This window comes from Nocardia sp. FDAARGOS_372, assembly GCF_002554515.1.
Classification (GTDB): domain Bacteria; phylum Actinomycetota; class Actinomycetes; order Mycobacteriales; family Mycobacteriaceae; genus Nocardia; species Nocardia farcinica.
On sequence record NZ_PDDW01000001.1, the window covers coordinates 162,807 to 273,250 of the forward strand.

The 110,444-nt window shown below is 70.7% G+C and carries 113 protein-coding genes, 2 tRNA genes and 1 other RNA gene (1 of these 116 only partly in view); 69 read left to right on the forward strand and 47 right to left on the reverse strand.

The genetic code is table 11. The annotated features are described in order from the left end of the window. Positions 1-526: 526 nt before the first annotated feature. The 8 genes from kdpF (at position 527) to CRM89_RS00965 (ending at position 9,559) form a co-directional block, all read left to right on the forward strand. On the forward strand, positions 527-625 hold the full coding sequence (gene kdpF / locus CRM89_RS00930) for a K(+)-transporting ATPase subunit F (protein ID WP_060592741.1): 99 nt from the start codon (positions 527-529) through the stop codon (positions 623-625). Positions 626-632: 7 nt separating this feature from the next. Further along, the gene (gene kdpA / locus CRM89_RS00935) at positions 633-2,318 is read left to right on the forward strand and encodes a potassium-transporting ATPase subunit KdpA (protein ID WP_098083014.1); all 1,686 of its coding nucleotides are present in this window, start codon (positions 633-635) and stop codon (positions 2,316-2,318) included. After that, positions 2,315-4,369, forward strand: a complete 2,055-nt coding sequence (gene kdpB / locus CRM89_RS00940; RefSeq protein WP_098083015.1) for a potassium-transporting ATPase subunit KdpB — start codon at positions 2,315-2,317, stop codon at positions 4,367-4,369. Before kdpA ends, kdpB begins: the two co-directional genes overlap by 4 nt. Positions 4,370-4,374: 5 nt before the next feature. Then, the gene (locus CRM89_RS00945; RefSeq protein ID WP_011208099.1) at positions 4,375-5,019 is read left to right on the forward strand and encodes a potassium-transporting ATPase subunit C; all 645 of its coding nucleotides are present in this window, start codon (positions 4,375-4,377) and stop codon (positions 5,017-5,019) included. A gap of 7 nt (positions 5,020-5,026) precedes the next feature. Further along, the gene (locus CRM89_RS00950; RefSeq protein WP_098083016.1) at positions 5,027-7,513 is read left to right on the forward strand and encodes a sensor histidine kinase KdpD; all 2,487 of its coding nucleotides are present in this window, start codon (positions 5,027-5,029) and stop codon (positions 7,511-7,513) included. Next, positions 7,510-8,190 (forward strand): response regulator, encoded by a 681-nt coding sequence (locus tag CRM89_RS00955; RefSeq protein WP_011208101.1) that lies wholly within the window; start codon positions 7,510-7,512, stop codon positions 8,188-8,190. Before CRM89_RS00950 ends, CRM89_RS00955 begins: the two co-directional genes overlap by 4 nt. Positions 8,191-8,270: 80 nt before the next feature. Continuing rightward, complete coding sequence (locus CRM89_RS00960) at positions 8,271-8,582, forward strand: pyrimidine/purine nucleoside phosphorylase (protein ID WP_060592736.1); 312 nt, start codon at positions 8,271-8,273, stop codon at positions 8,580-8,582. Positions 8,583-8,653: 71 nt separating this feature from the next. After that, a complete protein-coding gene (locus CRM89_RS00965; protein WP_098083017.1) occupies positions 8,654-9,559 on the forward strand; it encodes an alpha/beta fold hydrolase in 906 nt (301 codons plus the stop codon). Here the strand turns inward: CRM89_RS00965 and CRM89_RS00970 are convergent. Continuing rightward, the gene (locus CRM89_RS00970) at positions 9,556-10,974 is read right to left on the reverse strand and encodes a wax ester/triacylglycerol synthase family O-acyltransferase (protein ID WP_086844326.1); all 1,419 of its coding nucleotides are present in this window, start codon (positions 10,972-10,974) and stop codon (positions 9,556-9,558) included. The two genes, CRM89_RS00965 and CRM89_RS00970, sit on opposite strands and share 4 nt — an antisense overlap. Positions 10,975-11,023: 49 nt before the next feature. Then, positions 11,024-11,548 (reverse strand): hypothetical protein, encoded by a 525-nt coding sequence (locus tag CRM89_RS00975; protein ID WP_086844324.1) that lies wholly within the window; start codon positions 11,546-11,548, stop codon positions 11,024-11,026. A 57-nt stretch (positions 11,549-11,605) separates the two neighbouring features. Here CRM89_RS00975 and CRM89_RS30685 point away from each other — a divergent pair, with 57 nt between their 5' ends. After that, positions 11,606-11,983, forward strand: a complete 378-nt coding sequence (locus tag CRM89_RS30685) for a hypothetical protein (protein WP_195039634.1) — start codon at positions 11,606-11,608, stop codon at positions 11,981-11,983. A 160-nt stretch (positions 11,984-12,143) separates the two neighbouring features. Next, the gene (locus CRM89_RS30690; RefSeq protein ID WP_157838360.1) at positions 12,144-12,299 is read left to right on the forward strand and encodes a hypothetical protein; all 156 of its coding nucleotides are present in this window, start codon (positions 12,144-12,146) and stop codon (positions 12,297-12,299) included. 7 nt (positions 12,300-12,306) lie between these two features. Here the strand turns inward: CRM89_RS30690 and CRM89_RS00985 are convergent, their stop codons facing one another. Continuing rightward, positions 12,307-12,738: a nitroreductase/quinone reductase family protein gene (locus tag CRM89_RS00985; protein WP_041560783.1), complete on the reverse strand. Its 432-nt coding sequence runs from the start codon at positions 12,736-12,738 to the stop codon at positions 12,307-12,309. A gap of 135 nt (positions 12,739-12,873) precedes the next feature. Between CRM89_RS00985 and CRM89_RS00990 the strand changes: the two genes are divergently transcribed. Further along, a tRNA-Ile gene (locus CRM89_RS00990) sits at positions 12,874-12,950 on the forward strand. A gap of 231 nt (positions 12,951-13,181) precedes the next feature. Here the strand turns inward: CRM89_RS00990 and CRM89_RS00995 are convergent. Together CRM89_RS00995 and CRM89_RS01000 are read right to left on the reverse strand one after the other, a co-directional pair. Continuing rightward, positions 13,182-13,967, reverse strand: a complete 786-nt coding sequence (locus CRM89_RS00995; protein ID WP_228822014.1) for an inositol monophosphatase family protein — start codon at positions 13,965-13,967, stop codon at positions 13,182-13,184. A 17-nt stretch (positions 13,968-13,984) separates the two neighbouring features. Further along, positions 13,985-14,836: a DUF5919 domain-containing protein gene (locus CRM89_RS01000; RefSeq protein ID WP_098083018.1), complete on the reverse strand. Its 852-nt coding sequence runs from the start codon at positions 14,834-14,836 to the stop codon at positions 13,985-13,987. A 239-nt stretch (positions 14,837-15,075) separates the two neighbouring features. Here CRM89_RS01000 and CRM89_RS01005 point away from each other — a divergent pair, with 239 nt between their 5' ends. The 4 genes from CRM89_RS01005 to CRM89_RS01015 all read left to right on the forward strand — a co-directional run bounded on the left by CRM89_RS01005 (position 15,076) and on the right by CRM89_RS01015 (position 17,201). Beyond that, positions 15,076-15,375 (forward strand): hypothetical protein, encoded by a 300-nt coding sequence (locus CRM89_RS01005; RefSeq protein WP_228792355.1) that lies wholly within the window; start codon positions 15,076-15,078, stop codon positions 15,373-15,375. 85 nt (positions 15,376-15,460) lie between these two features. Beyond that, positions 15,461-15,595 (forward strand): hypothetical protein, encoded by a 135-nt coding sequence (locus tag CRM89_RS31955; RefSeq protein WP_256385920.1) that lies wholly within the window; start codon positions 15,461-15,463, stop codon positions 15,593-15,595. Positions 15,596-15,834: 239 nt separating this feature from the next. Further along, complete coding sequence (locus CRM89_RS01010; protein ID WP_324188825.1) at positions 15,835-16,827, forward strand: NAD(P)-binding domain-containing protein; 993 nt, start codon at positions 15,835-15,837, stop codon at positions 16,825-16,827. Further along, complete coding sequence (locus CRM89_RS01015; RefSeq protein WP_060592716.1) at positions 16,827-17,201, forward strand: VOC family protein; 375 nt, start codon at positions 16,827-16,829, stop codon at positions 17,199-17,201. The genes CRM89_RS01010 and CRM89_RS01015 overlap by 1 nt, the downstream gene beginning before the upstream one ends. A 1-nt stretch (position 17,202) precedes the next feature. On the opposite strand, the gene CRM89_RS01020 is transcribed toward CRM89_RS01015, so the two are convergent. Further along, positions 17,203-18,075 carry an alpha/beta fold hydrolase gene (locus CRM89_RS01020; protein ID WP_098086847.1) on the reverse strand — a complete coding sequence of 291 codons (873 nt, stop codon included), beginning with the start codon at positions 18,073-18,075 and terminating at the stop codon, positions 17,203-17,205. Next, on the reverse strand, positions 18,075-18,587 hold the full coding sequence (locus CRM89_RS31490; protein ID WP_228822000.1) for a hypothetical protein: 513 nt from the start codon (positions 18,585-18,587) through the stop codon (positions 18,075-18,077). Before CRM89_RS31490 ends, CRM89_RS01020 begins: the two co-directional genes overlap by 1 nt. 55 nt (positions 18,588-18,642) lie before the next feature. On the opposite strand from CRM89_RS31490, the gene CRM89_RS31495 reads away from it, so the two are divergent. The 7 genes from CRM89_RS31495 (at position 18,643) to CRM89_RS01055 (ending at position 24,632) form a co-directional block, all read left to right on the forward strand. After that, on the forward strand, positions 18,643-18,906 hold the full coding sequence (locus tag CRM89_RS31495; RefSeq protein ID WP_228821999.1) for a helix-turn-helix domain-containing protein: 264 nt from the start codon (positions 18,643-18,645) through the stop codon (positions 18,904-18,906). A gap of 172 nt (positions 18,907-19,078) precedes the next feature. After that, on the forward strand, positions 19,079-19,420 hold the full coding sequence (locus CRM89_RS01030; RefSeq protein ID WP_098083020.1) for a hypothetical protein: 342 nt from the start codon (positions 19,079-19,081) through the stop codon (positions 19,418-19,420). Between the two features lie 148 nt (positions 19,421-19,568). Continuing rightward, on the forward strand, positions 19,569-20,975 hold the full coding sequence (locus CRM89_RS01035) for a cytochrome ubiquinol oxidase subunit I (protein WP_098083021.1): 1,407 nt from the start codon (positions 19,569-19,571) through the stop codon (positions 20,973-20,975). Then, positions 20,975-22,012, forward strand: a complete 1,038-nt coding sequence (locus CRM89_RS01040; RefSeq protein ID WP_041559976.1) for a cytochrome d ubiquinol oxidase subunit II — start codon at positions 20,975-20,977, stop codon at positions 22,010-22,012. The genes CRM89_RS01035 and CRM89_RS01040 overlap by 1 nt, the downstream gene beginning before the upstream one ends. Next, positions 22,012-22,707, forward strand: coding sequence for a type 1 glutamine amidotransferase domain-containing protein (locus CRM89_RS01045; RefSeq protein WP_060592713.1), 696 nt, complete (start codon positions 22,012-22,014; stop codon positions 22,705-22,707). Before CRM89_RS01040 ends, CRM89_RS01045 begins: the two co-directional genes overlap by 1 nt. A 504-nt stretch (positions 22,708-23,211) precedes the next feature. Next, positions 23,212-23,886 (forward strand): MspA family porin, encoded by a 675-nt coding sequence (locus CRM89_RS01050; RefSeq protein ID WP_041559977.1) that lies wholly within the window; start codon positions 23,212-23,214, stop codon positions 23,884-23,886. A gap of 68 nt (positions 23,887-23,954) precedes the next feature. Continuing rightward, complete coding sequence (locus CRM89_RS01055) at positions 23,955-24,632, forward strand: MspA family porin (RefSeq protein ID WP_041559978.1); 678 nt, start codon at positions 23,955-23,957, stop codon at positions 24,630-24,632. Between the two features lie 75 nt (positions 24,633-24,707). On the opposite strand, the gene CRM89_RS01060 is transcribed toward CRM89_RS01055, so the two are convergent. After that, entirely contained in the window at positions 24,708-26,009 is a 1,302-nt protein-coding gene (locus tag CRM89_RS01060) for a Dyp-type peroxidase (RefSeq protein ID WP_098083022.1), read from the reverse strand. A gap of 94 nt (positions 26,010-26,103) precedes the next feature. On the opposite strand from CRM89_RS01060, the gene CRM89_RS01065 reads away from it, so the two are divergent. From CRM89_RS01065 to CRM89_RS01075, 3 genes are all read left to right on the forward strand, one after another. Then, positions 26,104-26,550, forward strand: a complete 447-nt coding sequence (locus CRM89_RS01065; protein ID WP_098083023.1) for a MarR family winged helix-turn-helix transcriptional regulator — start codon at positions 26,104-26,106, stop codon at positions 26,548-26,550. 61 nt (positions 26,551-26,611) lie between these two features. Further along, entirely contained in the window at positions 26,612-27,058 is a 447-nt protein-coding gene (locus tag CRM89_RS01070; protein WP_011208124.1) for a hypothetical protein, read from the forward strand. 64 nt (positions 27,059-27,122) lie between these two features. Then, positions 27,123-28,388, forward strand: coding sequence for a VWA domain-containing protein (locus CRM89_RS01075; RefSeq protein ID WP_011208125.1), 1,266 nt, complete (start codon positions 27,123-27,125; stop codon positions 28,386-28,388). 16 nt (positions 28,389-28,404) lie between these two features. Here CRM89_RS01075 and CRM89_RS01080 read toward each other — a convergent pair whose 3' ends face one another. Further along, complete coding sequence (locus CRM89_RS01080; protein WP_041559979.1) at positions 28,405-28,680, reverse strand: hypothetical protein; 276 nt, start codon at positions 28,678-28,680, stop codon at positions 28,405-28,407. A 216-nt stretch (positions 28,681-28,896) separates the two neighbouring features. Here CRM89_RS01080 and CRM89_RS01085 point away from each other — a divergent pair, with 216 nt between their 5' ends. Further along, positions 28,897-29,190, forward strand: a complete 294-nt coding sequence (locus CRM89_RS01085; protein ID WP_011208127.1) for a hypothetical protein — start codon at positions 28,897-28,899, stop codon at positions 29,188-29,190. 88 nt (positions 29,191-29,278) lie between these two features. Next, positions 29,279-30,001 carry a TetR/AcrR family transcriptional regulator gene (locus CRM89_RS01090; RefSeq protein WP_011208128.1) on the forward strand — a complete coding sequence of 241 codons (723 nt, stop codon included), beginning with the start codon at positions 29,279-29,281 and terminating at the stop codon, positions 29,999-30,001. A gap of 18 nt (positions 30,002-30,019) precedes the next feature. On the opposite strand, the gene CRM89_RS31500 is transcribed toward CRM89_RS01090, so the two are convergent. Continuing rightward, positions 30,020-32,302, reverse strand: coding sequence for a TerD family protein (locus CRM89_RS31500; protein ID WP_253805079.1), 2,283 nt, complete (start codon positions 32,300-32,302; stop codon positions 30,020-30,022). 81 nt (positions 32,303-32,383) lie between these two features. Beyond that, positions 32,384-33,202, reverse strand: coding sequence for a hypothetical protein (locus tag CRM89_RS01105; protein WP_098083024.1), 819 nt, complete (start codon positions 33,200-33,202; stop codon positions 32,384-32,386). A 155-nt stretch (positions 33,203-33,357) separates the two neighbouring features. Here CRM89_RS01105 and CRM89_RS01110 point away from each other — a divergent pair, with 155 nt between their 5' ends. Further along, complete coding sequence (locus CRM89_RS01110; RefSeq protein WP_011208131.1) at positions 33,358-33,855, forward strand: hypothetical protein; 498 nt, start codon at positions 33,358-33,360, stop codon at positions 33,853-33,855. Here the strand turns inward: CRM89_RS01110 and pabB are convergent. Further along, positions 33,847-35,919 (reverse strand): aminodeoxychorismate synthase component I, encoded by a 2,073-nt coding sequence (gene pabB, locus CRM89_RS01115; RefSeq protein WP_098086849.1) that lies wholly within the window; start codon positions 35,917-35,919, stop codon positions 33,847-33,849. The genes CRM89_RS01110 and pabB overlap by 9 nt on opposite strands. 80 nt (positions 35,920-35,999) lie before the next feature. Here pabB and CRM89_RS01120 point away from each other — a divergent pair, with 80 nt between their 5' ends. From CRM89_RS01120 to CRM89_RS01140, 5 genes are all read left to right on the forward strand, one after another. Next, the gene (locus tag CRM89_RS01120) at positions 36,000-37,064 is read left to right on the forward strand and encodes a phosphotransferase family protein (protein WP_098083025.1); all 1,065 of its coding nucleotides are present in this window, start codon (positions 36,000-36,002) and stop codon (positions 37,062-37,064) included. A gap of 68 nt (positions 37,065-37,132) precedes the next feature. Then, entirely contained in the window at positions 37,133-37,708 is a 576-nt protein-coding gene (locus CRM89_RS01125; RefSeq protein WP_098083026.1) for a DinB family protein, read from the forward strand. Between the two features lie 146 nt (positions 37,709-37,854). Further along, entirely contained in the window at positions 37,855-38,985 is a 1,131-nt protein-coding gene (locus CRM89_RS01130; RefSeq protein WP_011208135.1) for an NDMA-dependent alcohol dehydrogenase, read from the forward strand. 89 nt (positions 38,986-39,074) lie between these two features. After that, positions 39,075-39,893, forward strand: a complete 819-nt coding sequence (locus CRM89_RS01135; RefSeq protein WP_060592703.1) for a serine hydrolase — start codon at positions 39,075-39,077, stop codon at positions 39,891-39,893. A 95-nt stretch (positions 39,894-39,988) separates the two neighbouring features. Beyond that, positions 39,989-40,525 carry a DUF3145 domain-containing protein gene (locus tag CRM89_RS01140; protein ID WP_041560788.1) on the forward strand — a complete coding sequence of 179 codons (537 nt, stop codon included), beginning with the start codon at positions 39,989-39,991 and terminating at the stop codon, positions 40,523-40,525. 243 nt (positions 40,526-40,768) lie between these two features. On the opposite strand, the gene CRM89_RS01145 is transcribed toward CRM89_RS01140, so the two are convergent. After that, the gene (locus CRM89_RS01145; RefSeq protein WP_060592702.1) at positions 40,769-41,206 is read right to left on the reverse strand and encodes a GbsR/MarR family transcriptional regulator; all 438 of its coding nucleotides are present in this window, start codon (positions 41,204-41,206) and stop codon (positions 40,769-40,771) included. Continuing rightward, on the reverse strand, positions 41,203-42,189 hold the full coding sequence (locus CRM89_RS01150; RefSeq protein WP_228821997.1) for an alpha/beta fold hydrolase: 987 nt from the start codon (positions 42,187-42,189) through the stop codon (positions 41,203-41,205). The genes CRM89_RS01145 and CRM89_RS01150 overlap by 4 nt, the downstream gene beginning before the upstream one ends. 104 nt (positions 42,190-42,293) lie before the next feature. Between CRM89_RS01150 and CRM89_RS01155 the strand changes: the two genes are divergently transcribed. Next, entirely contained in the window at positions 42,294-42,602 is a 309-nt protein-coding gene (locus CRM89_RS01155; RefSeq protein ID WP_011208140.1) for a putative quinol monooxygenase, read from the forward strand. Between the two features lie 443 nt (positions 42,603-43,045). Here CRM89_RS01155 and CRM89_RS01160 read toward each other — a convergent pair. From CRM89_RS01160 to CRM89_RS01175, 4 genes are all read right to left on the reverse strand, one after another. Continuing rightward, positions 43,046-43,117 (reverse strand) — tRNA-Val (locus tag CRM89_RS01160). 32 nt (positions 43,118-43,149) lie between these two features. Next, complete coding sequence (locus tag CRM89_RS01165) at positions 43,150-43,629, reverse strand: peroxiredoxin (RefSeq protein ID WP_011208141.1); 480 nt, start codon at positions 43,627-43,629, stop codon at positions 43,150-43,152. Positions 43,630-43,708: 79 nt separating this feature from the next. After that, positions 43,709-44,131: a DUF3052 domain-containing protein gene (locus tag CRM89_RS01170; RefSeq protein ID WP_041560789.1), complete on the reverse strand. Its 423-nt coding sequence runs from the start codon at positions 44,129-44,131 to the stop codon at positions 43,709-43,711. 105 nt (positions 44,132-44,236) lie between these two features. Then, positions 44,237-44,797 carry a hypothetical protein gene (locus CRM89_RS01175; protein WP_228791250.1) on the reverse strand — a complete coding sequence of 187 codons (561 nt, stop codon included), beginning with the start codon at positions 44,795-44,797 and terminating at the stop codon, positions 44,237-44,239. Between the two features lie 383 nt (positions 44,798-45,180). Here CRM89_RS01175 and aceE point away from each other — a divergent pair, with 383 nt between their 5' ends. The 7 genes from aceE (at position 45,181) to CRM89_RS01210 (ending at position 54,186) form a co-directional block, all read left to right on the forward strand. Continuing rightward, positions 45,181-47,979: a pyruvate dehydrogenase (acetyl-transferring), homodimeric type gene (gene aceE / locus CRM89_RS01180; protein WP_167547511.1), complete on the forward strand. Its 2,799-nt coding sequence runs from the start codon at positions 45,181-45,183 to the stop codon at positions 47,977-47,979. Between the two features lie 11 nt (positions 47,980-47,990). Next, positions 47,991-49,322 (forward strand): CdaR family transcriptional regulator, encoded by a 1,332-nt coding sequence (locus CRM89_RS01185; RefSeq protein ID WP_050767980.1) that lies wholly within the window; start codon positions 47,991-47,993, stop codon positions 49,320-49,322. 128 nt (positions 49,323-49,450) lie between these two features. After that, positions 49,451-50,365, forward strand: a complete 915-nt coding sequence (locus CRM89_RS01190) for an ACP S-malonyltransferase (RefSeq protein WP_011208146.1) — start codon at positions 49,451-49,453, stop codon at positions 50,363-50,365. Between the two features lie 125 nt (positions 50,366-50,490). After that, positions 50,491-50,790: a meromycolate extension acyl carrier protein AcpM gene (gene acpM, locus CRM89_RS01195; RefSeq protein WP_011208147.1), complete on the forward strand. Its 300-nt coding sequence runs from the start codon at positions 50,491-50,493 to the stop codon at positions 50,788-50,790. A 10-nt stretch (positions 50,791-50,800) separates the two neighbouring features. Beyond that, positions 50,801-52,051, forward strand: a complete 1,251-nt coding sequence (locus CRM89_RS01200) for a KasA/KasB family beta-ketoacyl-ACP synthase (protein ID WP_011208148.1) — start codon at positions 50,801-50,803, stop codon at positions 52,049-52,051. Between the two features lie 124 nt (positions 52,052-52,175). Continuing rightward, positions 52,176-53,609, forward strand: a complete 1,434-nt coding sequence (locus tag CRM89_RS01205; RefSeq protein WP_011208149.1) for an acyl-CoA carboxylase subunit beta — start codon at positions 52,176-52,178, stop codon at positions 53,607-53,609. Between the two features lie 112 nt (positions 53,610-53,721). Further along, on the forward strand, positions 53,722-54,186 hold the full coding sequence (locus CRM89_RS01210) for a helix-turn-helix domain-containing protein (RefSeq protein WP_228792359.1): 465 nt from the start codon (positions 53,722-53,724) through the stop codon (positions 54,184-54,186). A gap of 18 nt (positions 54,187-54,204) precedes the next feature. Here the strand turns inward: CRM89_RS01210 and CRM89_RS01215 are convergent, their stop codons facing one another. Then, positions 54,205-54,897: a nitroreductase gene (locus CRM89_RS01215; RefSeq protein ID WP_011208151.1), complete on the reverse strand. Its 693-nt coding sequence runs from the start codon at positions 54,895-54,897 to the stop codon at positions 54,205-54,207. 141 nt (positions 54,898-55,038) lie between these two features. On the opposite strand from CRM89_RS01215, the gene CRM89_RS01220 reads away from it, so the two are divergent. After that, on the forward strand, positions 55,039-56,715 hold the full coding sequence (locus tag CRM89_RS01220; RefSeq protein ID WP_098083029.1) for an Eco57I restriction-modification methylase domain-containing protein: 1,677 nt from the start codon (positions 55,039-55,041) through the stop codon (positions 56,713-56,715). On the opposite strand, the gene CRM89_RS01225 is transcribed toward CRM89_RS01220, so the two are convergent. From CRM89_RS01225 to CRM89_RS01235, 3 genes are all read right to left on the reverse strand, one after another. Next, positions 56,673-57,320, reverse strand: coding sequence for a TetR/AcrR family transcriptional regulator (locus CRM89_RS01225; RefSeq protein WP_098083030.1), 648 nt, complete (start codon positions 57,318-57,320; stop codon positions 56,673-56,675). The genes CRM89_RS01220 and CRM89_RS01225 overlap by 43 nt on opposite strands. 110 nt (positions 57,321-57,430) lie before the next feature. After that, positions 57,431-57,616: a hypothetical protein gene (locus CRM89_RS01230; RefSeq protein ID WP_060592696.1), complete on the reverse strand. Its 186-nt coding sequence runs from the start codon at positions 57,614-57,616 to the stop codon at positions 57,431-57,433. Positions 57,617-57,734: 118 nt separating this feature from the next. Then, entirely contained in the window at positions 57,735-58,262 is a 528-nt protein-coding gene (locus tag CRM89_RS01235) for a gamma carbonic anhydrase family protein (protein WP_098083031.1), read from the reverse strand. A gap of 239 nt (positions 58,263-58,501) precedes the next feature. Between CRM89_RS01235 and ald the strand changes: the two genes are divergently transcribed. Continuing rightward, positions 58,502-59,617 carry an alanine dehydrogenase gene (ald, locus tag CRM89_RS01240; RefSeq protein WP_060592695.1) on the forward strand — a complete coding sequence of 372 codons (1,116 nt, stop codon included), beginning with the start codon at positions 58,502-58,504 and terminating at the stop codon, positions 59,615-59,617. 21 nt (positions 59,618-59,638) lie between these two features. Here ald and sigJ read toward each other — a convergent pair whose 3' ends face one another. Next, positions 59,639-60,577 (reverse strand): RNA polymerase sigma factor SigJ, encoded by a 939-nt coding sequence (gene sigJ, locus CRM89_RS01245; RefSeq protein WP_060592694.1) that lies wholly within the window; start codon positions 60,575-60,577, stop codon positions 59,639-59,641. 109 nt (positions 60,578-60,686) lie between these two features. Here sigJ and CRM89_RS01250 point away from each other — a divergent pair, with 109 nt between their 5' ends. From CRM89_RS01250 to CRM89_RS01260, 3 genes are all read left to right on the forward strand, one after another. Continuing rightward, positions 60,687-61,604, forward strand: a complete 918-nt coding sequence (locus CRM89_RS01250; protein ID WP_098083032.1) for a cobalamin biosynthesis protein — start codon at positions 60,687-60,689, stop codon at positions 61,602-61,604. Between the two features lie 163 nt (positions 61,605-61,767). Next, positions 61,768-62,493, forward strand: a complete 726-nt coding sequence (locus CRM89_RS01255; protein WP_098083033.1) for a FadR/GntR family transcriptional regulator — start codon at positions 61,768-61,770, stop codon at positions 62,491-62,493. Positions 62,494-62,495: 2 nt separating this feature from the next. Continuing rightward, positions 62,496-63,320: a sterol desaturase family protein gene (locus CRM89_RS01260; RefSeq protein ID WP_098083034.1), complete on the forward strand. Its 825-nt coding sequence runs from the start codon at positions 62,496-62,498 to the stop codon at positions 63,318-63,320. Position 63,321: 1 nt separating this feature from the next. Here CRM89_RS01260 and CRM89_RS01265 read toward each other — a convergent pair whose 3' ends face one another. Continuing rightward, complete coding sequence (locus tag CRM89_RS01265; RefSeq protein WP_098083035.1) at positions 63,322-64,206, reverse strand: SURF1 family protein; 885 nt, start codon at positions 64,204-64,206, stop codon at positions 63,322-63,324. After that, positions 64,206-64,706, reverse strand: coding sequence for a low molecular weight protein-tyrosine-phosphatase (locus CRM89_RS01270; protein WP_011208162.1), 501 nt, complete (start codon positions 64,704-64,706; stop codon positions 64,206-64,208). Before CRM89_RS01270 ends, CRM89_RS01265 begins: the two co-directional genes overlap by 1 nt. 44 nt (positions 64,707-64,750) lie before the next feature. Between CRM89_RS01270 and cobC the strand changes: the two genes are divergently transcribed. The 3 genes from cobC to CRM89_RS01285 all read left to right on the forward strand — a co-directional run bounded on the left by cobC (position 64,751) and on the right by CRM89_RS01285 (position 67,860). Continuing rightward, positions 64,751-65,788: an Rv2231c family pyridoxal phosphate-dependent protein CobC gene (gene cobC, locus CRM89_RS01275; protein WP_098083036.1), complete on the forward strand. Its 1,038-nt coding sequence runs from the start codon at positions 64,751-64,753 to the stop codon at positions 65,786-65,788. Positions 65,789-65,991: 203 nt separating this feature from the next. Then, positions 65,992-67,116, forward strand: coding sequence for a Nif3-like dinuclear metal center hexameric protein (locus CRM89_RS01280; protein ID WP_098083037.1), 1,125 nt, complete (start codon positions 65,992-65,994; stop codon positions 67,114-67,116). 99 nt (positions 67,117-67,215) lie between these two features. Next, positions 67,216-67,860, forward strand: coding sequence for a hypothetical protein (locus tag CRM89_RS01285; RefSeq protein ID WP_060592690.1), 645 nt, complete (start codon positions 67,216-67,218; stop codon positions 67,858-67,860). A gap of 1 nt (position 67,861) precedes the next feature. Here the strand turns inward: CRM89_RS01285 and CRM89_RS01290 are convergent, their stop codons facing one another. The 4 genes from CRM89_RS01290 to CRM89_RS01305 form a co-directional block, all read right to left on the reverse strand. Beyond that, the gene (locus CRM89_RS01290) at positions 67,862-68,626 is read right to left on the reverse strand and encodes an ESX secretion-associated protein EspG (protein WP_011208167.1); all 765 of its coding nucleotides are present in this window, start codon (positions 68,624-68,626) and stop codon (positions 67,862-67,864) included. Continuing rightward, on the reverse strand, positions 68,623-70,008 hold the full coding sequence (locus tag CRM89_RS01295; protein ID WP_098083038.1) for a hypothetical protein: 1,386 nt from the start codon (positions 70,006-70,008) through the stop codon (positions 68,623-68,625). Before CRM89_RS01295 ends, CRM89_RS01290 begins: the two co-directional genes overlap by 4 nt. Then, on the reverse strand, positions 70,008-70,271 hold the full coding sequence (locus CRM89_RS01300) for a hypothetical protein (protein ID WP_228821996.1): 264 nt from the start codon (positions 70,269-70,271) through the stop codon (positions 70,008-70,010). Before CRM89_RS01300 ends, CRM89_RS01295 begins: the two co-directional genes overlap by 1 nt. A 194-nt stretch (positions 70,272-70,465) precedes the next feature. Beyond that, on the reverse strand, positions 70,466-71,002 hold the full coding sequence (locus tag CRM89_RS01305; protein ID WP_098083040.1) for a DUF3558 domain-containing protein: 537 nt from the start codon (positions 71,000-71,002) through the stop codon (positions 70,466-70,468). Positions 71,003-71,224: 222 nt separating this feature from the next. Here CRM89_RS01305 and CRM89_RS01310 point away from each other — a divergent pair, with 222 nt between their 5' ends. The 4 genes from CRM89_RS01310 to CRM89_RS01325 all read left to right on the forward strand — a co-directional run bounded on the left by CRM89_RS01310 (position 71,225) and on the right by CRM89_RS01325 (position 75,156). After that, positions 71,225-71,962, forward strand: a complete 738-nt coding sequence (locus CRM89_RS01310; RefSeq protein ID WP_041559984.1) for a zinc ribbon domain-containing protein — start codon at positions 71,225-71,227, stop codon at positions 71,960-71,962. A 4-nt stretch (positions 71,963-71,966) separates the two neighbouring features. Next, on the forward strand, positions 71,967-73,184 hold the full coding sequence (locus CRM89_RS01315; protein ID WP_098083041.1) for a bifunctional RNase H/acid phosphatase: 1,218 nt from the start codon (positions 71,967-71,969) through the stop codon (positions 73,182-73,184). Positions 73,185-73,362: 178 nt separating this feature from the next. Further along, the gene (locus CRM89_RS01320) at positions 73,363-74,052 is read left to right on the forward strand and encodes a hypothetical protein (protein WP_011208172.1); all 690 of its coding nucleotides are present in this window, start codon (positions 73,363-73,365) and stop codon (positions 74,050-74,052) included. 123 nt (positions 74,053-74,175) lie between these two features. Beyond that, a complete protein-coding gene (locus CRM89_RS01325; RefSeq protein WP_098083042.1) occupies positions 74,176-75,156 on the forward strand; it encodes a YihY/virulence factor BrkB family protein in 981 nt (326 codons plus the stop codon). 19 nt (positions 75,157-75,175) lie between these two features. Here the strand turns inward: CRM89_RS01325 and CRM89_RS01330 are convergent, their stop codons facing one another. Continuing rightward, on the reverse strand, positions 75,176-76,063 hold the full coding sequence (locus CRM89_RS01330; RefSeq protein WP_011208174.1) for an alpha/beta hydrolase: 888 nt from the start codon (positions 76,061-76,063) through the stop codon (positions 75,176-75,178). Positions 76,064-76,137: 74 nt separating this feature from the next. Between CRM89_RS01330 and rnpB the strand changes: the two genes are divergently transcribed. Continuing rightward, an RNA gene (gene rnpB, locus CRM89_RS01335) (RNase P RNA component class A) lies at positions 76,138-76,555 on the forward strand. Between the two features lie 70 nt (positions 76,556-76,625). Here rnpB and CRM89_RS01340 read toward each other — a convergent pair. Further along, complete coding sequence (locus tag CRM89_RS01340; RefSeq protein ID WP_011208175.1) at positions 76,626-77,009, reverse strand: hypothetical protein; 384 nt, start codon at positions 77,007-77,009, stop codon at positions 76,626-76,628. Positions 77,010-77,328: 319 nt separating this feature from the next. Between CRM89_RS01340 and CRM89_RS01345 the strand changes: the two genes are divergently transcribed. After that, complete coding sequence (locus CRM89_RS01345; protein WP_228787242.1) at positions 77,329-77,778, forward strand: hypothetical protein; 450 nt, start codon at positions 77,329-77,331, stop codon at positions 77,776-77,778. An 11-nt stretch (positions 77,779-77,789) separates the two neighbouring features. After that, positions 77,790-79,223, forward strand: a complete 1,434-nt coding sequence (locus CRM89_RS01350; RefSeq protein WP_011208177.1) for an RNB domain-containing ribonuclease — start codon at positions 77,790-77,792, stop codon at positions 79,221-79,223. Positions 79,224-79,254: 31 nt separating this feature from the next. Here CRM89_RS01350 and CRM89_RS01355 read toward each other — a convergent pair whose 3' ends face one another. The 4 genes from CRM89_RS01355 to panB form a co-directional block, all read right to left on the reverse strand. Beyond that, entirely contained in the window at positions 79,255-80,127 is an 873-nt protein-coding gene (locus tag CRM89_RS01355; protein ID WP_098083043.1) for a CHAD domain-containing protein, read from the reverse strand. Continuing rightward, positions 80,128-81,093, reverse strand: coding sequence for a prolyl aminopeptidase (pip, locus tag CRM89_RS01360; RefSeq protein ID WP_098083044.1), 966 nt, complete (start codon positions 81,091-81,093; stop codon positions 80,128-80,130). Then, positions 81,093-81,527, reverse strand: coding sequence for a hypothetical protein (locus tag CRM89_RS01365; RefSeq protein ID WP_098083045.1), 435 nt, complete (start codon positions 81,525-81,527; stop codon positions 81,093-81,095). The genes pip and CRM89_RS01365 overlap by 1 nt, the downstream gene beginning before the upstream one ends. A 121-nt stretch (positions 81,528-81,648) precedes the next feature. Further along, positions 81,649-82,500: a 3-methyl-2-oxobutanoate hydroxymethyltransferase gene (gene panB / locus CRM89_RS01370; RefSeq protein WP_011208181.1), complete on the reverse strand. Its 852-nt coding sequence runs from the start codon at positions 82,498-82,500 to the stop codon at positions 81,649-81,651. Between the two features lie 790 nt (positions 82,501-83,290). On the opposite strand from panB, the gene CRM89_RS01375 reads away from it, so the two are divergent. The 3 genes from CRM89_RS01375 (at position 83,291) to CRM89_RS01385 (ending at position 85,247) form a co-directional block, all read left to right on the forward strand. Next, positions 83,291-83,536, forward strand: coding sequence for a VOC family protein (locus CRM89_RS01375; protein WP_229434935.1), 246 nt, complete (start codon positions 83,291-83,293; stop codon positions 83,534-83,536). 253 nt (positions 83,537-83,789) lie between these two features. Further along, positions 83,790-84,602, forward strand: a complete 813-nt coding sequence (locus CRM89_RS01380) for an acyl-CoA thioesterase domain-containing protein (RefSeq protein ID WP_098083046.1) — start codon at positions 83,790-83,792, stop codon at positions 84,600-84,602. A 51-nt stretch (positions 84,603-84,653) separates the two neighbouring features. Next, the gene (locus CRM89_RS01385; protein ID WP_060592672.1) at positions 84,654-85,247 is read left to right on the forward strand and encodes an NAD-dependent epimerase/dehydratase family protein; all 594 of its coding nucleotides are present in this window, start codon (positions 84,654-84,656) and stop codon (positions 85,245-85,247) included. Here the strand turns inward: CRM89_RS01385 and CRM89_RS01390 are convergent. Further along, positions 85,227-85,901, reverse strand: coding sequence for a hypothetical protein (locus CRM89_RS01390; protein WP_098083047.1), 675 nt, complete (start codon positions 85,899-85,901; stop codon positions 85,227-85,229). The genes CRM89_RS01385 and CRM89_RS01390 overlap by 21 nt on opposite strands. A gap of 6 nt (positions 85,902-85,907) precedes the next feature. After that, complete coding sequence (locus tag CRM89_RS01395; RefSeq protein WP_098083048.1) at positions 85,908-87,131, reverse strand: CaiB/BaiF CoA-transferase family protein; 1,224 nt, start codon at positions 87,129-87,131, stop codon at positions 85,908-85,910. A 394-nt stretch (positions 87,132-87,525) separates the two neighbouring features. Here CRM89_RS01395 and CRM89_RS01410 point away from each other — a divergent pair, with 394 nt between their 5' ends. The 4 genes from CRM89_RS01410 to CRM89_RS01425 all read left to right on the forward strand — a co-directional run bounded on the left by CRM89_RS01410 (position 87,526) and on the right by CRM89_RS01425 (position 94,175). After that, a complete protein-coding gene (locus CRM89_RS01410) occupies positions 87,526-88,089 on the forward strand; it encodes a TetR/AcrR family transcriptional regulator (RefSeq protein WP_229434937.1) in 564 nt (187 codons plus the stop codon). Positions 88,090-88,195: 106 nt separating this feature from the next. Next, the gene (locus tag CRM89_RS01415; RefSeq protein ID WP_098086850.1) at positions 88,196-89,725 is read left to right on the forward strand and encodes an alpha/beta hydrolase; all 1,530 of its coding nucleotides are present in this window, start codon (positions 88,196-88,198) and stop codon (positions 89,723-89,725) included. A gap of 77 nt (positions 89,726-89,802) precedes the next feature. Continuing rightward, complete coding sequence (gene glnA, locus CRM89_RS01420) at positions 89,803-91,143, forward strand: type I glutamate--ammonia ligase (RefSeq protein ID WP_011208191.1); 1,341 nt, start codon at positions 89,803-89,805, stop codon at positions 91,141-91,143. Between the two features lie 17 nt (positions 91,144-91,160). Further along, the gene (locus CRM89_RS01425; protein ID WP_011208192.1) at positions 91,161-94,175 is read left to right on the forward strand and encodes a bifunctional [glutamine synthetase] adenylyltransferase/[glutamine synthetase]-adenylyl-L-tyrosine phosphorylase; all 3,015 of its coding nucleotides are present in this window, start codon (positions 91,161-91,163) and stop codon (positions 94,173-94,175) included. On the opposite strand, the gene CRM89_RS01430 is transcribed toward CRM89_RS01425, so the two are convergent. Further along, positions 94,118-94,459 carry an HPr family phosphocarrier protein gene (locus CRM89_RS01430; protein ID WP_127516032.1) on the reverse strand — a complete coding sequence of 114 codons (342 nt, stop codon included), beginning with the start codon at positions 94,457-94,459 and terminating at the stop codon, positions 94,118-94,120. The two genes, CRM89_RS01425 and CRM89_RS01430, sit on opposite strands and share 58 nt — an antisense overlap. A 72-nt stretch (positions 94,460-94,531) precedes the next feature. Here CRM89_RS01430 and CRM89_RS01435 point away from each other — a divergent pair, with 72 nt between their 5' ends. Beyond that, complete coding sequence (locus tag CRM89_RS01435) at positions 94,532-95,473, forward strand: endonuclease/exonuclease/phosphatase family protein (protein WP_228787247.1); 942 nt, start codon at positions 94,532-94,534, stop codon at positions 95,471-95,473. Between the two features lie 5 nt (positions 95,474-95,478). On the opposite strand, the gene CRM89_RS01440 is transcribed toward CRM89_RS01435, so the two are convergent. Genes CRM89_RS01440 through CRM89_RS01450 form a run of 3 tightly spaced genes read right to left on the reverse strand, consistent with a single transcriptional unit; the run spans position 95,479 to position 98,165 of the window. After that, a complete protein-coding gene (locus tag CRM89_RS01440) occupies positions 95,479-95,943 on the reverse strand; it encodes a 6,7-dimethyl-8-ribityllumazine synthase (RefSeq protein WP_060592664.1) in 465 nt (154 codons plus the stop codon). 9 nt (positions 95,944-95,952) lie between these two features. Then, positions 95,953-96,792, reverse strand: coding sequence for an alpha/beta hydrolase (locus CRM89_RS01445; protein ID WP_098083051.1), 840 nt, complete (start codon positions 96,790-96,792; stop codon positions 95,953-95,955). Next, positions 96,789-98,165 (reverse strand): M20/M25/M40 family metallo-hydrolase, encoded by a 1,377-nt coding sequence (locus CRM89_RS01450; protein ID WP_228792361.1) that lies wholly within the window; start codon positions 98,163-98,165, stop codon positions 96,789-96,791. The genes CRM89_RS01445 and CRM89_RS01450 overlap by 4 nt, the downstream gene beginning before the upstream one ends. Before the next feature lie 859 nt (positions 98,166-99,024). Between CRM89_RS01450 and CRM89_RS30290 the strand changes: the two genes are divergently transcribed. Continuing rightward, positions 99,025-99,318, forward strand: a complete 294-nt coding sequence (locus tag CRM89_RS30290; RefSeq protein WP_127516034.1) for a hypothetical protein — start codon at positions 99,025-99,027, stop codon at positions 99,316-99,318. Positions 99,319-100,042: 724 nt separating this feature from the next. On the opposite strand, the gene CRM89_RS01455 is transcribed toward CRM89_RS30290, so the two are convergent. Next, positions 100,043-100,249: a hypothetical protein gene (locus CRM89_RS01455; protein WP_127516036.1), complete on the reverse strand. Its 207-nt coding sequence runs from the start codon at positions 100,247-100,249 to the stop codon at positions 100,043-100,045. A gap of 160 nt (positions 100,250-100,409) precedes the next feature. On the opposite strand from CRM89_RS01455, the gene CRM89_RS01460 reads away from it, so the two are divergent. Next, positions 100,410-100,697, forward strand: a complete 288-nt coding sequence (locus CRM89_RS01460; protein ID WP_098083053.1) for a tyrosine-type recombinase/integrase — start codon at positions 100,410-100,412, stop codon at positions 100,695-100,697. A 21-nt stretch (positions 100,698-100,718) separates the two neighbouring features. Here CRM89_RS01460 and glnA (CRM89_RS01465) read toward each other — a convergent pair whose 3' ends face one another. Beyond that, complete coding sequence (gene glnA / locus CRM89_RS01465) at positions 100,719-102,155, reverse strand: type I glutamate--ammonia ligase (RefSeq protein WP_011208198.1); 1,437 nt, start codon at positions 102,153-102,155, stop codon at positions 100,719-100,721. Positions 102,156-102,356: 201 nt separating this feature from the next. On the opposite strand from glnA (CRM89_RS01465), the gene CRM89_RS01470 reads away from it, so the two are divergent. Then, positions 102,357-102,809, forward strand: a complete 453-nt coding sequence (locus tag CRM89_RS01470) for an RDD family protein (RefSeq protein ID WP_098083054.1) — start codon at positions 102,357-102,359, stop codon at positions 102,807-102,809. 12 nt (positions 102,810-102,821) lie between these two features. Here the strand turns inward: CRM89_RS01470 and CRM89_RS01475 are convergent, their stop codons facing one another. From CRM89_RS01475 to CRM89_RS01490, 4 genes are all read right to left on the reverse strand, one after another. After that, on the reverse strand, positions 102,822-103,565 hold the full coding sequence (locus CRM89_RS01475) for a DUF4191 domain-containing protein (RefSeq protein WP_011208200.1): 744 nt from the start codon (positions 103,563-103,565) through the stop codon (positions 102,822-102,824). Positions 103,566-103,626: 61 nt separating this feature from the next. Beyond that, positions 103,627-105,801, reverse strand: a complete 2,175-nt coding sequence (locus CRM89_RS01480; protein WP_098083055.1) for an elongation factor G-like protein EF-G2 — start codon at positions 105,799-105,801, stop codon at positions 103,627-103,629. Between the two features lie 87 nt (positions 105,802-105,888). After that, positions 105,889-106,338, reverse strand: coding sequence for a hypothetical protein (locus tag CRM89_RS01485; RefSeq protein WP_011208202.1), 450 nt, complete (start codon positions 106,336-106,338; stop codon positions 105,889-105,891). 401 nt (positions 106,339-106,739) lie between these two features. Continuing rightward, positions 106,740-106,994, reverse strand: a complete 255-nt coding sequence (locus CRM89_RS01490; protein WP_011208203.1) for a hypothetical protein — start codon at positions 106,992-106,994, stop codon at positions 106,740-106,742. A 212-nt stretch (positions 106,995-107,206) separates the two neighbouring features. Between CRM89_RS01490 and CRM89_RS01495 the strand changes: the two genes are divergently transcribed. Together CRM89_RS01495 and CRM89_RS01500 are read left to right on the forward strand one after the other, a co-directional pair. After that, complete coding sequence (locus CRM89_RS01495; RefSeq protein WP_098083056.1) at positions 107,207-109,543, forward strand: hypothetical protein; 2,337 nt, start codon at positions 107,207-107,209, stop codon at positions 109,541-109,543. Positions 109,544-110,013: 470 nt separating this feature from the next. Continuing rightward, a protein-coding gene (locus CRM89_RS01500; protein ID WP_098083057.1) for an ATP-binding protein crosses the window boundary here: on the forward strand, positions 110,014-110,444 show its 5' portion. 1,711 nt of this gene lie beyond the right edge of the window; the window shows 431 of its 2,142 coding nt (coding positions 1-431); the start codon lies at positions 110,014-110,016; the stop codon falls past the right edge of the window.

Below are 110,444 nucleotides of genomic sequence, written 5' to 3' on the forward strand. Positions count from 1 at the left end.
GCCGTAGGCGACGGCACTGTCCGCGGCGAACATAGCGCAACCACGATCGGACCGGGGAGTCGCGACTGGTCGGTTGCCCATCTTCATAGCCGTTCCGAAGCCCGCGCTGTGCGCGTTCACAAGCCTGTGACCAGTACGTTTGTGCTGATTGTTTGCTCGCGAGATCGGAATTCGAGGGCAACATAGGATCGTTACCCGGCCACCGGTACCCACTGTGAGCTGCGCCGCAGCGCCCCGGTGGTGGCTACCGGCGGGGGAGAACGGCGGTTCAGCGACCGATCGGCGCGGTCGAACCCCGAGCGTAAAGAACGCGTCAGGACTCGGGCCGCCCGCGTCAATTCCGCGTATGGATCGGCCGGAAACGGCGCGCGGCGGCGGATCGTGGGTGCGCGGACGCCGACCGGCGTCCTGGCTTTCGATCGCAAGGACATGAGATGGCTGACGCCGCCTATGTGGTGTTGATCTTCGCGGGATTCCTCGGCTGCGCGCTGGTGCTGCGCGCCCTGCACGGCAAGGGGGAGCGGCGATGACGTGGGCCGGGGTCACCAGCGCGGGGCTGGTGCTGATCGCGGCGGCCCTGGTGGTGTATCTGCTGGTGGCGCTGCTCGATCCGGAGAGGTTCTGAGGTCGCGATGTCCCCCGCTCTCGCTGCGGGCCTGCAGATCGCCTCCGTGGTGGCAGTGCTCGCCCTCGTCTACGTCCCCCTGGGCGACTACATGGCCCGGGTGTACACGTCCTCGTCCGACCTGCGGGCCGAGTCGTGGCTGTACCGGCTGGCCCGTGTCGACCCCCGCGCCGAGCAGACCTGGTACGGCTACGCGGGCAGTGTGCTCGGGTTCTCGCTGGCCGGTGTGCTGGTGCTGTATGTGCTGCAGCGGATCCAAGGGGTGCTGCCGCTGTCGCATGGGCTCGCCGGGGTGAGCCCCGCGGTGGCCTTCAACACCGCGGTCTCCTTCGTCACCAACACCAACTGGCAGTCCTACGTCCCCGAGACCACGATGAGCCCGCTCACCCAGTCGGCCGGGCTGGCCGTGCAGAACTTCGTCTCGGCGGCGGTCGGGATGGCGGTCGCGGTGGCGCTGATCCGTGGTCTGGTGCGCGTCGGGCGCGGCGGGGAGGTCGGCAACTTCTGGGTCGACCTGACCCGTGGCACGCTGCGCATCCTGCTGCCGCTGGCCTTCGTGATCGCGCTGATCCTGTTGAGCCAGGGCGTGATCCAGTCCTACCGCAGCGGCTTCACCGGTGTCGGTCTGGACGGGCGGCCGGTCACCACGGCGCTGGCGCCGGTCGCCTCGCAGGAAGCGATCAAGGAACTCGGAACCAACGGCGGCGGCGTGCTGGCGGCCAACTCGGCGCACCCGTTCGAGAATCCCACGCCGCTGAGCAATGTCGTGCAGATCCTCGCGATCCTGCTCATTCCCGTCGCGCTCACCCGCACCTTCGGCACCATGATCGGCAACCGTCGACAGGGCTTGACGGTGCTGGCGGTGATGGCCGGGATCTACGCCGTGATCCTGGGGGTGACCACCGCGGCGGAATCCGGGGCGCGCGGTGCGGCGGCGACGGCCGCGGGCGCGATGCTCGAGGGCAAGGAGGTCCGGTTCGGCATCCCCGGTTCGGTGTTGTTCGCGGTGTCCACCACCGGCACCAGCACCGGCGCGGTGAATTCCGCGCACGACAGCATGTCCCCGCTCGGCGGCGGGGCCGTGCTGGTGAACATGCTGCTCGGCGAGATCGCGCCGGGCGGGGTGGGCAGTGGGCTCTACGGCATCCTCGTGCTGGCGGTGATCGCCGTGTTCGTCGGTGGCCTGCTCGTGGGACGCACGCCGGAGTTCCTGGGCAAGAAATTGCGCCGTCGCGAGATCACCCTGGCCGCCCTGGCGGTGCTGGTGATGCCGGCGCTGGTACTGATCGGCACGGCGATCACGGTGATCCTGCCCGATACCGCCGCCGCACTGGGCAATTCCGGCGACCCGGGCACCCCGGGCGCCGTGCACGGATTCAGCGAGGTGCTCTACGCCTACGCCTCGGCATCGAACAACAACGGCAGCGCGTTCGGCGGGTTGACCGTCACCAGCGACTGGTTCCAGTCCTCGCTGGGACTGTGCATGCTGTTCGGCCGGTTCCTGCCGATCCTGTTCGTGCTGGCCTTGGCCGGTTCGCTGGCCGCCCAGCCGCGCACGCCCGCGACCGCGGGCACCCTGCCCACCGCCGGTGCCGGTTTCGCGGGGCTGCTCACCGGGACCGTCGTGCTCGTCGCGGCCCTGACCTTCTTCCCCGTCCTGGCTCTGGGACCGATCGCGGAGGCACTGCAATGACCACTGTCCTGGACCGCCCGCAGCGCGCGGCTCACCCGGCGTTCGCGCCGCGGCAGCTCGCCGGCGCGTTGCCGGGCGCGCTGACCAAACTCGACCCACGGCGCATGGCGCGCAATCCGGTGATGTTCGTGGTGTTCGTCGGATCGGTGATCACCACGCTCGCCGCCGTCGCCGAACCCAGCGTGTTCGGCTGGTCGATCGCGGCGTGGCTGTGGTTCACCGTGCTGTTCGCCAACCTGGCCGAAGCGGTGGCCGAGGGCCGCGGCAAAGCCCAGGCCGAGACGCTGCGCCGGACCAAGCGGGAGATGACCGCCCGCCGCCTGGGCGGCGACGGCGAGGAGCGGGTGCCCGCCACCGACCTGCGTGTGGGAGACCGGGTGGTCGTCGAAGCGGGCGAGCTGATCCCCGGTGACGGCGACGTGATCGACGGTATCGCCGCGGTGGACGAATCCGCGATCACCGGCGAATCCGCCCCGGTGATCCGGGAATCCGGCGGCGACCGTTGCGCCGTCACCGGCGGGACCACCGTGCTGTCGGACCGGATCGTCGTGCGGATCACCGCGGCGCCGGGACAGACCTTCGTCGACCGGATGATCGCCCTCGTCGAGGGCGCCGCTCGGCAGAAGACCCCCAACGAGATCGCGCTGAACATCCTGCTGGCCGCGCTGACCGTCGTGTTCCTGCTCGCCGTCGTCGCGCTCGGCCCGATGAGCGCCTACGCGGGCGCCGAGCGGAGCCCGGTCGAGCTGATCGCGCTGCTGGTCTGCCTGATCCCGACCACCATCGGGGCGCTGCTCTCGGCGATCGGCATCGCCGGGATGGACCGGCTGGTGCGGCGCAACGTGCTGGCCACGTCGGGCCGCGCGGTCGAGGCGGCAGGCGATATCGACACCCTGCTGCTGGACAAGACCGGCACCATCACCTTCGGCAACCGCCGCGCCACCGCGCTGCACCCGGCGCCGGGCGTCACGGCGAGCGAGCTGGCCGCCGCGGCGCGGCTGTCGAGCCTGGCCGACGGCACGCCCGAAGGCCGCAGCATCGTCGACCTGTGCGCCGCGGACCACGGCCTGCCGACACTGCCGAGCGCCGACGAGGGCCGCGCCGAATTCGTCGCCTTCAGCGCCCACACGCGGATGAGCGGACTCGATCTCGACAGCGCGCGGATCCGCAAGGGCGCCGCCGACGCGGTGACGGCGTGGGTGCGCGAACAGGGCGGGCAGCTCGCCGACGCGGTGACCGAGACCGTCGACCGGATCGCCCGCGGCGGCGGCACCCCGCTGGTCGTCGCGCGCGCCGACGGCGTGGACGCGGCCGTGCTCGGCGTCGTCGAACTGTCCGACGTGGTGAAACCCGGTATGGCCGAACGATTCGCCCGGCTGCGCACGATGGGCATCCGCACCGTGATGGTCACCGGCGACAACCCGCTCACGGCGCGGGCCATCGCCGCCGCGGCCGGGGTCGACGACTTCCTCGCCGAGGCCACCCCGGAGGACAAGCTGGCGTTGATCCGCACCGAGCAGGCCGCGGGCAGGCTGGTCGCGATGACCGGCGACGGCACCAACGACGCGCCCGCACTGGCCCGCGCCGACGTGGGCGTGGCCATGAACTCCGGCACCTCCGCGGCCAAGGAGGCGGGCAACATGGTCGATCTCGACTCCGATCCCACCAAGCTGATCGAGGTCGTCGAGATCGGCAAGCAGCTGCTCATCACCCGCGGTGCGCTCACCACGTTCTCGCTGGCCAACGACCTGGCCAAGTACTTCGCGATCCTGCCCGCGCTGTTCAGCGGCGTCTACCCGCAGCTGGCGGCGCTGAACATCCTGGGGCTGGCCACGGCGCAGTCGGCGATCCTGTCCTCGGTGATCTTCAACGCGCTGGTGATCGTGGCGCTGATCCCCTTGGCGCTCAAAGGGGTTCGGTATCGGCCGGCAAGCGCTTCGGCTCTGCTCGGCCGCAATCTGCTCATCTACGGCGTCGGCGGGGTGATCACCCCGTTCCTCGGGATCCCCCTGATCGATCTCGTCGTCCGCCACATACCGGGAATCGGGTGAACACCATGCGTTTCGGCACTCTGCTGACGAATCTGGCCAGACAGACCCGCGCGGGCGCGATCGTGCTGCTGCTGCTCACCGCCGTGGTCGGCGCGGCCTATCCGGCAGCGGTGTGGGCGGTGAGCCGGATCGATCGCGCCGCCGCCGAGGGCGCGCCGCTCACCGACGTGCACGGTTGCGTGGTGGGCAGCAGACTGCTCGCCGTCGACCCGGTCGTGCCAGCGGGACAGCCGGACCCGTACTTCCATCCGCGGCTGCGCGGTTCCGGTGACGACGCCTTCGCCCCCGGCGATCCGGCCGCCGCCCTGCCCACCAACCAGGGTCCGAGCAGCGAGCTGCTGGCCGGGTGGATCGGGCAGCGGCGCGCGGCGATCGCGGCACGGGAAGGCGTCGCGCCCGAGCGGGTGCCGGTCGACGCGGTCACCGGCTCCGGCTCCGGCGTCGACCCGCACATCTCCCCGGCCTACGCCGAACTGCAGGTGCCCCGGGTGGCTCGGGTGACCGGACTGGGGGAGCAACGGGTGCGTGCGCTGGTCGCCGAGCACACCGCCGGTCGGCAGGCGGGCTTCCTCGGCGCCGAGCGGGTCGAGGTGCCCGCGCTGAACGTGGCGCTGGGGCTGACGGCGCCGGGCTGCGGAGTCGGCGGATGATGTCCTGGTGAGCACCTCGGACGCGCCCGCCCCGCGCCGCGGTCGGCTGCGGATCTACCTCGGCGCCGCGCCCGGAGCGGGCAAGACCTACGCGATGCTGGGCGAGGCCCACCGGCGCATCGCGCGCGGTGGCGACGTCGTGGTCGCGATCGTGAACACCCACGGCAGGCCGCGCACCGAAGAACAGCTCGCCGGATTGGAGGTGGTGCCGCCGCGGCGGATCACCTACCGGGGTGTCGAGTTCGAGGAACTCGACCTCGACGCGGTGCTCGCGCGCCGTCCCGCGGTCGCCCTCGTCGACGAACTCGCCCACACCAACGTCCCCGGCAGCCGCCACGCCAAGCGGTGGCAGGACGTGGCGGAACTGCTGGCCGCCGGGATCGATGTGCTGTCCACGGTCAACATCCAGCACCTCGAGTCGCTCGCCGACGTGGTCGAACAGATCACCGGCGTCGCGCAGCGCGAGCGGATCCCGGACGCGGTGGTGCGGCGCGCCGAGCAGATCGAGCTGGTCGACATCACCCCGCAGGCGCTGCGCAGGCGGCTGGCCCACGGCAACGTCTACGCGCCGGAGAAGGTGGACGCCGCGCTGCGCAACTACTTCCGGGAGGGCAATCTCACCGCGCTGCGCGAGATCGCCCTGCTGTGGCTGGCCGACCAGGTGGATCTGGCGCTGGCCAAGTACCGGGGCGAGCACGCCATCACCGACACCTGGGAGGCGCGCGAGCGGGTGGTGGTGGCGGTGACCGGCGGGCCGGAATCGGAGACGCTGGTGCGCCGGGCCAGCCGGATCGCCGCCAAGGCCGGGGCCGACCTGCTGGTCGTGCACGTCGTGCGGGGGGACGGGCTCACCACGCCGGAGATGGGTGCGGTGCGGGAGCTGGCCGCGGGGCTGGGCGCCGACGTGCACAGCGTGGTCGGCGACGACGTGCCCGCCACGCTGCTCGATTTCGCCCGCCAGGTGAACGCGACCCAGCTGGTCGTCGGCACCTCGCGGCGCTCGCGCTGGGCGCGGATCCTCGACGAGGGCATCGGCGCCGCGGTGGTGCGCGACTCGGGCAAGATCGACGTCCACATGGTCACCCACGAGCACCGCGTGCGCGGGCCCCGACCGGCGCTGCTCGGCCGCCACGACCGGCGGCTGGCCGCCTGGCTGGCCGCCTTCCTGATCCCGGTCGCGGCGACCGCGGTGATGGCCGCCATCGTGCGGCTGACCGGGACCGCCGGGCTGAACGCGCTGTTCTTCGTCGCGGTGCTCGCGGTGGCGCTGTTCGGTGGTGTCGGCCCGGCGATCGTCGCGGCGCTGCTGTCGGGTCTGTTGCTGAACTATTTCTTCACCGAGCCGCTCTACAGCCTCACGATCGCCGAGCCCGCCAATTTCGTCACCACGGTGGTGCTGCTGGTGGTGGCCGTGGCGGTGGCCGCGCTGGTCGACACCGCGGCGGCGCGGGCCAGGGAGGCGGGGTCGGCGGCGCGGGAGGCCGAACTGCTGGCGCTGTTCGCGGGCGCGGTGCTGCGCGGGGCCGACGTGCCCGCGTTGCTGGAGAAGGTCCGCGAGACCTACGCCCAGCGGGGTGTCAGCCTGGTGCGCCTGGCCGGTGACCGGGTCGAGGTGCTCGGCACCGCGGGCGCCGAGCCGCCGAGCACCCCGGCGGCCGCCGACACCCGCGGTGACGTCGAGGACAGCCCCTACGCGCTGCTGCTGGCCGGGCCGCGGCTGCGCCCCCGGGACCGGCGCGTCCTCACCGCGGTCGCGGGACAGGCCGCCGGCCTGGTGCGGCAGCGGGAACTCGCCGCCGAGGCCGCCCGCGCCGCCATGCTCGCCGAGACCGACCGACTGCGCCGGCTGCTGCTCTCGGCCGTCAGCCACGATCTGCGCACTCCGCTGGCCGCCGTCAAGGCCGCGGCGGCCGGACTGCGCAGCACCGATGTCGAATTCTCCCCGGAGGACACCGCCGAATTGCTCGCCACCATCGAGGAATCCACCGATCAGCTCACCCGCCTGGTGACCAACCTGCTCGACTCGTCCCGGCTGGCCGCCGGTGTCGTCACCCCCGAACCGCGCCCGGTCTACGTCGACGAGGTGGTGCACTCGGCGCTGCTGTCCCTGGGGGTGGACGCGGGGGAGCGGCTCACCCTCGAACTCGGCGACACCCTCGTGCGCGCCGACGCCACCCTGCTGGAGCGGGTGCTGGCCAACCTGCTCGACAACGCCCTGCGCTACGCGCCCGACGGCCCGATCCGGGTGTGCGCCACCAACTCCGGCGAGCGCACCACCGTCACGGTCGCCGACCACGGACCCGGGCTGGCCTCCGGCGTCACCGCCTTCCCCCGCACCGGTGACCAGCGCACCGGCGGCGCCGGTCTCGGACTGGTGGTGGCGCGCGGCTTCGTCGAGGCCATGGGCGGCACCCTCACCGCCGCCGAGACGCCCGGTGGCGGCACGACCATGATCATCGACCTGCCCGCCGTGTCGGCCGAGGCACCGGCATGACCCGCATTCTCGTCGTCGACGACGAACCCCAGATCCTGCGCGCACTGCGCATCAACCTCACCGCCCGCGGCTACGAGGTGGTCACCGCCGCCGACGGCCGCTCCGCGCTGCGCGCCGCCGCGCAGCAGCGCCCGGACGTGATCGTGCTCGATCTCGGGCTGCCCGACCTGGACGGCATCGAGGTGCTTGCCGGTCTGCACGGCTGGTGCTCGGCGCCGGTGATCGTGCTCTCGGCGCGCTCCGACGCGGCCGACAAGGTCGCCGCGCTGGACACCGGCGCCGACGACTACGTGACCAAACCGTTCGGCATGGAGGAGTTCCTGGCCCGGATCCGCGCCGCCGTCCGCCGCGCCGCCGCCACCCCCGACCTGCCCGAACCCACCGTGGTGACCGACGCCTTCGTCGTCGACCTCGCGGCGAAGAAGGTGACCCGCGACGGCGCCGACGTGCATCTCACCCCGACCGAATGGAGCATGCTCGAGATGCTGGTGCGCCACCGCGGCAAACTCGTCGGCCAGCGCGAACTGCTCACCGAGATCTGGGGCCCCTCCTACGTCGGCCAGACCCACTACCTGCGCGTCTACCTCACCCAGTTGCGCCACAAGCTCGAACCCGACCCCTCCCGGCCGCGCTACCTGATCACCGAACCGGGCCGCGGCTACCGCTTCGAGCCATGAGCCACGGCTGTGACCCCGGTCGCAGCCGCCCCTCGCGTACGCTGCGAGCGCTTGCAGTTCGGTGAATCGGGAAAGAGCGTATGTCGAAGTTCGAGAATGTCAGCGTCGCGAAGAAGGCCAACGTCTACTTCGACGGCGCATGTGTCAGCCACAGCATCGAATTCCCCGACGGCACCGCCAAGTCGGTCGGGGTGATCCTGCCCGCGACGCTGACCTTCGGCACCGCCGCGCCCGAGGTCATGGAGCTGGTCGAGGGCCACTGCCGCGTCACCCTGCCCGGTGCCGACGCGCCGGTCACGTTCCGGGGCGGGGAGTCCTTCGAGGTGCCCGCCGACAGCGAGTTCACCATCGAGGTGCTCGAGACCGTGCACTACGTCTGCCACTACGGCTGACCACGCGCGCTACCCTGGGGGACACGTATAGAACGTGTTCCAGTTTCCGGGGTGGTGCGAGGAGGGCGACGATGGCCGGACCCGACGTGCGGGCGACCCGGATCCACCGGCTGGTGCGGCGCGCGGGCGTCCCCGACATCGCGGGCGTCCCGGGTGGGCGCGAGATCGAGCTGCCCGGTCGCGGCAGCACCTACGTCGTCGACATCCCCGGCCCGGCGGGCGCGCCCGCGCTGATCCTGTTGCACGGCACCGCCAGCACCGCCCTGCTCAACTGGTTTCCCGCGCTGGAAGGGCTCTCCGAGCGGTTCCGGGTCATCCTGTTCGACCAGCGCTGGCACGGCCGCGGTATCCGCTCGCGCACCTTCCGTCTCGACGACTGCGCCGACGACGTGGTCGCCGTCGCCGACGCGCTCGACGTGCCGCGTGCCGTCTGCGTCGGCTACTCCCTCGGCGGCGCCGTCGCGTTGACCACCGCCCACCGTCACCCCGACCGGGTGGCCGGGCTCGTGCTGTGCGCGACGCCGTACCGGTTCCGGGAGAAGTGGCGCGAGAAGGCCTTTCATCAGGCGTTCGGCGCCCTCGCCGACGTGATCGCCCCGCTGTCGCTGCGCCGCGCGGAGAAGCTGCTGCACGCGCTGCCGGAGGTGCCCGAGCAGCAATGGGCGCCGGGCGAGTTCGAGCGCTGGGCGCTGGCGGAGTTCCGCAGCACCAGCGGCTGGGCCTTGACCCAGGTGATCGCCGAGGTCGGCCGGTTCGACGCCACGCCGTGGCTGCACACCCTCGACCTGCCGACCGCCGTCGTCATCACCACCCGCGACCGCGCCATCCCGGTGTACCGGCAGCTGGAGATGGCGACCATGATCCCCGGCGCCACCATCCATCTGGCCCGCACCGGACACACCGGTTGCGTGTTCGGCGCGGACCGCTTCGTCCCCGCGGTACTGGCCGCCTGCGACTCGGTCGCCGACCGGCTCTAGCCGCGCTGCCGCGCCGCCTGCCGCAGCTCCTCGAGGGCGTCGGGGATCTCGTTCGCCAGCTCGTGCACATCGGGCACCAGCTCCTTGCAGGCGATGAGCCCGAAATCGAGGTGGCCGTTGTTCGACAGCGCGGTGATGGTGAGCCCGGCGCCGTGGAAGACCGGCCCGAACGGATAGATGCCGAGCACCTTCACGCCGAGGAAATACAGCGGCATCGGCGGGCCCGGCACGTTCGAGACCACAAGGTTGTGCACCACCGGGTGCCGCTCGGCCAGCTTGAACGACGAATACAGCCGCATCGCCAGCCGGAAGGTGTTCGGCGGCGCGTACTGCGTCCAGTCCTGCAGGAAGTCCGAGCCGATCAACTCGTGTTCGTCCTTGGCGCCCTTGTTCGCCTCGGCGACCTTCGACAGCCGCTCCACCGGATCGGCGATGTCGGTGCCCAGCTCGCAGAACAGCGAGGAAACCTTGTTGATGCCCTCGGTGTGCCGGGAGGACTCGTGCACCGACACCGGCACCGAGGCGATCAGCGAGCGGTCCGGCAGCTCGCCCCGGCGCTCCAGGTAGCGGCGCAGCGCGCCGCCGACGGCGGCCAGCACCACGTCGTTGACCTTCACCGCGAAGGCCTCCTTGATCTCCTTCACCGTGTCCAGGTCGGTCGCGGTGAAGGCGACCGTGCGGTGCGGGGTGATCGCCTTGTTGAACGGCGTGCGCGGGGCGGTGAGCGGAATCGCCATGCCGGGCATGTCGGTGGCGCGCCGCCGCATGACGAAGCCCGCCAGCATGCCGACCGTCTTGGGCAGCATGCCGACCACGCCCGCACGGGCCGGCAAGCGCACGGCCGCGTCGGCCAGCAGCCGCCAGTCGCTGGGCTGCGGCTCCGGGCGCGGCGGCCGGTGCGCGTCGGGTGGCTCCGGCGCCTCGGTCCTGGTCGCGCCCGGCTCGATATCGCACAGGTGCATCATCATGTTCGCCCCGGTGATGCCGTCGACGGCCGCGTGGTGGTACTTGGAGATCACCGCGACCTTGTCCCCGTCGACCCCCTCGACCACGCTCATCTGCCACAGCGGCCTGCTGCGGTCCATCGGGGTGCTGGCGATGTCGCCGACCAGCTCGGCCAGCTCCTTGCGGCCGCCCGGGCGCGGCAACCCGTAGCGGCGGATGTGGTAGTCCAGATCGAAGTCGGCGTCCTCGACCCACAGCGGATGGTCGAGGTTCAACGGCACCTGACGTAGTCGCCTGCGCATCTGCGGAACGTAGGCGAGCCTGCGCCCCAGCTCGGCTTTGAAGGCGTCGAAGGAGTAGTCCGCGCCCTCGGCCGTCGGATCCAGGATCAGCAGCGCGCACACGTGCAGATGCTGGGTCCCGGTCTCCAGGTACAGGAAGCTGGCATCCAGTCCGGTGAGTCGTTCCATAGCAGAAGTCTACTAGAACACGTTCTAGTTTTGTGGCGTCCTCGGCCGGTCAGCTGTGGTCGGGCGCCGCCCGCCGCAACTCCGCTTCGATCGCCGCCACCCGCTCGGCCGCGATGCCCCACGGATGCGCCACCCCCACCCGGCGGTCGAGATCCCACAACACGCACGTCTCGCCCGGCTGCGCGACCAATGACCAGGCCACCACGGTGCGGCCGAGCTGTTCGGTCATCGTGCCGTGCTTCGCCGCCGTCGGTGACCCGGACCCGTCCGGGTAATGGTGCAGGAAGCGGCCGTAGGCGGCGTCGCAGAAGGCGGCGTAGCGTTCCGTGCACAGGATCAGCCCGTGCCAGGCCTCGTCCACCGCGTGCGACGGCATCCCGATCACCTGGCCGTCGCGCATGGCCGCGCCGCAGCAGCGCAGCCACTGCCGCAACCCCGTCTCCACCAGCTCGCGGGGCTGCCAAGGGCAGGTCTTGAACACCGCCTCGGGCAGTTCCAGCGCGGCCACCGCCTGCTCGACGTCGCGCAGGTCGACCGGCCCGGCGCCCCGGTTCCGGAAGGGAAAAATCCGCACGATTCACTGTACGGCGCAACGCTGCGGACAGGGGCGTTCCGCCGCTACCATGCACGAGTGACGCTCGCGGTAGTCCTGTTGGTCATCATCATGATCCTGCTGATCGGGGGCGGCGTCGCGGTCTTCGTCATCGGGATGATCAGATCCGTCGGTGCCCAGGTGCCACCGCCGCCGTACGGCGCGGGCAGGCACGGGTACGACACCTCGCTGTGGTCGGCCGCCGACGCCGGTGGTGCAGGCCGGCACGACCCCGGCGGCTTCGGGTGCTCCAGCGGTGACGGATTCTCCGGTGGTGACGGATGCTCGGCGGGGGAGGGTTCGTCCGGCGGAAGCAGCTGTTCGGGTGGTAGCAGCTGCGGTGGGGGCAGCAGTTGTGGCGGCGGAAGCAGCAGCAGTTGTGGCGGTGGGAGCAGCTGCGGCGGCGGTGGCGGCTGACGGCGCGGTCCCTCCCGGCGGGCGATCCAGAGCCGCCGGCTATCGGACGACCGCGATTAGCGCGCAACGCAATTGGGTATGTCCAACGGTCGGCGAGCATAAACTGTGACATAGCACGCACCCTCCGTCGTGGCAGTGTGAGCGACGTTAAGGTGCCTGCGTGCAAACTCTGATCGTGGTCGGCGTGGTCATCGCCGTCCTCTTCCTCGTCTTCGCCGTGGTCCAATTCGCCAGCCGCCCCCCGCGCGACCGAAGTCGTTACGACACAGCAGATTCGCGTGCCGGCGCCGGATGGGCGGCCGACACCGACGACTGAACCGCGGTCACCGCGTCGGAGTGAGCACCACCACGGCGATGGGCCGTTTCGTCATCCGCTGATATTCGCTGTACCGGCCCCGATTCACCCCGTCGACCAGCGCCCACCGGCGTGCGTACTCCGGATCGTCCGGATACGTCGCCCGCGCAACGACTTCCAGCTTCCTCCGCCCCACCTGGATCGCGCACTCCGGCGAGGCCTTCACATTCGCCAGCCACCCCGGCGGTCGCGGCGACCCACCGTTGGACGCCGTCACCAGATAACTCTCCCCGTCCCGCGCGTACGTCAGCGCCGACGTACGCGGCTCCCCCGTCTTCCGCCCGACCGTATACAACAACAGGGTCGGATTCCCCAGCAACAGCCGATGCCCCACCCAGCCGTTGCTGTGCTCGTAGATCCACTGATGGGCCTTCAACGCGCGGACGAACAGATTCGCCATCTCCACACCTCACTCGTGTGCTCATGTGCCGTCGATGTCCTTCGAGCCCCACCCACCCTACGACCCCACCCGCTGACTGGTGCCCGCCCCGCCGCACCCGGTACCATCCACCACGCCGCGGCCCATCCGCGGAGCGGGGCGGTAGCTCAGTCGGTTAGAGCCGTGGACTCATAATCCATTGGTCGCGGGTTCGAGCCCCGCCCGCCCCACCACCCCTTCTTCCTGGGAACTATTTGCAACTTCTCGGCCTGTGTCCAGGAGTCTTCGGCCTTCGAAAAACGCTGTTCGAGCCGGTGTGGTGGGGCGGTCGCTGCCCCGCCGCGCGCAGCCGAGCGTCGCCCGGTCTTCGAGGCGCGGCGAAACTATGCCGGGCGGAATGCCTTCTCCGAGCAGAAGTAATCGCAATCCCCGGTCGCCGAGTGAGTATGCGCTTTCCCGCTCGATCAGTGATGGCCTGCTCTCGCATCGGCCACCAGACGGAGTAGCTCGGCAGACAGGCCCGGCGCAGCGGCGATGGTGTGTTTCGATCCCACGGTGTGCGGGCTGCCGTCGGTGTCGGTGACCAGCGCGCCGCTCTCGGCGGCGATCAGAGCGCCGGCGGCGGTGTCCCAGGGGTTGTTGGACAGCATGACGCAGCCGTCGGTGCGTCCCTCGGCCACCCACACGAGGTCGAGTGCCGCCGAACCGAACATCCGCACCCGCTCGACCCGCTCCGCGAGTGCGGCCGTGATCGCCAGGCGCTCCCGGTTCTTCCGCGCGGCCCCGGCACCGACCGCGTAGTCGCCGAGAGAGATCACGGCGTCGGAGAGGCGGGTGACGGTACTCGCGGTCATCGACGCGTCGTTCACAGAGGCCCCGGCATCGAGGGCGGCGTGATACTCGAGGTCGAGGAATGGTGCGTTGACGACGCCGAGCACGGATCGCCCGTGCTCGACCAGGGCGAGCGAGACGGCGCAGAGAGGGAGTCCGTGGACGAAGTTCGAGGTGCCGTCGATGGGGTCCAAGGTCCACCAGCGAGACTGTTCCGACAGGTCCGGTGCGGGGTTCGCTTCCTCCCCGAGGAAGCCGATCTCCGGCGTGTGCCGCGCCAAGAACTCCTGGACCACCATCTGAATCTCGACGTCCAATTCGGTGACGTAATCGCGGTCGCTCTTGGCGCTCACCTTTCCTGCCGGGGCGTTGAGCAGGAGCTTCGATCCTTTCGAAACCGCTTCTCGCGCCACATCCATGAGCTGAGCAGAACTGGTCACCGAGTCACCTCCCGGGCGTCGGTCCACGTGCTCTGGAACACGGCTGCGAACGTATCGAACACGCCGCCCGCCTTCTCGGATCGCCGGGTGACGAAGGCCGGAGCTTCCACACCGCGAGAGTGCGGGAGGTAGGGCTGCATGACACAGAGTTCTCGATCGACGATTGTGATATTGAAGCGCGCAGGCGCGTCGTAGATTCGCAATTCGAGTCGTGCGGAAGCCGGTGTGGATCCCAAGGCAGCAGCACGCTGCAACACGTGCATGTTCAGTCGAGTGAGACTACGTAACGTGCCCGCTGCATGATTCTCCTCCCTCTCTCGCTCGGCGGTATGCCTGCCCTCTGGGTTCAAGAAGAGACATCGGACTGCCACTCCGTCTTCCAGCAGCCTCAGCAGCGCGGTGTCGGAGAACTGCTGACAAAAGAGGTTCAGGGAAATGCCCATCAGGTCGATGCTGTTGGCCGCCGCGAAAAGTTCCTGCGGCGGCATTGCGCGCAGGAAGTCCACTCGGCTCCCATAAACGATCACGCGGTCGCCCGGAGCGTCGTTGTTCGTGCTCCCGGCCGACTCGGCGCGGTTGCGGGCCAGATCACCGATACCGCCGGTATACGGCGCGAAAAGCTCTTCCATCGACCAGCCCGGGAACATCTCGGTGAGAACCCGGCGGTGATGGGGGTAGGGCAGCCCGGCGATGCTGCCGGACAGCCATCGGTAGAACTGTGCCTTCTTCGGACCGCTGCCGACGATGTGCGGATCGATCCGGCGCGCTATTCGATCGTACTCGCGATTGAAGGCGGAAACCGTCTGCAGATGGCGTTGCTGCAGTAGAGCTTTGAGAAGTGTCGCCATGCGGTGCTTCCCCTGAGGCTTGGTGAGGGACCGGGACTCTCACAGATGAGACACGGAAGATCAAGCTACCAGCCATCCGTGTTCCACGAGAGACACCCGCGGAGGCGCGACGCGACAGTGCGCGGGAGAAGACTGGCCCTCGGCGTCGCCGCAACCCGCATCCGTACCTCGAGGCCCCGGTGGACCGGGCAGGGAGGCGTGCGCGGCGGCCCTGACTGAGGCTGAACGAGGAATAGGGGATGGGAATGTTCGCGCTCGGATGGAGAGATCCGACGTCGCCTACGGCGGAATGGGATATCGCGCAGGTTCGTCGGTTGGCTCGGCGGTTGGGCTACCGCCTGCTCTGGGCCGATTCGTGTTCCGTGTTGGGGTTGGCCGAGCAAGTCGAGTCCTCGGGTGTGGGGACGATCTTGTTGCCCTCTTCCGCACATGTGGATGCGGTGACGCTGGATCGGATCATGGCGGCCGCCGACGTCGAGTGCGCGGCTCCGCGCGTGTCCTTCGCGCGCTGGTCGGTACTGGGCGGGGTGCAACGGTGACGGCCCAGTTCGGGTTGATCGTGGCTATCGCGCTGCCGCTTGCGGTGGTCGTCGCGATGATCCTTTGGCCGTCCGACTACGACGAATGACCTACGCCTTGGCCCGATGGCCGGCTATTCACGTCATGCGTTCGATCAACGCCGACAATATTTCGAGTTACGCGCGCTCCTCGGTGTCCGGTCTGTTCGGTTCGGAGATGAAGGGCGCTTGTGCGCTGTGAAGTGCTGGCGTTGCGGTTTCGGACCGGACCCGAGTGCGGACGTCGGCGCGGCCGTCGTACGACGGCTGTGACTTCGGGCAGCCTGCTCCACCGATTCCAGCTCTGACCTGTTCGCTTACCTCGGGGTGGGGAGCTCCCGGCAAAAGTGCGTACTTGTCGCCGCCCTGCCGCGCATCGACACTCGCCCCAATCGAGAATTTCGCCGTGGTTGCGCGGCGCAACCCCGTGATCGGAGTTTCATGACAGGCCAGAACACTTCGGTGACCGTGCTCGGCACCGGTTCGATGGGTACCGCGGTCGCCGAGGCACTGCTTTCGGCGGGGCATCCGACCACGGTGTGGAATCGCACCCCGGAACGTGCGGCGGCGTCGGTGGCGGCGGGGGCGCGGCAGGAACTCGGGATTGCGGAGGCTGTCGCGGCGAGCCCGTTGATCATCGGGACCGCGACGAGTTTCGCGGCTACGCGGGACAGTCTGGGTGCGGCGGTGGATGCGCTGAGTGGGCGGACGATCATCACGTTGAACAGCGGAACACCCGCATCCGCAAGGGAATTTGCCGAATGGGTCACCGACAGGGGAGCACGATTCCTCGGTGGCGCGGTGAAGAATGTGCCCGGGGCGGTTGGAAAGCCGGACACGCTGCTGTATTTCGGTGGGGAGCGGGAGATCTTCGACCGCTACTACGACGTGTTGCGGGCGCTCGGTGGGGACCTCGTGCACCTGGGGGCCGAGCCGGATACCGCCGCGCTCTACGAATCCGCGGTCGGCGCGACGTTGCTCCCCGCGTTGCTCGGGTTCTTCGAGGGGGCCGCGATGGTGGCGTCGCGGGGGCTGCCGGCGCGGTCGATGGTGCCGTACTCGGTCAAATGGTTGCAGATGATCGAATCGCTGCTGCCGGTGCTGGCCGAGGAGATCGACCATCGCGATTACACGCGGCTCGGGTCTTCGATCGGGCTGTTCCATGCCGCGATCGAGGACGACCGGCGGCTCGGGGAGGAGACCGGGGTAGACATGTCCTGGCATTCGCCGATGCACGACCTCCTGCGCCGGGCCGTCGACGAGGGCGGGCCGCGCACAGTGTCACCGCACTCATCGAACTCCTGGCACCGGATCGCACGGCGGTGCGGGATCGGTAGTTGGTTCAGCCGGGCACTTCGTCCCCGAGGGCGGCCGGTTTCCACCCCACCCCACCGGGTACACGCACCGCGTTGTCCGAGCGGAGGAGGTCGATGATGACGGCGGAGGGTGTCAAGGGTTTGCGGACGGTTGTGTTGGATTGCCCGGAGCCGCGGGAGCTGGCCGAGTTCTACCGGGGTCTGCTGGGCGGTGAGATCATCGAGGAGGAGAGCGATCGGACGTGGGTGGCGCTGCTGGATCCGCAGGGGCGGCGGCTGGCCTTCCAGCTCGCACCGGAATATCAGCCGCCGACCTTCCCGGATCCGCGCGCCTCGCAGCAGATCCACCTGGACATCCTGGTGCGCGATGTGGAGGTCGCCGAGCCCGCGGTGCTGGCGCTCGGGGCGAAGTTCGTGCAGGCGGCCGAGAACTTCCGCGTCTACACCGATCCGGTCGGGCACACCTTCTGTCTGGTGTGGCTCGAGGAGTGAATCAGTTTGCCGCCGCAGTGTTCTCGACAGGCCGGTCGAGCCAGGCGAGCAGTGCTTCGGTGACCTCGGTGGGGCGTTGTTCCATCACGAAATGGTCGGCGTCGAGCAGGACCAGGTGCGCGCCGGGGATGCGGCTCGCCAGTTCCCGGGCGGTGTGCAGGGGGATGGCCGGGTCGCGGCGTCCCCAGATCACGGTGGTCGGGCAGTCGACGGCGGCCAGACCCGCGGCGAGTTCGGGGCGCACCCGCACCCGGTAACCGGCCCAGAAGTGGGCGTACCAGCGGCGGCCTTCGGGGGTGCGCAGCATGCTCAGGTAGTCGTCGAGCAGGCCGGGGGAGAACGAGCCGTTGCGGACATATCCGCGCAGGCCCCAGCGGTGCAGGGGATACATCGCGCGCACGGTGAGCAAGCGGCGGGTGGCGCGGTGGCTCGCGAGCGTGGTGAACGCGCCGAACAGCAGGCGGTAGGGCCAGGTGAAGGTGCCGTGGGCGCGGGAGTTCAGGAGCGCGAACCGGCGGACCCGGTGCGGATACCGGTGCAGGAAACCGAGGCCGAGGAAGCCGCCGTAGTCGTGGCAGGCCAGGTCGACGCGGTCCAGGCCGAGGGCGTCGAGCAGGCGGGCGAGGCGGTCGACCTCGCTGTCGTAGTCGTGGGACAGGCGGACATCGCGGTCGGAGGCGCCCCAGCCGGGCAGGTCGGGCGCGATCACGCGCCGCACCGCCGCCAGTGGTGCGAGCTGATGCGACCAGGCGCGATGATCCTCCGGCCAGCCGTGCAGCAGCACCAGTGGTCCGCCGCGGCCCGCGGTCACGTAGGCCACGCGGACGCCGTCGACGGTCGTCTCCCGCACGGTGCTGTCGAGGGAACTGCTCATCATCGCCTCCCTGGGGTTGTTCGGTTGTGGGTATCGTCGGCCCCATGACCCGGTTCGCACTTCCGGAAACGTGCGCCGCGGATGTGGGCACGGCCCGACTGTGGGTGCGGCTCGGGCACGCGGTCTACCTCGGCCCGAGCCCCGGGCTCGACCCGCACTCGACCGCCATCCCCTCGCTCGGTGTCGGCGTCGACGCACCGTTCCTCGTGCGGGTGCCCGAGCACGGCGACATCGAAGCGCGAAGTTTCCTGTTCCGCGCCAGGACGATTCACCACGTCGCGCGGAGCAGCGGGCGGATGCTCTACTGCTTCTTCGATCCGACCTCCACCCGCGTCGCGCACTGTCTCGGCGGAATGAACCGCGCCGTCGGTGGCTACCCGGTCGAACACCGGCACGAAGCCGAGCTGATCGCGCTGTGCGAGCGGAACCCGCTCGACGTCGACCGGGTGCTCGAGCTGGCGGGGATGCCGCTGCCGGTGATCCGCGATCCCCGGATCGCCGCCGGCCGCCATCCGCGCCGATCCCGCCCAACCCCAACGCGCCTCGGAACAGGCACGAGGAGCCGGATTGTCCACCTCCTACTTTCTCCGCACCTTCGCCGCGCAGACCGGGACCAGCTTCCGCCGCTATGTGCAGTGGGCGCGGATGCTGCGGGTGGCGCGGGCGTACGCGGCCGGGCACGACATCACCCGCGCGGGTGTCGACGCCGGATTCGCTTCGCCGTCGCATTTCAGCGACACCTTCCGCGCCATGTTCGGCCTCACGCCGACGGCGTTCCTCGGCCTGGGCGGGACGCTGCGCATCATCGAGGACCAGCCGCGGCCCGCCTGAATGTCCCCGCCTGAATGTCACTGGGTGCTGGTAGCTTTCGCGCCGACGCACCGACGACGAGCGGGACCGGGGAAATGACCGCGCCCGCGGTGATGGGGGCACGCGCGGCGCGCTCGGTCACCCGTCGCGCCATCGCCAGCTCGCGCTCCACGGCCCGTTCGGCGCCGGTGCTGTGGACGTTCGACTCCGGCTCGGCTCGGCCTACTCCGTGCGGTACCCCGACGAGGAGCTCTACCTCGTCACCACCAACGGCACCCTGGCCTGTCTGGACGTCGCCGAATCCGCGGTCCGCGCCGCCGAGGACGGCGTGCTGCCGCCGACCGTCTCGATCAAGGCACCCGAGATGTCGGCGGTCCTGCCGAGCAACACCGTCGAAATCACCACCGGCCCCGGTGATGGCGTGCTGGTGGAGTGCGTGGAGCGCAACGGGCGGCTGCGCGTGCACATCGTCTCCCCGGGCTACCGCCGCGAATGGAACGCCCAATTCCCCCGCGACATCCGCCGCCTGCGGTGAGGGGCAACCGAGCCACGCCGCACAGGCCGCTCGGGGGTCGGACGATCCACTGATCCGGGAGGCTGGGCCGACCGGGTGATTTCGCCGGGGAATGGGGGATACCTCGGGAAAGGGCTGGTCGGCTCGGGTATCGAGGAAGGGGCGGTCGATGGTGGTGGAGATGTGGGGGGTGCTGGCGGCGGGGGAGGGGCCGCCGGGGTTGCTGCCCGCGCGGCAGCAGATGGCGTTCTCGCTGGGGTGGCACATCGTGCTGGCGTGTTTCGGGGTGGCGTTTCCGGCGATGATCTTCGTGGTGCATCGACGGGGGATCGTGCGCGGGGACGCGGTGGCGTTGGGGTTGGCGAAGCGGTGGGCGACGGTGTCGGCGATCCTGTTCGCGATCGGGGCGGTGTCGGGCACGGTGCTCAGCTTCGAGATGGGGCTGTTGTGGCCGGGGTTGATGGGGCGCTACGGGGACGTGCTGGGGTTGCCGTTCGCGTTCGAGGGGTTGTCGTTCTTCGTGGAGGCGATCTTTCTCGGCATCTATCTCTACGGGTGGGGGCGGATGCCGCCGCGGCGGCATCTGTTGATGCTGGTGCCGATGGCGGTGGCGGGGGTGGTGGGCACCTTCTGCGTGGTGAGTGTGAACGCGTGGATGAACAATCCCACCGGGTTCCGGCTGGTCGACGGCGAGGTGACCGACGTGAACCCGTGGCGGGCGATGTTCAACGACGCGGCGTTCCTGCAGTTCGCGCACATGTGGGTGGGGGCTTTCATGGTGGTCGGCTTCGTGGTGGCGGGGGTGTACGCGGCGGGGATGCTGCGGGGGCGGCGCGACGAGCACCATCGGCTGGGCTTCACGGTGCCGTTCGTGTTCGCCACCGTGGCCGCGCTGGCGCAACCGCTGATCGGGCACGTGCTGGGCATGCGGGTGCACGATTCGCAACCGGCGAAGCTGGCGGCCTTCGAGCTGGCCACCACCACCGAGGGACCGGCGCCGCTGCGGCTGGGCGGGCTGCTGATCGACGGTGAGGTGCGGGGCGCGCTCGAGATCCCGCGGCTGGGGTCGATCATCGCCCGCAATTCGCTGACGGCGCCGATTCCCGGGCTGGACACCGTCCCGGCCGACGAACACCCGCCGGTCAACATCACCCACCTGGCCTTCCAGACGATGGTCGCGGTCGGCACCGCGCTCGCGCTGCTCGTGGTCGTGTTCTGGGTGCTGCGCTGGCGGCGCCGCGACCTGCTGGCCCACCGGTGGTTCCTGCGGGTCGCGGTGGTCGCCGGGCCGCTGGCGGTGCTGGCGCTCGAGTGCGGCTGGATCGCCACCGAGGTGGGACGGCAGCCGTGGACGGTGTGGCAGGTGTTGACCACCAGGGACGCGGCGAGCACCAGCGAGGGGTTGTGGTGGAGTTTCACGATCGTGCTGCTGGTCTATCTCGGGATGACGGTGGGCGCGGTCGTCGTGCTGCGGTCGATGGCGCGGCGGTGGCGGGCCGGCGCGGTGCACATCGCCGCCCCGTACGGGCCGGGCGCGGCGCCGGTCGATGAGGCCGAGCGCGCCGGGAGGCCGTGATGGAACTGTCGGATGTGGTCGCCTCGGCGATGTTCGCCGGGGTGGTGGCCTACGCGCTGTTCGCCGGCGCGGATTTCGGGTCGGGGTTCTGGGACCTCACCGCGGGCGGTGCGCGGCGCGGCGGACGGTTGCGCGTGCTGATCGACCACAGCATCGGCCCGGTCTGGGAAGCCAACCACGTCTGGCTCATCTACATCCTGGTGTTCCTGTGGACGGCATACCCCGGCGCCTTCGCCGCGATCATGACCACGCTGTTCATTCCGATGAGCCTGGCCCTGCTCGGCATCGTGCTGCGCGGGGCGAACTTCGCCTTCCGCAAGTACTCGGCCACGATCAACCAGGCGCGCCTCTACGGCGCGCTGTTCGCCGGGGCCTCGCTGATCACGCCGTTCTTCTTCGGCACGGTCGTCGGCGCGGTCGCCTCGGGCCGGGTGCCCGCCGACGGATACGGCGACCTGGTGGGTTCGTGGGTCAATCCCACCTCGCTGATCGGCGGCACGCTGGCGGTGGGGACCTCGGCGTTCCTGGCCGGGGTGTTCCTCACCGCCGATGCCGCCCGTTCCGGCGACGACGCGCTGGCCGCCTATCTGCGCCCGCGCACCCTGGTCGTCGGTGCGGTGACGGGCGCGTTCGCGATCGCGGCCATCGCCCCGATCCGCCGCGACGCCCCGACACTGGGCCACGAGCTGCTCGGGCGCGCGCTGCCGTTGATCGTGGTGTCCGCCGCCGCGGGAGTGCTCACTCTCGTGTTGGTGTACCGGGGACGGTTCGGGTGGGCGCGGGTCTCGGCGCTGGTGGCGGTGGCGGCGATCGTGCTCGGCTGGGCGGTGGCCCAGACTCCGTGGATCCTGGTCGACCAGCTGCTCATCGCCGACGCGGCGGGCGCGCGGTCCACGCTGATCGGATTGCTGGTCGTGGTGGCGCTGGCCGGGGTGACGGTGTTGCCGGCATTGGCCTACCTGTTCTGGCTGACTCAGACCGATGCGTGGGTACGCGAGGAGAACAGCACCGATTCCGATCATGCGAGGAGAGACTGATGGCCGAGATCTTGTTCGTCATGTCCGGCGCCGACCACTGGACGCTGGCCGACGGCACGAAGCACCCGACCGGGTTCTGGGCGGAGGAGTTCGTCGCCCCCTACGAGGTGTTCACCGCGGCGGGGCACACGGTGACCGTCGCGACACCGGGCGGGGTGGTGCCGAGCGTGGACCGGGGCAGCCTGGCGCCCGAGGTCAACGGGGGGCCGGAGAACGCGGCGAAGCTGGCCGAGGCCGTGCGCACCGCCGCGCCGTTGCAGCATCCCGTCCCGCTGGCCGAGGTGGATCCGGCCGATTACGCCGCGGTGTTCTATCCGGGCGGGCACGGCCCGATGGAGGATCTGCCCACCGACGCCGACTCCGGGCGCGTGCTGGCGCAGGCGTTGTCGTCGGGCAAGCCGTTGGGCGTGGTGTGCCACGGGCCCGCCGCACTGCTGGCCACCGCCGACGCCGACGGCAATTCCCCGTTCGCGGGCTACCGGCTGACGGCGTTCAGCAACGCCGAGGAGGAGCAGGCCGGGTTGGCCGCCAAGGCGCCCTGGCTGCTCGCGGACCGGTTGCGCGAGCTGGGGGTGGAGTACCGCGAAGGCGAACCGTGGGCGCCGCACATCGAAGTCGATCGCACCCTCTACACCGGACAGAACCCGGCGTCGTCACGGCCGCTGGCGGAGGAGATCGTGCGCGCCCTCGACTGACCTGTCCGGATGCCGACGAGTGACCTGGGAATTCCCGCGACCGGACGGGTGCATTCTCCGGCAGGCGTGTCTCAGCGGGAATCGCCGCGACCCGGACCGCCGCCGGGGCCACCCGCCGGACGAATCCCGGGCGCCGCGTGGCTCGACCGCCCGGTCCGATTCCGGGCGAATTGCTCGTCCGATGCTCGGACTCCGCCGGGAAAGCCGGGACGGCGGCGGTGGCCGGAGCCGCGCACGTCCGCCCGTCACCGCCGCCCTCCGGTCTGATCCACCCGGAAGTTACGGGGCGGATGCCGGGAAATCGCTGCGTATCCGCCCGTTTTGCCGGATTCCGTTATCCGATCTCAACAATCTCTTCACATTTCCGACCAGAACCGTTCACCGGGTAGGCGGATTTTGGTTCATCTCGTGGTCAGGGGAGGCGGCCAAGCTCTGGAGCGGCCTCGCGAAGGGGTTCTACCGCCTCTGAACGGGGTGGACCGCTTTAACCTGATGAGGGGAAGTATGAGCAACAACCGCACCAGTGGGTTGCGCGGCGGCGGTCGCGTCGTCGGGATCGGCGCCGCCGCCACCATCGCCGTCGGCCTGTTCTCGACCGGCGCTGCCAACGCGGACACGTTCGTTCCGCTGCCGGACGGTCAGAAGGTCGGCCCGGGCGTCACCATCACCCGTACCGGTGAGCATGCTGTGATCTCGCCCTCGATGGCGGCCAACGGCGCGGGACGCGTCGCGTGGGTCTCGGGCAACGCGACCGCGGATGTCACCGTCACCCCCGAGGGTGAGGTCGGCCCCAACAACGGTCCGGCCGGCGACCCGGGCACCAACAACTCCTCGACCCACGGCGCCTCCCAGCTGAACACCGGCTACATCGTCGGCTGCCAGGTCAGCATCGGTGACGACGCCATCTCGGCCGGCCTGTCCGGTGGCATCGACCTCGAGGGCGGCTCGATCGGTGGCTCCATCGGCCTGGACCTCGGCCCCGGCGATGTGAAGTTCGTCCAGATCGACTACAAGGACATCACCAAGCCCGGTGTCTACTCGGTCGAGTACCAGGACGTGGAGATCCAGATCCAGGGTTGCGCGGGCTACGCCCAGGCGCGGTCCTACACCGTGGTCGAGATCATCGGTGACCACTACTCGAAGACCACCCTCTACGGGATGCCGTTCAGCATCGGCTGACGTGGGTCGAATCCGTCAAACCAGTCTTCGCTGAAGCGAACTCGAACCCGGAGGGGTTGCACAGAACTATGAAGATCCACAAGAACACACTGCGGGCGGCAGGCGCCTGCGCCGCGGCCACCGTCGCGTTCGGCATGCTGTCCGCGGGTGCGGCCAACGCCGACACCTTCGTTCCGCTGCCCGGCGGCGAGATCACCAAGACCCTGTCCGACGGCACGGTGGTGACCGTGCGTCTGGTGGGCGAGTCGGCGACCATCAGCCCGTCGATGGGCGCCACCCCGGTGCACCGCAACGCGTGGGTGTCCGGTAGCGCGCAGGTCGAGATCAGCGGCGGCGGCGAGGATGTCGGCGGCAAGATCTACCCCGGTTACGTGGTGGGCTGCCAGGTCAACATCGACGGCGGCGGCGTCGAGGGCGGCGTGGAAGGCTCGGCCGACTGGAGCGGTGACACCGTGACCGGTGGCGTGGGCGCCGAGTCCGGCGGCGAGCTGACGCTCGGCCCCGGCCAGGCCAAGTCGTTCTACATCCTCGACATCGAGAAGCCGGACGACTACGGCAACGAGGATCACGCCACCAACAACAAGTTCAAGGGCAACAGCGGCTCGGTCACCTGGGCCGATTCGACCATCGGTCTGTCGGGCTGCGCGGGCTACGCCCAGGCGCGGTCCTTCGTGAAGGTCAAGGTCGAGACCGACAACGTGATGTCGGTCGTCACTCTGTGGGGTCAGCCGTTCAGCCTCGGCTGATCCGGCGCCGCACAACGCTCGCGGACGGCGGGTCCGGCCATCGTGCCGGGCCCGCCGTCGCGCGTTGTCGTGGTCTCACCGCACGAGCTCGGCGGCCAGGTGATCGCTCTCGCCCACCCCGGGCGGAACCGCGAAGAAGGCGCTGCCGGTGTGCTGGACGAGGGCGTTCATCCGGTCGGTGGCCAGGGCGTGCTGGGCTCGGATGAACTGCTCGGGCGGGTTGTTCATGTAGGCGGCGAAGAGCAGGCCGACATCGAGCGTGCTGTGGCCGCCGTGGCTGTGTTCCGGGGTGCCGGGGGCATGGGTGTGCAGGAGTTCCGGGGTGGGGTCGGGGGAGCCGCCCGCGTTGGCGATCAGGACGCCGTAGTCGTAGTTGTAGCTGCGGCGCAGCATGGGGATGCCGTGGACCAGGCGCACGTGGGCATTTGCCGGGGTGCGCGGTTCGCCGTCGGGGGAGCGGGCGTCGAGGTCGATCGGATCGAATTCGCCGCCGCCGTTCATGGGGGCGCCGTCGGCGCGTCGTCTGCCGATGACGCGGTCCTGTTCGGCCGGCGAAAGCTGGTCCCAATCGGCGACTTTCATGCGGATCTTGCGGAAGACCAGGTAGCTGCCGCCGTGGAACCAGGCGGGTTCGTCGGGGGAATCGACCCAGACGGTGCGGTCGAATTCGGGGGTGCCAGGGCGCGGATTGGCGGTGCCGTCCTTGTGGCCGAACATGTTTCGCGGGGTGCCGCGGTCGGCGGGCAGCCCGAGGAAGCCCTGCTGGGTCCAGCGCATGCGGGCCAGGCCGGGCATCCGGGCGCGCAGGGTGCGGAAGGCGTGGCTGACGATCTGCGGGTCGTCCGCGCAGATCTGGGCGAGCACGTCGCCGCCGCTCCAGGCGGGGTTCAGCGCGTCGCCGGCGAAGGCGGGCAGCGGGTGCAGGTGGCGGGGGCGGTGATCGGCAAGGCCGAAACGGTCGTCGAAGATGCCGGGGCCGAGGCCGAGGGTGATCGTCAGGCGCGCGGGGGCGAGGCCGGTGGCGAAATCGGTGTGCGCGCTGAACCCCGGCGGGGTCGACGCGGTGTCGGGCACCCGCGCTCCGGCGGTGAGGGCGCGGGCGGCCTCGGTCCAGCTCGCGAGCAGGTCGCGCAGCGCGGCGCGGTCCGGCCGGGCCATGTCACAGGCGAGGAACAGCGAGGTCGACTGGAGCGCGGTCGCGATACCGGCCTGGTGTGGACCCTGGAAGGGCTCGATCGCGGACGCGGAGGTTTCCGATCCGCCGCGACGGCCCACGGCGACACCCGCCGAGGCCGCGCCCGCCGCGAGCAACGCGCCGCCGAACAACGCGCGCCGCGACACGCCGGAATTACTACCGACCGTAGTAGATTCGCTCATGTCGGCCGAGCGTAACCGAGGATCCGGAAAGCTTCAACATCATTGAAGGTGACCGCGCTGCCGATTTCGGCTTCCGATGGGCGAGACTGGGGCGGTGACCACCGAGAACGGCCGCCCGGAGCCCCCCGTCACCAGCGCCTCGATCGTCGTGCTCGCGCTCGCCCGGCGCGTGGAGAACGAACTCAACGCCGCGCTGGCCGATCTCGACCTGACCGTGCGCAAGCTCGGGTTGCTCGGGCATGTCGGCCGGATGCCCGGCGTCTCCTTCAGTGAGCTCGCCCGCATGGCGGGGGTGAGCGTGCAGAGCGTGCACACCTCGGTGAAAGCGCTGACCGCGGCCGGGCTCGTGCGCGACTCCACGGCCAAGCCGGGCGCGGCCTCGACCATCGAACTGACCGCGTCGGGGACCAGGTTGCTCGCCGAGGCGCGGCGGGTGGTCGGCGAGGTCGACGAGCGGCTCTTCGGTGCCGAGGCCGATCCGGTGCGCCGCAAGCTCGGCGCGGCGATCCGGCATGCCTTCGAGACGGGCGGGATCGGCTGACCTTCAGCCTTGCTGAAAGCATCGGCTAAGCTTCAATCACATTGAAGCTTGGAGGTTCGTCATGGAGCATGTCCTGCTGTCGGTCCACGTGCTGGCCGCGATCGTCTTCGTCGGTGGCTCGGCCGTCGCGGCCAGCCTGTTCCCGCGCTATGCGCCGGTGGCCGAGGGCGCCGACAGCGCGGGTGGCCAACGCAACCCCGCCGTCGCCGCCGCGCTGCACCGCATCACCGGGCGGTACGTGGCGGTCGCGTTGATCGTGCCGGTGGTCGGCATCGCGCTGGCCGCGCTGCAGGGGCGGCTGGGCGAGATCTGGATCTCGACGGCGATGGTGCTCACCCTGGTCGCGGGCGGGCTGATCGCCGTGCAGATCCACCCGCTGCAACGGGAGGCGTTGCGCGACCCCGACGACGGGCGCAGGCTGCGTGCCCTCGGCATGTACGCGGGCATCTACAACACCCTGTGGGCCATCGTGGTCGTGTTGATGATCGTGCGGCCGGGCGCCTCCTGAAGCCCTGCCGGGCACGCACCTCGCCGTTAGGCTGAGCCCATCGCACACGGGACGGAGTCAGCCGGTGGTCACCTCGTTGGTCAAGGGCCAGAACGCCCTGCTCGAGTCGGAACGGGTCGTGGTGTCGCTACGCACCGAGGCGGCCGCGGACGTGTCGGCGTTGCTGGTCACGGCGGCGGGCACGGTGCGCTCCGACGCCGACTTCGTCTTCTACAACCAGCCCGTCGCACCCGGCGTGCGGCTGGTCGCGGGCTCGCCTGCCGCGCTGGAGATCTCACCTGCCCAGCTGCCCGCCGACATCGCGCAGGTGCGCGCGGTGCTGACCCTCGACGACCCGGGCAGGCGGTTCGGCGAGTTCGCGCCGCCGGTGGTGACCGTCGCCGACGGCGCGGGCACGCCGCTGGTCGAGTACCGGATCGACGGGCTCTCCGGCGAATCCGTGGTGATCGCGCTGGAACTGTACCGTCGCGGCCAGCAGTGGAAGATCCGGGCGGTGGGCCAGGGCTACGCAGGCGGATTCGCGGCGCTCGTCACCGATCACGGCGTGCAGGTCGACGACGAACCGCCCGCGCGGGAACCCGCTGCCGCCGAAGCGGTCCCGCAGGTGCGCACGGTACCCGGGGAAGCGGCGCTCTCGCTGGAGAAGCGGGCCACCCTCGACCTGCGCAAACGCGAGGTCGCCAAGGTGTTGCTGGACAAGCGGGCGCTGGGCGTGCGGGCCAGGGTCGTGCTGGTGATCGACAAGACCGGCAGCATGCACAAGCAATACCGGCGGCGGGTCGTACACCGGGTGGTCGAGCGGATGGTTCCGATCGCCACCCAGCTCGACGACGACGGCACCCTCGAGGCCTACCTCTACGCGGTGTCCTACGCCAAACTGCCCGACATCACGGTCGCGGAGGCCGAGCAGTGGGCGCAGACCTATCTGCACCTGTCCGGGGTGCACGAGGGCATCGACTACAACCGCCTCGGCGGGCACAACGTCGAACCGCCGATCATCCGCGCGGTGCTCGACACCGTGCGGCCCGGTGACGGCCCGACGCTGGTGCTGTTCTTCACCGACGGCGGCTTCGCCAAGAAACGCGAGATCGCCGACCTGATCCGGGAAGCCGCCGCGCTACCGGCGTTCTGGCAGTTCATCGGGCTCGGCAAGGCCAACTACGGGCTCCTGCGCGAACTCGACGACCTCGACGGACGCCTCGTCGACAACGCGGGCTTCTTCGCCCTCGACGACATCGACCAGGTGGACGACGCCCAGCTGTATTCCCGCTTGCTGGGCGAATTCCCGGACTGGTTGCGTGCGGCGCGGGCCGCCGGCGTGGTGCGCTGAGCGGCGCGGCGACCGATCAGCCGATGACGGCGTTCATGATGGTGCCCGCGCTGGTGGCGACGGCGCCGCCGATCATCGCTCCGGCCACCATTTTCGGGGACTCCAGGCCACCGCCGGTCCACTTCTCCCACGCGAAGCGGCCACCGGCGTAGATGATGGCGCAGATGCCCGCGAGCAGGACGAACCAGGTGAGATAGCGGACGAGTTGCAGGATCTTGTCGGACACCGGTGGGGCCTCGGGCGTCGGGTTACCGATCTGAGCCAGGGTGTCGAGTGCGGCGGCCAGGATCATCGTCGTGCTACTCATTCCGGGTTCGGGACAAGGAGAATCGCTCCTTGGATGGTATCCGGTAATCCGGTGTGGCGCAGGCACCTCCCCGTGCGTGCCGCCGTCCTTGCGGGACATCGGCGGCGTCGCGATCATGGGGGGTGACGCGGCGGGCGATACCACCGGCTGCCGGGTCGGGCGAATATCCGAGGTACTGCTGAAAATTCCGAGGTGTGAACAGTGAGCATCATCCTGATGTCGGTTGGGGACACGTTCTCGACCTTGGCGCAGGTCGGCAATCCGACTCCGGAAGCGCCGCCCCTGTCGGACAAGATCATGCAGTTCGTGCGCTACGCGACCTGGTTCGCGCTGCTGTCCGGCATCCTCAGCATCGTCTACGCGGGCGGCCGCTTCGCCTGGGAGAAGTGGTCGGGCAACGCCATGCAGTCCCCGAAGATGGTGGCGGGCGCGATGATCGGTGGCGTGGTCGCCACCAGCGCGGGAACGATCATGAACGCGGTGATCGGAGCCTGAGACCACCGGACCGAAATCGGTGATTCCTCTGAGACTCCGGGCGAGGGGAAGTCCCGCGGCGGAGCCGAATAGGCTTGAATCGACGTCCATGAAGGAGTCGAAGCCGCGCGGACGGGCACCGATGGTGGCCGAGGCCGACATCCGCCGGGTGGCGCGCGCCCTGCTCGCCGAGCAGGGGCCGGACGCGGTCACGCTGCGGGCCATCGCCCGGACGCTGGGCATCACCGCGCCCGCCCTCTATCGCCACTACGACTCGCGAGACGCCCTGCTGGAGGCGTTGCGGCTGGAGTGCTGTGCCGAGCTGGCCGCCGAGCTCTCCGCCGAGATCGACGCGCTGCCGGACAACGGGCTCGTCCAGTTCTTCGCCATCTGCAAGGGGTTTCGGCGTTGGGCGCTGGCCAACACCAAGGAGTTCACCCTGGTGTTCGCCTCGCCCGGCGCGGCGGCGGGCATGTCGAGCCGGTTCACCGAACCGTTCGGGCGGATCTTCCTTGCCGCCGCGGGCAGGCTGTTGAGCGGGTACCGCATCATCACGCCCGCCACCGAGGTGATCCCACCCGCGCTGCGGGAGGACCTGGCGCATTTCCGCACCGAACTGCTGGCGGCGTTGTCGGAATCGGGTCAGGAGTTCCCGGCCGAGAAGCTCGATCTCGGTGTGACCTACCTGATGATCCAGATCTGGGCGCGCCTCTACGGGCACGTGACGCTGGAGGTGTTCGGCAACTACCCGATTCCGTTGAGCGACCCGGAGGTCATGTTCGACGCCGTGCTCGCCGACCTGGCGCGATCGGCGGGCATGCTCGAAGGCTGAGCTCTAGATCCGGGTGGTTCAGATCCGGGCGCCCTTGCGTCGGTTGCAGGCGCGGCACAGGATCTGCAGATTCGCCGCGCTGGTGGCGCCGCCGCGGCTGAGCGGGATGATGTGGTCGAACTCCAGGTAGTGCCCGCTGCCGCACTCGACACAGCGGCCGCCGTCACGCTGCCAGACCTCGGCCTTGATCTCCTGGGAGATGCTGCGCGAATCCCGCTGCCCCGGGGTGAGCACCAGCCGTTTGGCCACCCGCAGCGCACCCTCCAGCGCCGCCGCCACATAGTCGGGGTCGCCGACGAGGAACGTGGCGCCGCCGCGCGCGGAGGTCGCCGCGATCACCACCGCGCCCTCGGCCACCTGCACCGAAACCACCCGGGTCCAGGGCAGCTCGACCCCGGCACCGGTGCCGACGAAGCGCAGCTTCTTGTTGCTCGCGATCAGCCTGCCCTCGGTGTGCCGTGGACCGCGAGCCAGCGTGCGGACCTGGGTGGCGGGCAGGTCGAGGTGCACCTTCTCCTCGGAATCCAGATGCAGATCCGGTGTGCGGATCACCGGCAGGTCGCCCTCGCGCAAGCGACACAGCGTCCGGCCGCGATGCACCCGCCTGCGCAGATCCTCCACCAGCGGGCCGCCCAGCCGCAGCTCCACCAGCGCGTGCTCGAACATCTCGAACTCGGCCTGCTCGATCTCGCCGTCCGCGAACGCGAACGTCACCAGCCGCTCCACATAGCTCAGCCCGAGATCGCGCAGGGCCGCCCGCCCGCGTTCCTCGTCGATGCGCTGATACCGCAACGACGCCCACAGATGTTCCCACTGCTCGCCCGTCGGCCCCGAACCGGTGAGCACGCGCCAGGCGCGGCTGTGCCAGTGCGTGAGGAATTCCTCGATCTCCACCTCGCAGTGCGCGCACGGCGCGAGCCCGCCGAAGAACCTGCGGCGGCGAGGTGAGCCGCAGCGCGGGCAGTCCCGGGGATCGTCCTGCTCGCGCAGGTAGGTGTCGGAGGTCCAGTGCGCGCCGTCCCACCAGCGCATGCGGGCGGGCTCGGTGGGGTCGGGATACCAGTCGGCGCGGGCCGGGTCCGGCGGTGGGGGCCGGGGCGCCGGATCGGGGCGGCGGCGGACGAGATCGACCGGGCGTGCACCCGGGACCGGAACGGCCGGCGGCGGGGCGTCCTCGTCGCGGGACAGCCGGGTCAGGGGAAGGGTGTCGGGGCCGTTCCGGTCGCGCGGCGAGCGGTCGTCGGCTCGGTCGGTGTCGTCGGCCGCCGTCGGACGCATCATGTCGTCGAGGTCCACCGGATTCCGGGGCGCTGCCGTGGCGGGCGTGGCGTCGCCGGGCGGGGTACCCGCGTCCGGCAGGTCCGCGGGTGACAGGCGGCGGGTGGGGAACGGGGTTCCGGACGGCCGGTGCGTCACCGCCGGGATCGGATCCGTGCGGGGGCCCGCGGCGTCCGCGTCGGCTACCGCGGCGGCCGCCTGCGCGACCGACGACGATGCGGCGCCAACGGTGGACGATGGGGGCGACCCCGTCGTTCGCCCGGTGACGGCCGCGCGGTCGGTGCCCGAGGCGGCCCGGTCCGTCGCGGCAGGCCCGTCGGTGCCCGTGGCGGCGGCCCGGTCGGTCCCCCTGCCGGCGGCCCGGTCCGTCCCCCGGACAGCGGCCGGGTCGATACCTGTGACGGCGGTGCGATCGGTTCCCCCGACGGCCCTGCCGGGATGCGCCCGGCTGGCCGGAGCGGTGGGGCCCGAGGCATGGCGGAACGGGTCGGCGGGGCGGGCGATGCCGGCCCGGCCGCCGGGATCGTCCACGCTGACGCCGAATTCGGTGACCAGTCCGGCCAGGCCGCTGCGCCAGCCCTGGCCGACGGCGCGGAACCGCCAGGCACCGTCGCGCCGGTAGAACTCGCCGAACATCAGCGCTGTCACCGGATCCGGCGCGTAGAGCCGGAATCGGAGCACGGGGCCCTCGGCGGCGAGCACGGTGACCGTGAGCCCGCTGACATCGGCGAAGCTGCCTCCGTCGAGACTGCCGCCGATCACGATGCGCGCGATGTCGGCCTCGGTGCGCGGCAGCGAGACGCTCAACCGCGCGGTGCCCGGCGCGGGCTCCTGATCCAGCGTCACCGCCTGCGAAATATGCCGTGGCGCGTTGTAGAACACCAGATCACGGTCGGTGCGCACGCGTCCTGAGGCGGCCAGCAACAGCGCGTGCGCGTCCACGACATGCTCCGACTGCCATGAAACGGCCACGGCTAGAAGGGATGTCGGTACCGGTGCGTGCGCGCCCTTGCTGAGTTCCATCGTGCGAGCATCCTGCCACGCCCCTCCGACACGCCGAATTCACCGGGCATTCGGGCGATCTCCGCCGTGCCCGCCGCGGCCTCACCAGCCGCCGGTGAACAGGGCGGCCAGCCCCGCCGCGGGATCGGCGGCGTTGGTCGTGTTCGCCACCGCCACCACGGTCGCAACCAGCGCCGCGGCCGTCGCCGATACCGCGACCGTGCCCGTCACCGGCCGGTGCCGGCCCGCGGCGAACCGCCGCCCCGACTCGATGCTCGCGCCGATCAGCGCGACCGCGACACCTCCGGCGAGCACCGCGAGCACCCGGTGATAGCGCGCGAAGTCCTCGACCATCACCGCCAGCGCGGGCGGTGCGGTCGCGGCATCGGCGAGCGCCGACCGCACCTGCGCGAGCGTGCCGGCCAACGCCTGGTCGGCCGGTTCGTCGACGAGCATCGGGAGCAGCGATGCCAGCGGCGCCAGCGCTCCCTGGACATTGGCGAGCGTCAGCACCGCGGCCACCGCCGCGAGCGCCGTGGCCAGCACACCGGCGGTGCGCAGCGCGGCCCGGTGGCGGCCCGTCCGGGCGAGCGCCTGCCACACGAGCACCGCCGTCGCCGCGAACGCGATCAGCGCCGCCACCGCGGCCAGCGCCTTGACGAGGTGATAGTGCGACCAGAACTCGACGAGATGCGCGGTGTCCGGCGGAAGATCCCGGGAGCCGGAGTTCCAGTACCCGGTGAAGGCCGCCCGGAACGCCGCCCGCACCGCGGCCTCGTCTCCGAAGCCGCCACCCGCGGTGCGCGCCGCGACGGGCGCGGGCGCCAGCACGAACGCGACGACCGAGAGCGCGTCGAGCGCCCCGAGGACGGCGAGGGTGCGCCCGGGAACAGCGGCGGATCGGGTCGCGGGAGCCGACATCGGAGTCCTTTCGGCCGGAGCACTCCCGGTGAGCGTAGGCGAACCACGGCGCCGACCCCGGTCCGCGGCGCGGGAACGCCCGCGGCCGCCCCGACACAGACCGGCTGGTCCAGGAAATACGGGCGTCCGGCACCGCGCTGGGGCACAGTGGAGTCATGAGCACCCCGAAGGGGAAGGGCCGCGACCAGACACCCAGGCCGGGCGGGCCGCGGGTGCCGGGCGCCGCGGAGATTCTGGCCGCCGCCCAAGCCGCTGCCGCCGCGGCGCAGACGGCGGCCGGACAGGCGCTGGAATCGGCGCAGACGACCGCCGGGCACGCCTTCGACGCGGCGGTACGACTCCCGCCGGCCTCCGCGCAGATCGCCGCCCAGCTGCCCGATCTGGTGGAGAACCTCTCGACCGCGATCGACCGTCTCAATTCCACCATCGACCGGCTCGACCGCACCCTGGCGTTGGCCGACCCGGCCTTCGCCGCCTACGACCGGCTGCTGCCGCGGTTGGAGGCGATGATCGCCCTCGGCGAGGACGTGCTCGGCGCGCTCGCGCGGCTGCCCGGCGTCGCCATGCTCGGCAAGGTCACCGGTTTCGGGCGGACCGGGGAGGGGGAGGCGCCACCCGAGCCGCCCAAGCGCCGCCGACGGCCCTCACCGTGAGGTGGCGGCCGCGGCGGTGGCCGCGCGCTGGGTCGCCGCCGCCTTCCACAGCATCTCGCGATACTCCTCCGCCGGATCGGAATCCAGCACGATCGCGCCGCCCGCCCCGATCTGCCAGCGCCCGTCGTGCCGCACCGCGGTGCGGATGACGATGTTGAGGTCGGCGGTGCCGCCGAGTCCGAGGAAGCCGATGGTGCCGGAGTAGACCCCGCGCGGCGCGCCTTCCAGCTCGTCGATGATCTCCATCGTGCGCAGCTTCGGCGCGCCGGTCATCGAGCCGCCGGGGAAGCAGGCCCGCACGCAGTCGATGGCGTCGACGTCCGGGCGCAGGGTGCCGCGCACCGTCGAGACCAGCTGGTGGACGGTCGAATACGACTCCGTCGCCATCAGCTCGGGTACGTGCACGCTGCCGATCTGGCAGACCCGCCCGAGGTCGTTGCGCAGCAGGTCGACGATCATGAGGTTCTCGGCGCGGGTCTTGGGACTGTCGGCCAGCTCCCGGCGCAGCCGTTCGTCCTCGGCGGGGGTGGCCCCGCGCGGGGCGGTGCCCTTGATCGGTTTGCTCTCCACCGTGCGCGCCCGGTCGATCTTGAGGAAGCGCTCCGGTGAGGAGCAGGCGATCTCGAGGTCGTCGAAGCGCAGGTAGGCGGCATAGGGCGCCGGATTGCAGCGGCGCAGCGTGCGATAGAAGTCCAGCCCGCCGATCGCGGCGTCGACGGTGAGGCTGTCGGTCAGGCAGATCTCGTAGGACTCGCCCGCGCGCAGATACTCGAGGCAGGCCGCGATGTCGGCGAGGTACCGGTCGCGGCCCCGGTTCAGCAGCGGCGCGACCGAGGCCGGCGCGGACTCGATCGCCAATTCCGCCGGATTCGCCCACGCGGGCAGCGTTTCCAGCACCCGCCCGGTCTCGCGCAGCCACTGATCGGCCGCGGTGTCGTCGTCGGTGAGCGCGACCAGATGGGTCTGCCCCGCGACATGGTCGACCACGATCAGCCGGTCGGCGAAGATCCACTGCGCGTCCGGTGTGGCGGCCCGGTGCGCGGCCCGCGCACCGCAGTCGGCCTTGACCTCGTAGCCGAGGTAGCCGACGTATCCGCCGACGAAGTCGAACGGCAGTGCGGGCAGCTCGATGTGCCGCTCGCGCAGCTGGGTGGACAGATAACCCAGCACGTCCCCGGCGACCGTCCGCGTTCCCGCGGCGTCCTCGACCCGCACCACGTCCTCACCGACCCGGTAACGCACCACCTCCGCCAGCGGTCCGCTCGCGTCACCGAGGAAGGAGAACCGGTCCAGCCCCGGCTCGACGTGTTCGCTGTCGAGCCAGAACGCCGTCGGCGACGCGCCGTAGAGCCGCAGGAACGCGGCCTCGGTGTCGACCGCGCGCTCGATCACCTCGTGCCGCAGCCGCCACCGCGGCCGGTCGGTCGCGGCCGGACGGGCGGGCGTCACGGGCGTCGCCGGACGCGTCCTGCGCGCGGGTTTGCCGTGCGCCAGGGTCAATTCCGCGAAGTTGCGCAGCAGCGCCGCCCCGAACTCGCCGGCCACCGACTCGGGATGGAACTGCACACCCCACTGCGGCCGCTGCCGATGCCGTACCCCCATGATCACGCCGTCGGGCGTGCGGGCGGTCACCTCGAGGGCGGGCGGCAGCGGCTCCAGCGCGCACAGCGAGTGGTACCGCACGACCGTGAAATCCTGCGGCAGCCCGGCGAACAGGTCGCGCCCGTCGTGGCCGACCCGGTCGAGGAAGCCGTGCCGGGGTACCGGTGCGCGGTCGACCCGTCCGCCCGCCGCCACGACGATGCCCTGGTGCCCCAGGCACACGCCGAGCAACGGCTGGGACGCCGCGTCGATGACCGCGGCCGACAGCCCGACGTCGCGGGTCCGGTCCGGGCGGCCGGGGCCGGGGGAGACGACGATGTTGTCGTAGGCGGCGAGGTCCAGCGCGGCCGGATCGGTCTCGTCGTTGCGCACGACGGTCGGTTCGACCCCGTTCACCTCACTGATCAGCTGGTACAGGTTGTAGGTGAACGAGTCGTAGTTGTCGATCAACAGCGTGCGCATGGTGGGCAAAACCCTACGCCCAGCCCACGGAACGCAACTGTTGTCGGATGCCTTCAGTTCCATGTGACCGGTGGTGCAGAATGTCAGGCATGTCTGTAGCGCAGCCGGTCGAGGTGGATCGTGACGTCGTCGATTTCGCGATCGTCGGGAAATGGATGGAAGAACAGGGGCTGCCCGGCGGCGAATTCACCGAGGTGACCTCGCTCGGCGGCGGCACCCAGAACATCATGCTGCGCTTCTCCCGGGGCGGTCGCGGCTACGTGCTGCGGCGCGGGCCCAAGCATCTGCGTCCCAAGAGCAACGAGGTCATCCGCCGCGAGTCGCGCCTGCTCGGCGCGCTGAACGGCATCGACGTCAAGGCGCCCAGGATCATCGCGGCCTGCGCCGACGAGTCGCTGATCGGCGCCGTCTTCTATCTGATGGAGCCCATTGTCGGCTTCAACCCGCAGACCGAGCTGCCCGCCCTGCACGCCGGTGACGCCGAGGTGCGCAGGCAGATGGGCTTGTCGGCGGTCGAGGCCATCGCGCGGCTCGGCGCCCTGGACTACCGCGAACTCGGTCTGGCCGATTACGGCAAGCCGGAGGGCTTCCTGGAGCGCCAGGTGCCGCGCTGGCTGGGCGAGCTCGAGTCGTACGCGAGCAACGAGGGATACCCGGGCCCGCAGATTCCCGGCATCGAGCGGGTCGGCGAGTGGCTGGACCGCAACCGTCCGGCCGACTGGACCCCCGGCATTCTGCACGGCGACTGCCACCTGGCCAACATCATGTTCTCCTACGACGGTCCGCAGGTCGCGGCGCTGGTCGACTGGGAGATGTCCACCATCGGCGACCCGCTGCTGGATCTGGGCTGGCAGATCGCGACCCGCCCGGAGCCCGGGACCACCGGCGCCGCGCTGGTCGGCAAGCTCGGTTCGACCGGTGGCCTGCCGACTCCCGAGGAGATGGTCGAGCACTACGGCAAGTTCTCCCAGCGCGACCTGAGTGCCGTCACCTGGTACACCGTGCTGGCCTGCTTCAAGCTCGGCATCGTGCTCGAGGGCACGCACGCCAGGGCGTTCGCCGGCAAGGCGCCCAAGGATGTGGGCGACTTCCTGCACGCGATCACCCTCGAGCTGTTCGAGAAGGCGCACCGCTTGATGGAGTGACGCGATCTCACCGAACGCTGGCCGGATATGGATGGAGATTCATATCCGGCCAGACTAGATTTCGGGGCATGGCGATCGTTCCCGATGTGAAGGACTGGACCTGGGTGCTGGAACGCCCCTGCCCCGAATGTGGTTACGACGGCGGCAAGGTCGGCTACGACGAGGTGCCCGACGCGGCGCGGGCGGCCGCCGCCCGCGTGCGCGCGGCCCTCGATCGCCCCGACGCGCGCCGCCGCCCCACCGAATCCACCTGGTCACCGCTGGAATACGCCGCCCACGTGCGGGACGTGTGCCGGATCTTCGCCTTCCGGATCGCCGTGGCGACCGGCGGGCCCGCCGCCGATCCGCACGTGCCCGCCTTCGATCCGGGCGAGGCCGCCCCCGCCGGCGCGGTGCCGACCTTCACCAACTGGGACCAGGACGCCACCGCCGTGGCCGACCGCTACGACCGCCAGGACCCCGCCGCCGTCGCGGCCGAACTCACCGACGCCGCCGAGCGCGTCGCGGCGGCCTTCGCGGCGGTGCCGCCCGATGCGCGCGGCCGCACCGCCCGGCGTGGCGACGGCGCGCTGTTCACCGTCGACGGCCTCGCCCGGTACTTCCTGCACGATCTGGTGCACCACGCGCACGACGTGCGCGGCTGAGAACGGTAGTCATTTCTAGAACGTGTTCGGGCAGGGGTCCGAGGCGCGGCGATGAATTTTCCGGTCGGTACTAGAACGCGTTCCACTTTTCTTCTACTGTGGGTGCAGTCACATTGAAGCACTGTGCACGCGAGAGGTCGACAGGAATGAAGACGAAGGGTGCGATCCTGTGGGGGATCGATCAGCCGTGGTCGGTGGAGGAGATCGAGATCGGCGACCCGGTCGCCGGCGAGGTGCAGATCCGCATGGAGACCGCGGGCATGTGCCACTCGGATCACCACATCGTCACCGGTGCGACTCCGATGCCGGGCTACCCGGTGATGGGCGGGCACGAAGGCGCGGGTGTGATCACCAAGCTCGGCCCGAACGTGCCCGCCGACCTGCAGGTCGGTGACCATGTGATCCTGTCGTTCATCCCCGCGTGCGGACGCTGTCCGGCCTGCGTGGCCGGACACATGGCGCTGTGCGATCTCGGCGCGGGCCTGCTCATGGGCCAGGCGATCAGCGACGGCACCTACCGCATCCAGGCGCGCGGGGAGAACGTCATCCCGATGTGCCTGCTCGGCACCTTCGCCCCGTACATGACCGTGCATCACACCTCGGTGGTCAAGATCGACCCCAGCATCCCCTTCGAGGTCGCCTGCCTGGTCGGCTGCGGCGTGCCCACCGGTTTCGGCTCGGCCACCCACGTCGCGAACGTGATGCCCGGCGAGACCGTCGTCATCGCGGGCATCGGCGGCGTGGGCATGAGCGCGCTGCAGGGCGCGGTACTCTCGGGCGCCTCGAAGGTCGTGGCCATCGACCCGGTGCCGTGGAAGCGCGAGCAGGCACAGAAGTTCGGTGCCACCCACACCTACGCCAGCATGGCCGAGGCGATCATGCCGCTGATGGAGATCACCGAGGGCCGGATGGCCGAGAAGGTCATCCTCACCATGGGTGAGATGCACGGCGACTACGTCGAGGAGGGCCTGATCCTCACCAGCAAGGCGGGCACCCTCGTGGTCACCTCGATGGGCCGGATGGACGAGGGCACCGTCAAGATGAACAGCTTCCTGCTGTCCATGCTGCAGAAGACGGTGAAGGGCTGCATCTTCGGCGGCGGCAACGCCCGCCAGGACGCGCCGCGCCTGCTCGCCCTCTACAAGGCCGGCCAGCTCAACCTCGACGACATGGTGACCCGCAGCTACTCCCTGGAGGAGATCAACCAGGGCTACCAGGACATGCTCGACGGCAAGAACCTGCGCGGCATCATCCGCTACACCGAGGCCGACTGGTAATCACGGACCGGCTTCCGCAGCGCCCGCCGCCTCCCGCGGCGGGCGTCCGCATTTTGGGCGCGCCGACCGCGGTCTCGTAGGCTCGCGGTGTGCGAGCACTCGAGCAGATCCAGGATTGGCCGGTCCGCCACGCGGCGGCGGGGGTCGTCTCCGCGGCCGGATCCAGCGTCCAGGGCGCGGCCGAGCGCGTCTTCCCGCTGGCCTCGGTGACCAAGCCGCTCGTCGCCTACGCCGCCCTGGTGGCCGTCGAGGAAGGGGCCATCGAGCTCGACCAGCCCGCGGGCCCGCCCGGTGCGACGGTGCGGCACCTGCTCGCGCACGCCTCCGGCATCGCCTTCGACACCACCGACGTCATCGCCGCCCCCGGCACCCGGCGCATCTACTCCAGCGCCGGTTTCGACGTGCTCGCCGACTTCATCACCGAGCAGACCGGCATCCCGTTCCCCGACTACCTCCGTGAGTCGGTCTTCGAGCCGCTCGGCATGACCGCCACGGCGCTCACCGGGCCGGCGGGCCACGGCGCCCGCTCCAGCGTCGACGATCTGGTGCGCTTCGCCGCGGAACTGCTACGCCCCCGCCTCATTTCGCCGCAGACCCACGCCGAGGCCGTCACCGTCCAGTTCCCCGGTCTCAACGGCGTGTTACCGGGCTACGGTTCGCAGCGCCCCAACGATTGGGGACTCGGATTCGAGATCCGCGCCCGGAAATCCCCGCACTGGACCGGTACCACCAACTCCGAGCGAACTTTCGGCCACTTCGGCCAGTCCGGCACCTTCCTCTGGATCGATCCGGAATACGGACTGGCGTGTTGCGCGCTGGCCGACGAGAATTTCGGCGACTGGGCGCGCGAGGTATGGCCGGTTCTCAGCGATGCGGTGATCGCCGAGAGCAACACGCTCACTCGGTAACACGTGTAACTCCGAACACTCGAGTACACTCGGGCAACGCCAGCAGACGTGGTCGTTGGGGAAGACGTCCCTCGTCTGAGCTGGAGGTGTCAGTGGTGCGCGCATCGAGTCAGTTCGCGGACGCGACGGCGGGTGTGGTCTGGATCCACTCAGCCCCCGCCGCGCTGTGCCCGCACGTCGAATGGGCACTGACCTCCGCCCTCGGCTCCCCCGCCAAGCTCCGGTGGACCACCCAACCCGCCGACGGCCACCTGCGAGCAACCAGCGACTGGATCGGCCCCGTGGGGACGGCAGGCCGCATCGCCCAATCCCTGCGCTCCTGGCCGGTATTGCGCTTCGAGGTCACCGAGGACCCCAGCGACGGCGTCGACGGCGAACGCTACAGCTTCGCCCCCGGCCTCGGCCTGTGGCGCGGAACCGTCAGTGCCAACGGCGATGTGACGCTGGGGGAGATGCGGCTGCGCTCGATGCTCGAATCCGCCCGCAGCGTGGGAAAGTACTCCGGCTACGACCTCGCCGCCGAAATCGACCGCGCGCTGGGGACGCCGTGGGACGAGGAACTCGAGGCGTTCCGCAGCGGGGACGAGGTCGCGGGGGCGGAGGTCACCTGGTTGCGCCGGGACGTGGGATGAGCCGCGCTGTCCTCGCCGAGCCGGGCGACTGATCGACGTCGAGAAGGCGGCGGGGTCCGACCGACCGGCGGAGTCATCGAGCACATCGTCCATGGCGAGCGGGTCGCTTCGTTGTACGTGCACATGTGGTCGCACGGCATCCACGTCGCAGAGGGCGACACCTCACCGCGGGTCAGCACATCGGAGATATCGGCTCTCGGGACACTCGACCGGCTCGCACCTCCACCCCGGCGGCGCCTCCTTCTACAAGTTGTGGCGCCGGCGAAGGACGTCGCCCCCGGCGTCGACATAGGCGGCGAACAGGTCTGTGACATCACGCAGCCGTGCGGCCGCCTCTGCCGTCTCGGTGATTTCCTCGGCGTCCTGCAGCGCGCGGATGAAGGTTCGCGCGCGTTCGATGCTGGCCGCGAGGAGTTGCTCGAAGCCTCCGGCCGCCTCGACGAGAAGCCTCCGGCTGCCGGGCCGTGGAATCGTCCGAGCAAGACCCCACGACACCAGTTCACGCGTCGCGGTACTGACGGCTCCGGAACTGAGCCCCAGAGCGGCACGTAAGTCATCGGAGCTGGAAGGCGACCCCTTGAGGAGGAGGAAACCGTACATGCGACCGGTGGCGCGAGGAAGGTTCCACATCGCCATCGTGTCGCCCATCGTGTTGACGAACCGCTCCTGATCCGGGGTCATCGCGAACGACGCTCCGATGCGACGGGCCGCTGGTCCCAGCCGTCGAGAATGCTGACGAGCAGCCGCGACGTCTCCGCCGGGGCATCCATGGTGACCATGTGCCCGGCGCCCGGGACGACGTGCTCGACCAGCCCCTCGGCGTGCGCCCACCTCGGCATCGCCGTGGCGATGTTGCCGGTGCGGTCCTCGGCGCCGCGCACGAGCGCGAGCGGCACCGGGGACCGATAGCCGGGCTCCGGTGCCACGAACGATGCCGTCGCGCGCCACACGTCCAGGAACGTGCGCTTGGGTATCCGGGTGAACAGCGCCTCTGTTCTCGCCATCGCCTCCGGAGTCGTCGCCGAGGCCCGCGCCATGATCCGTGGAAGCCTCCCAGCCGGGATCACCGCGAGCCCGGGAGCAGCTAGCCGCAAGGCGAATCGCTCGAGCGCGGACAGGGGACCGGCATTCCAGGTGGAATCGAGCACGATCACTCCGCCCACCCGCCGAGGGAATTTCCGGGCGAATGCCTGCGCGAGGTTGCCGCCGAGCGAATGCCCCACGAGCACCGGGGCATCGACACCGCACTCGGCAAGCAGCGCGTCGAGGTCCTCCAGAGCATCCGAGGCGGTGAACCGTTCCCCCGGAGAAAGCGCCGACTGCCCATGCCCGCGCAGGTCCCAGACGATCACGCGATACCCCCGCTGTGTCAGCACCGGGCCCTGCTCGTCGAACATCGAGTGGTCGACTCCCGCACCATGAATGAGCACGACCGAGGAGCCGTCGCCACCGAAGTCCGCGAAAGCGATCTCAGCGCCAGGACGTGTGAGCCGCCGGGCCAACTTCACCATTCTCTGAATATAGGTCAGATCGAGTTCCTTGTCGGAGGTTGTGTCTTGTCCGGTGCGTGCGGCCCCTTCGCGCCGTTCGTCCCAGTCCTTGCAGGTTCTCGGCAGGATGGAAATACCGCCTGAGCTGCGAAGGCGCAGCGTCCATCGACGCATGGCAGCACCCCGCCGTACCCGTCACGGCCTGCGGGGTGCGGGGTGCGTGTCCGGGGCATCGGTCAGACGGGGGTCGCGCTGACCCGCTGCGGTACCGTCGGCGAATGTTCGCACTCGTGGTGAAGTTCCACTTGATCGACGCCAACAAGGCGGAAGCGTTCGACCGGCTCGTCGCCGAGACCGTCCAGGCTATTCGGGACCATGAGCCCGGCACGCTCGTGTACGCCACGCACGCGGTCGAAGGTGAGCCGCTGTCGCGGGTGTTCTACGAGGTGTATCGAGACCGGGCCGCTTTCGATGAACACGAGCGGCAGCCGCACACGCGGCGCTTCCTCGACCGGCGCGGCGAGTTCATCGAGTCGTTCCGTGTCGAGTTCCTGGCCCCGGCGGCGGCGAAGGGGTTGTCCGCCTAGAGCCGGTTCGTGATTCCCCTTGGCGGTGGTGTTCGCCATGATCTTCTGGCCATCCGACTACGACGAGTAACTGTCTGCGGCGGTCGCCGTGAATGGCCTGCCGGTGAGCGACGTTGTGTTGTCTTCTGTGGGTTGGCGGGTGGAGTCGATCGCGTGCGTACGGGGCTGCGCGGTAGTCGCCTGATCGGCTGACGTAGCCGAGTTCGTCAACGATCTGCTGCCAGGTCCAGCCGTAGGCACACGGAGTCGAAGCGCGCCGACTTGCCGGTGCTATGACGAGACGTTGGAAGCGACCGGTGCGGCCCTGTTCGGTGCTGCCGAGCAGCAACGGGAACGTAGTCCTCCGGCCCGTTGGCAGGTTCGTGGCAAGTTCGCGGTTATGAACCGCTGGCGGACGGGCTGGCGATTGCTCAGAAACAGCCACTGACCCAGGAACTATCGAGTGGGCGCAGAGGGGATCGAACCCCCGACCGCTGGTGTGTAAAACCAGTGCTCTACCGCTGAGCTATACGCCCGAGGCCCCTCGGGCGTCCCGACGGGCAACGGTCTATGAATCTAGCGCGGCGAGGGCTTTCTCCCAAGCTGCCTGGTCACGGGGCTCGCCGGGGCCGTTCATCTCGGAGAAGCGGATGAGGCCCGCCTTGTCGACGACGAAGGTGCCGCGGTTGGCGAACCCGGACTTGTCGTTGAAGACGCCGTAGGCCTGGGCGACGGCGCCGTGCGGCCAGAAGTCCGACAGCAGCGGGAAGGTGTAGCCCTGCTCGGCCGCCCAGATCTTGTGGGTGGGCGGCGGGCCGACGGAGATCGCGAGGATCTCGGCGTCGTCGTTCTGGAACTTGGGCAGCTCGTCGCGGACCTTGCACAGCTCGCCCTGGCACACGCCGGTGAACGCCAGGGGATAGAACACCAGCAGCACGTTCTTGCGGCCGCGATAGTCCGACAGCGTGACGGGCTGGTTGTTCTGGTCCTTCAGGGTGAAATCCGGCGCGACGGTGCCGACAGGCAGCGGGCCGACCTCGGCTGGCATACGCGAATCCTCCATCGTGACGGGTTTCGGCTCGGGCGGCGGGCACACCACCGTCCGGGCGAAACCATAGCGAAAAGGGTCAGCGCTGCTTCGAGGGAGCCTTCGGCTGCACCAACCTGCTGCCCGTCCAGCTGCCGAGGCTGATGGCCGAGGTCTGTGTCAGGCCCGCGGTCGGGGCGGCTTCGGCGATCTCGCTGGGATCGACGTGGCCCGGCCGCCCGGTCTTGGGAGTGAGGACCCAGATGAAGCCGTCGTCGGCGAGCGGGCTGATGACCTCCATCAGTTCGTCGGCGAGATCACCGTCCCCGTCGCGCCACCACAGCAGTACCGCGTCCACGACCTCGTCGGAATCCTCGTCGACCATCTCGCTGCCGCAGGCGTCTTCCACATCGGCCCGAATGTCGTCGTCGGTGTCCTCGTCCCAGCCCAGTTCCTGGACCACCATGCCGTGTGTAATGCCAAGCTTCTGAGCGTAGTTCTGCGCGTCCGCCGCGGCGACCACGGTGGTGTCCTCCTCAACTCCCGACAACAAGTAGTTGCAAGCGAACATGGTTATCGGCCCGAGCGCAAGCCAGTCGGTGGAAAACCCGGCTCATGTCGCGCCGGTTCACCGGGCCGGGCAGGCCTCGCGCACGGCGTTGCGCGCGTCGTTGACCCGCAGGCTTGCCGCATTCAGGGCATCGACGTTGGCGTGGTAGGACATCTTGCGAGTTTCTTCGGCGAGCTGGCGCGCCGCGTTCACGTACTCGATGAATTTCGCGGCCAGATCCGGCGGCAGCGACTCGCCCGCGGCGTTCACCCCGGCCTCCACCGTGCCCGCGGCGCCGTCGAGGGTCTGCGCGGCGGCGTCGCGTTTGGCCGCGTAGTCGGGGGCATTGGCGTCGTGGGCGTCGACGAACTCGTTGTAGGCGCGCACACCGGCGCCGGTGGTGTTCGGGAACGCCCCGCAGTTCTCGCCGATCGCCTGGGCCTGCGCGGCGGCCCGGCGCGAGGAGGTGGCGGCCGCGGAGGAGGACGCGGCTTCGGTCTTGTAGATCGAGACCTGCACCGTGTCGGGCAGGGCGGTGCCCTGGACGCGGTCGCCGCACCCGGCCAGCACCGCGCCCGTGAGGACGGCGCCGGCCGCGCACACCAATCCGACTCGGCGTGGATTCAGCGGCTTCATCATCCTCCCCGTGCTCGTGGTGCCGGAATTCATGGTGGTGGACGTGGTCCTGGCGGGCCCGGCGCACAGAACCGCACCGGGGCAACTGGGCAGTAACCCATTTTCTGCAGACGGTACTGGATTTCCGGCTGACATGATGACCTGGGACGCACCTTCGGCAAGGATGGAGGGTGCGCCCCACCCGCGCATCGGGCGGTCCGCACACCAGCGGTCCCGTCCATGGATACCGAAGCACATCAGCTTGTCCACCCCCTGTACGAGGAGCAGATTTGACCGACCTCATCGACTCTTCCGTTCCGGCGAAATCCGCTGGAACAGACGCCGCCGAAGCCCCCCGCAGCGACCGGAACGGTACACCGGTACAGCAGACGGGCGGACGCGTGCGGGTGATCCGCGAAGGGGTGGCGTCCTACCTACCCGACATCGACCCGGAGGAGACCGGCGAATGGCTCGAGTCGTTCGACGAGATGCTCGACCGGGAGGGTCCGCAGCGCGCCCGCTACCTCATGCTGCGGCTGCTCGAGCGCGCCGGTGAACGCCGCGTCTCGATCCCGTCGCTGACCTCGACCGACTACGTCAACACCATCCCCACCGAGAACGAGCCGTGGTTCCCCGGTGACGAGGAGGTCGAGCGCCGCTACCGCGCCTGGATCCGCTGGAACGCCGCGATCATGGTGCATCGCGCGCAGCGGCCCGGCATCGGGGTGGGCGGCCACATCTCCACCTACGCGTCCTCGGCCGCGCTCTACGAGGTGGGCTTCAACCACTTCTTCCGCGGCAAGGACCACCCCGGCGGCGGCGACCAGATCTTCATCCAGGGCCACGCCTCGCCGGGCATCTACGCCCGCGCCTTCCTCGAGGGCAGGCTCACCGCCGACCAGCTCGACGGGTTCCGTCAGGAGTACAGCCACGGCGGGCTCGGCCACGGGCTGCCCTCGTACCCGCACCCGCGGCTGCTGAACAACTTCTGGGAGTTCCCCACCGTGTCCATGGGCCTGGGCCCGATGAACGCGATCTACCAGGCCAGGTTCAACCACTACCTGCACGACCGCGGCATCAAGGACACCTCCGATCAGCACGTGTGGGCGTTCCTCGGCGACGGTGAGATGGACGAGCCGGAATCGCGCGGCCTCGCCCACGTGGCCGCGATGGAGGGCTTGGACAACCTCACCTTCGTGGTGAACTGCAACCTGCAGCGCCTCGACGGCCCGGTGCGCGGCAACGGGAAGATCATCCAGGAGCTGGAGGCGTTCTTCCGCGGCGCGGGCTGGAACGTCATCAAGGTGATCTGGGGCCGCGAATGGGACGCGCTGCTCGGCGCGGATCGCGACGGCGCGCTGGTCAACCTGATGAACAGCACCCCGGACGGCGACTACCAGACCTACAAGGCCAACGACGGCGCCTACGTCCGCGACCACTTCTTCGGCCGCGACCCGCGCACCAAGGCCCTCGTGCAGAACATGTCGGATCAGGAGATCTGGAACCTCAAGCGCGGCGGCCACGACTACCGCAAGGTGTACGCGGCGTACGCGGCGGCGATGGCGCACAAGGGCCAGCCGACGGTGATCCTGGCCAAGACCATCAAGGGCTACACCCTCGGCAAGCACTTCGAGGGCCGCAACGCCACGCACCAGATGAAGAAGCTGACGTTGCAGGACCTCAAGGACTTCCGCGACCTGCAGCGCATCCCGATCAGCGACGCGGAACTGGAGAAGGATCCCTACCTGCCGCCGTACTACCACCCCGGCATGGAGGCCAGGGAGATCCAGTACATGCTGGACCGGCGCAAGGCGCTGGGCGGTTTCCTGCCCGAGCGGCGGGCCAAGGCAAAGCCCCTGCAACTGCCCGGCGACGAGGCATACCGCTCGGTGCGCAAGGGGTCGGGCAAGCAGAACGTGGCGACCACCATGGCGCTGGTCCGCCTGATGAAGGAGCTGCTCCGGGACAAGGAGATCGGCAAGCGGATCGTGCCGATCATCCCCGACGAGGCCCGCACCTTCGGTATGGACTCGTGGTTCCCTTCGTTGAAGATCTACAACCGCAACGGGCAGTTGTACACATCTGTCGACGCGGAATTGATGCTTGCCTACAAAGAGAGCACCGTCGGGCAGATCCTGCACGAGGGCATCAACGAGGCCGGTTCGACCGCGTCGTTCACCGCGGCGGGCACCTCCTACGCCACCCACGGCGAGCCGATGATCCCGCTGTACATCTTCTACTCGATGTTCGGCTTCCAGCGCACCGGTGACGGCCTGTGGGCCGCGGCCGATCAGCTCGCGCGCGGTTTCGTGCTCGGAGCAACCGCCGGGCGAACCACGCTGACGGGTGAGGGTCTGCAGCACAACGACGGGCATTCGCTGCTGCTGGCCTCCACCAATCCGGCGGTGGTCACCTACGATCCGGCGTTCGCCTTCGAGATCGCCCACATCGTGCGCGACGGCCTGCGCCGGATGTACGGCGGCGGTCGCCCGCCCGCGCACCAGGCGGTGCTGCCCGGTACCGAACCGGTGGAGCGTCCCGACACCGACACCTTCGGCGGCGAGGACGTCTTCTACTACATCACCCTCTACAACGAGCCCTACCAGCAGCCGGCCGAGCCGGAGAACCTGGACGTCGAGGGCCTGCTGAAGGGGATCTACCGCTACCGGGCGGCCGGCGAGGGCGAGCTGCGCGCCCAGATCCTGGTCTCCGGCGTCACCGTGCCCGACGGGCTGCGGGCCCAGGCGTTGCTGGCCGAGGAGTGGGGCGTGCAGGCCGACGTGTGGTCGGTCACCTCGTGGGGTGAGCTGCGCAAGGAGGCGCTGGCCAAGGAGATCGCGGCACTGCGCGATCCCGGCGCCGACGTGGGCACGCCCTACATCACCGAGGTGCTCTCGGCCGCGGGCGGCCCGTTCGTGGCGGCGACCGACTGGATGCGGGCGGTGCCCGACCAGGTGCGGCAGTGGGTGCCCGGCGAGTTCATCACGCTCGGCACCGACGGCTTCGGCTTCTCCGACACCCGGCCCGCGGCGCGGCGCGTGTTCAACGTCGACGCGCAGTCGATCGCGGTCGCGGTGCTCGAAGGCCTGGCCCGCACCGGGAAGATCGATCGTTCGAAGGCGGTCGAGGCGGCGCGCAAGTACCGCATCGGTGACGTCGACGCCGCGCCGAAGGCGGCCGTGAGTTCGGACGAAGATCTGGCATAGCGGAATATTGGATGGTGGACCGTAAACCGCCGCGGCCGAGACGGATCTCCGAAGGCTCCTCCGAGCACGAGGTGTATCTGCCCACGGGCGCGCTCTCGCCGAACCGCCAGACCCGCGACCCCCTGCCGGACACGCTGCTCAAACGGGTGAAGCAGTTCTCCGGCCGCCTGTCCACCGAGGCGGTGGGGTCGATGCAGGATCGGCTGCCGTTCTTCGCCGATCTGGACGCCGCGCAACGCGCGGGCGTGCAGATGCTGGTGCAGACCGCGGTGGTGAACTTCCTGGAGTGGCTGCAGGACCCGGACAGTGACATCCGGTTCAGCCTGGACGCCTTCCAGGTGATCCCGCAGGATCTGGCGCGGCGGCTCACGCTGCGCCAGACCGTGGACATGGTGCGGGTGGCCATGGAGTTCTTCGAACAGTGGCTGCCCGCACTGGCCCGCAACGACCGTCAGCTGGTGGCGCTCACCGAGGCGGTGCTGCGATACGGGCGCGAGCTCGGGTTCGCGGCCGCCTCGGTGTACGCCAGCGCGGCGGAGTCGCGCGGCGCGTGGGACACCCGCCTCGAGGCCCTGGTGGTGGATGCCGTCGTGCGCGGGGACACCGGGCCGGACATGCTCTCGCGGGCGGCCACCCTGAACTGGGACGCCACCGCACCGGCCACGGTGCTGGTGGGCACGCCGCCGGGAGAGCAGGGCGTGTCCTCGGTGGGAGCGGTGCACACCATCGCCGCCCGGCACGGGCGCGCCGCGCTGGCGGTGGTGCAGGGCGCCCGGCTGGTGATGGTGGTCAGCGGTCACCTCGGTGATTCCTATGCCTCGCCGTTCCTGGCCGATCTGCTGGCCGAGGTGTTCTCCGACGGGCCGGTGGTCATCGGCCCGACCGTGCGGACCCTGGGCGCGGCGCACGCCAGCGCGGTCGAGGCGCTGGCCGGTATGGAGGCCGTCGTGGGCTGGCGCGGGGCGCCGCGGCCGGTCCACGCCGCGGAATTGTTGCCGGAACGAGCCCTGTTGGGGGACCGAGGTGCAATCGACGCGCTGAACGAGTATGTTGTCCTCCCGTTGGCCGCGGCGGGTTCGGCGCTGGCCGATACCCTCGATGCCTATCTCGACTGCGGCGGAGCCGTGGAGACGTGCGCGCGTCAGCTGTACGTCCATCCAAATACGGTCCGCTATCGGCTCAAGCGCATCGCCGAGATCACGGGCCGTGATCCGATGAATCCGCGGGACGCCTATGTACTCCGGATCGCAGCCACAGTGGGTCGTTTGACACGAATGCGTAACGAATCGTCACCCCCTGCCCCAGAGGCATCGCAGGCCACGATCGGTTCGGAAGGGCTGTAACGCGCGAGGGGAATCGGTCGATCGGGACAACCCACGTGGCGTTTTGTGGGACCCCCACAAAAGCGGCCGACAAGCTTCATTCGCGCCGACATCTCCTGCGGTGGCGCTCACAGTGTTTTCTTAGAGGCGTGATCGCGTTGTTCGCCCCTGGACAGGGGTCTCAGACACCCGGCATGCTCGCGCCCTGGCTCGAACTCCCCGGCGCGAATGATCGCCTCGCCCTGTGGTCGAAGGCCGCGGGCCTCGACCTGGCCCGGCTCGGCACCACCGCGACAGCCGAGGAGATCGTCGACACCGCGGTGACCCAGCCGCTGGTCGTCGCCGCCGCGCTGCTCGCCTACGCGGAGATCGGGCAGGATGCGCTGCCGGCGGATACCATCGTGGCCGGGCATTCGGTCGGCGAGTTCGCCGCCGCCGCCGTGGCCGGGGTGATCACCCCGGACGAGGCGGTCACTCTCGCCGCCATCCGCGGCGCGGAGATGGCGAAGGCGTGCGCGCTGGAACCGACCGGCATGTCCGCCGTGCTCGGTGGCGACGAGGCCGCCGTGCTGGCGCGGTTGTCCGAACTGGACCTCGTTCCGGCCAACCGCAACGCGGTGGGCCAGATCGTGGCCGCGGGCCGGCTGGACGCCCTGGCCGAGCTCGCCGCGAACCCGCCGGAGAAGGCGCGGGTGCGTGCCCTGCCGGTGGCGGGCGCCTTCCACACCGCCTTCATGGCACCGGCGCAGGATGCGGTGGCCAAGGCCATCGCGCAGATCACGCCCGGTGAGCCGACCCGGACCCTGCTGTCGAACTACGACGGCAAGCCGGTGAGCTCGGGCCGTGACGCGATCGAGAAGCTCGCGGCGCAGGTCACCCGGCCGGTGCGCTGGGACCTGTGCACCGAGACCGTCCGGCAGGCCGGCGTGGCCGGGGTGGCGGAGCTGCCGCCCGCGGGAACGCTGGTCGGCATCGCCAAGCGGGAACTGAAGGGGACGCCGAACCTGGCGCTCAAGACCCCCGACGACCTCCCCGCGTTGGCCGCGCTGGGAACCTCCGGCTAGCTTTCCTGCGCGACCGTGCGCCGGAAATGACGCCCGGTCGTGACCGAACCGACGGTAACTCCCGGCGGGCGCGGTCCGAAAAACCACACAGAAGCCCTACAAAGTAACAAGAAGGGAGCCACCAAGTGGCCGCTCTGACCCAGGAACAAATCGTCGAGGAACTCGGCAAGATCATCGAAGAGGTGACGGGCATCGAACCCTCCGAGGTGACGCTCGAGAAGTCCTTCGTCGATGACCTGGACATCGACTCGCTGTCCATGGTCGAGATCGCTGTGCAGACCGAGGACAAGTACGGTGTGAAGATCCCGGACGAGGATCTGGCCAGCTTGAAGACGGTCGGCGACGCTGTCGCCTACATCCAGAAGCTCGAGGCCGAGAACGCTGACGCGGCCGCGGAGCTCAAGGCCAAGTTCGACGCCGAGTAGGGCCGAAACAGTGACCACTCCTTCCACCTTGAACGGGAATTTCCCCAACGTCGTCGTGACGAGCATGGCGGCTACCACGTCGATCGCGGGCGACGTCGATGCGACGTGGAAGGGACTCCTCAACGGCGAGAGCGGCATCGACGTTCTCGAGGATTCCTTCATCGAGGAGTACGACCTCCCTGTTCGCATCGGCGGACACCTGAAGGTCAACCCCGACACCCTGCTGAGCAGGGTCGAGATCCGTCGCATGGCGTACGTCGAGCGACTCGCGACCGTTCTGGGTCGCGAGGTGTGGAAGAACGCCGGCAGCCCGGAGGTCGACCCCGACCGCCTGGCTGTGGCGATCGGCACCGGTCTCGGCGGCGGTGACGCGCTGATCGACTCGGTCGACAAGCTGAAGAACGGTGGCTATCGCAAGATCTCGCCGCTGGCTGTTCAGATGGTCATGCCGAACGGTCCGTCCGCCTGTGTCGGACTCGAGCTGAAGGCCAGGGCGGGAGTGGTCACTCCGGTCTCGGCGTGCTCGTCGGGTTCGGAAGCCATCGCCAACGCGTGGCGGATGATCGTGATGGGTGACGCCGATGTGGTCGTCACCGGCGGTGTCGAAGGTTACATCGACTCCGTGCCGATCGCCGCGTTCTCGATGATGCGCGCGATGAGCACCCGCAACGACGATCCCAAGGGCGCTTCGCGGCCCTTCGACAAGGATCGCGACGGTTTCGTCTTCGGCGAGGCCGGCGCCCTGATGGTGCTCGAGACCGAGGAGCACGCCAAGGCTCGTGGCGCCACCATCCATGCCCGCCTGCTGGGTGCGGGCATCACCTCCGATGGTTACCACCTGGTCGCCCCCGATCCGGAGGGCACCGGCGCGGCCCGCGCGATGACCCGCGCGATGCAGTCCGCCGGCCTGACCAAGCAGGACATCACCCACATCAACGCGCACGCCACCGCCACCCCCATCGGTGACACGGCGGAGGCCAACGCGATCAACAAGGCCGTGGGCAACCACCCCTCGGTCTACGCGCCCAAGTCGGCGCTCGGCCACTCGATCGGCGCCGTGGGCGCGCTCGAGTCGGTGCTCACCGTGCTGAGCATCCGCGACGGCATCGTGCCGCCGACGTTGAACCTGGACAACCAGGACCCGGAGATCGATCTCGATGTGGTGAAGGGCGAGGCCCGCCGCCAGGAAATCGAATACGCGATCAACAACTCGTTCGGTTTCGGCGGGCACAATGTCGCCCTCGCCTTCGGTCGCGCATAGCCGCTCGACTGACTGCTCAACGATCCCCGGTGGGGTCGGCCGAACACCACGGCTCGACCCCACCGGTGTTTCGACTTACGCAGCCGCTGTGGCGGCACACACTCTTGATTGAGGAGAAAACGCGATGACAATCATGGCTCCCGCGTTTCAACCGGAAACCGCGACCGATCCCCGCGATCCGATGGGTCGGCTCCAGCGTTTCTTCGATCCCGGCACCGTTCTGCCCCTGCACCCGCGTGACAAGTCCGGCGTGCTCGCCGCGATCGGCGAGGTGGACGGCGTGCGCACCGTGGCCTACTGCTCCGACGCCACCGTCATGGGCGGCGCGATGGGCGTGGAGGGCTGCAAGCACATCGTCGACGCCATCGACACCGCCATCGATTCCGGCGTTCCCGTGGTCGGCCTGTGGCATTCCGGCGGCGCCCGGCTCGCCGAGGGCGTCGAGGCGCTGCACGCGGTCGGCCTGGTCTTCGAGGCGATGGTGCGCGCGTCCGGTCGCGTCCCGCAGATCTCGGTCGTGCTCGGCTTCGCCGCCGGTGGCGCGGCCTACGGCCCGGCGCTGACCGACATCGTGATCATGGCGCCCGAGGGCCGCGTGTTCGTGACCGGCCCCGACGTGGTCCGCAGCGTCACCGGCGAGCAGGTGGACATGGCCACCCTCGGCGGTCCCGAGACGCACGGCAAGAAGTCCGGCGTCTGCCACATCGTCGCCGACGACGAGGCCGATGCGATGCACCGCGCCCGCAAGCTGGTCTCGATGTTCGCCGAGCAGGGCGAATTCGACCTGGTGGCGGCCGAGCACGGCAACGTCGACCTGCAGGCGATGCTGCCCGATTCGCCCAAGCGCGCCTACGACGTCAAGCCGATCGTGCACGAGCTGCTCGACAACGTCGACGGTGAGTCCTCGTTCGAGGAGCTGCAGGGCGGCTACGCGCGCAGCATGGTGGTCGGTCTGGGCCGTCTCGGCGGGCGCACCGTCGGCGTGCTGGCCAACAACCCGCTGCGGCTGGGCGGCTGCCTGAACTCCGAGAGCGCCGAGAAGGCCTCCCGGTTCGTGCGGCTGTGCGATGCGTTCGGCATCCCGCTGATCGTCATCACCGACGTCCCCGGCTACCTGCCCGGCGTCGGCCAGGAGTGGGAGGGCGTGGTGCGCCGCGGCGCCAAGCTGCTGCACGCCTTCGCCGAGGCCCGCGTCCCGCGCGTCACGCTGGTGACCCGCAAGATCTACGGCGGCGCCTACATCGCGATGAACGCCCGCTCGCTGGGCGCGACCGCGGTCTACGCCTGGCCGGGGTCCGAGGTGGCCGTGATGGGCGCCAAGGCCGCGGTCGGCATCCTCCACAAGAAGGCCCTCGCGGCCGCGCCGGAGGAGGAGCGCGAGGCGCTGCACGAGCGGCTCACCGCCGAGCACGAGAAGATCGCGGGTGGCGTGGACCGCGCCCTGGCGATCGGTGTGGTGGACGAGGTCATCGACCCGGCGAAGACCCGCAGCGTCATCGCCGCCGCGCTGGCCGCCGCGCCCGCGCGCCCGAGCCATCACAAGAACATTCCGCTGTGATCCTCAGGTCGGGGCTGTGACCTGAGATCGGGCGAGCAGGCCCCGGGAGCGATCCCGGGGCCTGCTGCTTTCCGTGGCCGCCGGGAGATGCGGCGCTGGGTAGCATCGGATGATGCGCTACGAGGATCTTGCCGACGAGCCGTGTTCGATCACGCGCCCGCTGGTCGTGCTCGGGGACCGGTGGACCCTGGTGATCCTGAAGTACGCGTTCTCGGGGGTGCGCCGGTTCAACGCCTTCCAGAGCGCGATGGGCATTTCCCGGGGGCGGTTGCAGGACCGGCTGGACCGGCTCGTCGAGCACGGGATCCTGGTGAAGCAGAAGGCCGCGGAGGGCGCGTACGAGGAGTACCGGCTGACGCGGAAGGGGCACGACATCTACCCCGTCCTCATGGCGATCCGCGCGTGGGGTGACACCTACATGGCGCCGGACGGCCCGCCGGTGCGCTACCGCCATCGCGACTGCGCGGGGGAGGCGCGGGTGCGGCTGGAATGCGACAGCTGCGGCGCCGAGGTGACCGCTCGCGACATCGTGCCGGAACTGGGGCCCGGCCTGCTGCGCGAGCAGTCCGCGGGGTGACCGCGCGCCGTCGCGTGCTCAGTCGACGAAGGTGACCACCTGGTCGAGGTCCGCGCGGGTGGTGCGGAAGGAATTCACCGGGTGTTCGGTGTCGGCGTAGCCGAAGCTGATGCCCGCCACCACCTGCCGGTGCTCGGGGATCCCGAAGTGGCTGCGCAGGAACGGCGAATAGCCGGCGAGCGCGGCCTGCGGGGCGGCGCCGAGGCCGAGGCTCTGGGCGGCCAGCAGGAAGGTGCCGATGTAGAGGCCGCTGTCGACCGCGCCGTAGACGCCGAGTTCGGCCTCGGTGGTGACGATCGCGACGTGCGGCGCGTCGAAGAGTTCGAAATTGCGCAGCATCTGGCGCATGGAGCCGGCGTTGTCGCCGCGGGCGATGCCGACGCTCTCGTAGAGCTGCTTGCCGCATTCGCGCCGCCGGTCGCGGTAGGCGCCGGTGTACTGGCCGGGGAACGGCAGATCGGGTGCGGGGGTGGCGGTCTGGATGTGTTCGAGCAGTTCTTTGCGGAACCGGTCGGTGGCGGCGGGTTCGGTGACCACCACCTGCCAGGGCTGGGTGTTGCACCACGACGGGGTGCGCTGGGCCATCCGCAGCAGGGTCTCGATCGTCGCGCGCGGCACCGGGTCGGGACGGAACTGGCGGCAGGTGTACCGCCCGTCGAGTATCCGGGCCAGTGCCGCCTGCTCGGCGGTCGGCGTGCTGGTCGGGCTCATGGACCCGCCTCCTTCAATCAGTTCCATTTTGAGACTAGATGCTAGCGGTCCGCGGGTCGTCGCGGAACCGGCTGCGCGCGGCGGAAACCGTCCGGCTCGTCTCGGCCCGGAACGCGCCGCGGCAGGGCAGAATCCCCTGGCATGGGCGCCCCGGCCCGCGACGCGGGCGAGCGGAAACGGCACGGCAGGCACTACACGCCCCCGGAGCTGGCGCGCTTCCTCGCGCGACGGGTGCTCGCGCATCTGCCGCCCGCGTCGGCGGCGGGGTGGCAGGTTCTCGATCCGGCCTGCGGCGAGGGGGAGTTGCTGCTCGCCCTGCACCGGGAAGCGGCCCGGGTGAGGCCCGGTGTTCCGATCCGGATGACCGGATACGACCTGGACGAATCCGCACTCGCCCGGGCCCGGGCCAGGGCCGCCGCCGCGGGCATGGTGGCCGACTGGCACACCGGCGACTTCCTGTCCGAAGCCGCCCGGCTGGGGCCGGGCCGGTTCGACGCGATCATCACCAATCCGCCGTACGTGCGGGTGCAGCATCTCGGCGCCGACACCGCCCGCCTGCTCAGCCGGGAGTTCGGCTTGCACGGGCGCATCGACCTGACCCACCCGTTCGTCACCGTCGCACCGCGCCTGCTGCGGCCCGCGGGGGTGCTGGGCCTGTTGTGCGCCAATCGGTTTCTGACCACCAAGGCGGGCGCGAACATCCGTGCCGTGCTGCTGCGGGAACTACCCCCGGTCGAGTTGTACGACCTCGGCGACACGAAGTTGTTCGCGGCCGCGGTGTTGCCTGCGATCACCGTGGCCGTCAGCGCGCGCACCGGCGGTGTGTGCCGGCACGTCTCGGCCTACGAGATCCCGGGCGACGGGACCGGCTCCGGCGGCGGTCTTTTCGAGGCGTTGCTCGGCGACGCGCCCACCGTGGTCGGGCACAACGGCCGCACGTTCGCCGTGGAGGTGGGCACGCTGGCGACGGGGGAGCCGGGGAACTCCGGCGGCGATCGGCCACGGCGGCCGTCGGCCCCCGATGCGCCCTGGCGGATGTCGCATCCGGTGCTGGATTCCTGGCTGGCCGCGATCGGCGCGCGCACCTGGCGCACGATCGGCGAGGTGGCGAAGGTGCGCGTCGGCATCAAGACCAACGCGGACCGGGTCTTCATCCGCGACGACTGGGCGGCGGTCGAACCGCGGCCGGAGCCGCAGCTGCTGCTGGATCTCATCACCCACCGGGATCTGGCTCCGTGGCGGATCGACCGGGCGCCCGTGACGAAGGTGCTGTATCCCTACGATCGGTCCGAACGGCAACGTGCCCCTGTCGACCTGGCGGAATTCCCCGGTGCCGCAGCGTATCTCGAACGACACCGGGCGGCGCTGGCGGCGCGCGAGTACCTCACCGGCAGCGGCCGGCAGTGGTACGAGATCTGGGTGCCGCAGCGCCCGCACCTGTGGCGGGTGCCGAAGGTGGTGTTCCCCGACATCAGCGAGCAGCCGCGTTTCGCGCTCGACGATTCGGGGGCGGTGGTGAACGGCGACTGCTACTGGATCTCGCTGGCCGACCTCGGCGGCTCGGCCGAGCTGGCCTATCTGCTCATGGGCGTGGCCAATTCACCGTTGGGGAAGCGCTACTACGACGCGGTGTGCGGCAACCGGCTCTATTCGGGCAGGCGGCGATGGATCACCCAGTACGTCTCGCGCCTGCCGCTGCCGGACCCGGCGGGCGCGCCCGCCCGCCGCATCGTCGAGGAGGTCGCGGAGCTGATCGCGGGCCGGGGCTCGGCGGATCAGCTGGACGCGCTGGTGGCCGCGGCGTTCGGCGTCTCCTGAGCGCGGTGTACCCCGACCATCGGCAGCAGGGTGCGGCGGGCGAAGTCGCGCCCGGCGTTGATGTCGGCGAGCGGGATCAGACCGTCCGGGGTCAGCGCGAGCGACAGTGCCAGGCGCGCCATGATCTCGGCCACCAGGTCCGCGTCGATGTCGGTGTCGGCCAGCTCGCGCAGCTTCTCGGCAAGATAGACCCGGCCCACCGCGAGGACGGGACCGGCCTCGGTGGTGAGCCGGGGCAGGATCAGGTCGGGTTCGGTGCGCAGCAGCCGGCGCAGCAGTTCGTTGCCCGCGATGGCGGTGATGAACGCGACGAAGATCTCCACCAACTGGTTCTCGGTGCCCTCGACCGTCTGCACCCGCTTGTCGATGTACTCGACGAACCGTTGCGCCTCACGGACGCTGACCGCTTCCACCAGTTCGTTCTTGGACTCGAAGCGCCGATACAGGGTGGCGGGACTGATCCCCGCCCGCCGCGCGATCTCGCCCATGCTGGTGCGCTTGATACCGAAATCCAGGAAGGCCGAGAGCGCGCTCTCCAGCAGTTTCTCCCCGTCGGCGACGGGCTTGTCGAGAATGCGCTGGAGCATGGGGGGGACGGCGGGCATCGGATCTCCAGTCCTTCGGCACGGCCGCCGGATGCGTGGCGGCGCGACGCTGCGGGTGAGGGAGGATCATTATTTCATCCACCCGGTACGGTACGGTCCGGTATCCACCCCTAGATCCGCGGTAGGTCCAGATCCGCCATTTCCCGCTCGATGGCGTTGGCCGCGTAATCGACGCCGCGCGCGCGTAATTCGTGAACCCGCCGCTGCAGCGCTTCGATTCCCCCCGGTTGGGCCGCGATATCGGCCACGCTGATCCGCCCCTTGGGCCGGTGCATACTCGAATCCTGGTACGACACCGTGGTACCTCCTGCCAGTTACCGCATCATGCGCGCCGCGCCGACTCGCGGAACTGCGCGCATGCAGGCAAAATGGTATCAGCGCCGGATCCTGGTCAATTGACCATTGTGCGGTGTATCACTCTCGCGCCCACAGCGTGCGCGCGCCGCGATGGGTGGCCATGTTGTGCAGATAGACGGCGCTGTTGAGGCGGATGCCGTCCCGCTCCGCCTCGCTCAATTCCCGCCGCACCTTGCCCGGCACCCCCGCCACCAGCGAGCCGGGCGGGATCTGCGCGCCCTCCGGCACGAGCGCGTTGGCCGCGATCAGACTGCCCGCGCCGACCACCGCGCCGTTGAGCACCGTCGCGCCCATGCCGACGAGCACGTCGTCGCCGATGGTGCAGCCGTGCAGGATCGCGTTGTGTCCCACCGACACTCCGCTGCCGACGTTGAGCGGAACGCCGGGGTCGGCGTGCAGCACGCAGCCGTCCTGGATGTTCGTGCGCTCGCCGACGATGATCTGCTCCAGATCGCCGCGCAGCACCGCGCCGTACCAGACACTCACCTCCGCGGCCAGCCGCACCCGCCCGATCACCGTGGCGTTGGGCGCCAGCCAGGCGCTCTCCTCGATCTCCGGCGCGAACCCGCCGACCTCAATCCTCATGTGTCGAAACTAACCCGGTGCCCGGCGCGTCGGCTCGGCAGCCCGGCGGCGCCGCGGCATGGCTCGATCGGAAGGACGCGCCTCGGCGGATGGTCGGATGCGGATACCACGTCCGCTCATGAAAGAGTTCGGGCCGAGAAGGGCTCCGCATGCCACTTCTGCCGGTCATCTCGGCGACTCGCCGGAGGATTTTTCGCCGGAACGTGGCGAATCGGGCGCGGGAGGTTCACGATGGCGGTATGCGAATCGGTGTGCCGGGGGAGGTCAAAGCGCAGGAGTTCCGCGTCGCCCTGACGCCCGCCGGTGCGGCGGAGTTGGTGCGGCACGGGCACGAGGTGCTCGTCGAGCGAGGTGCGGGCGCGGGATCGGGGTTCGGGGACGAGGCCTACCGGGCGGCGGGGGCGCGGGTGGTGGCCGAGGCCGACGAGGTGTGGGGCGAGGCCGAGCTGGTGTTGAAGGTCAAGGAGCCGATCGAACCGGAGTACCACCGGATGCGGCGCGAGCAGGTGCTGTTCGCCTACCTGCACCTGGCGGCCTCGAAGGAGTGCACCGAGGCGATCCTGCGGTCGGGCATCACCGCCATCGCCTACGAGACGGTGCGCGCCGCCGACGGCTCGCTGCCGCTGCTGGCGCCGATGAGCGAGGTCGCCGGAAAGCTCGCCGCGCAGGTCGGTGCCTACCATCTGCTGGCGCCGCTCGGTGGGGCCGGGATGCTGCTCGGTGGCGTCCCGGGCGTGCGGCCCGCCGAGGTGGTGGTGCTCGGCGGCGGGGTGGCCGGCGGCAACGCGGCGGCGGTGGCGGCCGGGATGGGCGCCAGGGTGAGCGTGCTCGACACCGATCTGGTCCGGCTGCGGGCGCTGGACGCACGCTTCCAGGGGCGGGTCAGCACCATCGCGTCGAACGCCGCCGAGGTGGAGCGGGCTGTGCTGCGCGCGGACCTCGTCGTCGGGTCGGTGCTGGTGCCCGGTGCGCGGGCGCCGAAACTGGTGACCCAGGCGATGGTCGCGGCGATGCGGCCCGGCTCGGTGCTGGTCGACATCGCCATCGACCAGGGCGGCTGCTTCGAGGGCTCGCGGCCGACCACCCACGCCAATCCGACCTTCTACGTGGCGAATTCGCTGTACTACTGCGTGGCGAACATGCCGGGCGCGGTACCGCACACGGCCACCGTCGCGCTCACCAACGCCACCCTGCCCTACGTGCTCGCCATCGCCGACCTCGGCTGGCGCGAGGCATGTTCGGCCCGGCCCGACCTCGCCGCGGGCGTCACCGCCGAGGACGGTCGGTTGCTGTCCCCGCAGGTCGCCGCCGCGCACGGACTGGGTGAGGCCCGCCCGATGGGGTTGGCGGGCTGAGCGGGTCGGGTCGGGGCCGCGCTAGTCCTCGCTCCGCATGAACCAGTCCGGCTGTCCGTCGACCGGCAGGTCGCGCAGCTTGTCCGGGTTGCGGACGATGTCGATGGCGACGATGCGGCCCGCGTCGACCGTGAAGGCGAACACGCCGGTGTGCGTGCCGTCGAAGACCAGCAGGCCGGGTTCGCCGTTGACCAGGACGAAGCGGCCCCACGCCGGCCGGTTCGACTGGACCTGGTACCAGCCGAGCAGCAGCTTGGCGACCAGTTCCGCGCCGCGCACGGCCTGGCGGATGGCGGGCACCTTGCCGCCGCCGTCGGCGGTGAGGGTGACCTTGCCGTCCAGGACGCCGAGCAGCGCGCCGAGGTCGCCCGACCGCCACGCGAGCGCGAACGCGGACACCACCTTCTGTTGCTCGTCGGGTGAGGCGGGGAACCGCGGCGTGCCCTGCTCGACGTGCTTGCGGGCCCGCGAGGCCAGCTGGCGCACCGCCGCCGGGGTGCGGCCGACCACCTCGGCCACCTCGGGGCTGCTCATGCCGAACACCTCCTGCAACACGAACGCCGTGCGCTCGGCCGGTGACAGCGACTCCAGCACCACCAGCAGCGCGGTGGTCACCCGCTCGTCCTGTGCGATCCGGTCGGCCGGGTCGTCCCAGGTGGAGACCTCCGGTTCGGGCAGCCATTCGCCGACGTACTGCTCGCGCCGCGCCCGTGCGGACCCCAGGTGGTCCAGCGCGAGCCGGCCGGTCACCGTGGTGAGCCAGGCGCGCAGGTTCTCGATCTCGCCCGCCGTCTGGCGGTGTCGCTGCAACCGCAGCCACGCCTCCTGCACCACGTCCTCGGCGTCGGAGAGGCTGCCCAGCGTGCTGTAGGCGAGTCTGCGCAGGTAGGGGCGGTGCTCCTCGAAGCGCCTGGCCAGTTCGGCGGTGTCGGGCGCGGCGTCCGGGTCGAAGGAGGTCATCGGTCCACCGTTTCGGTTGTGCGGGCAGGGTCGTACAGCTGACGACGCCGGGGAGACGAGTGTGACATCCGGCCGGCTCGCCGCCGCCGCGGACCGCTAGGCTGCCCGCGTGCGTACGGGGAAGTCGACCGCGGCCGGTCTGGTGCTCGGATTCGCGCTCGACCGGGCGCTCGGCGATCCGCGCCGGTGGCATCCGGTGGCCGGATTCGGATCGGCGGCACTGGCTCTCGAATCGGTTACCTACGCCGACCGGCGCACGGCCGGACTGCTGCACGAGTCGGTCGCGGTGGGCGCCGTGGTCGGGTTCGGGCTGGTGTTGCGGCGCGGCGGCGTGGCGGCGACCGCGCTGGCCACCTGGACCGCGCTCGGTGGCCGCAGCCTGGCCCGCACCGGACGCGCGATGGCGCGGCGGCTGGAATCCGGTGACGTCGACGGCGCGCGCGCCCTGCTGCCTTCCCTCTGCGGACGCGACCCCGCCGTGCTCGACGCCGACGGATTGGCCCGCGCCGCACTGGAATCCATCGCCGAGAACACCTCCGACGCCGCCGTCGGCCCGCTGGTGTGGGGCGCGATCGCCGGGGTGCCCGGCCTGCTCGGGTATCGCGCGATCAACACCCTCGACGCGATGATCGGCTACCGCGACGAACGCTACCGGCGCTTCGGGTGGGCCGCCGCCCGCACCGACGACGTGGCGAATCTGCTCCCGGCGCGCCTGACGGGCCTGCTCACCGCCGCCCTCGCACCGGTGGTCGGCGGCCGTCCCGGGGCAGTCCTGCGCGCCTGGCGGCGGGACGCGGGCAAACACCCGAGCCCCAATGCCGGTGTGGCGGAGGCGGCCATGGCGGGTGCGCTGGGGGTGCGGCTGGGCGGGCGCACCCGCTATCGGCACGGCACCGAGTTGCGGCCCACCCTCGGTGACGGTCCCGCGCCCACGGTCGCGGACCTGCGGCGCGCGGTGCGGTTGTCGGAGGCGGTGCAGGTGGGTGCGGTCGCGGTGGCGGCTGCCGCGGCGATGCTGCGCCGCTGAGCGGTTCGGGCGTTCAGTTCTCGCGAAGCAACTCGCGCGTCCGAGCGAGACGACGGCGCTTCCCGGTTCACGCTCACCGTTGCCACGAGCACGACGGTGGTACGCGGACACGATTGGTCCAACCAGTTGACCTGTTGACGTGTCGTGCCTCACACTGGCACGCATGGAATTCGCCGTGGTCGGTCGGACCGCCGTCTCCGATGCCGTGTTCGGCCAGCTGGTCGACGCGATCCTCACCGGTCGCATCGCCCCGGACGAGCCGCTGCCCGCGGAACGGGAGCTGGCCGAGACGTTCCAGGTCAACCGGCATGCCGTGCGCGAGGCACTCAAACGGGTGCAGCAGAGCGGACTGGTCCGGGTCGCGCAGGGCGGCAAGACCCGGGTGCTGGACTGGCGGGCCAACGGCGGGCTCGACCTGCTGTCGGCGCTGGCCCGGTCCGGGTCGGTGCCCGCCCAGCGCATCCTGCGCGACATCGCCGAGATGCGCCGCTCGGTCGCCGCGGATTCCGCCCGGCTCTGCGCCGAACGCGCCGAACCGCGGCGGGTGGACGCCATCGTCGCGGCCGCGGCCGACTACCCCGAGCCCACCGCCGCCCTCGACGACCTGATCAGCGGCGACCTGGCGTTCTGGACCGCCGTCATCGACGGCTCCGGCAACCTCGCCTACCGTCTGGCCCTCAACACCCTCGTCGCCGGCTACACCGACATCGGCTGGGAGACGATCGTCCGCCTCGGCCTGAACCGCGAATACCTCGACCGGGCCCGCCACCGCGAGCTCGCCGACCGGATCGCCGCCCGCGACCCCGAGGGCGCCCATCGCCACGCCCACGCCCTGCTCAGCGGTCTCGTCGACGCCCTGTCCGGCGAGTTCGTCGTCGCGGAAGCCTGATCATGTTCGACCTCATCGCGCACGCCATCCCGGTCTTCGTCGTCTGCCTCGTGCTCGAGGCGGTCTCGTTCCATCTGCTGCCCGACGACGACGAACTCGGCTACCACGCCCGCGACACCGTCACCAGCCTGCTCATGGGCCTGGGCAACGTGGTGATCAACATCGGCTGGAAGCTCGTGGTGGTCGCCGTGTACGCCGCGGTGTATCTGGCCTCGCCGCTGCACCTGCCGACCGATCACCCGCTGACCTGGGTGCTGCTGTTCTTCGCCGACGACTTCGTCTACTACTGGTACCACCGCACCCATCACACGGTGCGGCTGTTCTGGGCCAGCCACGTCGCCCACCATTCGAGCAGGTTCTTCAACCTGTCCACCGCGCTGCGCCAGACCTGGACGCCGTTCACCGCGCTGCCGTACTGGCTGCCGCTGGCGCTGGTGTTCCCGCCGTGGATGGTGCTGCTCCAGCAGTCGATCAGCCTGCTCTACCAGTTCTTCATCCACACCGAGCGGGTCGGCACGCTGTGGCGGCCGATCGAGTGGGTGTTCGACACGCCCGCGCACCATCGCGTGCACCACGGCGCCAACGACGTCTACCTGGACCGCAACTACGGCGGCATCCTGATCGTCTGGGACCGGCTGTTCGGCACCTTCGAACCCGAGGGCGAACGGGTGCGCTACGGCCTGACCAAGAACATCGACACCTTCAACCCGGTGCGGGTGGCCACCCACGAGTTCGTGGCGATCTGGCGGGACGTGCGGGCCGCGCGCGACTGGCGCACCCGGTTCGGGCACCTGTTCCGCGGACCCGGGTGGGCGCCCGCGGACTGAGTCAGCGCTGGCGGCCGTAGCGGTCGGCCAGGCGGGCTTCGGTGCTCGGCGCGGGGGCGGGTGCGGATTCCGCCGGACCGGTCGCGGGTTCGGTGGTGCCGGGGTCGGTGGTCGGTGGCTGGCCGTCGGCCTTCTCCCTGCGCCGTTCCCGCAGCTCCGCGTAGACGAAGTAGCCCAGGCCGAGCGGCGCCATGATGCCGAACGCCAGCCACTGCAGCCCGTAGGACAGGTACGGTCCCGCGTCGAGCTGGGGGAGCGGGGTCGGGGCGAACGCGCCCGGCTGGCCTTCCGAGAGTTGCAGGTAGCCCCCGCGCTCACCCACCGGAATCGGGGTGAGTTGCTGCCCTATGACGGTGCCCGCCTGGGCGGTGTCGATCGAATAGACCTGGCGATAGCCGTCTTCCACCAGCGGCGGCCGCTCCGCGCTCACGCCCTCCGACAACCGCACCCGCGCCTCCAGGCGCTGCGGCCCGGTCGGCGGATCGGGCACCTGCGGCGGGCGGGATCCGTCGACCGCCGCGACCAGGCCGCGGTCGACCAGCAGCGTGCGGCCGTCGTCGAGCCGGAACGCCGCCAGCACCGCGTACCCGGGGGCGCCGTCGAGATGACGCAGCCGCACCAGCACCGTCGACTCCGGCACGAAACCGCCCGTGGCGATCACCCGCCGCCACTCGGACCGGGTGTCGGCCGGGGCGTCGAGCACCCCGGTGACGTCCACCGGTTCGGCGCGGACGGAATCGGCGATGAGCTGGTTGCGTTCCTCGGTCGCGGTGTTCTTGCCCAGCTGCCAGGGCGCGAGCACGGTGAAGCACAGGTAGGCGAAGGCCACCACGACCACGCCGAGGATCACCCAGCTCGGCCGCAGCAGGAACGTCAGCCGCCGCATCAGCGGCTGCCTTCCGCGACGGGTTCGCCGAGCGCGGCGCGCACCCAGTCGAGCAGGCCGGGAATGGCCGCTTCGATCTGCTCGCGGACGAGTTCGAAATCGGCGTCGTCGCCGTAGTAGGGGTCGGGCACGTCCGGGCCGTCGGCGTCCGGGTCGAAACTGCGCAGCAGCCTGCGCCGCTCGGCGGGCACGCCCAGCCGGGCCAGCTCCCGCTCGTGCCCGGTGTCCAGGGCGATCAGCAGATCGGCGTCCCGGTGATCGGGGCCGACGACGGCGGCGACATGGCCGACCGGGTAGCCGTAGCGGTGCAGGGTCGCGGTCGTGCGCGGGTCGGCGTCGTTGCCGACGTGCCAGGCCGTGGTGCCCGCGCTGGAGACCCGCACCCGGTCGTCGAGCCCGGCCAGGCGCAGATGATGCGCGACCATCTTCTCCGCCATCGGCGAACGACAGATGTTGCCGGTACAGACGAACGAAATGTGCAGCTCACCCACGACAGCCATTCTGGCCGTCGAGCGGGCGGGCCCGCCACGTAGGGTGGGGACTCGTGCCCTCCGACACAGTCGACCACGCGATGCTGCGCCACCACGGCGACGTCGACGCGCGTCCGGGGATGCTCGATTTCGCGGTGAACGTGCAGGGCAGCGCCCCGCCGCCGTGGCTGCGCGCCCGCCTCGCCGCCCGCCTGGACGACCTCGGCCGCTACCCCGCCGCGACCGACCACGCCGCGGCCGTCGCGGCGGTCGCCGCCCGGCACGGCCGCGACAGCGCCGAAGTGCTGCTGCTCGCCGGCGCCGCCGAAGGCTTCGCGCTGCTGCCCCGCCTGGCGCCCCGGCTGGCCGCGGTCATCCACCCGTCCTTCACCGAACCCGAGCTGGCCCTGCGCCAGGCCGGTGTCCCGGTGACCCGGGTGGTCCTCGACCGGCCCTTCACCCTCGACCCCGCCGCCGTCCCCGCCGCGGCCGACCTCGTGGTCGTCGGCAACCCCACCAACCCGACCTCGGTGCTGCACCCCGCCGACACCCTGCGCGCCCTGCGCAGGCCCGGTCGCCTCGTCGTCGTGGACGAAGCCTTCGCCGACGCCGTCCCCGGCGAGCCGGAGTCACTGGCCGGGTGGTCGGTCCCCGACGTGCTGGTTCTGCGCAGTCTCACCAAGACGTGGGCACTCGCGGGGTTGCGCTGCGGCTACGTCCTCGGGCACCCCGATCTGCTCGCCCGCCTCGGCCACGGCCGCCCGCACTGGCCCCTGGGCACCCTGCAACTCGAGGCCGTCACCGCCACCGCCGAACCCGCCGCCCTCGCCGAAGCCGAGCAGCGCGCGCGGGAGATCGCCGACGAACGCGCGGCGATGGTCGAGCGCCTGACCGCCCTCGGGATCGAGGTCCACACCCCGGCTCACGGCCCCTTCCTGCTGCTGCGCCTGGCCGACGGCGAACTGGCCCGCAAACATCTCGCCGAACAGGGGATCGCCGTCCGGCGCGCGGACACCTTCCCGGGGCTGGGCCCGGATCACCTGCGCGTCGCGGTCCGCGGGTCGGCCGACGTCGACCGGTTGGTCGAAGGGTTGCGGTCGGCGGGGGTGTGAGCGAGAGCCGCGGAATCGCCGGGGGCTGACCCTGGCGATCGGATTCTTCGGTGACCGCGACCCGGTGCGAGGCCAGGGCGGTTCCGGGCGGGTTGCGACCGGCGCCGGCGACCAGGCGGTCCACGGGCCACATCGGCGCGCCGGTCCGGTCCGTGTCGAGGATGCGAGACTGGATCGGATGGTGTGACGGACAGGGAGGCGTGATGGTGGTGCGGCTGGCGGATCTCGTCGCGGTGCTGGATGCGGCGTATCCGCCGACGCTGGCCGAGTCGTGGGATGCGGTCGGGCTGGTCTGCGGTGATCCCGAGGACGCGCTCACCCGGGTGCTGTTCGCGGTCGACGCGACGGCCGAGGTGGTCGCCGAGGCGATCGACTGGCGGGCGCAGGCCCTGGTCGTGCACCATCCACTGCTGCTGCGTGGCGTCGACACCGTCGCCGCGGACACCCCGAAAGGTGCGCTGCTGCACCGGCTGATCCGCTCCGGCTGCGCCCTGTTCACCGCGCACACCAACGCCGACTCCGCCGATCCCGGTGTCTCCGACGCGCTCGCCGACGCGCTCGGACTCGCCGTCACCGGCCCGCTGGAGCCGAAACCGGCGGCCGCCGTGGACAACTGGACAGTTCAGGTGCCGCGCACCCATACCGAGGCCGTGCTGGCCGCCCTGTTCGCGGCGGGGGCGGGTGGCAGCGGCGCCTATCGCGACTGCGCGATGCGGGTCGAAGCGCTCGGCCAGTTCCGCCCGGTGGCGGGGGCGAATCCGGCGATCGGCACGCTCGGTGAACTCCAGCGGGTCGAGGAGGACCGGGTCGAGGTCATCGCCCCGCCGAGCGCCCGCGCCGCGGTGCTCGCCGCCCTGCGCGCCGCGCACCCGTACGAGGAGCCCGCCTTCCACGTCGGCGAGCGGGCCGCGCTCCCGTCCGGGGTCGGCCTGGGCCGCGTCGGCACACTGCCCGAACCGGAGACGTTGCGCGCGTTCACCGCTCGCGTCGCCGCGGCGCTGCCGCCGACCGCGTGGGGCGTGCGGGCGGCCGGTGACCCGGACCGGATGATCGAGCGGGTCGCGGTGTGCGGCGGCGCCGGCGACTCCTTCCTCGGCACCGTCACCCGCCTCGGTGTCGACGCCTACGTCACCGCCGACCTGCGCCACCACCCCGCCGACGAGCACCTGCGCACACACGGCCCCGCCCTGGTCGACGCCGCGCACTGGGCCACCGAATTTCCCTGGTGCGCGCAGGCCGAGGGGATCGTCCGTGCCGCGCTGCCCGACCTGCAGACTTGGGTGTCCACGCTGCGCACCGATCCCTGGACCCTCGCCGCCGGAAGCTGACCGCGCCCACCGGGATTCGTTCCGGCGTGTCCGTCGAGGCGCGCGGAGCACGGCCGGGTTCGCCCGAATTCCCCTGCGCGAAGCGGGTACAACTAGCCCATGAACTTCCCGGTGGATTTCGGGATCGCGCAGATCGGGTTGATCCTGCTGATCCTCGTCGCGGTGGCCATGGTGATCTCGGCCGTGCTGAAGGTGCGCGCGGTGGGCCCGCGCGTGCTGCTTGCGCGCGGCGCAGGCGGGCTGGTGCTGCTCGTGGTGGCGGTGCTGTTGCTGTGGTTCGCGACCGTCCTGCAGACCTACCTCGGTCTCACCGGCGAGATCAAGGCCGCGCACGCGGTGGTGACACCGGTGGACGGAGCAGACCATCAGCTCGAGGTCGACCTCACCCTCTACGGTGACGAGGACACCCCCGAACGCCGCGAGACGTTCCGGGTCCAGGGCGATCTGTGGGTGCTGCAAGCCAACATCGTCGAACTCGAACCGTGGGTCAACGCCCTGGGCTTCCATTCCGGCTACAAGTTGACGAGGCTCTACGGCCAGCGCCTCGACGGTGTCGCCACCACCCAGAACCACATCTTCCTCGACGGGGAGGACCGCGACTTCTTCGAGGACATGCGCGACGGCGCCTGGTGGACCGACCCGTTCGTGCGCTCCGCCTACGGTAACGCCGTCATCGCCACCCCCGGCGAATACGACGTCTACATCTCCCGCGACGCCATCAAGACCCGGCCGGTGAACACCTGAGTCACCAGGCGGGCGCGCGCATCCGCTGCACGGCGTCGATGCGATGCTGCACCTGGCGCACCATCTCCGCCACCGGCGCGGGTGTCACCGAGAAGTCGTCGGCGTTGTGGTTGACCAGCACGTAGCGGCCGTCGTCGGGATAGTCCAGCCAGATGAAGGCGTGCCCGTCGTCGGTGGGACGGGCGTCGTAGGCGATGCCGGGGTAAACGGTGATCTCGCCCGCGCTGCTGCGCGGCCTGCGGAAGAAGCGGTTCAGCTCCTCCACCGGGTTCAGGCGCGTCGGATGCCGCGAATACACCGGTCGTTCCAGCTCCGAGCGGCGCCCGGTGAACGGCGCGTGCCCGCCGCCCCGGCTGCGCGGGAGCCGGGCGACCACCTCGGTGGCCACGGTGTGCGCGTAACACATGGTCAGCACGACGTCACGGCCGTGCTCGCGATCCGGCCCCGGTTGCTGCACCGCCACCGTCGCGACCTGATCGGCGATGCCGACGTGCAGCCGCACCACCTGCCGCAGATCCGGTCCCGCGAACCCGTGCACCTCGATGCGGACCTGCGGTTCGAGCAGCACCGTCAACGCCCGGTGCAACCGCTCGTCGAACACCTCCGACAGCCGCCGCGCCGTCTGCGCGCGCAGCCGCCGATAGTCGTCGCGATGCTCGAGGAACGGCGGCCGGTAACTCAGCGGATACGGCAGCCGGTCGCGGCCCAGCAGTTCCAGCGCGATCGTGAACGCGAGACCGTCCAGCTGCCACCGTAATTCGCTCATCCGCCGATGACCCCGCCCGGCGGTAGGACGCGCGGCTGCTCGCCCAGCAATTCGGTGGTGCGGTCCTGCACCAGGTAGTCCGGGATCTTGTGTTCGCTCTCGTCCTCGTCGCCGCGGCGGCCCGCGCCCGCACCCATCGCGCCCATACCCGGCATGCCCGCGCGCCCGGCGGCACCCGTGGCGGCGCGCGTCGCCGCGGCGCCGAGGCCGGTGGGCTGGGCGGTCTTCGCACCCGGCACACTCGACCCCGGGCTCGGCGTCGCGCCGGGCGAACCGAGGCCGGGAGCCCCGAGACCGGGCGAACCGAGGCTCGGAGTGCTCGAATTCGGCCTGCCCGACGGATCCGACAGCGACGAGCCCGGCGGTGCGGCCGAGGGGACCGTGCTCTGCGGCACCGTACTCTGCGGCTCGCTGCTCTGCGGATTCGTACCCTGCGGGTCCTCGTACGGCGAGTCGTCGGCCGGGTCGTCGCCCGCGGTGGGATCGTTCCGGCTCGAAGGATCCTGCGCCGCCGGGGTGTTCGGATTCCCGCTCGGATTCGTGCCCGCCGGATTCGTGCCGGGGGTTCCGGCACCGGGATTCCCGCCCGGCGTGCCGCTGCCGCCACCACCGGGTGGCGTACCCGGATTGCTCACCGGATTCGTCGGCTCCGGCAGGATCGGCGTCTGCTTGTCGACCGTCTCCGCGCCCTGCTGATAGACCTTCATGACCTCCTGCGCATGCGCGGTCGCCTCGTTCGCGCGATGCTGGCCCAGCTTCAACACCCCGTTGCCGGGAATGTGCCCGAGGAACTCGTCGACCCAGCTCACCTCCTCCGGCGGCGCCACCGACCGCTTCGCCTGGTCGAGATAGCCCTGGATCAGGTCGATGCCGTTGGCGACCTGCTGGAACCCGACGGTGAGCTGACGGAAATCCTTCGCATAGGAGAGGGTGGCGTCCATCGCGGCGTTGGAGGCTCGGCCCTTCCACAGCCGCTCGATGTCCTCCTCGACCCCGTTCTCGAACGTGTCGATCGCGAGCGTCGCCTGCTCGCACAACCGCCGCCAGCCGTCCGCTCCCGCGTTGATCTCGGCCTGCTCGACACCGCGCTGATCGCCCTTGCCGTTCAACGCCTCCCAGATCTGCTGATGCGTCCACGTCTCGAACGACTCCGGGTTCGTGATCGCCTGCGGCGCCGGATTGTTGTACTGGCTCGACAGCTGCCCCCACTCGTTCTGAATATGCTGCCGATCCCCCTCCCAGAACTTCGCCCCGTCCTCCCGCAACGACTCGTCCCGGGCGTTGTTCTCCGCCGACCTCTGATGCCCGTCCACACCCCAGGCCAGAACCGGCTGCCCCATCCCGGCCAGCGCCGCCTTGACGATGTCCAGCCCCGCAACCATCAGCCGACCCCCTCGGTCTGCGCATTCATCTCGCCTGCCGCAGATTGATCGGTCTGCTGGAGTTTGCCGATCGCCGCGGCGTAGGTGTCATGCATCAGCTCGACTATCGCGATGTTCTGATCGAGGCGGGCGACCGCCGAGTCGTTGAGATCGTGCTCGCCGCCGCCCGCTGCTTTTCGCTCGAACTTCTGCTTCAGCGCCAAAGACGAAGGAAGCAGACCATACCCGGAGAGGTGTTCGAGTCGCTGCGCTTTGGTCCTCATGGACCGAAGCTCCTGCAGCAGTGCCTCACAGCGAGAGCGCAAAGCCTCCCCAACTTGGAAGTCCATCTGGAAGTCCCCGGAGACAGCTTGCGACTCGAGCTGTCGCCACGAGGCTTCATGGTTGTTGTATGAATCAGTCATATGCGGCCTTCCCCGCGAGATCGAGTGCCGAGGCGCGTGCAGGACACGGGCGGTCAACCAGGAAGGTGGGGCTCCAGCTTGTGCGCGTACTCCACGGCCAAGGCGCAGAGATCGGGCTTCGTCGCAGCCGAACTCTCCCAGCCGATTGCGATCTCGAACATGCCTTGCTGCGCGGGTAGCGCTACGTAACAGCTGTTGCCTTGTCTGTCCGATTTGTCCTGTGTTACCAGTCCTTGGCGTCCGCCGACTGTCACCTCACGCAGAATGTTGAGCTTCTCGTTGTCCCGAGTCTCTGCGATCGTGTGGCTGGTCGAGAGCACGTCGACCTTGTATCGGTGATCCGCCGGGTACCAGCCACAGATCCGCCAGGACGCCGGTCCGTCCGCGTTGGTCGTCACGCTCTCGCTCGCAGGGTCCAATCCTGCTTCGCGAAGTGCAGAGTCGCTCAGTTGTGCGCAGGGATCGTAGACGTCCGCAGGAGCAGAAACGGTGGATGTCGTCGCCGCTCCATCGACGGTCGTCCCACACCCCACCACCCCCACAACCCCCACGGCGGCGACGATGGCGCGTAGGACTACTGCGATTCGCATGGTTCCCCCTGGCGGCGTCGGGACTGTCGGCCTAACTCTCGGCGTAACTATAGGACGCGGGCGGGGGCTGATCGGTTCCGCTGTTCGGGTGGGAAACGGGTGGCGAAGGGCGCGTGGTCCGGGTTCGCGGGGGAGGCGGCGGCCTGCGGGGTACGCTCGAGGCTTGGTTGCCGGGGTGGCCGGTGGCCGCATCCGTCCATAGTGTGCAGGAGTTCGCCCCCGTTGAATGTCGAACCATCGATCCAGGCCAAGCTGCTTCAGCTCGCGGCTGTCGACGCCGAACTGACGCGGATCGCGCACCGGCGCACGGTGCTGCCGGAGCAGCAGGAGGTGGCGCGGCTGGAGGCGCGGCGCAACGAGCACAAGGATGCCGCGGTGAAGGTGGAGATCGTGCTCGACGATCTGGACCGCGACATCAAGAAGCTGGAGGGCGAGATCGAGGCGGTCCGCAAGCGTGAGGAGCGTGACCGGGGGATGCTGACCTCGGGGTCGGTGGGTGCCAAGCAGCTGTCGGAGATCCAGCACGAGCTGGGCAGCTTGGAGCGGCGGCGCGGGGTGCTCGAGGACGAACTGCTCGAGGTGATGGAGCGGCGGGAGGCCTCGGCGTCGGATCACGATCATGCCGGTGCGCAGCTGACCAGGACCGAGCAGGAGCTGGCCGACGCACAGCGGCAGCGTGACGAGGCGCTGGCCGACCTGGACGTGGCGCAGGCCCGGTGCGAGAACGATCGCGGCGAGCTGGTGGGGTTGTTCCCCGACGAACTGTTGGCCGTCTACGACCGGCAGCGCGCGCAGCGCGGGGTGGGGGCGGCGCTGCTGCAGGCGCGCCGGTGCGGCGCGTGCCGGATCGAGTTGGATCGCGGCGAGATCGCGCGCATCGCCAAGACCGCGGCGGACGAGGTCGTGCGCTGCCCGGAGTGCGGCGCGATCCTGGTGCGTACCAAGGAATCCGGTTTGTGAGGCCATGTCCTATCCGAAGGTGATCGTCGAGGCCGACGGCGGGTCGCGGGGCAATCCGGGGCCTGCCGGGTACGGCGCGGTGGTGTTCGACGCCGACCATGTGGCGGTGCTGGCCGAGCGGCGTGAGAGTGTCGGCATCGCGACGAACAATGTCGCCGAGTACCGCGGGCTGATCGCCGGGCTGGAGGCGGCCGCCGAGCTGGGCGCGCGCACGGTGGACGTGCGGATGGACTCCAAGCTGGTGGTCGAGCAGATGTCGGGCCGCTGGAAGGTCAAGCACGCGGCGATGATCCCGCTGGCCGATCGCGCCCGACGGTTGGTGGCCGGGTTCGACGCGGTCACCTTCACCTGGATCCCGCGTGCGCAGAACGCACACGCCGACCGGCTGGCGAACGAGGCGATGGACGACGCGGCCGTGGTCGAGGAGGTGCGCACCGCCCGCGACGCGGGCCACGCGCCCACCGATCTCGGCGCGCACCGTGGAGCCGCACGTCCTGGTCCGGCGGCCGGCGAGGGCGCGGCAGCCCTTCCGGACAGCGGAACTGCCGACACCCGCGTGCTCCCCGACACCCCCGCCGACCCGGCCCCCGGCTGGACCGGCGCCACCGGACGTCCGACCCGCCTGCTGCTGCTGCGGCACGGTCAGACCGAGCTGTCCGTGCAGCGCCGTTACTCCGGTCGCGGCAATCCGCCGTTGACCGAGCTGGGTCGCGAGCAGGCGGCCCGCGCGGCGAAGATGCTGGCCGCCAAGGGCGGGATCGCCGCGGTGATCACCTCGCCGCTCGGCCGCGCCCGGCAGACCGCCGAGGCCGCGGCCGCCGCGCTCGGCGTCGACGTGCAGACCGACGACGGGTTGATCGAGACCGATTTCGGCGAATGGGAGGGCCTCACCTTCCGCGAGGCCGCCGAGCGCGACCCCGAACTGCATGCCGCGTGGCTGGGCGATCCGTCGGTGCCCGCCCCGGGCGGCGAGAGTTTCGATCAGGTGCGGGCCCGGGTGGAGGCGGCGCGGCGCGATCTGGTCGCCTTGTATCCGGGACGCAACCTGGTGGTGGTCAGTCACGTGACGCCGATCAAGACGTTGTTGCAGCTCGCGCTCGGGGTCGGCCCGTCGCTGCTCTACCGGCTGCACCTGGATCTGGCCTCGCTGTCGATCGCGGAGTTCTATCCGGACGGCGGCTCGTCCGTGCGCCTGGTCAACGACACTTCCTATCTGGCCTGACCGGCCCCGGCCGGCCCGGAGCGGCCGGGTTCGGGCAAATGGGTATCCATGGCGCCGCCCGCATGCGAAGGTTGTCGCGAGCGTGGACCGGCAGCGGCGCCGTCGTCCGCGTGGCGGGACGAATCCGCGTGCGGTCTTGGGTATTCGAGAGGGAGTAACTGCTGTGAGGTTGAGGTGGATGGCGGCCGCGGCGGCCGTCGTCGCGGGTGTGGGCACGGCCGTCACGGGGGCGGCGCAGGCCGCACCGGGGGGAGCGGTGCTGGGCGGCGGCTCGGGACTGATCTTCGAGAACAATTCGGCGTGCTCGCTGACGGCGATCGGCTACGACAACGCGAACCGGTTGGTCGGCCTCACCGCCGGGCACTGCGCCCCCACCGGGGCCCGGCTGGCGGCGGAGTCGGCGCTGGACGCGGGTGTCGTCGGTGTGGTCGCCTACTCCGACAACGGGGAGGGCTTGGATTTCGCTGTGTTGCAGTTCGATCCGGCGAAGGTGACGCCGGTGCGCACGGTCGGCCCGACCACCATCAACGGCCTGGGTGCGACGCCGACGCCGGGCACGACAGTGTGTTCGAACGGCCGCACCAGCGGATCCGGTTGCGGGGTGGTGTGGGGAAATCTGGACGAGACCGTCACGCTCAACCAGGCCTGCTCGAAGCCGGGCGATTCGGGTGGCCCGGTGACCGTCGGTGACCGGCTGGTCGGGATGAACCAGGGCCGGGTCACCGGCATCTCGGGCATCCGCTTCGATCTGCCGTGCAGCAGCTCCGCCAACCCCATTCACTCGCCCGCCTATTTCGCGCCGATCGAGGTGATCCTCACCGCCGTGGACGCCATCGGCGGGGTCGGCGCGGGCTTCCGCACGGCCTGACCGTCCCCCGATTCGCCCCTGTGCCGACCGGTGCGGGGGCGAATTCGTTTGTCCGGACCGCTGTTCCGGTTTGGCACGGTGCGACCCGGGTATGCCGCCCGCGATGTCGGAGGTGAGTGTCTGATGAGTTCCGAGACGGCGGTGCGGCATGGTCCCGCGCTGGACTGGTCCGGCGGGCCCGCGCGGCTGAACTGGCGATCCTGGTGGGGCGTGTTGCGGCGTACGGTGACCGAGTTCCGCGCCGACAACGTCACCGACTGGGCCGCGGCGCTCACCTATTACAGTGTCCTGTCGGTCTTTCCGGGCATCATCGTGCTCACCGCACTGCTCGGCGCGCTCAGCCCCACGGCCACCGACGAACTGGTGACGAGCATCCGCGAGATCGGTCCGGGCAGCGGTACCCAGCTGCTCGTCGACGCCATCGGGGAGTTGCGCGGCGCGAGCAGCCTGGCCGGGCCGATGGCGCTGTTCGGCGTGGCGACGTCGTTGTGGACGGCCTCGGGCTACATCGGGGCGTTCATGCGCGCCGCCAACGCCATCTACGAGGTGGAGGAGGGGCGCCCGCTGTGGAAGACGGTGCCGGTGCGGGTCGGTCTCACCGCGGCGATGGTGGTGCTGATCGCGGTGACCGCCGTGGGCGTGGTGGCCACCGGCGGCGTCGCGCGCCGGGTCGGTGACTGGCTCGGCCTGGGACCGACCGCGGTCGCGGTGTGGGAGGTGGCGAAGTGGCCGGTGCTGGCCGTGCTGGTCAGCCTCGCCTTCGCGCTGCTGTACTGGGTGGCGCCGAACGCGCGCCAGCCGGGCTTCCGGTGGTTGAGTCCGGGCAGTGTGCTGGCCGTGCTGGTGTGGGTGCTCGCCTCGGCCGGTTTCGCCTTCTACGTCGCGAATTTCGGTTCCTACAACAAGGTGTACGGCTCACTCGGCGGTGTCGCGGTGTTCCTGGTCTGGGTGTGGATATCGAACGTCGCGGTCCTGCTCGGTGCGGAATTCGATGCCGAATTGGCCCGCGGGCGCCGGATCGAGCAGGGCCTGCCGCCCGACCAGGAGCCGTTTCTGCCGCCCCGGGACGACTGGGACGACGACCCGGACGCCGCCCCGCGTTGAGCGCGGGGCGGGCCGGAATTCACGGCCGCAACACCGAAACCAGGAATTCGGTCTGGTCGTAGACGGCCTGTTCGAAGACGTCGTCGAAATAGACGTCGAAATGCCCCACCGGATACCGTTTGACCACCGCGTGTTTGGTGCGCTCCGCGGCTTTGAGCGCCGGTTCGACCGGGGCCACGGAATCGTTGTCGGCGATCGCGTAGAACACCGGCATCTTCAACTCCTTGGCGTGCTTGCCCGGTGCGTCGAACAGTGCGGAGAAAGCCACCCGGGCGGCCACTTTCGGTTCGTAGGTCGCGCTCTCCTCGGCGAGCCTGCCGTAGCCCTCCGGTACGTCGGGCGCGCTCATCAGCGCGGCGGCGCGTTTGCGCCCGGCCAGCCGGATCCGGACCGGTTTGCGGCGCAGCGACCCGATCACCAGATCGGTGGCGGCGATGGTGGCGACCTTGGTCAGGCTCGTCGGCCCTTTGGCCCACGCCGACGCCCAGCCGCTGGTGAACGGCACCTGCGCCACCACGGCGGCGATGTAGTCGTCCTCGGGGGCCACGGTGAGCACGTGACCCGCGCCGAAGGATGTGCCCCACAGGGCGATCCGGGTCTTGTCGATGCCGCGCAGGGTGCGGGCGAAGGCGATGGCCGCGCGCCAGTCCTCGCGCTGCCTGCCGATGTGCAGCAGTTGCCGCGGGTCGCCCTCACTGGCGCCGAAGTGCCGGTAGTCGAACACCAGCACGCCCATCCCTGCGGCGGCGAATCGGCGGGCGTACCTGTCGAGCCCCATGTCCCGCGTGCCCCCCAGACCGTGCCCCATCACCACGAGCGGGCGGGGCTTGGGGACGCCTGCGGGAGGATACAGCCAGGCGGCGCACTGCTGGCCCCCTGAGACGAAACTGACCTCGAGACGTTCCATGACCCCTAACCGTACTGGCGGACGGGCCCGCCCACCGGCCGGGGCGGGCGCGGCGGGTAGTCTGGACAGGCGGACGAGTTGGTCGGGCGGCCGCGGCGACGGGAACGGGCACGCTGGTGTCGCAGCCCGGCGCCGAGGAAAGTCCGGACTCCACAGAGCAGGGCGGTTGCTAACGGCAACCCGGGGTGACCCGCGGGACAGTGCCACAGAAAACAGACCGCCCACGGCCCTGCGGGGCCGTGCGGTGAGGGTGAAACGGTGCGGTAAGAGCGCACCAGCGCCCCGGGTGACCGGGGCGGCTCGGTAAACCCCGCCCGGAGCAAGGTCGAAGGTCGCATTCGTTCGCGAGTGCGGCTGCGCAGGCGCTCGAGGGCTGCTCGCCCGAGCCTGCGGGTGGACCGCTCGAGGCACCCGGCGACGGTGTGCCCAGATGGATGGCCGCCACCCGGTGCGAACCGGGGACAGGATCCGGCTTACAGACCAACTCGTCCGCCCCGCCGGCTCGCCCTGGCGCGGAACGCTTTTCGGGGCGCACCGCCGCGGCCGGCGGTGCGCCGGGGCATCAGCACATGTACTTGGCGGTGGTGTAGATCGCGCGGGCCTCCTCGGTGGTGGCGGCGGTGCCGCCGGAGCCGGTGCGCTCGACGATGCCGTCGACCACGGCGTCCTCGGACTTGCCGCCGGTGATGTCGGAGCAGGTGCCGGTGAACAACTCGGCGATCTGGGCGTCGCTGCGCCCCTCGGCGAGCTTGGGGAAGGCGCTGCGGTAGCTGACCACGAACATGCCCGCCTTGGCGGTGTCGGGGACGCTGCCCGCCGGGGCGGACGCGGCGGGGGAGGAGCTGGTGCCCGGGGCGCCGGCATCATCGGCGTTGTCGCCACAGCCCGCGATGAGCAGGGCGAACAGGGTGGTGCTTACCGCGAGTGCGGCGGAGGTTCTCGTCACGCCGCGGGATGGTATCCGCCCCGGGGCGAAGGTCGCCTCCCGTCGGGTGAACGGAAGGCGACGACTCGATGGCCTGGAAGCGGGCGGATCAGGCCGGGTCGATCAGGAAAACCTGCGCCCAATAGGCGGCCTGCTCGGGGCCGACCAGGGGCAGCAGGTAATCGAAAACGATCGATGACATCAGTGCGGTACTCCAATTGTTCGACGTAGGGGCTTCGCTGGAAACGGGCGAGAGAATTCCGGCCCGGTCCGGCCACCGAACACTAGCAGTCCGGGCCCGGTGCGCCGAGACGGTCGGGACGGCTCGTGGGGGATTTGTGTGGAAGTGGCACACAGGGTGATGGACGTCATAGAGTGGTCGCCGTTGGCAGGGCCCGGTGCCGGGCAGCAGCGGGCCGATTCGTTACATCTATGCGGGAAGCAGGTCTCAACACATATGCGGGTAGTTCGTTCCCTGGTCGCCGGTGCTTTCATCGCCGGTGCCGCTTCTGTTCTCGCCGTGCTCGGTGCCGGTTCCGCGAATGCGGTGGCCGTGACCCCGCTGCCGGGCGGCGTGCAGGTCGACCTGAGCCACGCCGATACGAAATGGGTGGCCGACAACAACTTCGGACGGGTGATCGGCAGCCTGCCGCATCCGTCCGCGCCGTCGTTCGGTGAGGCGCTCGACGCCGCGGCCGAGCTGTCGTCGCAGTACCCGACCGGGCGGGTGACCTTCACCGTGTTCGGTCCGCTCGATCAGCTCAACGGCACCATGCTGGCCCTGCAGTAACGTACCCGTACGTGGAACTGCACCAGCGGATCGTCTCGGCGCCGGTCGACTTCGGCGCCATCAGATCCGAATTCGGGTTGGCCTCGGCGTATCCGGCCGAGGCCATCGCGGAAGCCCGCGACGCGGCCGACGCGTTCGCGGGCACCCGGGTCGATCGCACCGACATCGACCTGGTCACCATCGACCCGCCCGGCGCCCTCGATCTCGACCAGGCCCTGTGCCTGCGGCGCACGCAGACGGGTTTCCTGCTCCACTACGCGATCGCCGACGTCGGCGCCGTGATCGCCCCGGACGGCGCGCTCGCCCGCGAGTCCGGTGCCCGGGGCCAGACCTTCTACCTGCCGGACGGCACCGTCCCGCTGCATCCCCCGGTGCTCGCCGAAGACGCCGCCAGCCTGCTTCCCGACCGCGTCCGCCCGGCCGCGCTGTGGACGATCGAACTCGACGAGGCCGCCGAGCCGGTCCACTACGAGGTGACCAGGGCGCTGGTGCGCTCCCGCGCCCGCCTCGACTACGCGGGCGTGCAGGCCGACGCCGACGCGGGCCGCCTGCACCCCTCGATCGCGGCCCTGCCGGAGTTCGGCACCCGGCGCATCGAGGCGGGCCTGGCCCGCGGCGCGATCGGGCTGCGCCTGCCCGCGCAGAGCGTCGTGCGCGACGGCGCCAACCACGGACACTGGCGGCTCGTGCTGGAGCCGCGCACCGCCGCCGACGACTGGAACGAGCAGGTCTCGCTGCTCACCGGCATGTGCGCGGCGCGGATCATGCTCGACACCCCGGCGCCCGAGCGGATCGGGTTGCTGCGCACCATGCCGTCGCCACCGGAATCCGCGGTCGCCTCCCTGCGCCGCACCGCCGCCGCACTGGGTGTGCCCTGGCCCGCGGACGTGCCGGTAGGCAGGCTGCTGGCCGGTCTCGATCCGAACAGCCCCGCCGGCCTGGTGCTGATGTCGGAGGCGACCAGCCTGCTGCGCGGCGCCGCCTACACGATCCTCACCGGCGCCGACGGCGAGGAGTCGTTGCACCACAGTGGGCTCGGCGCGCCCTATGCCCACGTCACCGCGCCGCTGCGCAGGCTGTCCGATCGGTTCACCACCGAGATCTGCCTGGCCCGGTGCGCGGGCACCGAGGTGCCGTCCTGGGTGCGCGCGGGCCTCGCCGCGGCCGCCGACACGATGAAGCGCACCGACGGTCTCGCGAACAAGGTCGACCGCGCCTGCATCGACCTCACCGAGGCCACCCTGCTGGCGCCCCGGATCGGCACCGAGTTCGAGGCGTCGGTGCTGCGGGCGGCCGAGGGCAACCGGCCCGCGGAGATCTTCGTCGCCGATCCGCCCCTGCTCGGTCCGTGCACCGGCGAGCCGCCGGAAGGGCAGCGGGTGCGGGTGACGCTGACGACGGCCGACCCGGTGAGCCGCACGATCGGCTTCGCGTACCGAGCCTGATCGGTTCCCGTCCGGCGCGCCCCGGCACCAGTCAGTCTGCTCGCGTGAATACCTGCGCCGCGTGCGGATACCGCGCCAGGCACCGCTGCGCCGCGGCGGCTTCGGTGGCCGCCAGGTTGCGGTAGACGGTGGTGTCCTCGCCCGCCCGTTCGGCCGCGGCGGCGGCGTCGAGCAGGGCGTGTTCGGACTCCACCGCGTCGCGGTGATCGCCGAGGACGGTTTGCAGGTGTTTGGCGCGTTCCCGCTGGGTGGCGGCGGCCTCGCCGAGCACGCGCTCGGCGGCCTCGGCGCAGTAGCGCAGCCGTTTGGCGCTCTTGCGGATGTCGTGCAGCGCCTCGAGCCGGTCGGCCGCCGGCACGCTCGGCTCGCCGCGGATCTGCGCCTCCAACCGTTCGCTGTCGCGTTCGAGCACCACACCGAAGAACTCCGCGGCGGGCCGGGCGGCACGGGCGGGGCGCAGCGGCGGCTGCGCGCGCCAGCGCTCGAGGGCCCGCCGCAGCGCGCGGTACCGCTCGCCGTCGAGGACGTCCAGCACCGCGGCATGGGCGCTCGCGTAGCGCTCCCGCTCGCCGTCGACCAGCCGGGCCGCGACGGCCGCGCGGTGATCCGCGCTGGTCTCCCGGTCGGCGGCGAGCAGGGCGGTGAAACGCTCGGCTCGCACCTCCGCGTCCCGGGCGGCGCCGAGCAACCCGGCCAGCCATCGCAGTTCCGCGCCGAGTTCGGCGGCCGGATCCTTGTGCAGCAGTGTGCGATAGGACTTCAGCACGCTGCGCAGCCTGCGCGTCGCCACCCGCATCTGGTGCACCGAATCGGGGGCGTCGGCCCGCACTTCGGGCTCGGCGGCGAGCAGTCGATCGATGTCGGCTGCCAGCGCGGCGGCGAGCGCGGACCCGGCGTCGCTCATTCAGCCCTCCTTCGCGAACCGATCCGTGGCCTCGACCAGGTGGTGGACGATGCCGGGCTCGTTGGCGGCGTGTCCGGCGTCGTCGACGATGTGCAGCCGCGATCCCGGCCACGCCCGGTGCAACTCCCAGGCGCTCACCGCCGGGCAGACGATGTCGTGGCGGCCCTGCACGATCTCCACCGGCAGGTGCGCGATCCGGTCGATGTCGCGCAGCAGCTGGCCTTCGGCGAGGAAGCCGCCGTGGCGGAAGTAATGGTTCTCGATGCGGGCGAACGCGATCGCGAACCGCGGCTCGGCGGTCTCGGCGACCCGATCCGGGTGCGGCAGCAGGGAACTCGTCGACCCCTCCCACACCGACCAGGCGACGGCCGCCCGCTCGACCACCGCGGGGTCGGGGGAGTGCAGCAGCCGGTGGTAGGCCGCCACCAGGTCGCCGTCGCGTTCGTCGGCGGGCACCGGTGCGAGGAACTTCTCCCACTCGTCGGGGTAGACGTAGCCGGCGGCGCCGTTGTAGTACCAGTCGATCTCCTTGCGCCGCAACAGGAACACTCCGCGCAACACCATCTCCGTGACCCGCTCGGGATGGCGTTGCGCGTAGGCCAGCGCCAGCGTGGAGCCCCAGGACCCGCCGAACACCTGCCAGCGTTCGACGCCCAGATGCTCGCGCAGCGCCTCGATGTCGGCGACGAGATGCCAGGTGGTGTTGACCGACAGGTCCGCGCCGTCGGCGATGTGCGGGGTGGAGCGGCCGCATCCGCGCTGGTCGAACAGCACGATCCGGTAGCAGGCCGGGTCGAAGAAGCGCCGGTGCAGCGGTGCGGTACCACCGCCGGGGCCGCCGTGCAGGAAGACCACCGGCTTGCCCTCGGGGTTGCCGCTGACCTCCCAATACACCCGTTGGCCGTCCCCGACGTCGAGCATGCCGGAGTCGAACGGCTCGATCGGCGGATACAGTTCGCGGCGCATCACAGCCCCACGACGACCGTCGCCAGATCCGGCACCTCGAGCGCCTCGATGGCCTGCTGGCGCACGTCCGGGCAGCTCTTGCTGGTCGCGGTGTCGACGACGGTCTTGTTGTTGAGCACGTCGATGCCGTTCTGCAGGCCCCACGGGTGCACGATCAGGTTCAATCCGACCCGGCCGAGCGTCGGGCCCTGGACGCGGAAGTTGGAGAGTTCGGGGCGGATCGCGTCGCACAGCTTCTGCGCGGCCGCCTCGCTCACCTGCGGTTCCGGTCGCTGGGTGGTGGGCGCCTGGGTGGCGGGGGCCGACGAGGTGGTCGGCCCCGAGCTACCGGCGGGGTTCGGGTCACCGGACGTGCCGCACGCGCTCAACGCCGCGACGGCGAACGCGGCGGCGACCAGCATGGGGCTGCGGGAGATCCAACGGCTGTGCGGCATCGATACCTCTGCTCGAGTCGAGAATGTCGGCTCCGAGTCTGCCATTTCCCGCCGCGGGCGGCGCGCAACCGACGGACGAGCGGGCCGGACGGCGAACCGGCCGGCCCGCTCGGATGCCGTGTCAGAAGCTGTGCTCGGGCCCGGGGAAGGTGCCCTCGCGGACCTCGGCGGCGTAGGCGGCCGCCGCCGCGCGCAGCTGGTCGCCGATGTCGCCGAAGCGCTTGACGAACTTGGCGGTCTTGCCGCTGGTGTACCCGGCCATGTCCTGCCACACCAGCACCTGCGCGTCGCAGTCGGGACCGGCGCCGATGCCGATCGTCGGGATGGTGAGCTTGCGGGTGACCTGTCCGGCCAGCTCCGCGGGCACCATCTCCATCACCACCGAGAACGCGCCCGCCTCCTGCACCGCGATCGCGTCGGCGATGAGCTGTTCGGCGCCGTCGCCGCGGCCCTGCACCCGGAACCCGCCGAGGGTGTTCACGCTCTGCGGGGTGAAACCGATGTGCGCCATCACGGGAATGCCCGCGGCGGTGAGCAGCGCGATCTGCTCGGCCACGCGCTCGCCACCCTCCAGTTTCACCGCGTGCGCGCCGCCCTCCTTCATGAAACGGGTGGCGGCCGCCAGCGCCTGCTGCGCCGAGCCCTCGTAGGTGCCGAACGGCAGGTCGGCGACCACCAGGGCGTGCGGTGCGCCGCGCACCACGCCGCGCACCAGCGGGATCAGTTCGTCGACGGTGATCGGCACGGTGGTGTCGTAGCCGTAGACGACGTTGGCGGCGGAGTCGCCGACCAGCAGGACCGGGATGCCCGCCTCCTCGAACAGTCGCGCCGAGGAGTAGTCGTAGGCGGTGAGCATCGCCCAGCGCTCACCGTCGGCCTTCATCTGCCGCAGGTGCGGGATGCGCGTCTTGCGCCGCGGCTGAGCCGGCTGCGCCGCACCGTAGGCAGGGGTTTCCGAATCGGATACGGACATCGTCGTCCCTTTCGTGTTGTCGCCTCGAGGCCACTCTCGGGTCCCCGGGTTCTCTGACGCCTCCAGTGTGCCACCCGGGGTCGCCGCGGAAACAGGGGCGCACGCGGGTGCGATTGGTCACAGGGACGTCCCCGGATGCGTCGCCGTCACCGCCCCCGGCCCGCCGCGCCGTGCGACGACGCGACGGTGGAACTGCGTCGCGCGTGTCGGGCCGTGGGCATCGGCGTGGTGACCGCGGGCGAACACGAGGGACCCGATCGTGTGCGCCGGGCGGTCCCGGCGCTGTCGACGCGGTGGTGGTGAGCCTGGCCGCCCCGCTGGAGTTCCGCTACGACGGCGCCGTCCATACCGCCCGGACCGTGGGGACCGGACTGATGCGGCCGGGGGCGCGACGCCTGCGACGGTGCTGCGCTCCCCGCAGCCGGTGGTCTACGCCGAGTTGGCGCCCGCAGCCCTGCGGCATCGGCGTGCCGCTGAGCGACGTGGACGCGGGCGGTCTCGCGGCCGACGCGGTGCTGCCGTGGGTGGACGCGCTGTGCGAGGAATTGGCCGGCCGGCCGGTCGGTGACCGAGTGCACGTCCTGCGCGTCCGCCTCCTCGAGCGGCTGGACGGTACCGATCGCGCCGCCGGACCCGACGACGCCTTCCGGACGCTGGGCAGTATCCGCGCCGGTGGCGGGACGGTGCCGGTGTCGACCCCGGCCCGCGAGGCGCACCTGAGCCCACGGCGCTTGCGCGAGATGATGCGCCGTGCCCCGGGAGTGACGCCCGAGTTCGCCTCCCGGGCGGCGTGGCGGCCACCGTCGCCCTGTCCCACAGCGTTCCGGAGTGGGGATGGTGTGACCCCGACTCGAGCGGCGGCTCACCGGTGCTGATCATGCTCACCGTGCCCGACCCCGGCGCGACGGCGGCACAGATGGTCCGGCACGGCGGCGAACTCGTGATTCCGGTGGAGAACCGTCCGTACGGTCGACGGCAAGGCCGCGTGCGTGACCCGTTCGGCCACCTGTGGGTGCTGGGCGGCGAACCGCGCTAGACCTTCGCGTTCCGCAGCTCCGCGGCGAGTGCCATTCCCGGAGAATCCGTCGTGCCGCCCGGCGGCGCCCGCGACCAGGGCGGGGTCGACGTGTACTCGAAGCTGTGGCTGATCGAGGCGGTGTCGCCTGGGTGCTCGGGGTCGAACAGGCCGGGCACGCGAAGAAGCTCGGCCGATCCACCGCCGTGCGTCCGCCTCGCCGGTTACATTGGGCGGCAATCGGATCGGGACGGCGGCGAACGGGTGGTAGGCGATGGTGGGGTTCTTCACCAGACGGGGTGAGGTGTTCCACCCCGAGCCGGTGGCGGTGAGCTGGTGGCGGCCGGACCATCTCGGCGGCGTGGCGGTGTGCGGGCTGCTGGGCCGAGGGTTGGAAGCGCTGTGCCCCACGGGCTTCGTGCCCGCCCGATTCACCGCCGATCTGTTCGCGCCGGTGTTCGACGCACCGATCGAACTCCGCGCCGACGTGATCCGCGCCGGTTCCAGGATCGTCGTCGCGGAGGTGTGGATCGTGCAGGACGGGCACGAACGGGTGCGTGCCTCGGGGGTGTTTCTGCGCCGGGGCGAGCAGCCGCCGGGCCGGGTGTGGACGCGGGACCTCGACCTGCCGGTGCCGCCGCCGGGCTGCGTGCCCGTCGACGGCGGGCCGCCGCTGTTCCGGAGCGGCAGCGCGGCCTGGACCGGGGATTTCGCGGCGAATCAGAACGCCGACCGCAAGGCGTCCTGGCACAGCATGCCGCCGGTCGTGATCGGAGAGCAGGCCACGCCCTTCCAACGGGCGGCACTCACCGCCGACGCGGCGAATCAGGTGTGCCACTGGGGCACGCACGGCGCCGGTTACATCAATGCCGATGTCACCCTGGCGCTCTCGCGTCTGCCAGCGGGCTTCGAGCTCGGCCTCTACGCCGAGAACACCTTCGCCGACGCCGGCATCTCGATCGGCACCGCGATCGTGTACGACCGCGTCGGACCGCTGGGCACCTGCACCGTGACGACGCTGTCGAACGCCCATCGCCAGGTCGACCTCGCGGCCGTCGCGCGTGATCGCATCCCGAATCGACCGTAGGAGGCATCCGGTCGCGAACGGCCGCACCGTCACGAACATTAAACTCCCCCCGTGCGCGTCTTCCTCGCCGGTGCGACCGGCGTTCTCGGTGTTCGGCTGCTGCCGCTGCTGGTCGCGGCGGGTCACCAGGTCGCGGGTACCACCCGCGCCGTCGAGCGGGCCGCGGGGATCGCGGCGGCGGGTGGCGTGCCGGTGGTCGTGGACGTCTACGACCGGGCGGCGCTGACCGACGCGGTGGTCGGATTCCGTCCCGACCTGGTCATGCATCAGCTCACCGACCTTCCCGACGACCCCGCGCAGATCCCCGCCCGTGCCGACGCCAACGCCCGCATCCGCACGGAGGGCACCGCGAACCTGATCGCGGCCGCCACCGCGGCCGCCGCGCCGCGCTTCCTGGCGCAGAGCATCGCCTGGACGCCGCCCGGTCGCGGTGACGCCGTCGCGGTCCACGAACGGGCCGTCCTCGGGATCGGTGGTGTGGTGGTCCGATACGGCCAGCTCTACGGCCCGGGCACCTACTACGAATCCGAGCCGCCGACGCACCCCCGCATCCACGTCGACGACGCCGCGGCCCGGACGATTCCGCTTCTCGAGGCCGACAGCGGCGTGGTGGTCCTGGCCGAATCAGACGGTGACGCCGACTGACTCCCGCCGGGCAGGCAGCTCGGCGGCGACCAGCCCGACGAGCAGCGCCGCCTCGCCCACGTTGCCGAGCGGCGGCACGGCCACGGCGGCCGCCGACGCGCCGATCAGCACCACCGTGCCGATCAGCAGCGTCCGCGCGGACTCCTTGCGCCACAGCACGATTCCGGCGGCAAGCATGACGATGCCGACCACCAGCGCGGGCACCGGCGGCGCGGGATGTTCGGCCGCGTAGCGCAGGGTGTCGGCGTACTCGCGCGGCACCAGCCGCAGATGGGGTAGTTCGGTCAGCACACCCCCGGCCAGCAGCGCGCCGGTGAGCACCACGGCCGTCCACCACCAACCGCGTGCGGCGGACACCGATCGGTCGCGACGCCCGTCCTCCGTGCCGTGCCGCGCCCCGAGCCGGTCCGCCGCCCAGACGATCAACAACGGCGTGAGCACCGCGTGCGCGACGAACCGCGGCACGCTCAGCACGTGCAGGAAAGCCCCCTCGCCGAGCACCGCACCCAGCCCGATCACCGCAGAGTCATAGGCCAGCCCCACCCCGACCACACCCAGCAACCAGACCCGCGGCACCCGGGTGACCCGCGTCCACAACACCCCCACACAGGCCAGCTGCCCGGCCGCGACGAGCAGCAGCAGCGCGGACACCACGGCGGTTCAGACCACCCCGGCCGCGCGCAGCTCCGCCAGCTCCTCGGCGCTCTTGCCCAGCAACCCCCGGTAGATCTCCTCGTTGTGCTGCCCCGGGTGGGCCGAGCCCGCGTTCCGGATCCGTCCCGGTGTCTGCGACAGCACCGGGACGATGCCGGGCCCCAGCACCGCGCGCCCGATCCGCTCGTCGTAGTGCTCGGCGATCATGCCGCGCGAGCGCAGCTGCGGATCGCGCACGACCTCGGCCACGGTGTTGATCGGCCCGGAGATCACCCCGGCGGCGTTGAGCGTGGCGATGATGTCGTCGGGCTGCCGCTGCGCCGCCCAGTCGCCGATGATGCGGTCCAGCTCGTCCTGGTTGCGCCCGCGCGCGACGTGGTCGGCGAAGCGCGGGTCGTCGGCGAGTTCCGGTTGCCCCATCGCGGCGCACAGGCGACGGAAGACCGTGTCCTGGTTCGCGGCGATCACCACCCAGCTGCCGTCGGCGCTGCGGTAGATGTTCGAGGGCGCGATGCCTTCCAGGCGGGTGCCGGACGGGCCGCGCACCACCCCGCCCACGTCGTAGTCGGGAATGGTGGATTCCTGGATGGCCAGGCAGGATTCGGTCAGCGCGGCGTCGACGACCTGCCCTTCGCCGGTGACGGTGCGACGGTAGAGCGCGGCCAGCGCGCCCTGCACCGCGAACATGCCCGCCAGGCTGTCACCCAGCGACAGCGCCAGGCGCGGCGGCGGACCGCCCGGGAAGCCGTTCATGTGCCGCAGGCCGCTGGCGGCCTCGGCCACCGAGGCGTACCCGGCCTTGTGCGCGTCCGGGCCGGTCTGGCCGTAGCCGGACACCCGCACCAGGATGATGCCGCGGTTGCGCGTGCGCAGCGTCTCGTAGTCCAGGCCCCATTTCTCCAGGGTGCCGGGGCGGAAGTTCTCGACGACGATGTCCGAGCGCGCGACCAGCTCCAGGAACAGGTCGCGGCCCGCGGGCTCGCGCAGGTTCAGCGTGAGCGCCTTCTTGTTGCGGGCGTGCACGGTCCAGAAGAAGTGGTGGCCGTCGAGTTCGGCCTGCCCCCAGGTGCGCAGCGGGTCGGGACGGTCGGGTGGCTCGATCTTGAGCACCTCGGCGCCCATGTCGCCCAGCAGGCGGGCGGCGAACGGCCCGGAGATCAAGGTGCCGACCTCGAGCACGCGGATGCCGTCCAGCGCGCCGGGGGTCTCGGTGGTGTCGGAAGGGTTCATGTGGTGGGTGCCAGATCGTGTCGGTGCAACCAGTCCCCGATGATCCGCACCGCTTCGGTGAGGGGCTCGCGCTGGTTCGGACCAGATAGTAGTGGTTGGCGTCGGCGATCTCGTGCAGTCCCTTGTCCGGGTGCCCGATCGCGGCGTTGGATGCGTGCGCGTGACCGGGGGTGCAGATGTTGTCGGCGCCGTGGTCGCGGGGCACAGCACCCAGTCCTCGTGCGGTACCGCGGAATCCGCCACCGCGCAGCCTCGTCGATGGCTGCCAACGGTCGACCGCCCGGCGACCCGCGTTCCCGTCCGCTCCGCGCACTCCGTGGCCGACAGGATCATGGCGGGTGTCGCGGCCGAGGCCGCGAGCGCCGGGCGGACGATCCCGACCTAAGCTGGCCCGGTGGCGCGGGCACGCGGTGCCGTCCAGCTGACGGTCGACGATTGGCTCCAGGCCGGGTACACGGTGCTGGCCGAGCAGGGCTTTCGCGCGCTCAAGGTCAACGAGCTGTGCCGCCGTCTGGGCGTGACCAAGGGCAGCTTCTACCACCATTTCCAGGACATCACCTCGTTCAAGAACGCCCTGGTGGACTCCTGGGGCGACTGGAGCGACGCCGAGCACCGCCGGATGGACGCCCTGGCCGAGCAGCCACCGCGCGAACGCCTGGTCGCCATGATGGGCCTGCTCGTGAGCCCCCGGCACTGGACGCTGGAGCGGGCGATGCGCGAATGGGCCCGCTCCGACCCGCGCGCCGCCGCCAGCGTGCGCGCCTCCGACCGGCACGCCCGCCGCGCGGTGCGTCGCGCCTTCGCCGATCACGGATTCGACCCCGAGACCGCCGCGCGCCGCGCCGAATGGACCTTCGCGATCGGTATCGGCGCCCTGCACCTGGCCAGTTCCCCGCGTGGCGGCCGGCCCTCCGCCGCCGAGCGCGCCGAGTTGGTGGACTTCCTGCTCCGCCCGTGAGCGGGTGCGGTCGGCGACGGCCACGTCGGGTGCCGGTACCGGGTTCGAGGTGCGCGGCACGCGTGGGCAGCGCCTGATCGCCGGGGGTAACTGGCAGGATCGGGGCATGGGATTGCGGCGTGGGTGCGGGGTGCTGGTGGCGGCGTTGGCCGTGGTGGCGGCCGGGTGCACGATCGAGCGGGGTGAGCAGGCCGGGCCGATGCCTGCCGCGCCCGCCGGGCTGGAGCGGTTCTACGAGCAGGCGGTGCCGTGGGGACCGTGCGCCGGCTTCACCGACGACCAGGTGCGGCTGCCGCCCAACGCGCAGTGCGCCCGCATCGAGGTGCCGGTCGACTACGCCGATCCGGCCGGGCCGACCGCGCAGATCGCCCTGTCGCGGATTCCGGCGTCGGGAGCCAAGATCGGTTCGCTGCTACTCAACCCCGGCGGCCCGGGGGTCTCCGGCCTCGACACCGTCGCCATCGCGAACCAGACGCCGCTGTCGGAGCGGTTCGACCGGGTGGGTTTCGATCCGCGCGGCGTCGGCGCCTCGACCCCGGCGATCACCTGCCTGACCCCGCCGGAAGCCGACGCCGAGCGCGCCGAACGTCCCGAGGACAACACCCCGGCGGGCATCGCCGCCGCCGAGGCCGACAACCGCGACTACGCGGCCAAGTGCGCGCAACGCAGCGGTGCGGAACTGCTCGAGCACGTCGGCACCCGCGAGGTGGTGCAGGACATGGACGTCATCCGCGCGGTCCTGGGCGATCCGAAGCTGACCTACCTCGGCTACTCCTACGGCACCAAGCTCGGTTCGCTCTACGCCGAGAAGTTCCCCGACCGGGTGCGCGCGCTGGTCCTCGACGGCGCCGTCGACTCCTCCCAGGACCCGGTGCAGGAATCGCTGCGCCAGGCCGCGGGCTTCCAGCGCGCCTTCGACGCCTACGCCGCCGACTGCGCCCGCACCCCCGACTGCCCGCTCGGCACCGATCCGGCCCAGGCCGTGGCCCGCTTCCGCGAACTCGTCGACCCGCTGTGGGACCGGCCCGCCGCCACCACCGACCCGCGCGGCCTGAGCTACAACGACGCGATCACCGGCGTCACCCAGACCCTCTACACCGACGATCTGTGGCAGGTGCTCACCCTCGGTCTGCAGGAACTGCGCGACGGGCGCGGTGACACGCTGCTGCAACTGGCCGACCTCTACGACGGCCGCCGCGACGACGGCACCTACCGCAACACCCAGGACGCGTTCAACGCCATCCGCTGCGTGGACGACCCGCGCGTCACCGACCCGGCGGTGGCCGCCCGCCAGGACACCGAGTACCGCAAGGCCGCACCCTTCCTGGACGACGGTCGCGGCACCGGCGCCGCCCCGCTGGAACTGTGCGCCGCCTGGCCGGTGCCCAACTCGGGCGAGCCGCACAGCATCTCCGTGCAGGGCCTGCCCACCACGGTGGTGGTCTCGACCACCGAGGACCCGGCCACGCCCTATCAAGCCGGTGTCGACCTGGCCGCCCAGCTCGGCGCCGCGCTCGTCACCTTCCGCGGCAACCGCCACACCGCCGCGCTGGTGGCGGGCAACGAGTGCTTGGACAGCGCCGTCATCGCCTATCTCGTCGACCTGACGATCCCGCCCGCGGGCCTCACCTGCTGAGTCGCGCCGCGGTCGGAAAAACAACACATATTCCTCATGTAACACGGATTTAACGCCGGGTGCCTACGCTCGCGAGCATGGATCGCCAGAAGGAATTCGTGCTGCGGACGCTCGAAGAGCGGGACATCCGCTTCGTACGGCTCTGGTTCACCGACGTCTTGGGCTACCTCAAGTCCGTGGCCATCGCCCCCGCCGAACTCGAAGGCGCCTTCGAGGAGGGGATCGGTTTCGACGGATCGGCGATCGAGGGTTTCGCCCGGGTCTCGGAGGCCGACATGGTCGCGCGGCCGGATCCTTCCACCTTCCAGGTGCTGCCGTGGGCCACCAGCAAGGGCCACCAGCACTCGGCGCGGATGTTCTGCGACATCACCATGCCCGACGGCTCGCCGTCCTGGGCCGACCCCCGGCACGTGCTGCGCAGGCAGCTGAACAAGGCGGGCGATGTCGGGTTCAGCTGCTACGTGCACCCCGAGATCGAGTTCTTCCTGCTCGAGAACGGCCCGCAGGACGGCTCACCGCCGCGGCCCGCCGATTCCGGTGGTTTCTTCGACCAGGCGGTGCACGATGCGGCGCCGAACTTCCGCAGGCACGCCATCGACGCCCTGGAATCGATGGGCATCTCGGTGGAGTTCAGCCACCACGAGGGCGCGCCCGGCCAGCAGGAGATCGACCTGCGCTACGCCGACGCGCTCTCGATGGCCGACAACGTGATGACCTTCCGCTACCTCATCAAGGAGGTGGCGATCGACGAGGGCGTGCGGGCCACGTTCATGCCCAAGCCGTTCGCGGAGTGGCCGGGCTCGGCGATGCACACCCACATGAGCCTGTTCGAGGGCGAGACCAACGCCTTCGCCGACCCGGACGACCCGGACAACCTGTCGGCCACGGCCCGCGCGTTCATCGCGGGCATCCTCGAGCACGCCTCGGAGATCAGCGCGATCACCAACCAGTGGGTCAACTCCTACAAGCGGCTCATCCACGGCGGCGAGGCGCCCACGGCCGCGTCCTGGGGCCGGTCGAACCGCTCGGCGCTGGTGCGCGTGCCCATGTACACCCCGAACAAGGCGTCCTCGCGCCGCGTCGAGATCCGCAGCCCCGATTCGGCCTGCAACCCCTACCTCACCTTCGCGGTGCTGCTGGCCGCCGGCATGCGCGGCATCGAGAAGGGTTACACGCTGCCGCCGGAGGCCGAGGACGACGTGTGGTCGCTGACCTCGGCGGAGCGGCGCGCGATGGGCTTCCGCGAGCTGCCGGGCACCCTCGACGAGGCACTGCAGGCGATGGAGCGTTCCGAGCTGGTCGCCGAGACGCTGGGCGAGCACGTGTTCGACTTCTTCCTGCGCAACAAGCGACGCGAATGGGCCGACTACCGCAGCCAGGTGACACCGTTCGAGCTGCGGGAGTACCTGGGTCTCTAGCACGGTAGGTTGGGTTCATGGTCCGGCCCCCATCTGCCCGTTCCGCCGTGCCCGGTGTGGGCCGGCTCGGCCTGCTCGATCCGACGGCCGCGGCCTCGCTGCGCGAGCTGGGCTGGGACAACGTCGAGAGCATCCCGGTGCTGTGGGCGCTCTCCCGCGCCCCCGACGCCGACCTCGCGCTGAACACCCTGATGCGGCTGCGCGAGGCGCTCGGAAGCGATTGGCAGCGGCTGGATTCCGCGATCCGCACCGACACCTCGCTGCGCGGCCGGCTGTTCGCGCTGCTGGGTTCCTCCACGGCGCTGGGCGACCACCTGGTCGCCGAACCCGCCGCCTGGGAGGTGTTGCGCCGCGGCGATCTGCCCGACCGCGACGAGCTGCTGGCCGACCTCCTCGCGGCCGTGCAGGCGACCCCGGAGGCGGGCCCGCACGCCGGACCCATGCTGTTCCGTGCCGGGATCGCGGGCCCGGAGGCGGTCGCGCTGCTGCGCTGCCGCTACCGCGACCAGCTGATGTTGCTGGCCGCGCTCGACCTGGCCGCCACCGTGGAGAACGAGCCGGTGCTGCCGTATCGGGTGGTCGGCAGGCACCTCACCGATCTGGCCGACGCGGCGCTCACCGCGGCGCTGGCGGTGGCGGTGGCGCGGGTGTGCAAGGACCAGCCGTGTCCGGTGCGCCTGGCCGTGATCGCGATGGGCAAATGCGGTGCGCGGGAACTGAACTACGTCAGCGACGTGGATGTGGTGTTCGTCGCCGAGCCCGCCGACGCGACCGCGACCCGGCTGGCCGCGGAGATGATGAGCGTCGGCAGCCAGGCTTTCTTCGAGGTCGACGCGGCCCTGCGGCCGGAGGGTAAGCAGGGCGCGCTGGTGCGCACCCTGGACTCGCACCTGACCTACTACAAGCGCTGGGCCCGCACCTGGGAGTTCCAGGCGCTGTTGAAGAACCGGCCGATGACCGGCGATCTGGAGCTGGGTCGGGAATACCGCGACGCGGTGATGCCGATGGTGTGGACGGCCTCCGAACGGCCCGACTTCGTGCCCGAGGTGCAGGGCATGCGCAGGCGCGTCGAGGATCTGGTGCCCGCCGAACTGCGGGAGCGCGAGCTGAAACTCGGCCGCGGCAGCCTGCGCGACGTCGAATTCGCCGTGCAGCTCTTGCAATTGGTGCACGGCCGGGTGGACGAGAACCTGCACGTCGCCAGCACCGTCGACGCGCTGTCGGCGCTGGCGGCGGGCGGTTACGTGGGCCGCGACGACGCCGCGAACCTCACCGCCTCCTACGAATTCCTGCGCCTGCTCGAGCACCGGCTGCAGTTGCAGCGGCTCAAGCGCACCCACACCCTGCCCGCCGACGACGACGAGGAGGGCATGCGCTGGCTGGCCCGCGCCGCCCACATCCGCCCAGACGGCAGGCAGGACGCGATGGGCGTGCTGCGCTCGGAGATCCGCCGCAACGCGGTGCGGGTGCGGCGCCTGCACGCCAAGCTGTTCTACCGGCCGCTGCTCGAGGCGGTCGTCCGGATGGACCCGGACGCGCTGCGGCTGAGCCCCGACGCCGCCGTCCGGCAGCTGGCCGCGCTCGGTTACGCCGCCCCCGAGAACGCCTTCGGCCACCTGAAGGCGCTCACCGGGGGAGTGTCGCGCAAGGGCCGCATCCAGGCGCTGCTGCTGCCGACGCTGCTCGAATGGCTCGGCGAGACACCGAATCCCGACGCGGGCCTGCTCGCCTACCGCCGGGTGTCGGAAGCGCTCGACGAGCAGACCTGGTTCCTGCGCGAGCTGCGCGACGAGGGCGCGGTCGCGCAACGGCTGATGATCGTGCTCGGCTCCTCGGAGTTCCTGCCCGATCTGCTCATCAACGCGCCCGAGACCATCCGGATGTTCGCCGACGGTCCGCACGGCCCGCTGTTGCTCGGTCCGCAGCCGGAGGAGGTCGCGCGCGGCATCCTCACCGCCGCCGCCCGTTACGACGATCCGAACCGGGCGGTCGCGGCGGCCCGCTCGCTGCGCAGGCACGAGCTGGCACGGGTGGCCTCGGCGGATCTGCTCGGCATGCTGGAGGTGCCGCAGGTGTGCCGGGCACTGTCGTCGGTGTGGGTGGCGGTGCTGGACGCGGCCCTAGCGGCGGTGATCCGGGCCGGCGAGGCCGAATCGGGTGAACCGGCGCCCGCCGCCTTCGCCGTCATCGGCATGGGCAGGCTGGGCGGCATGGAGTTGGGTTACGGCTCCGACGCCGACGTGCTGTTCGTGTGCGAACCGCGGCCAGGCGTCGACGAGACCAAGGCCGTGAAATGGGCCAACACGGTGGCCGAGCGGGTGCAGCGGCTGTTGGGCGCACCGAGCACCGACCCGCCGCTGCACGTCGACGCGGGGCTGCGACCGGAGGGCCGCAGCGGCGCGCTGGTCCGCACGCTGAGCGCCTACCAGGCCTACTACGGGCAGTGGGCGCAGTCCTGGGAGGTGCAGGCGCTGCTGCGGGCCCACCAGGTGGCCGGTGATCAGGAGCTCGGCGTGCGGTTCCTGCACGCGGTGGACAAGGTCCGCTATCCGGCCGGTGGCGTGTCCGAGGACGCCGTGCGCGAGATCCGCCGCATCAAGGCCAGGGTCGACTCCGAGCGGCTGCCGCGCGGCGCCGACCCCGCCACCCACACCAAACTCGGTCGCGGCGGCCTCGCCGACATCGAATGGACCGTGCAGCTGCTGCAACTGCGCCACGCCCACGAGGTGGAGTCGCTGCACAACACCGCCACGCTGGAGACGCTGGCGGCCATCGAGAAGGCGGAGCTGCTGGCGGCCGAGGACGTCGCCCTGCTGCGCGACTCCTGGCTGCTGGCCACCAAGGCGCGCAACGCACTGGTCCTGGTGCGCGGCAAGCCCTCCGACCAGCTACCCGGCCCGGGCAGGCTGCTCTCGGCGGTCGCCACCGTGGCCGGTTGGCCGAACAACGACGGCGGCAGCGAATTCCTCGACCACTACCTGCGCATCACCCGGCGTGCCAGGGCGGTCGTGGAGCGCGTCTTCGGCTCCTGAGGCGGGGCGAACATGCCCAGCCGGGCCGCGACCTCGCGCAGCGCGGCGCGCTCCTCGTCGGCGCTCGGTCCGGCTTCGACCGTCACCGCCACCGTGTCGCCCGCGGCCACTCGCAGCACGTCCCAGCAGTACGGCAGCACCGGCGCGTGCACACTGCGGCCGTGCGCGGTGAACGTCACCCGCGCCCGGTACCGGCCCGCCACCTGCGCGAGTTCCTCGGCGTCCACGGCGGTGAGCCCGCCCGCCACCGTCACCTGTTCGTAGTACATCGGTTCGCCTCCCACGCCGAGCGTACGACGCCCGCCGTTATGCGGGTGGCAAGTCGACCGTTGGCGGGGCCGCCTAGGGTCGGGGACATGCGAATGTGGACGATGCGGGCCGTGCTCGGACTGGGCTGGTGCGGCCTGCTGGTGGGGATCGCCGGAATCGTGTTGCACCTGCGGGGCTGGCGGTCGCAATGGCCGGCGCTGGCCGCCTCGGGTGCTTCCTACTTCATGCTCGGCGCGCTGGTCGCGCTGTTGCTGTTCCTGATCGTGCGCGGCTGGCGCAGCGCCGCCGTGGCGGGGGTGGTCGTGGCCGCGGTGGTCTGGACGCAACTGCCCGCCTTCGTGCCCGACGGCCGGGCCGCGAGCGGGCCGGAACTGCGTGTGCTGCAGTCGAATCTGCTGTTCGGCGGATCGGATCTGGACGCGGTGGTGGGGGAGGTGCGCGGCCGCGGCGTGGAACTGCTCACCGTGCAGGAGCTGACGCCCGACGCGGCGCACCAGCTGACCGCCGACCTCGCCGCCGACCTGCCGTATCACCACCTCGAGCCCGGCCCCGGCGGCGCGGGAACGGGCATCTTCAGCCGCTATCCGCTGCACGACACCCGGAAACTGGACGGGTTCCTGCTGGCGAACCTCTCCGCGACGATGGACCATCCGCAGCGCGGCCCGGTCACGGTATTCGCGGTCCACCCGGTCCCGCCGCCGATGAACTTCCCCGCCTGGAGCGCGGAAATGCGCAGGCTCCGCGAGGTCCTCGACGTCCAGCAGGGGCCCGCCGTGGTCGGCGGCGATTTCAACGCCACCATGGATCACGCGCTGTTCCGCGACCTGCTGCGCGGCCGGTTCGCCTCCGCCGCCGAGCTGGCCGGTGCCGGTCCGCTGCCCACCTGGCCCGCGGACCGCGCCTGGGGGCCGGTGATCGGCATCGACCACGTCCTGGTCGCCGACGGCGGCGCCGGGCGCGTGGAGAGCATCACCATCCCGGGATCCGACCACCGGGCCGTGTACGCGGAGCTGCGGTTACCGGTCTGACCGGGTCAGCGGGCGGCGGGCAGCGACCGCAGCGAGGCGAGCGTGGTGGCCACCGCCCGCGCCGCCTCGGCGCCCTTGGTGACGAAATGCCCGGTGAAGTAGTCGATGTGCTCGCGGTGCTCGTGGAAGTGGTGCGGGGTGAGCACCACCGAGAACACCGGCACATCGGTGTCCAGCTGCACCCGCATGAGCCCGTCGATCACCGCCGAGGCGACGAACTCGTGCCGGTAGATCCCGCCGTCGACGACCAGCGCCGCCGCCACGATCGCCGCGTAGCGGCCGCTGCGGGCCAGCCGCTGGGCGTGCAGCGGGATCTCGAACGCGCCCGGCACCTCGTAGACGTCGATGGCCGCGGGGTCGAAGCCGAGGTCGGCGAACTCGGCGGTGAAGCCCTCGAGCGCCTTGCCGACGATCCCGCTGTGCCAGGTCGCGCGCACGAACGCCACCGATGCGCTGGATGTGGTTCCCATGGCGCGAGCCTACTGGGTCGTCAGATGGTCCTGCAGCCACCGTTCCAGGTCGGCGAACACGGTCTCCTTCTCCGGCTCGTTGAACACCTCGTGATAGAGGCCGTCGTAACGGTGCACGGTCAGGTCCTTCGCCGCGGCACCGCGCTCGATGAGGTCGGCGCTCGACGGCGCGGCGAGCGTGTCGGCGGTGCCGTGCAGCACCAGCGTCGGCACCGTCAGCTTGCCGAGGCGCCGTTTCACGGTCAGCGAGCCGTCGAGGATCTCGGTGGCGGTGCGGGCGGGCAGCTTGCCCCGGTAGACCAGCGGATCGGAATCGTAGGCGGCGACGACGGCCGGGTCGCGGCTGATCGACGACGAATCCAATTGCAATACACCGAGATTCGGGGTCAACCTGGTCAGCACCGGCGCGAGCAGCTTCTGCAACGGATTGCCGACCGGAATCTCGAGCGGCGGCGCCGAGACCACCACGCCCGCGACGTCGATCGGCGCGCGCGTCGCCAGATACAGCACGATCAGCGCGCCCATCGAATGCCCGAGCAGGAATCGCGGCACACCGGGGTGCTCGCGCGCGGCGATGTCGAGCATGCCCGCGACGTTGTCGGCGGCACCGTCGAGCGACCCGATGTTGGCCTTGCCGCCCGCCGACTTGCCGTGCCCCACATGGTCGAGCGCATACACCGCGTACCCGGCATCGGCCAGCCGGGTGCCCACGTGCACGTAGCGGCCGGAATGCTCGGCCACCCCGTGCACCAGCACGATCGCCGCGCGCGCCGGCCCGTCGGGAAGCCAGGCACGCCAGGCGATCCGGCTCCCCGTGCCCTCGAACGAGCCGTCCTTGGTCTGGCTCACCGCTGCTCCTCTCCGATCGGCCCGGCCGCGAGTTCGCCGATCAACCGCCGATTGAACTCGATGAGGCGAGCGTAGTTCACCCGCGAGATGCGTTCGTCGGTTCCGTGGATGGTCGCCAGATCCGCCTCGCTCAGCACGATCGGCGCGAAATTGCAGCGGGTCGCCGCCAGCCCGTCGTAATGTCGCGAGTCCGTCGCCCCCGGCACCAGCCCGCTGGTCACCGCCACCCCCGGCACCACCTGCCGCGCCAGCCGCGCGACCAGGTCGAACGCCGGACCCGGCCGCTCGGTGCGGGAGGGTTCCGAGGCCATCCCCACCAACTCCACCGTCACACCCCGGTCCCGGATCACCCGGCGGCAGTGCGCGAGCACCCCGTCGACCGAATCACCGGGCAGGATACGGAAATTCACCAGTGCCTCGGCGTGCTGCGGCAGCACATTGGCCTTCACCCCGCCGCGGATGACCGTCGGTGCGGTCGTGGTCCGCACCAGCGCTTCGGTCTGCGGACGCGCCGCCATCACCCGCGTGATCACCGGCCCCGCCACCCCGGCTGCCCCGAGCAGCATCCGCCGCGCCGGCGGCATCACCGTCCGCAACCGCGCCAGCATGTCCGCGATCACCGGCGTCAACCGCAGCGGCAACGGCCGATCCTGCACCCGCGCCACCGCCCGCGCGATCCGCCCCACCGCGGTCTGCCGCCCCGGCATCGAGGAATGCCCGCCCGTCTCCCGCACCGAGAGCCGCACCGTCGCATACCCCTTCTCACCGACCATGATCGACGCCACCGGCGTCGACACCCCGTCGGCCACCCCCTCGGTGATCACCCCGCCCTCGTCCAGCAGCAGCTCCGCCCGCACCCCCGCATCCCGCAACCGCCGCGCCATCAGCACCGCCCCCGCGTCCCCGAACACCTCCTCGTCGTGCCCGAACGCCAGATAGACGGTGTGCCGCGGCCGCACCCCCGCCGCGAGCGCCGCCTCCACCGCCTCCAGAATCGCCAGCACCCGGCTCTTGTCGTCGATCGCCCCCCGGCCCCAGATGAACCCGTCGTCCACGACGCCCGCGAACGGCGGATGCGTCCACCCGTCCCCGGCAGGCACCACATCCTGATGCGCCAGCAGAATCGCCGACACCCGCTCCGGTTCGACCCCCGGCCAACGGTAGAGCCTGCTGTGCCCGAACCGCTCGAGCTCCAGCTCGGCATGCACCCGCGGAAAACACGCCTCGAGATGCGCCGCCAACCGCACGAACTCCCCGTCGGCGCTGTCATCGGCCCGCTCCCCGGTCCCGGACACCGTGGCGCACCGCAACGCCCCCGCCAACCGCTCGGCAGTCGCGTCGTCCACCGGTGCGAGGTCATGCGATCTGCTCATCTGCGCTGTCATGACCACATCCTGTCCCGATCGGATCACCTGTGCTTCGTTCCTACCGCACCGGCACCGCCGGCGAGCACGATCCGCGCCCCGCCGAGTCGGCGGCACATGGCAGATCCGGCTCGGGCCGCCACCCGCCCGACCTATTTCTCCGGAATGCCGATCGCGAATCCCACGGCGACGAGGACGCAACTGACAACGGCAAGAATCGCAATAGCCCACATGGGACGGACGCTAGGGTTTCCCGCCCGCACCTGACAACGGCCAAACCCCAGATCAGGACCAGTTTCCCCGGGTCAGGCGACCGAGGTAACCCGCGTTCGGGGACAAAAGTCCGCACAGGCACGACGACGGGGTCGATTCAATTCTCCGGCACGATCGCTGTCCACCCGCCGCCTTCTTCGCCACACCAGGCTCGGAAGGTGTCAGTCTGTCCTCCTGGTTTCCCCGCCACGTGCCTGCCGCCGGGGTGAACTGCACCATAACCCGGCTCACTCACCGTCGTTCGGCGAACCACACGCAAACACGGGGCGTCGTGCCGGTTCTGTTTCCGGGAAATGAGTACCGGAACCGGGTCGTATGGCTCGCTGAAGGTGCGCTGCGGACGACCTGCGGACGTAACCGAGCATTGGCCCTGCTGGGTGGTGGGTTGCGCCGGACGCGGGCTGGCTACCGCCTGCCCCTAGAGCCTGCCCTTCTCGCGTAGAGGCTCCGTGGTCAAGAGTGGCGAAGCCCATCCCGTAGGGACGCGAAGCGCTCTTGACGCTGGAGGGGTGTACCCGCTCTGGGAGCACTCCTGATCGCGATCTACACCCAGCGCCAGGCAAGTCGGGACGCTCGCGCCCGCATTAAGATTGACTTGGAGGCACTGAAGCTCCTAAAGGAGATCGAACCTCAAGATGCAGCCGTAGCAATCCTTCGCGAGCACGTTCGTTCGCAGATCAACCAGCTAACAACGGCAGAGAGTATTGCACGGCGCGATTGGCTTGAGGTGATCACGATGCTCGTGGTTTGGACCATAGCGGCGGGCATTGCGGCCCCAGCCTTCTTTTACGGCTCGTGGTGGAGCTTGCTGTACGTACCGGCGAGCATTTTGTTCGTCTTCGGAAGCATAGGCTTGCGTGGCCTGAAGAAGAGGTCGCCCGAGTCGTAGACGTCAATGACTACTCCTGTCCGATTCCAGTGGAACCTGGACCACCGCCAGTCGACCGGGCAGAGCTCTGCTGATTCGGAACGACTGCGGGAGTTAGGCCGGGTACGGCGCAGGTGGTGCCCAGCACTGCCTTTGTTGTTGCAGAGTGCGGTAGGAGTGTCGTGGGCGGTACCTTGCGGGCGCAGTGTGCCGCTGACGCGACCGACGCGCCGCGGCGACCGCGCTGTTTGGGAGCCGCGCAGCGCCGCCGGTGCGCCTTGACTCTATAGCGAATTTCGGCAACGGCTCCCGCGCAGTGGGCTCAGTGTCTAGAGGTGGACCACTGCGAGCGTCTTGTCGTCGTGACGCTTGGAGCGCGGCAGCGTCCGGCCGTCGGGATCGGCCTCGGCTTCCCAGGTGTGGCAGCGTTCGAGCACGTCTCGCAAGCCTTCGCAGGACAGTGCGGCGACCTCGGGCCATGGACGCCGAGAGCTTCGAGTGTGTCTCGGGCGCCATCGGTAGCGAGGATGAGCCAGTCGATGCGATCCCGGTCGTAGCGGAGCACCGGCGCGTGCCGAGCAGCGTCCGGAACGGCTTCGGCAATCCAGTACCCGCCGCTGATGTTGCGGGCGAGGTAGCCGATATCGGTGCGGGTGTTGTCGCGCCGATAGGGCGAGCTGTACCGGGCTCCGGTGCGCTTTTCTACCAAATACCAAGTGTCGCTGACTTTTTCGAAGGCCATCGTCTAGTCTCCGGCGAGCAGCCGACGAGCGACAGGCGCCGACTTCGGTCCGCAGATCACTACGGCATCGCCGTCGGGGACCGCGTCGGTATCGGGGTCGATGGCGAAGCGGGTGGATGCGAGCGACAGCCGTGCCAGCGTCACCTCGACCTGCTCTTGGGTGGCCTGATCGTTCGCGTCGAAGTACGGACGATCGCGGCCGTCCTCCATGCCGAACAGTCGGGGGATGCCCACCGCGACGGGGCCGACGCCGAAGTAGGCACGTTCAGCGGGTGGCGCACTGGTCGGCCTCGGTGCAGGCGTGGCCGCACGAGCACATCGTGACGAATGGTGAGGGCAAGCCCGCTCCCCGTGGCAGATCGAGCGCGCGATGCGGGACGTTCGGGAGTCCGCGGTGGTGCCGGGATTGCCTGCCGAGTTCAGCTTCCACGATCTGCGGCACTACGTCGCGTCGCTGCTCATCGCGAAGGGCGCCGACATCAAGACGGTGCAGGCGCGGGGCCGGCACGCGAGCGCGAAGACGACGCTCGACATCTACGGGCATCTGTGGCCGGACGCGGACGAGTCCACCCGCCGAGTGATCGCGGCTGTGATCACCGAACGGGTGGACTCGATACCGGCTACTGCGTACCCACTGCGTACGGAACGGGCCAATTAAGCCCATTCTCGCAGGTCAGGCTTACACGTCGAAGTACAGCTCGAACTCGTACGGGTGCGGGCGCAGGTTGACCGGGGCGATCTCGTTGTCGCGCTTGAGCTGGATCCAGGTCTCGATGAGGTCCTCGGTGAAGACGTTGCCTTCGGTGAGGTACTCGTGGTCCTGCTCGAGCCGGTCGATGACCGAGGCCAGGCTGGTGGGGGCCTGCGGGATGTTCTTGGCCTCCTCCGGCGGGAGCTCGTAGAGGTCCTTGTCGACCGGGGCCAGCGGCTCGATCTTCTTCTTGATGCCGTCCAGGCCGGCCATCAGCATGGCGGCGAAGGCCAGGTACGGGTTGCCCGAGGAGTCCGGCGCGCGGAACTCGATCCGCTTGGCCTTCGGGTTGTTGCCGGTGACCGGGATGCGGACCGCCGCGGAGCGGTTGCGCTGCGAGTACACCAGGTTGATCGGGGCCTCGTAGCCGGGCACCAGGCGGTGGTAGGAGTTCACGGTGGGGTTGGTGAACGCCAGCAGCGACGGCGCGTGGTGCAGGATGCCGCCGATGTAGTGGCGGGCCAGGTCGGACAGGCCGCCGTAGCCGGCCTCGTCGTGGAACAGCGGCTTGCCGTCCTTCCACAGCGACTGGTGCACGTGCATGCCCGAGCCGTTGTCACCGAAGAGCGGCTTCGGCATGAAGGTGACGGTCTTGCCTTCCTGCCACGCGGTGTTCTTCACGATGTACTTGAACAGCTGCAGGTCGTCGGCGGCGTGCAGCAGGGTGTTGAAGCGGTAGTTGATCTCCGCCTGGCCCGCGGTGCCGACCTCGTGGTGGCCGCGCTCCAGCTCGAAGCCCGCGTCCTGCAGCTTGGTCGAGATCTTGTCGCGCAGGTCGACGTAGTGGTCGTAGGGCGCGACGGGGAAGTAGCCGCCCTTGTTGCGGACCTTGTAGCCGCGGTTGAGGGTGCCGTCCGGGTTGAACTCCGCGCCGGTGTTCCAGGAGCCGGAGATCGACTCGATCTCGTAGAAGGCGCCGTTCATGTTCGACTCGTAACGGATCGAGTCGAAGATGTAGAACTCGGCTTCGGGACCGAAGAACGCGGTGTCGGCGATACCGGTCGAGCGCAGGTACTCCTCGGCCTTGCGCGCAATGTTGCGCGGGTCGCGGGAGTAGGCCTCGCGGGTGAACGGGTCGTGCACGAAGAAGTTCATGTTCAGCGTCTTCGCGGCACGGAAGGGGTCGATCCGCGCGGTGCTGTAGTCGGGGAGCAGGAGCATGTCCGACTCGTCGATCGACTGGAAGCCACGAACCGAGGAGCCGTCGAAGGCCAGACCCTCTTCGGCGAGGTCGGCGGTGAAGGCCTTGGCCGGGATCGAGAAGTGCTGCTGCACACCGGGAAGATCGCTGAAGCGGATATCGATGTACTCGATGTCCTGCTCCTTGATGTACTGGATGACCTCATCGGCCGTGCTGAACGTCACTTGTTCTCCTTACGGATCGGTCCCAGCCAAGTGTGGATTGCGTGGGTTCGTCGGGACGACGCTAAGTAGCCGGTGTTTCCCAGCAATCAAGCCTGTGTTTCGCCGGTGTTACACGTACGGCCGACAGGGTGGCATTGCCCACCCGGGTCCTATCAGCATGCTAGTCCTGGTGCTGGCGGTGTGCTGCCTACACTGGAGGCCATGGCACGTATCACCGGATCCTGGCTCACCGGACCCGAGGCGGACCCGGGGGATCCGGCCGCCTCCGAGTATCGCGGGGAGCAGTTGGGCCTGCCGCGTGAGGGCGCGGGCTCGCTGGCCTCGATGGGCAGGCGCGTCGCGGCCATGTTCGTGGACTGGCTGATCGCGGTCGGTATCTCGCTGATGATCGCGCGCGGGGTGAACGCGAACCTGCCGTTGCTGATCTGGTTCGTCATCGGCCTCGCGGCGGTCACCCTGTTCGGCTTCACCCCGGGCCAGTACTTCCTGCGCCTGCGGACGGTGCGGATCGACGCGCCCGTGCCGGTCGGTTTCGTGCGGGCGCTGGCCAGGCAGGTGCTGCTGGTGTTCGTGGTGCCCGCGCTGTTCACCGACGGCGACGGCCGCGGCATGCACGACCGCGCCACCGGAACAGCCCTGGTCAACGCCCGCTGAGCGGGTCGGGGCTCAGCGCCTGCGGATGGTGCGCTGCATGCCCTTCATCTTCGCGCCCGCGGGCATCGGGCCCTTCGGCAGCGCCGGGCCGGTGCGGCGGCTCAGCGCCGAGAGCCTGCCCTCGATGAGGTCCATGCGCTTGGTGTCGATGTTGCGCGGGAGCTTGGTGAGGTGCCGCTGCAGGTTCTTGAGCGGGACCTGGCCCTCCTCGTTGCCGATCACGAAGTCGTAGATCGGGGTGTCGCCGATCAGGCGCGCGGTGCGCTTCTTCTCCTGCGCGATGAGCGCCTTGAGCCGCTGCGGCGAGCCTTCGCCGATGAGGATGACGCCGGGCAGGCCGATCACGCGGTGCACCGCGTCGAGCTGGGTGGTGGCCGCCACGCCGTTGCTGACCCGCCACTTGCCCTGCAGGTTGTCCAGCACCCAGGCGGCCGCGCCCGCCTGGCCCTCGGCCTTGGCGTAGACGCTGCGCTGGACCCGGCGGCCGAAGATGATGAAGGCGACCAGCGCGCCGAGCAGGATGCCGATCGGCAGCAGGAACCACGGGATGCCGAAGACGAAACCGATGACCAGGAACAGCGCCGTGATGCCGACCAGCGCGCCGATCATCAGCGGCAGCAGGAGCTTGTCTTCCTTGCGCTGCATCTGGAACGCCTGCCAGAGCTGCTGACGCCGCTCCTTCGACGCCTGCTTGCGCGCCGCCTTCGCCGCGGCCTTCGCTTCCTTCGACGGCTTGCCGCCCTTACCTGCTGCCATGCCACTCAGGATAGTGGTCGCGGCGGACCCGCCGATGCCGGGACGACCGCGGACCCGGAGTTCAGGAGCCCGCGGTGTCGAGCAGGCCGCGCGAGACCTGCGCGGGCATCGGCTCGTGACGGGCGTAGGCGCGGCTGAAGTCACCGCTGCCGTGCGAGAGCGAGCGCAGGTCCACGGCGTAGCGGCGCAGTTCCAGCTCGGGCACCTCGGCGTGCACGCGGCTGCGTCCCGCCCCGTGCGGTTCGGTGCCGAGCACGCGCCCGCGGCGGCCGGACAGGTCGCCGAGCACGGTGCCGAGGTAGTCGTCGGCCACCACGATCCACACCTCGTCGACCGGTTCGAGCAGCACGATGCCCGCCGACTCGGCGGCCTCGCGCAACGCCAGCGCGCCGGCGGTCTGGAAGGCGGCGTCGGAGGAGTCGACGGAGTGCGCCTTGCCGTCGAACAGCGTCACCCGCACGTCCACCAGCGGATAGCCGGCCACGATGCCGCGTGCCGCCTGCGCCCGTACCCCCTTCTCGACCGACGGGATGAACTGCCGCGGCACGGCCCCGCCCACGACCCTGTCCACGAATTCGATGCCCGACCCGGTCGGCAGCGGCTCCACCTCGATCTCACACACCGCGTACTGCCCGTGCCCGCCGGACTGCTTGACATGCCTGCCCCGCGCGGAAGCCTTGCGCGCCAACGTCTCCCGCAATGCCACCCGGTACTCCTCGAGGTCGACCTGCACGCCGAACCGGGTGCGCAACCGCTCCAGCGCGACGTCCCGGTGCGCCTCGCCCAGACACCACAGCACCAGTTGACCGGTGTCGGCGTTGTGCTCGAGCCGCAGCGCCGGGTCCTCGGCGGCCAGCCGGGTGAGGCCGGTGGAGAGCTTGTCCTCGTCGGCCTTGCTGTGCGCGCGGACGGCGATGGGCAGCAGGGGGTCGGGCATCGGCCACGGCTCGATCAGCAGCGGCGCGCCGGTGCCGGAGAGGGTGTCGCCGGTCTCGGCGTGGCCGAGCTTGGTGACGCAGGCGATGTCACCGGCGATGGCCTGGGGCAGCGGGCGCTGCTGTTTGCCGAACGGCGCGGTGAGGGCGCCGACCCGCTCGTCGAGGTCGTGGTCGGGATGGCCGCGATCGGCCAGGCCGTGACCGCAGATGTGCACGGTGTCGTCGGCGTGCAGGGTGCCGGAGAAGACCCGCACCAGGCTGACGCGGCCGACGTAGGGGTCCGAGGACGTGCGGATCACCTCGGCGGCCAGCGCCGCGTCCGGATCGCAGGACAGCGGCCGCGGGCCCGAGCCGTTCGTGGCCGGTGCGGCCGTCACCACGTGCTCGGCGGGGGTGGGGAAGCCGCCGACGATCAGGTCCAGCAGTTCCAGGGTGCCGAGCCCGGTGCGCGCGCCCTCCGGTGCGGGCGCCGCGAACAGCACCGGATGGAAGCTGCCGCGCGCGACGGCCCGTTCCAGGTCGGCGGTCAACGTGGCCAGTTCGAGGTCTTCGCCGTCGAGGTAGCGGTCCATGAGCGACTCGTCCTCGCTCTCGGCGATGATGCCCTCGATCAACCGGTTCCGCGCCTCGAGCAGCACCTCGGCCTCCGCCGGGGTGGGCTCGCGCCGCACCGCCTCCCCGGAGGCGTAGTCGACCACGCAGTTCGGCAGCAACTCGATCAGTCCGGTGACCGGGCGGTGCCCGTCCGCGCCGGGCGCGCCGTACAGGGGCAGGTGCAGGGGGAGGATCTTCTCCGCCGCGCCGTCGCCGAGGATGTCCGCGCAGGCGGTCACCATCTCGTCGAAGTCGGCGCGGGCGGCGTCGAGGTGGGTGAGCACGATCGCGCGCGGCATCCTCGCCGCCTCGCATTCGGCCCACACCACCCGCGTCGCACCGCCCACCCCCGGCGGCCCCTCCGCCGCGGAGATCACGAACAGCGCCGCATCCGCCGCGCGCAGTCCCGCGCGCAGCTCGCCCACGAAATCGGCGTAACCGGGGGTGTCGACAAGGTTGATCTTGGTGTCCGACCAGCCCACCGGCACCACCGACACCTGCACCGACCGGTGCTGGCGTTGCTCGATCTCGTCGTAGTCGGACAGACAGGTGCCGTCCTCCACCCGGCCCGCGCGATTCACCGCGCCGGTGGCCAGCGCCAACGCCTCCACCAGCGTGGTCTTTCCCGCGCCGCTGTGGCCGACCAGTGCCACATTCCGAATGCGTTCCGGCCGGTCCACCGTCACCACGTCGACGTCCACCATGGCACGCTTCCTCGCCTCGACACCGCGGTACATCGAGCTTCCCACCACGGCGGGCCGCACGTCCCGCGATCGGGCGAACTCGCCAGGTCAGGCGGAGATCCGGCCGGACCACATGCTCCAGCCGCGCCCACCCGCCGTGCAGCCGACGCTGCCGTGGAAACCGACGTAGCAGTGCACGCCCGCGTGCTCGACGAACGGGCCCCACTGGCCGTCACCGGTCTTCACCTGGTCGATGGGCGGATTGCCGCCGGGCAGCGTGTAAGGGGTGCCCGGATCGAACGTGGGGTGCGCGGGCAACCACGGGATGTCCATGACGATCTCGTGCACCGGGATCGCGAACGGCAGCTGGCCGTACTGCAACGGAGTGGCGGTCGGCAGATCGCAGCCGACGGTGCCGTTGTCGAAGATCGCGCAGTTCAGCCCGCCCATGCTGAAATGCACGGCCCCGGGTTGCGCCTGCGCGGGCCCGGCCGCGAGCAGCGGGAGCGCGACGAGCGCTCCGGCGAGACAGGCCAGCCGGGTGAGGGATCGGTTCATCGGAGCTCCTCGTCTGAGGTGATGCCACGGAACAAGTCGACGGGTGTGTCGGTGGGGGAGGGGAGTTCGTTTCGCCGGGGGTGAGGGATGGCCGCGAACTTTCGATGGTGGCGGTCGGTGAAGGTGGAGGTTCGGCGGTGCCGCGAAGGTGGGCGGTGGGTGGACTTCGTGGCCCGTGGTCGGCTCGGTGCGACATTGCGTGGTCGGGCCGGAGAGCCTGGCCAGGTCGCGGTCGGCACGGACAACGGCAGTGCGATGGCGGTGCCAGGTCGACCGGCCGTGCGATCAGCCGAGCGACAGCACCGGAACTGTTGTTCGCGCGAGGTGCGCTCGGTGGTGGCTGCGGGTGCGGGGCCGACGCCGGGCGGATTCTCCGCAAACCGGCGTCGGCGCCGCGCTGATCAGCTGTTCTCGCAGCCGATGCCGTTGCCGTCGCGGTCGAGGTCGTACTCGTCGGGTCCGATGACGGTGACGCGGCCGGTGTACGCGGGGCCGTTTCCGCTGCCGCCCACGCAGTCGACGTCGCTGGTGATGGGGACGCAGGGGGTGTAGGAGGGGTGGCAGTTGGACGGCTCGGCCGACGCGGTCGCGGGGGCGGTGAGGACGAAGGCCGCGGCGGCGACCGCGGACGCGCCGAGGGTTACAGCGAAACGCATTGTGCTCCAATCGTGTTACAGCGGCGAACAGTGTGCCACGAGATCGCTGCCGCCGGGGCCCGGATCGCCGGATCCGTTGCCGCCGCGCCGCCCGGTGACTGCCCCTGCGTCGCCAAACCACCGCTGCTACAGTGCCTTTCGGCGAAACCGGCGATGCGGGACCGCATACCGTTGACCGGTCGATAGTGGGACGGCGATGGAGGGCGGCCGCGATGCTGGTCATCGACGACGACACGACGATCGCGGCGGCCGGGCAGCTCGTGCTCGACTGGATGCGCACCTGGACCGGACAGTTCGTCATCGTGGGTCTGGCCGTCCCCGGCGACCGGCTGCACGGCCGGCTCGACGGCCACCGCGGCGACCTGGTCGTCCTCACGCCACGCCTCACCCTGGTCATGGAGGTCCGCGGCACCGCACCGGACGCCAGGGACGGCGTGCTCTCGGTGCGCGCGGACGGTCGGTGGCGGCTGTCCGGCTACGACGGCGACCCGATCCCCGCCGACGAACCGGCCACCGACGCGTTCGACCGGGTCTCCGGCCACGTCGCGACTCTCGCCGAACTCGCGCACCGGCACGCCCCCGACGCCCGCGTCGAAGGACTGGTCGTCGTGGTCCCGCCCGGGGAATCGGATATCAGGGTGACGGCCGGATCGGGACGGCCGCGCTGCGGCGTGGTGGTGGCCGAGGATTCCGCGGACCTGCGGGCATGGTTCCATCGCACCGCCGGTCGCCGCCTCGTGTGGAGCGCCGAGGACGCGCACGGGTTGCTCGCCGACCTCGGCATGGGCGAGGCGGTGAGCGTCGACGACCTCGCGGCCGAAGGATTCCCGACGCGCAAACGGTTGCGGTATCTGGCGAGCCCGGAATACGCGGCAGCCGAGTCGGTCGCGCGGCGGCACGGCGGGCACGGTGCGAAGGAACGTGCGGTCCGGCGGCCGGGCGACCTCGCCCACCTCCGGGCCGGGCTCGTGGCCGACCCACCCGGTCGTCCCTACTCGGCGAGTTCGTTCGCAGCCGCCCTGGCCAGGGGAGACGAGGGCGGAGTGGATAGCGCTGCCGATGTCGCGCCGCGGACCGGCGAGCCCGTGGCCGATCGCTCAGCGCCCCTCGCGGAGATTCGATCCGGCGCCGCGAACGGGGAGTGCGCGGATGGTTCGGCGATGCCGTGGGCGGGTGCTCGCGGGGGTGTGGCGGGCTCGCGTGACGCTGTTGGGCCGTCGGGCACTCCCCGCGAGCTGGTTGCCGTGAACCCCCTGCCCGACCCCACCGCCCCGGCGGGGTGTGCTGACTCCGAGCGCCGCGTGACCCATCCGGCAGTGCAAGCTCGCCCCGACGCCGCGCCCGACGAGCCGGGCGTTGCCGCAGTTCCCGCGAGTGGCCCGGATCCGAAGTCGGGTGCGCCGCAACCGGCGGGCCCGCAAGCTCGCGCGCACGCGGCGAGCGACGAGCCGGGCGATGCCGCAGCTCCCGGGAGTGGCCCGGATCCGAAGTCGGGTGCGCCGCAACCGGCGGGCCCGCAAGCTCGCGCGCACGCGGCGAGCGACGAGCCGGGCGATGCCGCAGCTCCCGGGAGTGGCCCGAATCCGAAGCCGGGTGCGCCGCAACCGGCAGGCCCGCAAGCTCGTCTGGACGCCGCGCCCGACGAGCCGGGAAGCACCGCAGCTCCCGGGAGTGGCCCGAATCCGAGGCCGGGCGTGCCGCAACCGGCAGGCGAGGCGAGGCGACGATCCGATCGGAACCCGGTGGGCGCGGCGGACGAGATCGTGGTGCGCGGCCCGAAAACGCCGCTGCCCGTTCTGCCCGAACCGGACGGCGAGGCGTTCTTCACCGACGACTGGTCGTCCTGGATCGAGGCCCCGCGGGCCGAAGCGGGCGTGCGGACCCTCGGCGGGGTTCCGGACGGTCGTCCGTGGGGAAATCCGCCGACCACCCCGACCGTTCGACAGCGGGCGCTGCGACTCATCGCCCCCGCACGCACGGTGCACGACAGCCCACCTCCGACCCCGCCGCAAACGCCCGCGTGGTTGTCGACCGCGACAGCCACGCCCCGCCCGGCCCCGCGCGACCGCCTCACCCCACCCCCGCCGAGCACACCCACGCCGCCGCGCACCGGCCCGGTGGGGGTCTCGCGTCCTCCGTCTCCCCGCGCGGTGCTCCACGCGATGACGGCCCGAGCCCGGCTCCTGACGGACCGCACACCGACCCGGCGCCGCACAACACCCCCGGTGAACCCCCAGCGGCTGTTACCTGTCACAGCCGCAGCCCCGCGACCACTGGCCCACCCGGTGCCCGCCGACCCCCGAACCCGCCCGTCCGCGATGCCTCCGGGATCACCTCGGTCCGTCACGGTCTCCCTGCCGCCGGCGTCCGAGCAGAGCACGCACCGCCGCCAGCAGGCGGCCGCGCTGACCCTCATCGCCGCGCTGCTCGGCACGATCTGGCTGTTGTCCACGGCCTGCTCGGCCCCGCCGCGCAGCGCCGTCGACGCGCCTCAGCCCGCCCCCGTCACCGAATCGCAGGCCACCGCGGACGTTCGCCCGATGCCGTAGCCGTACCGGTGCCTGCCGTACCCGCGGGTATGTCGACGTCCACCGGCACAGCGACCGACAGGAGCGTCCGGAACGGCAGGGAGAATTCGGCCACGAGTCGTCACCGCTCGGGCAACCATCCGATTACTTCATTGTGGAATGAACTTCGGATCGGATTCGCCTGGTTGTCGGCTATCGCTCGCGGGGTGGCTGCTGATCATTAACTACAATCTTCAACCAATCCTCCGGTTGTACGCGTAAATACAGGACGGTTCTACGGCTTAAGGCCAGGTCGCCGAGCATTCCAGGACGGCATTGGACACGCACACAACGCCTGCCTCGTCAATTCGGCTGCCCCAGTGACCTTTATCACTTCCGGACGGCGGGCACCCTGTTGAGCGCTCGTCCATGTCCGGTTATGGTGCATTTCGCCACAACCGAGTTGCTGGCAGATTGCTTGTTTTTCGATTGTGAGTGTCCGGAGTGCTCTCGTGAATGACCTGAAGCGCAAGAGCCCTCTCGGCGCGTTCGGTGGCATCGTCGGCGTTCTCGCCCGGTGGCGGCTTCGCTGGAAAGTCGCGGCGGTGCTGGCGTTGCCGGTCTGCGTGGCCGCCGTGCTGGCCGCGACCCGCATCCAGCACGAACTGGCGCAGGCCGCCGAATTCGGCGCCGCCGCCGAAACCGCGCAGGTGGTACCCGCGGTCGTGAACCTGGGATCCGCGGTCGACACCTTGGCTCTCATCCGGCTCGGCGCCACCGATCCGAGCGCGGCCGCCCACGAGGTCGACACCGCGACCGACGAACTGGCGCGCCTGCTCGACAGATCCGCCCGCGACCACCGGGAATTCGACGAGCCGCTGGCCGCCGTCGGCATGCTCCGCGACCGCCTGATGATCGCCACCCCGCCGGCCGATCTGGCCAC

Coding starts and splice junctions, on each gene's coding strand:
- CRM89_RS01485 (WP_011208202.1), bottom strand. CDS start 106,338: ATGAACCGATCCCTCACCCGGCTGGCCTGTCTCGCCGGAGCGCTCGTC.
- CRM89_RS01080 (WP_041559979.1), bottom strand. CDS start 28,680: ATGATCCTGGCCGCCGCACTCGACACCCTGGCTCAGATCGGTAACCCG.
- CRM89_RS01355 (WP_098083043.1), bottom strand. CDS start 80,127: ATGAGCGACGCCGGGTCCGCGCTCGCCGCCGCGCTGGCAGCCGACATC.
- CRM89_RS01210 (WP_228792359.1), top strand. CDS start 53,722: ATGCGCTACGAGGATCTTGCCGACGAGCCGTGTTCGATCACGCGCCCG.
- CRM89_RS01125 (WP_098083026.1), top strand. CDS start 37,133: ATGGCGATCGTTCCCGATGTGAAGGACTGGACCTGGGTGCTGGAACGC.
- CRM89_RS31955 (WP_256385920.1), top strand. CDS start 15,461: ATGACCTACGCCTTGGCCCGATGGCCGGCTATTCACGTCATGCGTTCG.
- CRM89_RS01175 (WP_228791250.1), bottom strand. CDS start 44,797: ATGATGAAGCCGCTGAATCCACGCCGAGTCGGATTGGTGTGCGCGGCC.
- CRM89_RS01365 (WP_098083045.1), bottom strand. CDS start 81,527: ATGCCGCACAGCCGTTGGATCTCCCGCAGCCCCATGCTGGTCGCCGCC.
- CRM89_RS01150 (WP_228821997.1), bottom strand. CDS start 42,189: ATGCGTCGATGGACGCTGCGCCTTCGCAGCTCAGGCGGTATTTCCATC.
- CRM89_RS01260 (WP_098083034.1), top strand. CDS start 62,496: ATGTTCGACCTCATCGCGCACGCCATCCCGGTCTTCGTCGTCTGCCTC.
- CRM89_RS31490 (WP_228822000.1), bottom strand. CDS start 18,587: ATGGCGGCCGGCGGCGATCCGGGGATCGCGGATCACCGGCAGCGGCAT.
- CRM89_RS01035 (WP_098083021.1), top strand. CDS start 19,569: ATGGTGGTGGAGATGTGGGGGGTGCTGGCGGCGGGGGAGGGGCCGCCG.
- CRM89_RS01320 (WP_011208172.1), top strand. CDS start 73,363: ATGGCGGCCGCGGCGGCCGTCGTCGCGGGTGTGGGCACGGCCGTCACG.
- CRM89_RS01005 (WP_228792355.1), top strand. CDS start 15,076: ATGGGAATGTTCGCGCTCGGATGGAGAGATCCGACGTCGCCTACGGCG.
- CRM89_RS01450 (WP_228792361.1), bottom strand. CDS start 98,165: ATGAGCAGATCGCATGACCTCGCACCGGTGGACGACGCGACTGCCGAG.
- CRM89_RS01325 (WP_098083042.1), top strand. CDS start 74,176: ATGAGTTCCGAGACGGCGGTGCGGCATGGTCCCGCGCTGGACTGGTCC.
- CRM89_RS01425 (WP_011208192.1), top strand. CDS start 91,161: ATGGTCCGGCCCCCATCTGCCCGTTCCGCCGTGCCCGGTGTGGGCCGG.
- CRM89_RS01480 (WP_098083055.1), bottom strand. CDS start 105,801: ATGGTGGACGTCGACGTGGTGACGGTGGACCGGCCGGAACGCATTCGG.
- CRM89_RS01020 (WP_098086847.1), bottom strand. CDS start 18,075: ATGAGCAGTTCCCTCGACAGCACCGTGCGGGAGACGACCGTCGACGGC.
- CRM89_RS01040 (WP_041559976.1), top strand. CDS start 20,975: ATGGAACTGTCGGATGTGGTCGCCTCGGCGATGTTCGCCGGGGTGGTG.
- CRM89_RS01050 (WP_041559977.1), top strand. CDS start 23,212: ATGAGCAACAACCGCACCAGTGGGTTGCGCGGCGGCGGTCGCGTCGTC.
- CRM89_RS00960 (WP_060592736.1), top strand. CDS start 8,271: ATGTCGAAGTTCGAGAATGTCAGCGTCGCGAAGAAGGCCAACGTCTAC.
- CRM89_RS01255 (WP_098083033.1), top strand. CDS start 61,768: ATGGAATTCGCCGTGGTCGGTCGGACCGCCGTCTCCGATGCCGTGTTC.
- CRM89_RS01380 (WP_098083046.1), top strand. CDS start 83,790: ATGGTGGGGTTCTTCACCAGACGGGGTGAGGTGTTCCACCCCGAGCCG.
- CRM89_RS01290 (WP_011208167.1), bottom strand. CDS start 68,626: ATGAGCGAATTACGGTGGCAGCTGGACGGTCTCGCGTTCACGATCGCG.
- CRM89_RS01225 (WP_098083030.1), bottom strand. CDS start 57,320: ATGCCCGCCGTCCCCCCCATGCTCCAGCGCATTCTCGACAAGCCCGTC.
- kdpB (WP_098083015.1), top strand. CDS start 2,315: ATGACCACTGTCCTGGACCGCCCGCAGCGCGCGGCTCACCCGGCGTTC.
- CRM89_RS01235 (WP_098083031.1), bottom strand. CDS start 58,262: ATGAGGATTGAGGTCGGCGGGTTCGCGCCGGAGATCGAGGAGAGCGCC.
- kdpA (WP_098083014.1), top strand. CDS start 633: ATGTCCCCCGCTCTCGCTGCGGGCCTGCAGATCGCCTCCGTGGTGGCA.
- CRM89_RS01120 (WP_098083025.1), top strand. CDS start 36,000: ATGTCAGGCATGTCTGTAGCGCAGCCGGTCGAGGTGGATCGTGACGTC.
- CRM89_RS01070 (WP_011208124.1), top strand. CDS start 26,612: ATGGAGCATGTCCTGCTGTCGGTCCACGTGCTGGCCGCGATCGTCTTC.
- CRM89_RS01105 (WP_098083024.1), bottom strand. CDS start 33,202: ATGTCGGCTCCCGCGACCCGATCCGCCGCTGTTCCCGGGCGCACCCTC.
- CRM89_RS01300 (WP_228821996.1), bottom strand. CDS start 70,271: ATGAGGACCAAAGCGCAGCGACTCGAACACCTCTCCGGGTATGGTCTG.
- CRM89_RS01435 (WP_228787247.1), top strand. CDS start 94,532: ATGCGAATGTGGACGATGCGGGCCGTGCTCGGACTGGGCTGGTGCGGC.
- CRM89_RS01280 (WP_098083037.1), top strand. CDS start 65,992: ATGGTGGTGCGGCTGGCGGATCTCGTCGCGGTGCTGGATGCGGCGTAT.
- CRM89_RS01145 (WP_060592702.1), bottom strand. CDS start 41,206: ATGACCCCGGATCAGGAGCGGTTCGTCAACACGATGGGCGACACGATG.
- CRM89_RS01215 (WP_011208151.1), bottom strand. CDS start 54,897: ATGAGCCCGACCAGCACGCCGACCGCCGAGCAGGCGGCACTGGCCCGG.
- CRM89_RS00985 (WP_041560783.1), bottom strand. CDS start 12,738: ATGGCGAATCTGTTCGTCCGCGCGTTGAAGGCCCATCAGTGGATCTAC.
- panB (WP_011208181.1), bottom strand. CDS start 82,500: ATGTCCGTATCCGATTCGGAAACCCCTGCCTACGGTGCGGCGCAGCCG.
- CRM89_RS01165 (WP_011208141.1), bottom strand. CDS start 43,629: ATGCCAGCCGAGGTCGGCCCGCTGCCTGTCGGCACCGTCGCGCCGGAT.
- CRM89_RS01295 (WP_098083038.1), bottom strand. CDS start 70,008: ATGGTTGCGGGGCTGGACATCGTCAAGGCGGCGCTGGCCGGGATGGGG.
- CRM89_RS01440 (WP_060592664.1), bottom strand. CDS start 95,943: ATGGGAACCACATCCAGCGCATCGGTGGCGTTCGTGCGCGCGACCTGG.
- CRM89_RS01205 (WP_011208149.1), top strand. CDS start 52,176: ATGACAATCATGGCTCCCGCGTTTCAACCGGAAACCGCGACCGATCCC.
- kdpF (WP_060592741.1), top strand. CDS start 527: ATGACGTGGGCCGGGGTCACCAGCGCGGGGCTGGTGCTGATCGCGGCG.
- CRM89_RS01495 (WP_098083056.1), top strand. CDS start 107,207: ATGCTGGTCATCGACGACGACACGACGATCGCGGCGGCCGGGCAGCTC.
- pabB (WP_098086849.1), bottom strand. CDS start 35,919: ATGCGCACGCTGTTGATCGACAACTACGACTCGTTCACCTACAACCTG.
- CRM89_RS01265 (WP_098083035.1), bottom strand. CDS start 64,206: ATGCGGCGGCTGACGTTCCTGCTGCGGCCGAGCTGGGTGATCCTCGGC.
- CRM89_RS31500 (WP_253805079.1), bottom strand. CDS start 32,302: ATGGAACTCAGCAAGGGCGCGCACGCACCGGTACCGACATCCCTTCTA.
- CRM89_RS01270 (WP_011208162.1), bottom strand. CDS start 64,706: ATGGCTGTCGTGGGTGAGCTGCACATTTCGTTCGTCTGTACCGGCAAC.
- CRM89_RS01220 (WP_098083029.1), top strand. CDS start 55,039: ATGGGCGCCCCGGCCCGCGACGCGGGCGAGCGGAAACGGCACGGCAGG.
- CRM89_RS00970 (WP_086844326.1), bottom strand. CDS start 10,974: ATGGAACGACTCACCGGACTGGATGCCAGCTTCCTGTACCTGGAGACC.
- CRM89_RS01130 (WP_011208135.1), top strand. CDS start 37,855: ATGAAGACGAAGGGTGCGATCCTGTGGGGGATCGATCAGCCGTGGTCG.
- pip (WP_098083044.1), bottom strand. CDS start 81,093: ATGCGCCGCGAACTGTATCCGCCGATCGAGCCGTTCGACTCCGGCATG.
- CRM89_RS01000 (WP_098083018.1), bottom strand. CDS start 14,836: ATGGCGACACTTCTCAAAGCTCTACTGCAGCAACGCCATCTGCAGACG.
- CRM89_RS01415 (WP_098086850.1), top strand. CDS start 88,196: ATGGGATTGCGGCGTGGGTGCGGGGTGCTGGTGGCGGCGTTGGCCGTG.
- CRM89_RS01490 (WP_011208203.1), bottom strand. CDS start 106,994: ATGCGTTTCGCTGTAACCCTCGGCGCGTCCGCGGTCGCCGCCGCGGCC.
- ald (WP_060592695.1), top strand. CDS start 58,502: ATGCGAATCGGTGTGCCGGGGGAGGTCAAAGCGCAGGAGTTCCGCGTC.
- CRM89_RS01305 (WP_098083040.1), bottom strand. CDS start 71,002: ATGCGAATCGCAGTAGTCCTACGCGCCATCGTCGCCGCCGTGGGGGTT.
- CRM89_RS01475 (WP_011208200.1), bottom strand. CDS start 103,565: ATGGCAGCAGGTAAGGGCGGCAAGCCGTCGAAGGAAGCGAAGGCCGCG.
- CRM89_RS01185 (WP_050767980.1), top strand. CDS start 47,991: ATGGTGGACCGTAAACCGCCGCGGCCGAGACGGATCTCCGAAGGCTCC.
- sigJ (WP_060592694.1), bottom strand. CDS start 60,577: ATGACCTCCTTCGACCCGGACGCCGCGCCCGACACCGCCGAACTGGCC.
- CRM89_RS01090 (WP_011208128.1), top strand. CDS start 29,279: ATGAAGGAGTCGAAGCCGCGCGGACGGGCACCGATGGTGGCCGAGGCC.
- CRM89_RS00945 (WP_011208099.1), top strand. CDS start 4,375: ATGCGTTTCGGCACTCTGCTGACGAATCTGGCCAGACAGACCCGCGCG.
- CRM89_RS01155 (WP_011208140.1), top strand. CDS start 42,294: ATGTTCGCACTCGTGGTGAAGTTCCACTTGATCGACGCCAACAAGGCG.
- CRM89_RS01330 (WP_011208174.1), bottom strand. CDS start 76,063: ATGGAACGTCTCGAGGTCAGTTTCGTCTCAGGGGGCCAGCAGTGCGCC.
- CRM89_RS00995 (WP_228822014.1), bottom strand. CDS start 13,967: ATGGATGTGGCGCGAGAAGCGGTTTCGAAAGGATCGAAGCTCCTGCTC.
- CRM89_RS00955 (WP_011208101.1), top strand. CDS start 7,510: ATGACCCGCATTCTCGTCGTCGACGACGAACCCCAGATCCTGCGCGCA.
- CRM89_RS01395 (WP_098083048.1), bottom strand. CDS start 87,131: ATGAACCCTTCCGACACCACCGAGACCCCCGGCGCGCTGGACGGCATC.
- CRM89_RS01455 (WP_127516036.1), bottom strand. CDS start 100,249: ATGGAGGACGGCCGCGATCGTCCGTACTTCGACGCGAACGATCAGGCC.
- CRM89_RS01315 (WP_098083041.1), top strand. CDS start 71,967: ATGTCCTATCCGAAGGTGATCGTCGAGGCCGACGGCGGGTCGCGGGGC.
- CRM89_RS01060 (WP_098083022.1), bottom strand. CDS start 26,009: ATGAGCGAATCTACTACGGTCGGTAGTAATTCCGGCGTGTCGCGGCGC.
- glnA (WP_011208191.1), top strand. CDS start 89,803: ATGGATCGCCAGAAGGAATTCGTGCTGCGGACGCTCGAAGAGCGGGAC.
- CRM89_RS01045 (WP_060592713.1), top strand. CDS start 22,012: ATGGCCGAGATCTTGTTCGTCATGTCCGGCGCCGACCACTGGACGCTG.
- CRM89_RS01010 (WP_324188825.1), top strand. CDS start 15,835: ATGACAGGCCAGAACACTTCGGTGACCGTGCTCGGCACCGGTTCGATG.
- CRM89_RS01110 (WP_011208131.1), top strand. CDS start 33,358: ATGAGCACCCCGAAGGGGAAGGGCCGCGACCAGACACCCAGGCCGGGC.
- CRM89_RS01460 (WP_098083053.1), top strand. CDS start 100,410: ATGCGGGACGTTCGGGAGTCCGCGGTGGTGCCGGGATTGCCTGCCGAG.
- CRM89_RS00965 (WP_098083017.1), top strand. CDS start 8,654: ATGGCCGGACCCGACGTGCGGGCGACCCGGATCCACCGGCTGGTGCGG.
- CRM89_RS01285 (WP_060592690.1), top strand. CDS start 67,216: ATGAACTTCCCGGTGGATTTCGGGATCGCGCAGATCGGGTTGATCCTG.
- CRM89_RS01015 (WP_060592716.1), top strand. CDS start 16,827: ATGACGGCGGAGGGTGTCAAGGGTTTGCGGACGGTTGTGTTGGATTGC.
- CRM89_RS01055 (WP_041559978.1), top strand. CDS start 23,955: ATGAAGATCCACAAGAACACACTGCGGGCGGCAGGCGCCTGCGCCGCG.
- CRM89_RS01470 (WP_098083054.1), top strand. CDS start 102,357: ATGGCACGTATCACCGGATCCTGGCTCACCGGACCCGAGGCGGACCCG.